Below are 115,343 nucleotides of genomic sequence, written 5' to 3' on the forward strand. Positions count from 1 at the left end.
CAGGTATGAGGAGAAGCACATGGACAACGTAGCCCTCCATTTTCTCCTAAGGGAGCTGCCCCATAAACACGCCGGCGTAGGACTTGCGAGAAAAATACTGATGGATGAGGCAGCACGCCGTTTGGATCCGGATACAGGCGTAATCATCGGTCTGGATGCTGATTGCCTTGTTTCACCAAATTATGTCAGTGAGATTGAAAAACATTTCCTCCTTCATCCTGAAATACACGGAGCTTCCATCTGGTTTGAACATGCCATTCCCGAATCCGGATTACAACGCGATGCCATCATAGCCTATGAGCTTCACTTGCGGTATTTCATCGAAGCCCAGCGCATGCTGAAATTACCTTATGCTTACCATACGGTAGGTTCGTCAATGGCAGTGCGGCCTATGGCATATGCCAAAGCAGGTGGAATGAACAGGCGTAAAGCGGGTGAAGATTTCTATTTCCTGCACAAGATCATCCCCCGGGGTTTTGGTGAAATCAATACCACCGCCGTTTACCCCTCAGCCCGGTCATCCGATCGGGTCCCATTTGGTACTGGCAGAGCAGTCCAGGACCTTATAGCAAGCAAGCGGGATCCCGCGACCTATGCCCCGGAAAATATTATGATTATTAAGAATATGCTCAATAATATTTATAACAAAGTCCTGAATATTAATAAGTTAAATTCAATAAATAAACAATTACTTGAATATATGAATGCTGAAGAAAACTTTCAGCGGATACGACGGAATTCATCCGATCTCACTGCCTATCACAAGCATTTTTATGCCTGGTTTGATGGCTTTCAACTCATGAAAGCACTCCACTTCTTACGGGATAACCTCACCCCGGATGTGCCGGTGGATGATGCCGGGACCTGGTTGCTGAAGGTGTATCATAATATTGATTTTGACGGAAGCAGCCTTGATCTGTTATTGAAATACCGGCAAATTCAGCGGATTTAAAAAAGGACTCCGGCACGGAACAGTGCCTGCCGGAGCACCTTCATCTTAACCATACCCTGCAAATCTAGTATCATTGAATTAACCCCCTGTAAAGGGGTCGTTACCAAACAATCACTATTATTTACAGCTATGTTATTTCAATATGAATTTGGTTAACTAATTTTGACCTATGCCAAAGATTTATTTCACCCCCGGTCCCTCACAACTTTACTTCACCGTTCAGGAACACCTGCGAAGAGCTTTAAGAGAAGACATCCCTTCCATTTCACACCGTTCCACCAAATTCCAGAACATCTATGCGGAAGCGGTTGATAATATTTCCGCATTGCTGAATCTGCCTTCTGGTTATAAGATCCTGTTCACCGCCAGCGCAACGGAAGCCTGGGAACGGATCATACAGAACCTCGTGGAACGGGAGAGTTTTCACCTGGTTAACGGCGCGTTTTCCGCCCGTTTTCATGAAATATCACAGCAATTAGGGCGTACTGCCCTTTCCGCTGAAGCGGCTGAGGGCTCGGTGGTTGAAATGTCATCATTACTGATCCCAGAATCCACCGAGCTTATCGCCATTACACACAACGAAACAAGCACCGGCGCCCGCCAACCTGAAAAGGATGTTGAAAGCATCAGGAAAGCCTTCCCCAATCAACTGATCGCACTGGATGTCGTTTCTTCCGTACCGGATGCGGAAATCAATTATAACCACGTGGATACAGCATACTTCAGTGTTCAGAAGGCGTTCGGACTTCCTGCCGGACTGGGTGTCTGGATAGTCAACGACCGTTGCATAGAAAAATCAGCCCAACTGCAGGAAAGCGGAACCATCACAGGCAGCTACCACTCAATCTCAGCAATGCTTGAAAAAGCGGTTAAAAACCAGACGCCGGAGACACCCAATGTACTGGGCATATATCTGTTGGGGCGGGTTGCCGGCGATATGCTGGAAAAGGGACTGGATCAAATCCGGCGCGAGACTGCATACAAGTCGGCGATGCTTTATCATACCTACGAAAACCACCCACGCCTGAGGGCATTTGTCACCAATCCGGAACAGCGTTCACGTACCACCACCGTTGCACATGTCGATTCAGGGAGTCCGGAATTGATCAGCTATCTGTCATCCAGGGGTTTTATCGTTGGAAGCGGCTATGGAAAATATAAATCCGATCACATCCGAATCGCCAACTTTCCCACCCATTCGAAGGAGCAGATCGAAATGCTGGCAGATTACCTGTCGGCCTGGAAACAATAAGTATTTAGCAAAGTAAATGTTTCATTTTGAGGGAAATGCTCTATTTTTGCATCAAAATCCAATGTTAGTATAATGGAGCCAATTAAAGATATTATTGTAGGGCTGGATATGTCGGAGATGGATAAGACACTTATCGAATTTTCGGCATTCATCGCGCGACGCGGCTTTGTGCAGCGGGTCCAGTTCTGGCACATTGTACGCGGGGAGAAAATACCGGCAGACGTGAAACTTGAATTTCCGGATATGTCGGAACGACTGGTTGCAGAACGCACCGCGAAGATAAAGGATAAGGTTGCCAAATACTTCCGGATCGACCGGGAAATCAAATTTGAATACAATGTTAAAGAAGGCAGTGTTGCCTCCCTCCTGGACATGGCTATCCGGGGCAATGCCGACTTAATAATTATTGGTCAGAAAAAGACCATGCAGGGCACAGGAATTCTGGCTCAGCGTTTAGCCAGACGCGCCAGCTGTAATCTGCTCATCATACCTGAGGGAGCCACCCCCAGTGTCCGTAAAATCCTCGTACCGGTTGACTTTTCAAAGTATTCAAAACTGGCGCTGGAAACAGTAGTGGAATTGAGCCAGCACCGCACCCAGCCGATTGAAGTCTACTGCCAGAATGTATACTCCGTCCCGGCAGGCTATCATTATACAGGGAAGACCTATGAGGAATTTGCAGAGATAATGCGCAAAAACGCAGAAAAGGATTTCAATAAACTCATCAGTAAGGTCGACATGAAGGACGTCCAGGTAACTCCGGTTTATTCCCTGGATGTGAATGAGGATCTTTCGAGCGATATCCGTGATCTTGCAACGGAAATCAAGCCAGATGGAATTGTCATCGGTGCCAAGGGAAGAACTGCTGCAGCTTCGCTGTTTTTGGGAAGTATGGCAGAGAGATTACTGAATACCAATCTCGATTGTCCCCTCCTCATTGTTCGTCCGCGTGGCAAGGCAGCCGGACTGCTGGAAACCTTCCGGGATATTAATTAACCACCCATATAAAATCACGATACGACATCATGAGTCCGGGAATATTTAAATATTTTTGGACGACTGATGGAACACCTGCGTTTACTTGAACTCAATCAGCTTATACGAAGCACACTCGACAACAATCTCGAGCCTTCTTATTGGGTGGTGGCTGAAGTCGCTGAGCTTCGGCTGAATCAGAAGGGCCATTGCTACCTTGACCTGATCGAGAAAGAGGACGATAGGCTGGTGGCCCGTATCCGGGCGACTATCTGGGCCTATACCTTTCGCGGACTTTCTGCATGGTTTGAATCAATAACTGGAAAACCCCTCCAGAACGGGATGACCGTGCTCTGCAACGTAAGTGTTGAGTACCATGAGTTATACGGGATGTCACTGAATATCCGGGAGATTGACCCGCGGTTTACCCTCGGAGAGCGGGCCCGCAAGCGACAGGAAATCATTGAAAGGCTTACACGGGAAGGCGTGGTGGACATGAATAAATCAGTTGCCTTGCCGGTTGCGCCACTGAGGATCGCAGTGATCAGCTCACCAACGGCTGCGGGGTTTGGCGATTTTTCCGACCAGCTAAAAAATAATTTGTACGGATACGCCTTCCGTACCCGTCTCTTTAAAGCAGTGATGCAGGGTGATGAGGCGCCTCCATCGATCATAGATGCACTGAACCGTATTCACAACAGTATCAACTCCTTTGACGTAGTCGTTATCATCCGGGGCGGTGGTGCGCAGGTAGATCTTGATTGCTTTGACACCTACGACCTCGCCAACCATGTTGCCCAATTTCCGTTGCCTGTACTCACCGGAATTGGCCATGAGCGTGACGAAACGATACTCGACCTCGTTGCGCATACCCGGCTAAAGACCCCTACAGCGGTTGCTGAATTCCTCATTGGTGGGGTGCGGAGCTATGAGGAAAGAATGATCAATCATTTTGAAACAATCGCCTATCACGCCCAACAGCGATTGAAATATGAGAACCAGCGTCTGAAAAACCTGGAATACCGTCTTAAAAGCGGGGTTCGAAAAGTTACTTCCCAACAGGATCTGTTGCTAGAAAAAAGAAGCGGTCAATTGAAAGCGGCAGCCAGGAAATTCCTATCCATGAAAATGGAGCGACTGCGCATCGCATCCAAATCCCTGGAACTTGTGCATCCCGATAACATCCTGAAGCGGGGATATACGTTAACAACGCTGAATGGGAAATCCATTCATCAGGTTGAATTAAAGGAAGGCGATACGATTACAACCTATACGATCAACAAAAAAATCAACAGTCAGATTACAACCATAAACAACAACAAAAATGAGTGAGAAGAAAGAAGATTTCAGGTTTGAAGATTCACTGCAACAAGTGGAGCAAATCGTGGAACGGATTGAAAAAGGAGAGCTGGATATAGATGATCTCACCAGCCAGGTGGATAAAGCCGCCGAAATACTGAAGAAATGCCGTGAGTTTTTACGAAAAACGGAAGACGACCTGGAGAATTCACTGGGTGAACTGGATCAATAATGTATTTTTAAAAATCAGGATATAACAATATATGAAAAGCTTGTATTTACTTATTTTATCAATTCTCACCGCACAAATATCCATTGCCCAGGAAACACCTGTGGGATATTGGCAACAACGTGTGGAATACGAAATGGATGTGAACATGAATGTGGAGACACATCGCTTCACAGGAGATCAAAAACTGACCTATTATAATAATTCACCCGATACACTTACCCAAATATACTATCACCTTTACTTCAATGCATTCCAGCCGGGAAGTATGATGGACATGCGGTCACTCACTATTGAAGACCCCGACCGGAGAGTGGGGAGCAGAATATCTCAACTGTCTGCCGACGAGATTGGTTATCAGCATATCAACTCCCTCAAACAGAAAGGAACGGACCTCGCATTCAAGGTTTCAGGCACGATTCTGGAAGTTACGTTGAATGAACCGATACTGCCCGGGGGAAAAAGCGTCTTCACACTGAGTTTCGAAGGCCAGGTGCCTGTCCAGATCCGCCGATCCGGCCGTGACAATGCTGAAGGCATCTCCTACTCAATGTCACAATGGTACCCAAAAGTGTGTGAATATGATCACCGCGGATGGCATACAAATCCTTATATCGGACGTGAATTCCATGGTGTATGGGGTGATTTTGATGTGAAGATAACGATCGACCCATCGTACACGATTGGCGGAACAGGTTATCTCCAGAATCCTGATAAAATCGGACATGGCTATGAATCAGAAGGTAAAGAAGTGGCTGCCTCAGAAAAACCTCTTACATGGCATTTTATTGCCCCCAATGTACATGATTTCATGTGGGCCGCAGACCCGGATTACACGCATACCAGGATCCAGGTACCGGACGGTCCCATGCTCCATTTTTTCTACCAGGCTAACGAGGAAAACCAAGCCGCATGGGAAGCATTGCCCGGGACCATGGTTAAAGCCATGCAATACATGAACAAAACTTTTGGAGTGTATCCCTACGAACAATATTCCTTCATCCAGGGAGGAGACGGCGGAATGGAATATCCCATGGCAACGCTCATCACTGGAAACCGAAGCCAGGGAAGCCTGGTAGGTGTTTCTGTGCATGAGATGATCCACAGCTGGTTTCAGGGTGTCCTTGCCACGAACGAAAGCCTGTACCCGTGGATGGACGAAGGATTCACTTCCTTCGCTTCAGCCCTTACAATGCAGCATCTTTCAGGTGAAACGGGCGGCAATCCTTTCCGGGGATCTTACCAGGGATATTTCTTCATGGCCAACAGCGGCAACGAAGAACCCCTCACCACACACTCAGATATGTATCACACGAACCGGTCGTATGGCATCAATGCCTATTCGAAAGGCGCGGTATTCCTTGCACAGCTGGGATATGTAATTGGTGAAGAAAACCTGATGAAGGGAATGCGCAGGTACTACAACACCTGGAAATTTAAACATCCCACATCAATCGACCTGATCAGGGTTATGGAAAAAACCTCAGGCATGCAGCTGGACTGGTACCTGGAAAATTTCGCATACACAACCAACAGAATTGATTACGGTATCAGCGACGTAACAGGCGTGAATGATGAAACCATCGTGACCCTGGAGCGTGTCGAAGCTATGATGATGCCCGTAGACCTTTACATTGAGTATACCGATGGCTCTTCAGAAATACTTTATATTCCGCTGCGTATCATGCGCGGAGAAAAGCCGGTGGAAAACCTGGAAGTGTCAAGAATCACCAAAGAAGCGTGGCCGTGGACGTATCCAACCTATTCGCTGAAAATTAACCGTCCGATCACAGAAATTAAGTCGATAGAAATTGATCCGACTGAAAGAATGGCCGATATTGATCGGAACAACAATACATTTGAAGGAGTTAATTCAATTAAAATCTACAAAGACCCAACCCGGTAATGAATCGCGAAGAGGCGAAAAAGAAGATCGAATCCCTTTCGGAAAAAATCGATTATTACAACGAGCAGTATTACCAGAATAACCGATCCGAAATAAGTGACTTCGAATTTGACAAACTGCTTGAACAACTCATAGCACTGGAAGAGGAATATCCTGAGCTAAGGCAACCCGACTCTCCCACCCAGCGTGTTGGAGGAACGGTAACCAAGTCTTTCAAAACGGTATATCACAAGTATCCCATGCTTTCACTCGGTAATACCTATTCCCGGGAAGAATTGGAAGAGTTTGATAACCGGGTAAAAAAGGGCCTTGGCGACGAACCCTATGAATACTTCTGCGAACTTAAGTTTGACGGCGTAGCACTAAGCCTGACCTATGAAAATGGATATTTGTCACGCGGGGTAACACGGGGCGATGGCACCCGGGGTGATGATATCACAGCAAACGTGAAGACCATCCGTACCATTCCGTTAAAGGTGAAGCACATCAAGGACAGTCCGCCTTTTTTCGAAGCGCGTGGTGAAGCATTCATGCCCCGTCAGACATTCATAGCCTTGAATAAGGAGCGTGAGGACATTGGTGAAGAAGTGTATGCCAATGCACGGAATACCACTTCAGGTACGCTAAAAATGCAGGATTCATCGATTGTTGCGCAGCGTAAACTCGACTGCTATCTTTATTCTATTATGGGTGATGACCTACCCGTAGAAACACACGCAGAAGGCATTCAACTGCTGGAGCGCCTGGGATTCAACGTTTCACCGACGTACCGATTGTGCAAAACCCTGGAAGAAGTATTTGATTATATCGCAGAATGGGAAGATAAGCGTCGTTCGTTACCATTGGAAACAGATGGTATCGTAGTAAAAGTAAATCGTCTCGACCAGCAGGAACAACTTGGCTTCACTGCCAAAAGCCCGCGCTGGGCAATCGCTTACAAGTATAAAGCCGAAGATGCCATAACCACCCTTAAGGATATAACATATCAGGTTGGCCGAACAGGCGCAATCACTCCTGTGGCAGAACTCAAACCAGTCTTCCTGGCAGGCACAACTGTAAAGCGCGCTTCCTTACACAATGCCAATGAAATCGAGCGGCTCGACCTTCGTATAGGAGATCAGGTTTTTGTTGAAAAAGGCGGCGAGATTATCCCGAAAATAACCGGGGTTGATTTGTCGGCAAGAAAGGAAGGCCTCGAACCCGTAACTTATATTACCCATTGCCCTGAATGTGGCACAGAACTGCAACGAATGGAAGGTGAAGCAGTTCATTATTGTCCGAACCAGGACGGTTGTCCGCCACAGATAAAAGGTCGTATAGTCCATTTCATCCAGCGCAAAGCCATGGATATCGACAGCCTTGGAGAAAAAACGATTGAAATGTTATTTGATAAAAATCTTGTTAAGTCGCCTGCCGATCTGTACGACCTAACCTATGAGAATATCATTTCTCTGGAAGGTTTTAAGGAAAAGGGCACAAACAACCTGTTAACGGGAATTCAGAAGTCAAAATCAGTACCATTTGAGAATGTTCTTTTTGGTTTGGGAATCCGGTTTGTGGGAAAAACGGTTGCCGAAAAACTCGCCCAGGCATTCAAATCAATTGATGCCCTTATGAACGCTTCCTATGAAGACCTGATCGCCGTTCCGGAAATCGGGGAACGCATTGCCCATAGCGTAATTGAATTCCTTGGAAATGAGCAGCATATTGATGAAATCAATCGATTAAAAAATGCCGGTGTTCAGATGGTTATCGAAGAAAAGGAGGAAATTAAACTTGGAAATCAACTGGAAGGAAAAACTTTTGTAATTTCGGGAGTATTCGAAAGGCATGAACGCGATGAACTTAAAGAATTGATTGTTGCTCATGGCGGCAAGGTTCTTTCGTCTATTTCGGGTAAATTGGATTTTTTACTTGCAGGTGACAATATGGGTCCTTCAAAAAAGGAAAAGGCCGAAAAGCTCGGGATTCAAATTATTTCGGAATCTGATTTTGAAGGAATGATCAGTCAATAAGATGTTCAGAGATTTGTTTGTAAAGTACAGAACGAATGCGCAGTTAAAACGCAATAACGCTTTCCGCGGAAGCGTGCTGTATGAAGATGCGAAAAACGTTGGCATCCTTTACACAGCTGAAGATCTTACCAAACATGACATCATCAAGGACCTTGCAAAGAAGTTTGAGAGTGATGGTAAAAAAGTGAGCGTGATGTCATTCCTTCCTAAGGACGTTCAGAACTTCGAATTCCGGTATAATTTCTTCACCGACAAGGAGATCGGCTTTTTCGGGAATGTAAACTCGGAAGATGTGCATACCTTCGTTAACAAACCCTTTAATTACCTTCTTTATGTAGATTTCGAGGGAGACCCAATCATGCGATATTTATTATCGATGAGCCGTGCACAGTGCCGCGTAGGGTTTTTCGAAGAAATCAACCGGCCTTTCTGTGATCTGATGGTGGCCCCACAGCAACCCAATTACAAAAGTCTTGCTCATGAGATGTATAAGTATACAAAAGTCCTTTCATGATGAATAGGTTATCCGGAACCGGAGTAGCGTTGGTTACGCCCTTCACAAGGTCGCTTGAAATTGATTTCGAAGCCCTTGGAAGGCTGATGGATTATACCCAATCGAATGGTGTCGACTATTATGTCGTAATGGGCACTACCGGTGAAACCGCCACCCTCTCTCCCGCTGAAAAAGCAGCCGTATTAAATTTTGTCAGGGAAAACAACCGGGCAAACTTACCCATCGTTTACGGATTGGGAGGAAACAACACGGCTGCACTCCTTTCAGAATTAAAAAATACCGAACTCAGTGGAATTGATGCACTTCTGTCTGTAAGCCCATACTACAATAAGCCTTCACAACGGGGAATCGTTGCGCATTATGAGCAACTGGCAAATGAGGCACCGATCCCAGTTATTCTCTACAACGTTCCCGGAAGGACTGCCAGTAATGTAACAGCAGCATCTACACTGATTCTTGCCCATCACCCGAACATAATTGGTATTAAGGAAGCTGCTGGTGATATGGATCAGGTGATGCGCATAGCGCGCGATAAACCGGAAGACTTTCTTCTTATCTCAGGCGATGATCTTTTAACGCTTCCCATGATGAGTGTTGGTGGTACAGGAGTGATTTCAGTTCTGGCAAATGCCATTCCGAATACATTCCAAAGAATGATGACTGAATTCCGGGCTGGCAATGTACAGGGAGCAGCACTAACTTCATATGAAATGCTGGACCTGAACCCTCTTATGTATGAAGAATCTAATCCCGTGGGAGTAAAATTCGTTTTATCGGAACTTGGAATTTGTGAACCTCATGTACGGTTACCGCTATTCGAGGCCTCTGAATCGCTTAAAGCGCGTATACGGGAGATTTTGCATAAAATGTAAGGAAAACATCCCGTTTAAAGTGAATAGTGGGTTACCACATCGAAAGGATAGGAATTTATCAGTAAAGAAGTAATAATGTTCAATTTATTCAGATCAAATCGGCACGGACAGGTGATGAGTCATTTAAACAACCTCATTGCTGTAGCACTAGCAGATGGCACTCTGGATCAGACTGAGTGGGATCGTCTGGCTACAATTGCCGCAAACAGAGGCGTAAGCCAGGAGGAACTCCATCAGATACGTGAAGAGGCTGAAACCATTAAATTTGTTGCTCCTGCATCCCATCGGGATAAAATCTTCCAAATCTATGAATTGGTTGAGGTGATGATTGCCGATGGTCGGGTTGATCAGGAAGAACTATTGATATGTCGAAAATTGGCTGAAAAACTGAGTATACATCCCAGGATAATCACAGATATGCTGGCCAGGATGCTCCAGCTTATCCGGGAAGATAAGGATCCCGAAATCATCATCGATGAAATATGTGCACTTACTAATCATTAAACCATAAAAAAACCCGCTCGATGGCGGGTTTTTATATTATTACGCTCTTCTCTATTGCTCACGGATCACTCCGCAGGATACTCTTCCCCCGGCAGCACCTGATGGCTGGGAGGTAAAATCATCCGCACCAGCGTGAATGATTACTGCATGATTCAGGATATTGGTAGCTGAATCTCCGCCAATCGTCCATCCTGTAATTTCAAGTGAATTTGTTGCCGTACTGTCTGCTCCGGCTTCAAGGTTTATAATGTCGCCGGCATGATGCATTCCATCACCCATACGGTTGCCATGATCCACACCGGATGGATTCCAGTGACCTCCGGCTGAACTGGCATCGTCGGCGCTGCAATCACCCTTTTCATGCAAATGTATCGCATGTGAGCCTGGTACAAGATGATTGATTTCGATATCCATCTGAACGGTATTGTCGCCTGTCTGGGTGAAAGTGATCGTACCAGTAACGTTGCTGCCACTGGCCGGTGACATTGATGCCATCGCCATCGGCGCGGCAGGAACTTCCATTTCTTCAGCTAATTCTGTGGTCATATCATCCGTAGCTGCCGCCTCTTCCTTTGTAGAAGTTGAACATGCACCAAAGACAATTAAAAAGCCCAATACATAGATTGATCTTGATAGGTATTTCATAGTTAATTTTGCTTTATCTAATTTTCGCAAAATTACTAATACCTGACTGCCTAACCAAAAAATAGCGGTGCCGCAGCTAATCCGTCAATAACGCCCGCCACTGTACACCCCCACATTAAAAGAAGGCGTGACCCTGGGTCCACCAGGACCGAAAGACATATTCATTCCCATGCTGGTGCCCCAATGTGCATTTGAACAGCTCTCCAGTGTTCCGATAGCCGCAATCATGAGGAGGCAGAATGATAATTTTTTAACAAATGTTTTCATTTTGATCGAATTTAATTGAACGGCCACTTTTGAATACAGAAAATTGCTCCATTGGGGTCGGTAAGAACGGCGACAGAACCATTTCTTATTGCCTGATTCGGTGCCATCAAAATGGTCGCACCCAGTGATTTGGCTCGATTCACGGTTTCCTCCGGATCCGTAACTTTAATATAAGGCACCCATTGTGTTGTCATATTTGAGATCGGGTTCGGACTTATCCCCGCTATTTTAAGTTCCTGCTTACCGAAGATCCAATACGGTTTTCCATTAGCAACCTGCTCAGTGATATCATAACCTAACGTCTTACCGTAAAATTCAGCAGAGGACTCAGGCTGGTCAGACCATAGCTCCATCCATAACCATTCATTTGCATCTGCTTCCAGCAATGGCGGGTCCCCTGCGGAAGAATGAATTATACTCACAGCAGCACCCTGTGGATCCTTCAGTAAAGCCATGCTTCCACGTCCGGTGATTCTGGTTGTTCCGATGACGGTCGATGCGCCCATAGAGCTAAGAAAATCAAGTGCCTTTTCAGTATCCTCGACAGATATCGCTCCTATCCACAAATTCTGTTGAGATTTGGTCTCAATCATTCCTCCCAGATACTTATTTCCCTGCCGGATCAGTGTATAGTTTCCATCGGTCGTTGGAATTGATTCAAATTCCCAATTGAATAATTGCCCGTAAAATTCCCTGGAAGCATCCACATTGGATGTACCAAGTTCATGCCAGACAAACTGACCATAACGGTAATTATAAGTAGGAACATCAACAATTGGCGGGTAATTATCGGCTGAACAGGAAGCCAGTATCATCATGAAGAACAGGCTTACCGGCAAACATAAATATTTCATTATTAAGAGGTTGTAGATTGCAACCTATAATACAAAAATTGGAACAAATGTCCAGAGCTTCGCTAATTTTGTTTGTACCAAATCCTTTGATTTGATCAATTTGGAACAATTAAGGCGTAATATATTCGATAACGATCCCGTATATCCCCTGCTCAGCATCACTTAGCTGATTTGTAATTCCTGCTATATTGAAATCGATACCGATCATATATGTATGATTCTGATTGTCGATCACAAAAGGTCCGTTCAATGTGGCAGTGAATATTCCAGGCCCATTTTCATTGGCATTTAAACCGCCGCCAAGATCGACCTGGCCGCTGCCAAATGACCTTTCAAACAGGCCTAATTTAACGGGTGGGCCGTGCATATCCATGAAATACATTGTGATGGATTGAACGACCGAACCGTGCGGCAAATGTACAGGGGCATAAATGGATCTGCCCAGTGTCTCATCCTTGATCGTGACAAGACTATTATCACTCTCAAAGATCAACACATTATTTTCCGAATTGGCAAAATTCTGTCTGTAAACGCCTGTGAAATCTGAAGGGTCAATACTGTAATAGCTTGCTACGGGTACGACGGCTGTGGTGGCAGGTGCCCATTGCGTACCATCCCAACGTAGGAGATCTCCAACGGATGCCCCGGCCTGGTTGAGCTTCGACGGATCCAAATCACTGATTTTAACATTGGAAACCGCACCGTCCTGAATGTCTGCAGTTTCAATACTTCCATCCAGAATTTTCTGACTGTTAATCGCCCCGTCCTTTACAACGGCCGTTCCAATAGTACCGGAAAGATCACTTGCTGCCGGGAATGATATGTTGTGCAAATCAACTGTTTTCTGTCCGGTGCCATCCCCCTCAAGGGTTAGCTGAAGGATCGAACTGTTTACGCCGCTTAATACAAATTCAGTTACCTCCTGATCATCGGTTCCGGTTGGCAGCCCTGACAACGGGATACTTCCTGCCAGCACACCATTTTCCTCGATCTCAATATCAGTTGCTGTTATGCGAAAATCAGTGATCGCCTCATTGGACGGGTCGGCATCCGCATCATCCGATGTAGTAACATAACCCAGCGACGCCAGATCTATCGGAGCCCCACCGTCTTCGAGTGTCAACACACTGCCTGCCAGGCTTATCTGCTGATCATCTGTGCCCGTCGGTAATCCTGATAAGGGAATACTTCCCGCCAGGACACCATTTTCCTCGATTTCAATATCGGTAGCCGTTATGCGAAAATCAGTGATCGCTTCATTAGTTGGGTCGGCATCCGCATCATCCGATGTAGTGACATAACCCAGCGACGCCAGATCTATCGGAGCCCCACCGTCTTCGAGTGTTAACACACTTCCAGCCAGGCTTAACTGCTGGTCATCAGTGCCAATGTTTATTACGGGCGTCAGATCGAGGGTATAGATCAGGCCGTTTTCTTCTATTTCAAGTATGTTGCCGTTAAGGCGAACATCTGTAATCAATTCATTGGAAGGGTCGGAATCCGCGTCGTTGATCAGTGAACTCAAATCAACACTGTTACCGTTTTCGATGGAAAGAAGCGCCGTTGCCTGATTAAAGGCAAGGTTCTGAAATGTACCGGATGAATCCCCTAGTCCGGCGATCCACTGTGCGCCATCCCAATAATAGAAAAGGTTATCGGTAGTGTCATACACAATCAAACCCCTTTCAGTTGAACCCAAACTCATGCTCGTGCGCTGACCGCCCGTAAGCCTCGGGAGCAAAACCCCCTGGTTGTTTCCCGGTGCAACCACATCCAGTGCCGCATTGGAATTGGGATTGGTGGTTCCGACACCGACAGACTGCGCCATTACTTCCGGCATCACACACGGAATGATCAGCAATATGAGAATGGCTAAAAAGTAGTTTTTAATAGTACTGAATGTCATGGCCACATTTAAGTTGGCATTCTAAAAATGTATTTCACCCAAAAAATATCAGTAATATGATAAATCGACCTTACATTTTTGTAGCAATAGACTATCTAAAATTACATACGTAAAGCATGCGGATGATAAGGTCTTATTACCAAAAATAAATATATTTATTTAATATTCAGATTACTGGAGAGAATCCGGGCAATTGATTTATTTTTTTATGTACCTCAGAGCAGCACTATTTTTACTCATTTTTACGATTCAATCCAATCGGTCGGCAGCGCAGACCATACAGGACGGTTCAGTGTTATTTATTTCTGAAAACGGAATATTAACCGCTGATGCTGCGGTTTCAAATGAGGGTTTTCTGCAGAATGAGGGAATCTACCATGTGCGTCGGAATTGGTCCAGCAACGGCATATATCAAGGGGCGGGCACCATAGTTCTGGATGGCACTCAAACGCAGACATTCCGCCATAACGGACAGTTCATTTCCATATTGGATGTTGGCAACCCTGCAGGTATATTGATTCGCGGCAAAGTACCCGTTCGCCGGCAACTTCTCCTGACAGATGGGGAAATCACTACCTCGTCTATCGACACGTTATTTACTGAAACGGATGCCCTGATTTCAGGCGGATCACCAGGAAGTTTTGTAAATGGCCCCCTTCACAGGGGCGGGCGTGGCCTGGTGGAATTCCCTGTGGGTATTTCCGGCACCTACCTGCCGGTATCATTGCTGGATGTTACAGGCGGTAATACCATTACCGTGTTGCAGGCCAGGGCTAATTATTCCGGTAACATACCACAAGGGGTTACAAGCGTTAGCCGGGACTTTTTCTGGGAGCGAAGTAATTACCGGGATGCATTTGCCGGCAGTGAGGTAAGCCTGCCTTTTTATGATGATCAGCTGGACAGATCATCAGCGGTTATTATCGGACTTGACCGAAACTCAGGTGATTTTACGTTATATGACGATCTCGACTTTTTCACGGGCTCATTCTACGAAATGATATCTACTAATGCACCCGTTTCAGAACATATTCTGCTACTTGGAACACTGGAAGAAAATATACGCGATGAAACGGCATTTTACATTCCCAACGTCCTCTCTCCGAATGCGGCCGACCAGGATAACAGGGTCATCAAGGTTTTCGGCGACTTTGTAGAAGAGGATTTTTCATTCGTGGTATATGACCGGCGGGGGATGCAGGTTTTCGAAAGCAAAAGCCTCACCCGAATGCAATTCAACGGATGGAACGGAACATCTGCCCGCACCGGCGACTTATTACCACAGGGAGCCTATGTATATGCCTTAAGGGCGCGGAACAGCCGCAATGAAGTTATAGAACGAACAGGGACTTTAACAATTCTTAACTGATGCTGAAATACCTGATCGTTTTGTTTCCTTTATTTTTTACCCTGAATTTCTCAGTGGCGCAGTCACCTGTATTTTCTCAGTACTATACCACCTCGCTCTATCTGAACCCGGCATTGGTGGGATCTGAAAGTGATATCACGATCGGCATGAATTACAGGGCACAGTGGAACCAGCTGGAATCCCCCTATCAGACCGCTCAGATCACCTACATGCACCCATTGATCAAACCAGGCGGCCGCAGCAAGCATGTAGGGGGAATCGGGGTTTCAATCCTGAGTGATCAGGCAGGAAATAACAGTCTCTCCAATACCGGAATCAATTTCTCAGGGGCCTTCAACTATCACCTCTCCTCCTATGGAAACAACATTTTAACATTTGGATTACAGGCCGGCGTTTACAGGAATGCATTGAATATTGAAAATTTACAATGGGGTTCGCAGTACAATGCATTCAGCGGGTTTGATCCCACAATTGAGGTTGATCCGGGAAATTTGCAGGACCAAAGGTTCTATGCTGTAATCAATGCGGGCATGATGTGGTATTACCGGCAACAGCAGCGGTATAGTACAAAATCCTGGTCGTCCTATGCAGGAATTTCAGTCTATCACCTGAATCAACCGAATACGTCCCTGATCAATGATCAGGACAATCTGCCACTCAGCCTTCGTTTTCATGGCGGGATTAGTTTCCCCATTTCGGCACAGGCAAAACTCACCCCGAGTGCTCTGGCGGTGTATGAGCTTTCAGACATTCAGCTGAATGCAGGCGGATACCTGACCTATTCGCTGGGAAGTGCATCCAATGCCTCGAATGCCGCCGTAATCCTGGGAGCATGGTATCGCCTGAGTGATTCTTTCATCGTTCATGTAGGTACTGAAATCAAGAATTTCCGACTCGCCTTCAGCTATGATCATAATGTTTCCTCTTTCCAAAGGTATTTTGGAACTTCAGGAAGCTACGAGTTTTCCATTCAATACAGAATTATCCGAAAACACCAGTCCGTTTATTTCTCAACGCCACTCATATGAAGTTTTCGCGATTACTTCTATGCATCAGCATGCTAACTGCATTACCCCTGACCCTGGCGGCACAACAAACAGCGCTTCGGTTTGAGGAAATCAGGCAATTGGAAAACTCCGGTCAATATTTCGCAGCTATCGATGCCCTGAACGAATTGCTCACATTTGATGAGAACAACATCGATGCTGTATTTTCACTTGCCGAAAACTACCGGCAGACATTCCAGTATGAAAAGGCGCTCGCTCAGTATCAGAAGGTGTTTTTTCTCGACGAAAATGCCAACCCGCTTAGCGAATATTACCTGGCTCTCATGCAGAAATATACGGGCAAATACAGCGCATCCATATCATATTTCGATTCCTTTATTGCCCGTTGGGATTCAACCGGTCGCTATCCCGCTCTTATTGAACAGGCCCGGGTGGAAAAAGCGGGAAGTCAAATGGCCATATCCTATAATGGAAAGGAGAAGTTTAAAATCCGCCAAGTGGCTGAACCCCTGAATACGCCCTTTAATGATTATGCACCGGTGACCTTAGCCGATTCAGCACTTCTGATCACAAGTTCAAGGATTGAACATAAAAGGCAGGCAAGAGATCAGCGATTTGGCGAGGGTTTTTCAGATCATTATTATTTCTCTTTGTCAGAAAATGCCATCAATATTGTTGATGATACAAAGCTCATCGATGCACTGAATACAAAATTTAATGATGGCAGCGGCAGCTTTTGTAATGAGGATGGCGCATACTACTTTACCGTTTGCGGGTACAAAGCTCCATATTGTCAGATTTACGTAAGTCATCTGGAATCAGGAAGATTTTCAGAGCCGGAATTATTGTCGGAAAATATTAATTTACCAGGGAGGAACAGTAAACAGCCGGGTATTTCAATTTCAGGGGATACATTGTTCTTCGTATCGGACCGGCCTGGCGGTAAGGGCGGCAATGATATCTGGATGTCCGTTAAATCAGGCAGCGGCTGGGGACCCGCCATGAACCTGGGCAACAAGGTTAATACTTCACTGAACGAGAATTCACCCTTTCCGATAATGAATAACATTCTGATGTTCTCTTCCGATGGTCATCAGGGATTCGGCGGAATGGATATATTTATGGCACGTCGACTACTCAATGGTGACACGGTATTGGTGAATGCGGGAATCCCTTTTAATTCCAGCAGGGACGATATGTTTCCAAATGCCTCATCGTCCTATATATTCTGGTCATCTAATCGTTCAGATGGAGAAGGGGGTTTTGATGTGTACAGCTCATCAATCCGATCCAGGTTATATCTTACTTCTCTTATTTCTGCATTGAATCATAATGCAAGTCGTGACGATGCATTAAGTGGATCTGTGATTCTACCTGATCCGGGAGGAGAAATCACAACTATCGTAAATACAGGTGATGTTGACTTCAGCAAACTGTCTCTTGCAGAGCAGGCGGTCATCAATGATATTGCCCTTGGCAAGCCGGGCGTCACCAGTACATTCAAAGATCTGTCACAGGCTCAGGTTGATGCATTGCTTAAAGAGCGCAAGGCTGAATTAGCAGCATTGGACCGCCGACGTTATCAGGTTGACTTCGACCATCATGAAGAAGAGGGACACTTTGAAATAACGGGCTCACTGGATTGTGAATATTGTGATGACATCCCAACAATTTATATGTCGGACCTGAGTGGCGAACGTCGACAATTAACCATTGCCGATTCATCCGGAAATTTCCGTTTTAGCCATTTAACAGGCAATGAAAGCGTTCTCCTTGAAATTGATACTGCCTTCAATGGCCTGATCCAATTCTCGAATGTGCAGACATTATTTATCCCGGATTACAGGTCATATACCTACACTCCGGTTTATTTTGATCTGGCTGAAAGTGAAATCCGCCATGAATCCTATGGAGTACTACAGGAGATGGCTGTTTTTCTAAACAACAACCCGGGATTTCAACTGGAAATTGTTGCGCATGCAGATAACACCGGAAGTGAGGCCTACAATTTGCTGCTTACACGAGAACGCGGACAGGCTGTATTTGATGCCCTTCTCCGGTTAGGGGTATCCCCTCTTTCCATGATGATCCGGGCGAAGGGGTTTCGTGAACCTGTTGCCGACAATGAATCACCTAAAGGCAGACAGCTTAATCGTCGTGTGGAATTTCTTATTTCAGGTATGGGGAGCAAGCCTGAAGAAACCTATCATTACTGTTTCACAACCAGAGCCATGAATGGTGATGAACTCACCCGGGCTTTAAAGGAAGAGACCCTGATCCGATTAAATGGTATCGATGAAAGCGAGCGATACAGACCCTATATTCCCATCCTTGTTAAGGACAACAACCTGCTTAATACAGAAATTTTCGATTGTAATTAATTACCCAGGTATATGAAGGGCGCCCAATATTTTGGTGCCTGATACTTTTTCTTCATTTCATCAACTGCGTATTCATAGGCAATCCTCTTATTTCCAGATGCCAGCAGTTTTGCATAAAAACTTGACATGTACTCCTTGGTGACCTTATCACTTACCTGCCACAGACTTATGATCATTGATTCTGCTCCCGCTACGAAAAATGCGTATTGCAACCCGTATACCCCATCGCCATTTTTCAACTCTCCCAGACCGGTTTCACAGGCCGATAATACCACCAACTCTGTTGCTGACAGATCCATATCAGAAACCTCAAACGCAGTCAGGAGATCTCCCTGCCTGGAATCTGTGGCAGTTAAAACCAGTCCAGACCTGAATAATTCCAGGTCAGGCAAATCCTGACGCTGTTTAACTTCCCTTCTCGAAAAGAATCCGTGCGTCGCGAAATGCATCAATGCAGATGGCTCCTGACTGTAGAGTCGGGCTTTCGTTGCCTCCGTGCCTGTGAGAGAGGTAACACCCCACCCTTCCTTTTGCAGCGCGCCTGAAATCTGTATAATCTCCTCACGTGTGCCTGGAAGGGATGCGAATCTCGAATCGCCCTGTGATTCACTTAAAACGGGATCACCCACGAGCAGTGCCTGGTGCGATCCATTGAATACCCCTTGTCCGGCCTTTACCTTCACGATCTCTCCGGCATTATGTAAGTGGCGAATCCTCATAGTTGAGCCCAAAAAACTACTGTTTTCAGGGTTCATAAGTGACTCCGGATTAATCTTAAAATACAGCCCGTCATCAACAAGGTATGCCGTCTTTATGCCTTCAAGCAGTGACTCAAATGGCTTCCAGAAATAAGTATAGGAAGTTGTATCTGCGACCTCATATTTAATGGCATTCAGATAAAACTTCAGCTGCCGGTTTTCCAGATAATCACCGGATCCCAGTTCGACCACCTGAGGCCCATCCTCAAACGACGGTTTTATCACAAGTCCAACATAATTGATGCTATCTGTTTCTCCATTTAAACGGCTGAAATTCTGATTTTTATATCGGATAATTTCAACCACCGCCTCATCATCATCGAGGGCGGAACGTATGGAATTGTAATCAGCTGTTGCAGAAAGCTGCCGGCCGGTATGTCTCGCAATCTCAGATTCAAGTTCATTAAGACGACGTATCATTGATTGCTGGATTTCTCCATCGAATCCACCTCGGGTAAAGGAACTGGTCAATTCCTGACGAATGGCGAGAAATTCTTCTAATAACCCGGCCGTTTTATCATTCTGATCTAATTTTTGGATTTCTTTCAGGCCGCGCTTCGATTCCAGGGTGAGGCCCTTATAGAGCAGCTGTTTATTGATCATTATATGCGCAAGATCGGTTCGTTCACCTGCCAGCGGAGCGATCGCTGAATAAATGACATCCAAATCTTTCCTCATTTCTGAAAGGAAGACCGTCTGCTCGGAGCGTGACAACATGGGAAATATGAATCTGATGAGCTGTTCTTCCTTATTACTCGCAGCAAAGAGATTTTCAGAACCCTCTTCAAACCTCCCTGAAAGAATATAGCAAACCCCCAGGTTATTTTCAATCTGCCTCAATTGCGGTGCAGCACTGCCATAAACCGTAACGTATTTCTGCTTTGAAATTTCCAGCGATCGGATGGCCTCATCAATGTTGCCTTCGTAGATCGCCCAGGCCCCTTTTGCCGCATAGAAATTGGCCAGATCCATATCTGAAAAAACTTCCCCGTTTCTTTCCACCAGCTCAGCAGCTTTGTCAAGAGCCGGATTTGAACCGATAGCCTGAGAATTCCGGAATGTATTGGCATAGTTCAGAAGAAATACAAGCTCCTCATTCGGTGATTTGAATGAATAGTCGTTGAAAAGGTCATTAAGAATAATCTCCGATTCCAGGACCTGTCCCGTTTTTAAAAACAGTGCAGCTTTGTTCTGAAGCAGGCGTTCACAATGATGGGTACAGTTTTGCAGGGCGAGATCGATATATGACAATGACTGACCATAAAGACCGAACTTCTCATAGAGGTTGGCGATATTATTCAGGGTATTTACAGTCTCTTCCTTTGGTAAACCCAGGTATTCCTTTAATTCCAGAACTTTCTTGAAGCTTGCTTCAGCCTCGGTGAAATCCTGTCGCTCCATGTAGAGCATTCCCAGTTGTTCGAAGTAGGCCGATTCTACAGATTTCTGTAATAAATGATTCGAAATACTGTCCATTCTAACCGATACGAAATTCAGAAGGTCAAGGGTTTCCTGAAAGTTCCCTTCTCTTCTTTGGGCGTCAGCCTGAAGAAGCAAAATCATAAAGTCAAACTCCTGAGAATTGTTTAACGAAGCTGAATTTGAAAGCAGGGTCAGTGCCCGATCGTGTTCGCCCAACTCAATATAAATGTCATAGAGGTTCTGAAGCGCTTTTATAGATGAAGAGCCTCCGGCAGTTTTTAAAATACGTTCATAGATGATAATCGCCTTTTCCGTGTCGGTATACCTGTACAGTTGAGCGAGATTGAGTTGTGATATTATCCTTTCCTTATCAGTTGGTTCAAGGATTTCACTGCGGAATGCTTCGGATGTTTCGAGGACAGTCCGCGCTTTGCTAAAATTACCCGACTCATAGTAGGCAATTCCTAAATCATTCAGAATGACAAGATAGTCATGATCAAAGATTCCACGGTCGACTTTTGCCTGTTGTTCAGCCTCCTCAAGATATTTAATGGTGTTATCCCAGGAAACTCCCCAGTTTTCATGAGCGAGCGTATAGGATTTCTTCCAATCCTGACCGAAACAAGGAGTTACACTGAGAAGCAAAAAAACTCCCAGGCTCCGTTTTAAAAAATGTATGACTACGGAATGGTCCATAAAACAAAAAATACCAGCCGGAATTATTCCGGCTGGTTATCAGTGTACAATTTTCTTCTGCTACTGCCTTAATTTGAGCAGTTTATGACGTATCAGGAACTCATTGTATGCAGAACGGTAATCCGGCACATTAGGCGCCAGTAACATCGCATTCACATAACTGGTGAAGGCATCCGCTAACAAGTTATTATCTTCAAAATAAGCAGCACTGATCAGTTCGAGAAGCGCGCTATTTGAAATATTGCTTGTTAAAGAATTCAAGTTCTGGGTATGTTGCGTCCTGGTCTCATGATCAATACGCTTAAGCGCAACTGCCTTTGACTCTACATCATTATCCTGATAAACCTTTACAAGCAAAATTTCTTCTTTTTTGAGGTTTTCATTCTCAAGATTCAGCATAGTACGCTGTCCTTCCACACGTTCCTCAAGCAGAACCTCTTCAAACATGTTCATAACACGGATTATCGAAAATTCACTTTCATTCGCCCATTCCAGTGCTAGTTTATCCCCATACAATTCAGTGGCTCCGGGGATGTACAGATTCACCTCTGAGTCAGAGAAAGGCTCGAAATCACGCATGATTTCATAGTTTATTCCGGCTGCTTTTTCAGAGATCTCCCGATTTAGAATGAAATCAGTATAGCGGGTGACAATCATATTCGTCTCAGTCACCTCAATCTTTCCATACAGATCATTGGCGTCATATTTTCCGCTTTCCTTTATTTCCAGCACATGTCCGCTATTATGAACAAGTCCGAGATAGGCGCCTTCTTTTACGGTAAGTGTGAAATCTCCGGAAAGGACCATGCCTTTTTTCAATTGAGTTACGACCTCTCCAATTTGAATCTCCGATTCACCATTTTGGACGAGAATCTTAAAAGTGTTGATTTGAGCGTTTCCAGCGACAAAGCTGAAAACCAAAATCAATGTGGTTAAAAGTGGTTTCATAACATTATAGTTTGTTATATCTGCTATATATCCCATTCATGAATAAAAGGTAACTACCATCCGGGGCATTATGAATTATGTTAAAGTTGGCAATGAAACAAAGCTATGCGCAAATTCCTGATTGCTAAATTGTTTAACCAAATAAACCCCATGTCCTTTCTCCTCCGGCATTTAAATAAAAAGGCCGGATAATTCCGGCCTTTTAAACCAAATAACACCCATGTAACAACCATTTATTACTGTATTCTTATTAAAATCCTGTTTAAACCGGACTTTCCAGTGCCTTTCTTAATGATTTAGTGATGGAAATCAGGTTATGATGATACTTTTTTAAGCGTTCATGCGCTTTATGCTGTTCCTCATGTCGTTTATATTCATCTTCGTGCTCCCGGGCGAGTTCGATGTCCAGTTTTGTGCCTTCACCTACCAAACTTATATCAATCTCGTGTCTTTCCAGCTTACTCCGGTGTTCAGCAAGGACTCTCACATGATCTAAAAGTGCTATTTTATGTTGTACAATCGCCTCTTCGAAAAATTGCAAAACCTGCTCCTGAGACTCAATTTCCTGTTCCCACATTTTCAGGTCGTGGGACCACATTTTGATATCGGACTGCCATATTCCATGTTCCCGATGCATGTTAAGATGCGTAGTATTGTCCATTTCAACGTAAATTTAAATAGTGAGATTAGCCATTCTTGATTTTCCATTTTGCATAAGCCCCGGGATAGATTTGAGGGTCAGCCTTATCAAATCATTCAGGCGACTATCGCGGGTGTATTCCAGTACGAGGTGTTTTGAATCCATTGGTTCAAATGAACTCAACAAAGTGCGGTAAATTGAAAATTTATCTGAAATAGCCGGGTCATGCCGGAACAGGTTCCAGCCTGAATTATACGTATCAGAGACAATTTCAATCCAGTAGACCTCTGTATTCAGAATATCTGCCACGTCATGAAAATCCCGTCGGATACTTTTCAGGTAAAAGGTGCCTTCAAGAACCAGGTTTTTTTTGTCAAGGGTATGTTCAGACATTTCCTGGAGAAGATTCAAATAGACTGCCTCCTTTTCTTTTTTACTGAACGAAGGTGATGCTATCCATTTACGCCGAATAGCGGCAGTGTTTAAAAAATCGAACTGTAGGTATTGAGCCAGACGCTGAGCAAACTTGACTTTTCCCGTTCCTGGTAATCCAAATACAATTATCACCATGACCCTGCTGATTTGTTTATAAGATCAGCAAAAAGTCTGGCGAAAGCTATGAGGACGGTCAGCCGGTCACGTGATAGACATCAACCAGCTCAGGCGACACGCATGGAAGGACGACGTCCGTATTCTTTCAGCGTTAAATAATGAGAACGAACCGCATTTCTGAAGCCGGGCTGATCATTATACGGAATTCCCATTTTACCAGCCTGTTCAGCCACAATCGGCGATAAATCCGGATAGTGAATATGACAGATATGCGGAAAAAGGTGATGTTCAACCTGGAAGTTCAGGCCTCCCATATACCAGGTAAGAAACCAATTTTTACGCGCAAAATTAGAGGTGGTACGCAGTTGATGTTCCGCCCATGAATTCTCGGGAGATTCAGAAGACTCGGAATGGTCAACACCTTCAACCACGTGCGCCAACTGGAAAGTTACACTCAAAACAAAACCTCCTACCATATGGAGGGTAACAAATCCGATAATCAGATACCAGAATGGAATATTCAGGATCAATGCCGGTATTCCAATGATGTAGGCATAGTAGAGAATTTTTGAAACGATCAGAATGACCCATTCCCTGTTAAGGTTTTTCGCATACCTGGGATCATCATTCAATTTGATCAATTGTTTAAAGTCCTTGAACGTCACCCAGCTTAATGTACCAAGTGTATAGAGGAACCATGAATAGATGTGCTGAAAGCGATGGAATTTATACCATTTGGCATGCGGTGAAAGTCTAATTACATTCCCGTTCTCCAGATCTTCATCTGCGCCGTGAATATTCGTAAATGTATGATGTTTTACATTGTGCTGAATAACCCAGTTAAAGCGGTTACCCCCGAGGAAATTCATTGAATACGCAAGTACCTGATTCACAATCCTGTACTTTGAAAAAGATCCATGGCAGGCATCGTGCATCAATGACATGCCTAGACCTGCATAGGCAAAACCCATTATTACGCATCCCAGCCACATGACGAAAACGGGTATTGGTAAGGTGAGTATGAGCACAAACGGCAAAATGTATGCGGTAAGCAAAAGGAATGATTTAAGATACATCTTAAAATTACCCTTACGGGAAACTCCCGTTGATGTGAAGTGATTGTCCAATGCCTTTTGCAGATTTTTCTGAAAAGATTCATCAGATCTTTTGAATCGTACGATCATATAAATTTAATAAAATACAGGGCTACCTATTATTAAAAAATTAAGCCCACACTAGGTGCAGAAGAAAATAGAGGACCATAGCTAAAAATACTCACCCTGCGTTCCGCCGACTGACTAAGATACAAAAGGTAGTGATTAAACGTTCCATTGTTGAGGACATTTCGGTAATATTTGGTACGTCTGGTAACTTGCAGTGATAAATACCGTGATTTTTTGTATTTTCGGAGGCAATATTCAGAACACCCAATGGAATTAATAAAGAAGATAATCAGATGGACTTTCGTGTCTCTTGGAATACTGGGTTTACTCATATTTCTCTTCCTCTATTTTGCCAACTACAGCGATGGATATCGTGCGGGTACGCCCATCAAGGTGAGCCGGAAAGGAACCATCTTCAAGACCTGGGAAGGTGAAATGAATATTGGCGGACTCACCAGCTCCGGGGATGGTGTCATACCCACAACCTGGGAATTTACTGTACGTGATGGCCAAAGCCAGGTGCGTGAAGATATTGACCGCGCTATCGAAAATGGCAAACGTGTTAAATTGTACTATAAAGAAAAGTATGTTCGGATGTTTTGGCTAGGTGATACAAAATATTTTGTATACAAAGTCGAAGAAATCCTGTAACGTCCTAGGGCAGTGCGAAAGCTACATAGTAATCTCCTGATGGAGATCCAAGCTTGCCTCCTCCACATGCTATTACCACAAACTGTTTCCCATTTATTTCATAAACCGAGGGTGTGGCAAAACCCGCTGCAGGTAACTTTGATTCAAACAATAGTGCTCCGTCCCTCTTGCGATAAACCCGAAACATTTGATCAGGGGTAGCCGCAATGAACAGCACACCCCCTTTGGTTGCAACCGGTCCTCCGTAATTCTCAGTTCCGGTTAAGATACCTCCTGTTTCAAGCCCCGGGTACTTCCCAATTGGCACTTTCCACCGAATTTTTCCAGAGACCAGATCGATCGCGTTGAGCGTACCCCATGGGGGACTTATGGCAGGAAGCCCTTCTGGAGTCGTTAGCTTCTCATAGCCCCGGATTGAATATCCCCGGAAAAAGGAAGAATCTGAAGGCAATTCCGTAATTCCCTCCCGATAATTCAGCACATAATCGGTTACTGCATCAACCTGTTCATCAGTCAGAAAACTTAAAGCTGGCATCATGCCGCGGCCTACTCTCAGCAGTTCACGCACGGTACGATCATCTGCCTTATTTTTCAATCCAATCAGACCGGGATAATTCCCAGCCCCTTCCAGCGCAGGACCATGACATGACAGGCAGTGCTCCTGGTAAATAACCTGCCCCTTGGTAAGACTTTCAACATTTCCGGATTTCCTGATATTCGTGATAATCCACGGAACTTCGTTGGCATTAATAAAAAGCATACTGCTTTCGGCATCAAAAGATGATCCTCCCCACTCCGCTCCACCGTCCAAACCCGGAAAAAAAACAGTTCCCTCTTCTGAAGGCGGTGTAAACAGGTGACCTGAATTATACGTCATAAACTGCTCTTTCAGGGCTTTGAATGAGGAATCTGGTATAAGGCCGTTGAGATCATCAACAGTCATCCGTTGCCTCATAAAGGGCTCTGGTTTTTGTGGGATCGGCTGGGTGACAGAAAGTACCTCCCCCTGTAAATGTTCATCGACCGGAACTTTCATTTCTTCAACTGGAAATACGGGCGCTCCGGTATCCCTGTCGAGAACAAATATCAAACCTGTCTTTGTTGCCTGAATAGCAACATCCCTGTTAACACCATCAACCGGTATCGTGGCAAGAACTGGCGGAGCAGGCAGGTCGCGATCCCAGACATCATGGTGAATCGTCTGAAAATGCCAGCGATAAGTGCCTTTTTCTGCATCCAGAGCGATTATAGAATTGGCAAATAAATTGTCCCCTAACCGGTCGCCGCCATAAAAGTCAAACGCTGCTGAACCCGTCGAGGCATAAACCACTCCCCGTCCTTCATCGAGACTCATGCCCGACCATGAGTTTGCTCCGCCTGCACGCATATAGGCAGTGCTGTCGTCCCAGGTGTCAAAACCATATTCCCCTGGATGGGGAATCGTATGAAAAATCCAAACTCTTTCTCCCGTTCGCACATCAAATGCCCTGATATGTCCCGGTGCCGCAGGGTTCGACTCAGATACCCGGGAGCCTAGAATTAAGAGATCCTTATATATAACCCCGGGAGAAGTGGCCGTAACATATAGTGATGTTGCATCACGGTCAAGCCCACTGCGCAAATCAATTCTTCCCTCAGTGCCAAATGAGCGATCTGGCAACCCTGTGAGTGCATCAACTGACAGTAAATAGGAACTCACAGCATAGAACAGCCGTTTCTTTTCTCCGTCTGTCCAGTAGGTTACCCCCCTGTTGGTATTCAGTGCTTCTGGCAATTCTTCAATAACATCCCTGGGATTGAACGTCCAGACTTCTTTGCCATTTGAGGCATCCAGCGCAAACAAACGCAATGATGGTGTCGTAGCGTACAGAATACCATCCAGTACAATTGGATTGCACTGTATTTGAGATCCTTCCCTGGCATCGCCCGTTTTATATTCCCACGCTACCTGCAGGCGGCTTACATTGGAAGTGTCGATCTGAATAGCTCCACTATACTGTGTGCGTGCGGGATCCCCCCCCGCTACGGTCCAATCGATGTTTGCAGACGGGCTTGTGGAACACGCGGCCGAAATACATAGCAGAAAATACAACAAGAATCGATTCATAATTCAATATAAAGGAGCATTCGCTTCGAAACAAAAAATCCTTTCCGGGTATTGAGAAAGACGACGGCCGGTTTAACAAAAGTTCAATGTCAATGTTTGATAGGATATAGGTTATGTGAAATGTCAAAAAACGCCATTATCATCGGTTCTGGAATAGCGGGAATTGCAAGTGCATTGCGATTAAGGAAAAAAGGATACGATGTAACTGTTTTCGAAGCTAATCCATATGTCGGTGGAAAACTGCATGTAGTCGAAAAGGATGGCTTTCGATGGGACGCCGGTCCTTCGCTCTTCACAATGCCGCACCTGGTTGACGAACTGTTTGAGTTACATGATATTGATCCCCGAACCCTTTTTAATTACAAAAGGAAAGAAGTGGTCTGTAATTATTTCTGGGAAGATGGTACGACGTTCAGTGTTCATGCTGATACCAACAAATTCATCAGCGAAGCAGCAAGAACTTTTAATACATCTGAAGTTTCGCTAAAGAATTACCTGAGGAATGCCAAGGAAAAGTATGACCTGACAACATCGGTTTTTCTCGAAAAATCACTTCATAAGGCTTCAACATACCTCTCCTTCGACACCTTAAAGTCACTCATCCAGAGTCATAAACTGGACATCACATCAACTTTAAACTCGACCAATAAAAAATATTTTTCCGACCCCCGGCTGGTTCAACTGTTCAATCGCTACGCCACCTACAATGGTTCATCACCGTATCAAACTCCGGGAGTTATGTCGTTGATTCCTCATTTGGAGATGCATTATGGATGTTTTCTTCCAAAAGGCGGGATGCACGCCATTACCAAAAGCTTGCATCAGCTGGCCATTGATCAAAAAGTTCAATTCAGGCTCAATGAACCTGTAAAGAAAATTCTTCATGAAAGTGGGGTGGCCAATGGTGTGCAGACAGAACAAGGCAGTTATTATTCTGACTTATTGGTTTGCAATATGGACATCTATTCCACATACAATCTTTTGTTGAAGGATCTGAAACGTTCAGATAAAATTCTCAGGCAGGAACGCTCCAGCTCTGCCCTGATTTATTACTGGGGCGTCGGCAGAACATTTAAGGAACTTGACCTTCATAATATATTCTTCAGTAAAGATTACCGGGAGGAGTTCAGGTGCTTGTTCAAAGAAAAAACATTCTCGGAAGACCCCACTGTTTATATTAATATCACAAGTAAGGACGAGACCGATGATGCGCCTGAAGGAAATGAAAATTGGTTTGTCATGATCAATGCACCTGCCAATTATGGTCAGGATTGGGAAACACTCAAAAAGATATCAAGAGACCGCATTGTCCAAAAGATCAACAGGATTTTAAAAACGGATATTGAAAAGTACCTGGTAACGGAAGAAATTTTAGATCCGATTCTGATTGAGAGCAGAACAAGCTCACATCGGGGATCGCTGTACGGAGCATCAAGCAATTCTAAATTCTCGGCCTTTTTAAGGCATCCGAACTTTTCAGGAAGACTGAAAAATTTATACTTCTGCGGGGGCTCTGTTCATCCGGGAGGCGGCATTCCATTGTGCCTTCAATCTGCCAAAATTGTAAGTGACTTAATACCAGACGCATGATCCGGGGACTCGAAATACGGCAGGAATTAATTTCAATACCCAGGCTGACCATCGGTATTTTCCTGGTCTATCTTTTTCATATTTCTGCATTGATTGGCGTGACACTGGGTTATCAAAACTGGTTCATTGAAAAAACGCCTCTAAATCTTTTTGCGATTTTCTGCCTGCTGGCATGGCTCTTCCCTATTGATTCAGGAAAAAAGATTCTCGCCGTTACAATGTTTTTTTCCGGAGGAATGATAGCAGAATGGCTCGGGGTTCATTATGGAATATTATTCGGCGTTTATGAGTATGGTGAAAATCTCGGCCCGAAAATCGACGGTGTCCCGTTTTTTATAGGGATTAACTGGGCAGTATTGGTACTGATCACAGGGGTTATTTCCAACAGGATCAAAGTTTCAAAATGGCTAAAGGTCCTGATTGGCGCCGGATTAATGGTGCTCTTTGACTTGTTCATGGAGGTGCCAGCCCCTGTATTTGATTTCTGGGTTTTTGAAGGAGGTATCGCCCCCTTGAGTAATTATATTGGATGGTTTGTAGTAGCTGCCTTCCTTCACACAGTGTTCCAGCACATTAAAATTGAAGGTGATTTTCTTTTCAGCTTGCATGTTTACATCTGCCAGCTGTTATTCTTCGCGTACTTCTATTTCTATTACGGTCTATAGGTAATTCATTTCAGGTATGGCGAAGTGAACCACGCCGACTTCATTACCCCTTCACTTTTCCGAGCCGGATCCCAATGGCTAAAAACAGCCAAACCCAGGGCATTCCATGAAGTAAAAGATCGAAATAATCCATGGCTTGCATGCCGGTTCCCCCGCCCATGACCCATCTTATTTTGCCCACAATATGGGGTTCAGGCACAAATGGCGCTAATCCGAGGGTCAGGCTGGCCAGCAATGGCATCAGTAAACTACGATAGCTTTTTTTCGATTGCGTCGAGTCGTTTTTCAATTTCCTGGAGTTTATGAATGATTATGATATGTGTTTTTTTTGCATCAATTCCTACAACACTTTCCTCGCTTGATATCATTGACGCAATTTCCTCGTAGACTTTTTCGGGTACAACCTTCGATTTCATAGCAGTATATTTTAAATGTAAAGTTCCGGTAAGACAGGCCCTTACTGTGTAACATGAGTTACAAACCAGTGCCTTAAATCCTCGTTAGTTTGTATAAATGTTTTCAAAAAACGAAATAGAAATGAATAAAATTGAAGAATATATTTTGAATGGTGCTCCGGTAATTGACGTGAGAACTCCACAGGAATTTAATGGCGCAAACGCACCGGGCAGTATAAATATACCCTTGAATGAAGTAACCATGCGGCTTGAGGAACTAAGAAGCATGCCTCAACCGTTAATATTGTGCTGCAGAAGCGGCAACCGGAGTGGACAGGCGGCATATTATCTTTCACAGCAGGGAATTGAATGTTATAATGCCGGTTCATGGACCGATGTGAATTATATATTATCAAAAAAGGCAAGTTAAAATGGCTGAAACCAAAAATGCTTCGTTTGATGAGTTGATCAACTCTGAAAAACCTGTCCTGGTCGATTTTTCGGCCGTATGGTGCGGACCGTGTCAGATGATGGCTCCCATACTTAAGGAACTTAAAACGCGCGTCGGGGAAGATGCGGTCATTATAAAAGTGGATGTTGATAAAAACAGGAAGCTGGCAATGGACTACCGAATCCAGGGTGTACCCACATTGATGGTCTTTCAGAAGGGAGAAGTGAAGTGGGGGCAGTCAGGGGTTGTCCAGGTAACCCCACTTGAGCATATCCTGAAACAATACATGCCCGCAAAGGCATAGGTGATAAGGCCGTGTAATCCGGCCTTATTTTTTTTGATTTAAACGGTATAGCAGAAGCGCAGCCCGTTTGGTTAGATCAGGCAAACGGTTTAGGTCGGCATATTCGTTGGCGGTATGATCATTTCCGCCGCTCAATCCAATCCCATCCATCGCGGCATCCACAAGTCCGGAAGTAAATGAAACATCCGCCGCTCCTGCACGGAGTGGATCTACAGCCGAAACCGGCCCCAAACCAAGATCAGATGAAACCGTACTGTACAGATCCAGCAACTCCCTGTTTCCCTGTGTTGGCGGCAATGGCGGATACCCTTCTTCAAAGGTTATCGCAGCCTCCGTTCCCGGCAAATGGGATGAAACGATTCTTTCCATGGTTTCTTTGGTCATGGCGAGCTGCTCAGGAGAAACCGCCCGGATATCACCGGAAACCACCACTTCACTGGCAACCACATTTGATTTACCGTATGCGGTACCACCGTCCTTTCCATTATCAAATTCAACTGCCGTGCCGCCCAGGATTACACCAGGATTAAAGGTTAATAAGGGCTCCTGGGAAAGTTCGTCATAAAATGCCTTCAAAATTCGGGAAGCCTCATAGATCGCTCCGGCACCCACCTCCTCCGAAAAAACCTGGGAACTATGGGCCGCATTTCCATTAACTTCAAGTTTCCATCGTATCGAACCCCTCCTGGAAATAACTGCCGTTTTGAAATTACTGTCCCCGTTTTCAAATCCAATAGCGACATCAGCCCATTCTGCAGTCTCAACCAGGAGCTGCTTCGACAACGATAACGGACTTCCACTTTTTTCTTCGTCACCCGTCATTACAACCCGGACATTCATATTCTTCAATGCACCAGCCTCGCGCATCGCCCGCAGGGCATAAAGAATGATTACATCCCCTCCTTTCATATCCACCACACCCGGTCCGCGCATAACCGAATCTCCGTCAATAGTATATGACTGATATGGATGATCCGGCTCAAAAACTGTATCCAGGTGACCTATCAGCATTACTTTCAGGTTTTCCGGTTTTCCTTCATGAGTTGCAAGAAGATGACCGGCCCTTCCAAATTCCTGGCCATCAACCCAGGATGTTTCAAATCCAAGTGCCTCAAATTCTTCCATTAGCACCTTGCCAACCGCCTGCACGCCATCGAAATTCATCGTGCCGCTGTTCATGTTGACCACTCGTTTAAGGAGTTCCAGCTGTTCCGGAGCCAGGGAATTTACTTCCTGCACTATCTTTTTTTCCGTACGGGTCAGTTGGGCACGGACAAGGCCTGAATGATTGAAAAGGATGAATACTGACAGAATTAAATACTTCATAGTTATTTCTTAAAGCACGAATTTACACCAGCTGGGGGAAACAAAAAAAGGGCGCCTCTCAGCGCCCTTCCCAACTTCACCCTGATTTGTCAGGCATCCTGAAGTTCTTTTTTAGAATGCTTCAGATTTGCCTGTGCTGCGGCTAATCGGGCAATAGGAACCCGGAATGGAGAACAACTCACATAATCCAAACCGGTCCTGTCGCAAAACTCGATTGAAGACGGATCACCTCCGTGTTCACCGCAGATACCCAAATGCAGCTCTTTATTGGTCTTCAGACCCAGGTCAACAGCCGTCTTAACCAAATATCCAACACCTTCATTATCAAGCACATTGAACGGACTTTCCTTCAATAATCCCTTCTTCAGATATTCCGGCACAAACGTTCCCATATCATCACGGGAGAATCCAAAGGTCATCTGAGTGAGGTCATTCGTTCCAAAGGAGAAGAAATCTGCATAACGCGCGATTTTATCTGCTGTAATTGCTGCTCTTGGCACCTCTATCATTGTTCCGATAGAGAATTTGATTGAAGCGTGTTTTTCTTCAAAAACAACTTTGGCTTCATTCAAAATAATTTCCCGCTGCATTTTCAGCTCTTTATAATCACCTACCAATGGCACCATGATCTCCGGAGTTACTTCGAGCCCTTCGGCGGAAATATTCAGTGCCGCCTCCAGAATCGCACGGGTCTGCATGCGTGTTATTTCAGGAAATGTATTACCCAGTCGGCAACCGCGGTGTCCCAGCATCGGGTTCACTTCACGAAGTTGTTCCGCCTTCCGGGTGATTTCTTCCACAGGTACGTTCAGTGATTTTGCAACTTCAGTCTGTTCTTCCAGTTCAAATGGAATGAATTCATGGAGTGGCGGATCCAATAAACGAATGGTAACAGGATACCCTTTCATTGAACGGAATATACCCTCAAAATCAAACCGCTGCATCGGAAGAAGCTTTTTGAGGGCTTTCTCACGTCCCGCTTCATTGTTGGCAAGTATCATTTCACGCATCGCTACAATCCGGTCTCCTTCAAAGAACATATGCTCTGTTCTGCAAAGACCGATTCCAGTAGCGCCAAAATGCCGTGCAACTGAAGCGGCATCCGGAGTATCAGCATTCGCCCGTACTTTCATACGTGCATGGCTGTCGGCAAGTGACATCAACTCTTCAAAGTCGCCTGTAAGTTCCGGTTCAACGGTATCAATTTTACCTTCATAAACATTACCTGTAGAACCATTCAGTGAAATATAGTCACCTTCCTTATATACCTTATCCCCTACTGTCATCGTCTTATTTCGGTAATCGATCGTGAGGGCTCCTGCTCCGGAAATACAACATTTACCCAATCCGCGTGCTACAACAGCTGCATGGCTTGTCATTCCGCCACGTGCTGTTAAAATACCATTCGCTGCGTACATCCCTTTCAGGTCATCTGCAGATGTCTCGATCCGAACCAGTATCACGGGTTCCTTACGTTCGACATAGGTAAAAACATCTTCCTGGAAGAAAACAATCTTTCCTGTGGCTGCACCGGGTGATGCAGGCAAACCATTGGCAATAACAGTAGCCTTATCCAATGCACCGGCTTCAAATACCGGGTGGAGGAGCTCATTCAGTTTTTCAGGATCCAGGCGTAACAAGGCTTCCTCGTCGGTGATAAGACCTTCTTCGCGCATGTCACGGGCAATTTTAAGCATGGCACTGCCGGTTCGCTTACCGGTCCTGGTCTGAAGCATCCAGAGACGTCCTTCCTGAATGGTGAATTCCACATCCTGCATATCCCTGAAATGCTCTTCCAGCAATTGACGGATATCCATCAGCTGATGGAAAATTTCAGGCATATATTCTTCCAATGAAGGATAATCTTCGGCGCGTTCCTTTTCACTTACGTGGGCAAACTTCGCCCAGTTCCTTGAGGCTTTCAATGTAATCTGAAGCGGGGTACGGATACCAGCCACTACGTCTTCACCCTGGGCATCAATGAGGTATTCACCATTGAAAACATTTTCTCCCGTCGCTGCATTCCTTGTAAATGCCACGCCGGAAGCAGATTCATCACCCATATTTCCATACACCATAGCCTGTACATTCACCGCGGTTCCTCCTTCATTGGAAATACCATGAATTTCACGGTAATGGATGGCCCGGGGTGTATTCCAGCTTTCAAACACTGCCATTATAGCGCCCCATATCTGATCCTTGGGATTCTGAGGAAAAGGTTTGCCGGCATACTTTTCAGTAGTCTCCTTGTAAAGCTGAACAAGCTCTTTCAACTGATCTACAGTGAGATCCTTGTCATAACGCTTTCCGTATTTGCGCTTTTGTTCCTCAAGAACGGTTTCATAGGGATTTTCACCGTGTTCATCTACCACCTTCATTACAACATCCCCGTACATCTGAATCAGGCGTCGGTACGCATCCCATGCGAAGTGGTCTTTCCCTGTGAGTTTGGCAAGACCTTCAACTGCCTCATCATTCATACCAATATCAAGAACCGTATCCATCATTCCAGGCATGGATTGTTTGGCACCGGATCTAACAGATAGCAAACATGGATTTTCGCTACTTCCAAAATCAGTGCCCATAACATCCTGGATGAAATGCAGGCCATCAAGGGCCTGATCGAATATCATATCATGTATTGCATCCCTCCCTTTTTGCTGGAAGAGCTTGCATACATCAGTGGTAATAGTAAATCCGGGAGGCAATGGAATTCCAATTCTGGCCATTTCAGCCAGGTTTGCTCCCTTGCCGCCCAGCAGGTCTTTCATTCCAGAATGACCGTCAGCGGTTCCGTTTCCGAATTTATAAACATATTTTTCCATAATAATTGGGCATTTGAGTATGGTTGAAGTTGCCCAAAACCTGTATCAAATGCCGTGACAATCATCATGGAAATACCTGATAATTGAGGTACGGTGAACTGACCTACATATATTGATTCAGAATGTTTTCGTAGCGCTCCTGCTGACCGCTGATTTTTGCGGGTTCTCCCATTTCCATTGCCAGATTCGCCAGCTGCTTCAGGTCGAGGTTTCCATTTTCAAAATCCTTTCCCGGACCGGAATCAAATGAAGCATACCGATTTTTAAGCATTGAAGGATAGGGTGATTCAGTCAGTATCCGGTTTGCAATGAGCAAAGCCCGTGCAAATGCATCCATTCCTCCGATATGCGCATGAAAGATATCTTCCAGATCGGTGGAATTTCGCCTGGTTTTTGCATCAAAATTAATTCCGCCGGTGGTGAACCCTCCGCTGGATAAAATAACCAGCATCGCTTCAACCAGCTCATATATATTCACCGGAAACTGATCGGTATCCCAGCCGTTCTGATAATCACCTCGGTTTGCATCAATGCTTCCAAGTACCCCTGCATCTGCCGCAACCTGTAACTCATGTTGGAAGGTATGGCTGGCCAGGGTCGCATGATTCACTTCAATATTAAGTTTGAAGTCATCCATCAGATTAAATTCCTGCAAAAATGCGATCACGGTTGCCGCATCAAAATCATACTGATGCTTGGTGGGCTCCATGGGTTTTGGCTCAATCAGGAAGGTTCCTTTAAATCCCTGTGATCGTCCGTAATCCCTTGCCTTGGTAAAGAAAGTGGCGATATGCTCCTTTTCCCGTTTCATATCTGTGTTCAGCAGGCTCATATATCCTTCACGTCCACCCCAGAATACATAATTCTCGCCACCCAGCCTGATGGTAGCATCTATTGCATTACGTACCTGGAAGGCGGCGTGTGTAACAACCTGAAAATCCGGATTGCTCGCCGCACCGTTCATGTATCGCGGATGACCGAAAAGATTCGCCGTTCCCCACAACAATCGTATACCGGATTCCTTCTGCTTCTCTGCAGCATAGGCAGTGATCTTATCGAGACGATCTTCTGACTCCTTCAGTGTAGAAGCCTCATCCACCAGGTCATAATCATGGAAACAGTAAAAGGGAATGCCAATTTTAGAAATGAATTCGAAAGCAGCATCCATTTTCTGGCGCGCAATCACATTGGCATCGCTTCCCACATTCCAGGGAAAGTCTTTTGTAGGCGCTCCGAAGGGATCCCCTCCCGTACCACAGAAGGTATGCCAGTAAGCCACAGCAAATCGCAAATGCTCCTCGAGCGTTTTGCCTGCCACAACCTGTGATGGATTATAATACTTAAATGCGAAGGGGTTATCTGAATCTTTGCCTTCAAACTGGATCTTACCGATACCTTTGAAGTACTCTTTGTCTCCTGTTACAATATTCATAGTGTTTTTATTAGTTTTTCAATAAGTATTTTCTTCCAGGCCTGATATAAATTCAGGTATTCAGACCTGCCTGCATCACTCGGTAAATAAGTTTTTTTCAGTTTTAGAGGTATGTCCTGCATCGAAGGATAATATTTCAATCCGACACCTGCAGCCAACGCTGCACCACGCGCCCCATCAGTATCGTACAACTCCACACGACAATTGGTGAGGTCGGTAAACAGCTGGCAAAATATCGGGCTCTTGAACATATTGGCATCTGCAACTCGAATGACAGATGGCTTGCTTCCGAGTGACTCCAAGACCTCAAAACCGTAGTACATTGCGAAACAAACACCCTCCTGAACTGCCCTGAAAATATGCGCATTTGAATGTCGGTTAAAATTAATTCCCAGCAGAGCCGCATCCATCTTTCTATTTGATAGCATCCGCTCTGCCCCATTACCAAATGGAAAGAATTGGAGTCCGTCGGATCCGGGATTAATTTCTCCCGCCATCTGATTGAGTTCGTCGTAGGGTTTGCCAGAATCTGCACTGATGCGCCTGATCCAGTTGTAGGCGATCCCGGTTCCGTTTACACACAATAAGATTCCATATTTTTTGCCTGCCTGGGATGGGTGTAAAAATGTATTTACCCTTGAAAGCTTGTCACCTGAAGGAATATCTGTAACCGCGTAAATAACCCCGGAAGTACCGGCTGTCGCAGCTACCTGGCCTGCCTCGGAGACTTTTAATGAAAGCGCGTTGTTGGGCTGATCACCTGCACGATATCCGATGGGAACACCGGCCTGCATGCCGAGTTCTTTTGCTGCACTTTCTCCCATGCGTCCCTGAAGACCAAATTCCGGAACCAGGTCCGGCACAAGCCCGCGTTTTACCCCCAGAACATCCAGCACAGGTCCTGATATTTGCCAGGATTCAAAGTCCCAGAATATGCCCTCCGATAAACCTGTGGATGTGGTGGAATATTCGCCAGTAAGACGGTACGCAATGTAATCTCCCGGAAGCATGAAACGATGTACACGATCAAAAATTTCCGGTTCATTTTCGATGACCCACTTAAGCTTTGATGCAGTGAAATTACCTGGCACATTGAGCAAAGTGTCGAAGCAATAGGATTCCTCCAATTGTTCTGTGAGCTGATCTCCGGCGTCTACTGCCCGGCTGTCACACCAGATAATGGCCGGACGAAGAACCCTGCCCTCTTTATCCAGCAGAACCAGGCCATGCATCTGATATGAAATACCAATGCCTTCAATACGGTCTGCACTGCCCGGATGCCCCGCGGTAACTCTCCTGATAGCCCGAACCGTATTCTGCCACCACATCTCAGGGTCCTGTTCAGCCCAATCCGATGATGGTGAATGAATCGGCATCTCTTCAGAAGGCTCGAAACAGGAGGCGACTGCACTCCCTGTTGCCAAATCGACAAGGGATGCCTTTACTGATGAGCTCCCCAGGTCAATGCCAAGAAGGTATTTTTGATCACTCATTTTTTTTCTTTAGGAAAATTCTATAACTTATGGTCATATTGACTACAAGTTAAGTATTATTTGTGAATCTTAAAAAGAAATCTTCAAAAATGTCTGATCATGCGATTATCGGAACTGTATCCATTGATTGTGTGATTTTCGGATTCAGGGATGATCAATTACAGCTGTTGCTGGTGAAACATGCCGATGGGATTGGCAAAGGTAACTGGGGGCTTCCGGGAGGCTGGATTTGGGAATCGGAAGGCCTGGATGATGCGGCATACCGAATATTGAAGGAACTTACAGGCATACGGGAGATTTTCCTCGAACAGCTGGGTGCCTTCGGAGATGTAGACCGCTATCCTGCCAGGCGCGTAATCACCGTCGCATATTTCGCATTGGTTAACCCGCAGGAATATGAGCTCATACCCGGATTTACCGCTGCGGAAGCGAGTTGGTTTCCGATAGATCAATTACCCGGTGTGCTGTATGATCATAGCAAGATCATCAATGCCGCCAAGGAACATCTCCGGCAGAAAGTACGACATGAACCGATCGGTTTCAACCTTCTTCCCGAAGAGTTTACCCTCCTGGATATACAAAAACTCTACGAGGCGCTGCTTCAGACACAATTAGACAAATCCAATTTCAGGCGGAAGATCAAACGGATGAATCTACTTGTAAAGTCAGAAAAAAAACAGTCGGACGTACCCCACAGGGCCGCCCAACTATATTCTTTTGACAGGACCATCTATGAAAACCACCGCAAGAACGGGTTCAGCTTCATGCTGTAGCATGCAGGTCCTATTTCTGTACTACTCTATTTTGAAAGTCGCAGCGTTCTCAATATTCTAAAGAGGAAGACCGTCGACACAGCCGCAACTACTCCAAGAATTCCGGCTCTGGAAAAATCACTGTAGATGATGCCTCCAATACAGAAAAGACTCGAATAGATGGCGATACATCCCAGGAAGACCAACAGGATCTGCTTGGGCATTTCCCATGCTTTACCTTCTTCTGCCTGATTGATTTCGATACCTTCTGCTTTAGCCTCCTCGATTACACGCTTCCAGCCCGGTCCGCCAGGATGGGTAAGTCGGTAGAAAGTCCGAAGGGTTTCTTTGTTTTCAGGTTGAGAAGAGAGCGTGGTGAGCAGCCAGGTGATGGTAACGACTCCGACAGTGATCAGCAGCTTGATCGTAAACGGATCCAGCAGCTGCCCTTCAAAAGCCGAATCTTCCACGACCAGCACCATGATCACGGCCATCAGTGTGGCAACTACCATCGCAACAATTTCTGTAAGTGCGTTTATCCTCCACCAGAACCACCGAAGGATATAGATCAGGCCGGTACCTGCGCCTGAAAGCAGCAGAATATCAAATGCCTGGGTCGCATCTTCCAGGAAGGTAAGCGAGAATGTCGCCGAGATAATCATCAGCACAACAGTTGAAATCCTTCCCATCCGTACCATTTGCTTTTCAGTGGCTTCCGGATTGACAAATCTTTTATAAAAATCATTCACCACATAGCTGGAACCCCAGTTAAGGTGAGTCCCAATCGTTGACATGTAGGCAGCAATTAAAGAAGCCACCACCAGTCCGAGCCATCCCGGCCCGAGTCTTGTTAACATAGCGGGATAGGCTACGTCATTTCCCAGGTATTGGTCAGTGATATTTGGAAATTCAGCCTTAATGGATGCCAGATCAGGAAATATGATCAGTGAAGCCAGCGCCACGATAATCCATGGCCAGGGTCTTAAGGCATAATGCGCGAAATTAAATAGTAGTGTGGCTCCGATGGCATTCTTTTCGTCCTTAGCCGACAACATCCGCTGGGCGATATAGCCACCTCCGCCTGGTTCTGCACCCGGATACCAAACTGCCCACCACTGAACGGCGATTGGAATGATCAATAATGGTATATACACCGAAGCATCTGAAAAGTCAGGCATAATATCGAGTTTTCCGGCAACATTCGGGTGATTGAACAGTGCTTCAAGACTGCCGATCTCCGGCTGTTCAATCGCCACGACGGCGGCCATCACCGCACCCAGCATAGCCATTCCATACTGAAAGAAATCAGCCCAGATCACTCCTTTAATTCCTCCCAGGGCCGCATAAAGGACAACCACAATGGAGGCTCCGACAACCACGGTTACAGGCGTTAAACCCAGCATAACCCCTCCTATCTTAATGGCAGCCAGCGTGACCGAGCCCATAATAAGGCAGTTGAATAATATTCCCAGGTAAAGGGATCTGAAACCTCTCAGAAACGAAGCAAGTTTCCCTCCATAGCGTATTTCATAGAATTCCAGGTCGGTCATCACATTCGATCTCCGCCAGAGACGGGCATAGATAAATACCGTGACCATCCCGGTGATCAGGAACGCCCACCATGCCCAGTTCTTAACTACACCATCTTCACGAACCATACCCGTCACAAGGTTAGGTGTATCAGCCGAAAACGTACAGGCAACCATCGAAATACCCAGCAACCACCATGGCATGCCCCTGCCTCCCAGAAAGAATTCACTCGTACTTTTTCCGGCGCTTCGCGAAGCAACCCATCCGATTCCCAATACGATTGTGAAAAATATTCCTACAATTACCCAGTCGATCGTTGATAATGCCATATGTGAATATTAAGATGAAACTCGCCCAATATATAAATATTTAATCTTATTTAAACCGGCCGCTTTACAAGTGGTTGTTTATTTATACAGACTTTGTTTTAAAATGAACAGTGGATTGCTCCCGTAATACCTGTGCGGCATACTCAGCTGTGATATCCCGCTGGGGATTTGCGAACATTTCATAGCCCACCATGAACTTCCTGACCGTTGCGGAACGTAAAAGTGGCGGATAAAATGAAAAGTGAAAATGCCATCCGTCGGTGCCTGCAGTACGAACAGGAGCATTCATCATTCCTGCGGAATAGGGAAAAGACGTCTGGAATAAATTATCAAAGCGCACAGTGGTTTCCTGGAGGATTGAGGCAAATGCGTCTCCTTCCGCCTCATCCATATCCGTGATCCGGGCAAAGTGCCTGTGGGGAATAATCATTACCTCGTACGGCCAGACAGCCCAAAAAGGAACCAGCGCCGTAAAATGTTCATTCCTGGTTATGATCCGGTCTTCCTTCTCCCATTCGGTATGAAGATAATCCGAAAGCATGGAGCGCCCCTTCTCCTTATAATAGTGCGCCTGGGTAAAAATTCTTTTTTCAATTTCAACGGGCACCGAAGATTCCGCCCATATTTGACCGTGCGGATGTGGATTACTGCATCCCAGCATTTCACCTTTATTCTCGAAGATCTGAATATTTCGTATGCCAGGAATAGCTGCAAGCTGTTTATATTCAGTCATCCATGCCGTTACGATCTTCCTGATCTCATTTACCGACATATCCGCCAACGTTTTACTATGGTCCGGCGAAAAACAGATAACCCGGCATATTCCCGGGTTGCCGGTGGCTTCTAAAAGTCCGTCCGACCAATGCTCCTCCGATCCACCGTTAAGGAGAGCAGGAAAGTCATTATCAAAAATAAAGGTGCCGGAATAATCGGGATTGATCTCTCCGTTGTTCCGGGTGTTTCGGGGACATAAATAACAGGTGCTGTCATAGGCCACAGGGCCCTGGGCAGCAATTGTTTCGGTTCGTCCTTGCCACGGGCGTTTCATGCGCTGCGGTGATACCAATACCCACTCGTTAGTCAGGGGATTTTTTCTGCGGTGGGGTTCTTCAAAGAGTTGGCTCATAATTTACAATTCACGGGTGCCATCTGTTGTCTCTGCGGTTATAAAAGTGGGCGTTTTACCAAATTTCTTAACATATTCAGAAATTACAAGGTCGCTAAAGGCATTCACATCTTCATTCTTAATAATATTGATCGTACATCCGCCAAAACCACCTCCCATCTGCCGTGCACCTAAAACTTTGCCACTTGAATGAGCCAGTTCAACCAGGAAATCAGTTTCATCACATGTGACTTCATAGTTTACCTTCATATCATCATGTGCTTCATACATTTGCTGTCCGACATCCGGCAGATCTCCGGCCTGCAGGTAATCTACAACACGCAGCACTCGGTTATTTTCACGGATCACATACGCGCACCGCCTGTAAACCACAGGATCCATATTTCCTTTGGTCCGTTCAAGCATTTCCAGAGAAACTTCCCTCAAAGAAGTAACATGTGGAAATTCCCTACGAACTATGTCCACACCGTTCCTGCACTGCTTCCTTCGTTCATTGTAGGCTGAATCAGCCAGCTCATGAGCCACATTTGAATTACACAAAAGCAAGCAGTATTCCCGTAATTGAAGAGGAACCTCGCGGTGCGTTTCATTCATGCAATCGATAAGAAGAACATGGTCCTTTTTCCCGAAAACGGATGCATACTGATCCATGATGCCACAGTCAAGCCCAACGAAGGAACGTTCCGCATTCAGGGCCATCCGGGCCATTGTGAGCGGTGCTAATTGTACCTGGTAAAGATTGGAAAGTGCCATCAGTCCGGCACATTCAAGGGCTGCAGACGAAGACAATCCAGCCCCCTGCGGAATATCCCCTGAAATCACCATACTAAAACCACGATCAATGGTAAATTTCTGCATAAATTCATGCAGAACGCCCAGGATATAATCCTGCCATCCGCCCACAGAAGCGAATTCACCAAGGCGGAACTGATATGTCTTGTCCAGATCGAGCGCAACGAGTGTACACTCATCTCCTTCAGAAAATCCCGCACAAATATAAACGGATTGATGTATCGCAGCCGGTAATACAAATCCGTTGTTGTAATCGGTGTGTTCACCGATCAGATTGATACGTCCTGGTGCACTTACGACAATTGAAGAATCGCCAAACCTGGACCTGTATTCCTCTGCAATTCGATCTGAGATATTCAAGGGAGTTTTTTATATTGGATTAAAACCAATATTGCCAAGTTTCCTGAAATAAAGCAAGCGGAAGACTATGCAGGTTATAAAACGAAATAATTTAAAAAACATTTCGGGATTCAGGCAATATGAATTATTATTGTATTTAGATTTAGTCTAAATAAAATGAACGATACATTTTTCCCTGAAGATACTTCCCTTGAAGGTTTTTTTTCCCGTGAGAACCTGATGTGTTCCTCTGAGTGTGAGATGAAAAAGTGTTGTAAGAAATTCAAGAAAAAGGGGCGCTACTGCAAGAAATGTCCAAGAAAATAATCACTCCTGAGGCTTCAGGATAAACCCTTTCCCGTGAATGTTTTCAATATGGATATTTGCAGGCTTTAGTTTTTTTCGAAGACGGGAAATGAAGACATCCATACTGCGTCTGTTGAAAAAATCATTTTCCCCCCAAATTGACCGTAATATATCTTCGGTTAGTACCAGGTCTCCGGGGGATTTAAAAAACAATTCAAGAAGCTGGACTTCACGGCCCGTGAGCTTTACGGTTTCATTGCCCATCATCAATTCCTGCCGTGCTATGTTCAGAGATACACCCCTGAATTCAATCTGATCTGCCGCTTTTCCTGAAACCCTTTCATACCGCTTTAATACCGCGTGTATTCTGGCCACAAGCTCCTCCTCATCGACCGGCTTTACAATATAATCATCTGCACCCTGGTTAAAACCTTTTAAAACATCCACCTTCAGCGATCGTGCCGTCAGAAAAATCAACGGGATTGCGGGCTTTGCAGCACGTATCCTTTTTGCCAGTTCAAAACCATCCATTACCGGCAAGGTAACATCCAAAATTGCCAGATGAACCGGGTTCATACGAATACAGGCAATCGCCTCATCCGGGTGACTTACCCATTTCACACTAAAATCCTTTAATTTCAGGTATTCAGATAACATATACCCGACATCCTTATCATCTTCTACCAGTATAATGTGATAATTCATCTGGATTTTGGAATATGAATGGTAAATAAACTTCCTCTGCCTGGCGTGCTCTCAATGCTGATGCTCCCTCCCATCATAGAAACGACCTGTTTTACGTAGCTCAGACCAATCCCAAATCCCGGAACTCCATTTCGGGCCCGAAAAAACTTTTTAAATATATCATCGCGCAATTCAGGATCAATTCCTTCACCATAATCCCGAATTGAAATCCGGACCATTGAATCTGCGGCTTCACAGCCAATTTCAATCCTGTCGTTACTAAATTTGATGGCATTCTCAAGCAAATTAATCACGGCATTCTTCAAATGGTATGAATCTGCCAGGACCTCGCAATCGCATTCACTTTGTACTATAAACTCTCTTTCCGGATTTAACTCCTGAATGTTTTTTACCGATTCCCCGACGAGCTTTGCTGTTTCTATGGTTTCCAGCTTCAACACCTTGTTTGAATTTTCAAGAGAGGCCAACTCAAGAATTTTTTCGACATTCATCTTCACAAATTCTATCTTGGTACGCGCAGTTTGGATATAAGGCATCAGATCCGGACCTGATTTCTGCTCAAGTATCTTCAACGAGAGACTGGACGCAAAAACCGGGGTTTTGATTTCGTGCGTCAGGTGATTGATGAAATCGTTCTTTACCTCATTCAAAAATCGTTGTTCCCTTACTATACGAATGAGTAAGACAAAACCAGCCGTGAGTAGCACCAGAAATATTATTGCCGGAATAACATACCACCAAACGTTATTCCAGAATTGCCGGTTGTAATCAACGATCCGGATATTCAGATATGGGGCACACCGGCAGTCTGAGGCGATAATACCCTCAATAGGTATCTTATAATTTCCTTCTTCCTGAAACCCCTGTTCAAATTGTTCAGAAGAAAAGTAAATATCTCCATTGATTCGATCCTTCACTGCGAATTCAAACGTTGAGGAGATCCCCGCCCTTGTCAGCCTGTCAGTAAGATACATTCTGTAAAACTGAGATCCTGCAGACTTCAGGGAATCCAACCCAATAGGAAATGTAACCGTGTCCTGCCGTATGATGGCCGACAATAAATTACTGAAAGGCGTTCTGTTGTAAATTTCATCACCCGTGAGTGCCAGGGTTTCCGCTATACGCTGATCATATTTTTCTTTAGACACAGTGAGATTGCTGCGTAGCATTAAATACTGGATGAAACCCAGTCCGACCAACGAAAGGATGATCACCAACATGATGATATAGCTTTTTTCCCGTGTAATTCTGTACGGCATAACAGAAAAGTAAGAATTATTTCACGAGTTATTCAAGGTATTAACATTTCATTAAGAAACATTAACCTATCATTCACCCTTCGCCTTCAGAATTCTCTTCAACTTGGTCTAATAATCGTAATCCATAACGTTCCATGCGTCTCAGGTTATTCCTTCTTATACTTTCACTCGTGCTCATCTCTGCCCAATCATGGTCTCAGGGGTGCGTGGCAATACGACATTTTTCAACCTGCAGTCCTACATATGGACAATCAAATCCGTCTACCCGCGGTGACTTTCAGACAGGCCTTAATTACAGATACTTCAAATCATTCCGGCATTTCAGAGGTACGGAAGAAGAACCTGACAGGGTAACGAATAATACAGAGGTGATCAATCATTCACATTCGTTTGATTATTTCCTCTCCTATGGCATCACAGATCGCTGGCAGGTGGCTGTAACCATTCCGCTTGTTCTGAACTCAAGATCTTCTTTATATGAACATGGCCGATCGGAACGCTACAGTACCTTTTCCAGGGGTATGGGTGATGTAACCATCAATACAAATTACTGGCTTATTGATCCGTTCATTAACAGCAGTTTTAATCTTCAGGCCGGATTTGGGGTTAAATTACCTACCGGAAGTTACAATGCTTCGGATATCTTCTATAATGTCGGTCCGAACGGTTCTCCCGAAACCCGACCTGTCGATCAAAGTATTCAGCCCGGTGACGGTGGGTTCGGTTTAATATTGCAGGGTCAGGGCTATTACGTTCTGAATACCAGGGCTAGCATCTATGCTGCGGGATTTTACCTTTTCAATCCGAGAAACACCAATGGTATCCGTACTTTCCGGGAAACACTCAGTCCGCTGCTTGAAAATGAAGCAATCATGTCTGTTACCGATCAGTTTTCTGTACAGGCAGGATTATCGTTCGTGGCAGGAACACATATGAGCCTCCAGGCCGGGGTTCGATATGAGGGCATTCCTGTAAGCGATGTAATCGGCAAGAGTGAAGGTTTCCGAAGACCCGGTAATGTCCTGTCGGTAGAACCTGGCATTAATTATACAGTCGGAAACTGGAATTTAATGCTTTCTGTACCAGTGGCGGTACGCCGCGAACGTCCGCAAAGCCTTACCGATAAAGAAATTGAAGATGAAACGGGAAATCCGAGGAATGGTGATGCTGCTTTTGCCGATTACCTGATCAATGTGGGGGTCAGTTTACGGATTCCCGGAAAAAGAATAACAGATATTTAAAATAGCTTTCTTCATAAGGAGGAGCCCGAAAGGGTTCCTTTTTTTTTGCCCAAAACTAATCGTAATACCAGCACATATTTCATTCGCCCATGGAATTTAGTAATTTTGAAAATTAGACGTGGAAGTAAGTGATAGAAAAGTAACCCGGTCATGAAAGGTATTTGTACAATTGGATTCGTCGCCTTACTGTTATTCACGCGTTGTGGTGGCGATGGTGACGATGTACAGGTGAACTGTGCTGATACCGGCTTAAAAATCCAGGTTACAGCGGTTGATTACACCGATTGCGGTATACCAACCGGAAGAATTCGGGTTGTTGGAAGTGGTGGATCTGAACCATATTCATTCAGTATTAATTCTGGAGAATCCAATACCACCGGAGTCTTTGAAAATCTGAATACAGATTATTACACCATTATCGTGCGCGATAAAAACGGATGTACGGCTGAAGTTGAGACTTTTGTTGGAAGCAATGAAGGCATCCGTGCTGTTGCATTCACAACGGCTTCGGGGTGTAATGAGACCAATGGAAGTATTATCGTCACTGCAAGAAACGGCAAGGAACCGTACAAATACCAACTTGGAGAAAACAGCAACTACCAGGATTCCCCCGAATTTTATGATCTCGCCAGTGGCTCATACAGTATCTGGGTAGGCGATGCAAATGATTGCTTCATCGGTATTTATGTAGATCTTTTGAGTGGCATATCCTTCGCCAATGACATAAATGATATTACCAGTGCATCCTGTGCATCTTCCGGTTGCCATGACGGTTCGGTTAATCCGAATCTCTCAACGCTGCAGGGCATACAGGATAATTCACAGGCAGTTCTCGCCAGCATCCTGGATAAATCGATGCCGCCGGATGTTCCCTTAACTCCCGATGAGATTTTCCAAATAGAGTGCTGGATTAAGGATGGGGCACCTGATAACTAATTAATTCAATGATCAGATCATTAATTCTAACAATATTATTTTTAGTATCCTTCGCCTTTGAGAATAATGCACAGGTACAACATTCCATAGCACGTCAATGGAATGAGGTTCTGCTGGATGCAATCCGGAATGACTTCGCACGCCCAACCGTACACGCCAGAAATTTATTCCATGTGTCTGCCGCTATGTATGATGCCTGGACGGTTTATTCCGACGAGCCGGCGCCCTGGCTTCTTGGGAATACACGTGGTAATTTCACTTCTGTTTATTCGGGAATCCCCGTATCCACAGATATTGAAAACGATCGGGAAATGGCTATCAGTTATGCTGTTTACAGGTTAATTCTGCACAGATTCGAATTCTCACCCGGGTCTATCAAAATCCGTAATGAAGCATTCTCACTCATGATGGATTTGGGTTATGATCCGAATGTCACGGGCACCGACTACAGGTCGGGCGACCCGGCACAGGTGGGTAATTATATAGCTTCGCAATATATAGCATTCGGCTTGACGGATGGTTCAAATGAACAGCTTGACTACATAAATCAATACTACTCACCTGTTAATCCACCACTTGTCCCAACACGCAGCGGAAATCCGCAAATTATTGATCCCAACCGTTGGCAGCCACTTTTCCTGGATAATTTTATCGACCAATCCGGAAATCCGATCCCTGTAGGACAAATTAGTTTCCTCAGCCCGGAATGGGGTAATGTAACACCCTTTGCCATGGGAACTTCGGACAGGAAGTTCAATGAGCGTGATGGCGACACCTATTGGACCTATATGGATCCCGGGCCTCCGCCTTTCATTCAGGAAGATGGTGAAGGAACCAGCGAACAATACCAATGGGGGTTTTCGCTTGTAGCCATCTGGTCGGCTCATTTAACGCCCAATGATGGGGTAATGTGGGATATATCTCCGCGGTCCCTGGGTAATGTCACGCAACTCCCGTCGTCCGCGGAAGAAATGCAGGCATATTACGACCTGATTAATGGAGGCGACCCGGGCACCGGATATGCAGTGAATCCTTATACCGGTGCTCCTTATGAGCCTCAGATGGTTAAGCGTGGAGATTATACACGTGTTCTTGCTGAATTCTGGGCCGATGGACCGGATTCTGAAACACCCCCTGGTCACTGGTTCACGATTCTTAATTATGTCAATGATCAGCCAGAACTGGTGAAGCGTTTCAAGGGCGAAGGACCTTTGCTTGATGACCTGGAATGGGATATAAAAACCTATTTCACCCTTGGTGGCGCCATGCATGATTGTGCCATTGCCGCGTGGGGTGTAAAAGGCTGGTATGATTACATCCGTCCGGTTTCCGCTATCCGGTATATGGCAGATAAAGGCCAATCAACTGATCCCGGTGACCTCAGTTACCATCCCGCAGGAATTCCATTGCTCGAAGGTTACATCGAACTTGTTCGGGAAGGTGATCCGCTGGCTGGTCCGCAAGGAAATAATATCGGTAAAATCAAGTTGATGGCGTGGAAGGGGCCAGATTATATTCCAAATCCTGAGGTTGATTACGCAGATGTGGACTGGATTCTGGCTGAAAACTGGTGGCCTTACCAACGGCCTACATTTGTTACCCCGCCTTTTGCGGGTTATGTTTCAGGCCATTCAACATATTCAAGGGCTGCAGCCGAAGTGCTCACCATGATTACAGGGGATCCGTATTTCCCTCGTGGGATGGGTGAATTTATTGCCAGAAAAAATGAATTCCTTGTTTTCGAAGAAGGACCCAGTGAAGATGTCATTCTTCAATGGGCAACCTACAGGGATGCATCCGATCAAACCAGTCTTTCCAGAATATGGGGAGGAATTCATCCACCTGCGGATGATATTCCAGGGCGGAAAATGGGAATTAAAATAGGTTTGCTTGCATTTCAAACCGCAGAAAAGATTTTCAATAATGCCGTCATTACATCATTGGACGAACCTTTTTCCGCAACCGCTGAAATATTCCCAAATCCGGTAAAGGAAGGAAGCCCGGTTAGAATTCAGCCTGACCCCTCCGGCGACATATCCGAAATAAAAGTAATGGATTTACAAGGCAAAATCCATCGGGAATTAACGTTCCCCAGCCCCGTTTCTTCCTTAACGATTGAGGGATTTTTATCATCGGGATTGTATATCTTACAAGTCAGTAATAGTCGGGGTGAAATATCATCTTTCAGACTGATAGTAAAATAATACGGACGGTATCCGAAATAAGAATAAATGAAGTGCAGGCTGATTCTGTTCCTACTGATGTGGGCACTTGCTCTTATTCCTGTCTTTTCCTACGGACAGGCAGATACGATCAGACTACCCATGAATAAGATCCTGGTCCTTCCGGACTCAGTGTATATTCCGGACAGGGATACGGTTTTCATAGTTCCAGAAGGTTTCAAATACAGGATCAAGCCTAACCCCTACTTTAAAAGTCAGAATTTTTACGAAAAACTGAGAAATAACAAGGAGAAAAGTGCCCTGTCCCGTGAATTATACGACCTGGTCATCAGGGATACCACCTACAATGTACTTGATAAGACGAAACCTGTGCGCGCGGAGGCCTATTTCAGGGACTTCCGCGGAATGAGAATTAATTCGATTCGTCATTATCCTGTGCAGCTCATAACAGGTAGTGTAACCGATACCTTAAGGGAATCCTCGAATTCATTTATTGACAAGCTCGATGAATCCCATATAGATACCCGAACCCGCCTGGTGCGAAACAATGTCCTTTTCACGGAAGGAGACCTGCTGGACCCCTTCCGAATGGCCGATTCAGAACGAATTCTCCGATTATTTGAATACATCAATGACGCCCGGATATATGTACTCCCCTCTATCGATAATGAAGGTAGTGTTGATGTTATTATCGTTACCCAGGACCGGTTTCCATGGGGACTGGATCTGGATATTTCGAGTTTATCAAAATTTGAAATAGGACTTTCGCAACGAAACATACTGGGAACGGGAAATGAACTCTCGGCAGGATTCATTCGCAACAAAAATGACGAGCCACAAAATGGCTACGTTGTTCAATACGTTTCTGCTCCATACAAGAATACATTTACAAATTTGACATTAACGGCAGAAAACAGCTACATCCGTGAATATTACTCAGTAAAAGCAGAAAAGAACAACATCAGCCCTGTCATAAAATATGCGGGCTCCCTGGAGCTGGCGACGCTGTCGAGGGATTTTAATTTTGCGATCGAAGATTCGACTTATGAAAATTATTTAAGTCTGAATTATGCCGATATATTTTTGGGACGGGCATTTCAGACTTTTAGTGATGACCGTAAGACAGTCAATATTGCATTGCGGAATGTTTACGTAGATTTTAGTGATCGACCCACGGTGGAAAGTGACAGCAATACAATTTTTTATAATCGGAATACATTAATTGGAACATTTGACATACGAAAAACCAATTTCATCAAAACTACCAATGTGGTAAGCATTGGAATCACAGAAGATCTGCCGGTTGGATACTATATCGGAGCATCCCTGGGAGGGAATTTTGATGAATTCAAAAACCAGGTGTATACAGGCATGCGATGGCAGTGGAGCAATTATCTGAAGTTTGGATATATATATTTGAGAAGTGAACTGGGGACTTTCTTCAACTCCAAAGAATTTTCTGACGGCATGTGGGTCAATGAATTCGCCTACATGACCCAATTGTTTAAATTACGACGGTCCACATTCAGGTCGTTTGCCAGATTTAACTATATAAGGGGCATCAATCTTTCCCTTCCGGTTTCCGCCCGTCTCAGGGATTACATCCGTGGTCTTAAAGGCTATTACACCCAGGGAAATGAGGCAATTGCTTTAAATTTTGAGTCCGTATGGTTCACCCCCTGGTACTGGTATGGCTTCCGGTTTGCTCCGTTCTTCACTTTGGATATTGGCTATGTAAGTGAAGACAGGGTTTCCACTTCCTATAAAGAACTTTATCCGGCCCTGGGCACTGGTTTCAGGATTACCAATCCGGGCCTTTTTCTGAGTTCATTCGAAATAGGAGTGAAATATTTCACGAATACCCCGCCCGATGGTAATACCATTTACTTCAACCTGTCAGTCTCTCAGCGACTGCGGTTCAATTATAATACAACTGTAAAGCCAGATGTGCTACCATACCGAGCCTATAAATTTTTATGATATTCATTTTGAAATCCTGATAAATAGATTCTTCTTTCGGAATACCTCTTAACCAATGGTAAAAGCATTCTTTCGATTCCTGTTTAAAATTAAAGGATGGAAGCTGGCCCCGGGCATCCCTAAGGACGCACATAATTGCATTATGCTAGCAGCCCCACATACCTCCAACTGGGATTTTATTTATGCAATAGCCGCACTTGATATGCTTGGAATCAAGGTTAGATTCACAATTAAAAAAGAATTCAACCGGTTTCCGTTGGGTCCGATGATCTCCTCTATGGGTGCCCTCTGGATCGATCGCTCACCACGAAAAGCGGGAGAAGAACGCCCCAGCATGACAGAGGTTATGGCTGATTTTTTTAACCATGAAGAAAACCTGCCACTCGCCGTCCTTGTCACCGCAGAAGGAACACGTTCAAGAGTGACCAAATGGAAAACAGGATTTTATCATACAGCATTGAAAGCAGGTGTACCTCTCTGCCTGTCCTATCTTGACTACAGGGATAAAATAGCCGGCATCGGCCTCTGCTTTATGCCAACAGGCAATATTGAAGAAGACATGAGGATCATAATGGATTTTTATGCCGATAAATCACCCCGCCATCCGGAAAAATTCACGCTCGACCATCGCTACAGGTAACTTTATTCTGATCTGAGCGCTTCAATCGGATTATCCCTGAGAACCCGTGCCGATTGAAATACAAGGATCATGAAGGCCACGCCAAACAGTATGAGCCCTCCACCCAGGTAGGTAAATCCATCAATGGGAATCTTAAACTCAAAGTTGTCCAGCCAGGAGCTTACAAAATAATAGGTCAGCGGAATTGACAGTAATGTGGCGATAATAACCAGCAACAAATAGGACTTACTGAGTTCGATAACCATATTTCCGATCCCCGCTCCAAGCACCTTGCGTATACCTATTTCCTTTCTGCGGGCATTCATTGTCAAAACAGCCAATCCAAACAGCCCGAGTGAGCCGATCAATACAGAAATAATCGTTGCTGTAACTATAATAGTATTCAGATTACCTTCCCGCTCATACTGGGCCTGGATTGTATCATCCAGAAAAGTCAGATTTATTGGGTCTTCCGGAAAAAGCTCATTCCACGTTTCCCTGATGTCGGCTAATCCATCCGCAGTCTGTCCGGCACGAAGCCTCACCATTAATCTTGGTGCAACGGATGAGTGAATGCTCAGGCCATGGATCCCCTCAAGCAAAATCTGCGGGTTAATCACCAGGGCCAGCGGCCCTACCTTATTGTGAAGAGAAGCAAAATTAAAATCCTTAACAACGCCAATGATTTCATGATCCTGAAATTCTTCATGTGGAATTCTCTTACCCACAGGGTCCGTTAGATTGAACTCCTTCACAAAAGCCTCGTTCACGATTACAGATCGTCGTTCATCAGCCTGATCCTCCTCCCGAAAATTCCTGCCCGCTACCATTTCCATCTCAAGTGTCTCGATGAAAGATGGATCCACAACATTAAAAAAGAATCTGTGCATGCTTTCCTGCGCGTCTACATAGCTGCCTTCCATCCATGTGCCTTCCTCGAAATTCTGACAGCTAATTCCGACGCTTTCAACGGTGGATAGTCCTTTGAATGTACGCTGACCTCTTTTAGCCTTATCCCACCCCTTGCTGATCACATCCATGAAACCACGTGTATCGTTAACGGTTATTGGTAGAACAACAACTTGCTCACGATTGAATCCAAGGTTTTTTGACTGCAGATAATTCAGCTGATTCTTCATGAAAAGAACCGTCGTGATGAGAAATACTGACAGGATCAATTGAAGTGTTATAAGACCCTTTCGCACATTCTGGCGCCCCTGCCCAACCATTAAATTGCCTTTCAGAATATTAACAGGTTTAAATCCTGAAACAACCATAGCCGGATAAGCACCTGCTAAAATTCCAACCAAAATGGCAAGCCCTGTAAAAAGTAAAATTTCATCAATATTCAGATTGAATGACAGCTCCTTCCCTGAAAGCTGGTTAAAGAATGGCAGTGCAAAATAAGCGGCAATCAGTGCGATCGCCAAAGAAATCAAGCTAAGGATAATAGCCTCTCCCAGAAATTGAGAAACCAATTGGCTTCGATGCACACCCACTACTTTCTTCACTCCGATTTCACGTGCCCTTCCAAAGGATCTTCCGAGTGAAAGATTCATGAAATTAATACAAGCCATCACCAGTATCAGGAAACATATCGCAGATAAAATCAATGTATACTTGGGGTCACTAACAGGAGCGAGACCGCTGGGCATATCGGTATCCAGGTGCATATCGCCAATGGACTGTAATCCTATGGTGAAAGTCCGCCCTTCCAGATCATCTCCAATAGCCCGTTCCACCAAGGCGGGTAACTTGGCAGCAAGGCTTTCCATCTCAGCCTCCGATTGAAGCAGTACATACGTCTCCGAGGCTACAAAATTCCATGAATTCATCATCTCCTCCGGCATAATATCTTTCGCATGACTGGTATTCAGTAAGAAATTGAAATGAAATGAGGAGTTGGACGGCGCATCCTCGACTACCGCGGAGACAATAAACTCTTTTTTACCCGGACCGATGACGATCGCTAACGAATTTCCGGCCACCTCCACTTTTCCAAAAATTTTGAGAGCCATGGATTTTGTGATCACAAGATCACCAGGCTCATCCAGCGCCCCTTTTGCGGTGCCCGAAATCACTTTAAAATCAAACATCGAAAGGAAGGATGAGTCAACCATATGAAGTGACTCCTCAAATGTATCGCCGCCTTCTTCAACCTGACTGTTAAATTCAAACCAAATTGTTTTTGCCTCTGCTTCCGGGTAATTAGCCAGAATTTCATCACCCATGATGATAGGTACCATCGGGCTTTTATTCAAGGTCCCATCTATTCTTTCGGCTTCATAAAAAAGACGGAACAAGCGTTCCTTCTTACTATGAAACCGATCAAATGTGAGTTCATCCTTTACAAAGAAAATGATCAGGATCGCGCAGGCAATTCCCAGGGTAAGTCCGAGAATATTGATAAATGAATATAACCTGGTTCGGGAAAGGTTTCGAAGAGAAATCTTAATGATATGTTTGAGCATTGTTTTTTGAGTTTGACCTATCAATTATACAAAAATGGTTCCTGCTCTATAAATTTTTCCTGTTAAAAGATGTTAAACAAAAAAAGAGCCGCGATTGCAGCTCTTTTTAAATCTGTTTATCCAGGTTAGGCTAGCCCATTTTCATCGTATGACTTACAAACGGCTGATCATACAATCGCTCACCTGTGAGTCTGGCCATGGCATTTGCCAGTGCGCCCATAACTGGAGGCAGTGATGGTTCACCAAGGCCGGTAGGATCAATTCCATTATCTACGAAGAAAGTTTCAACCGCAAGCGGTGCTTCGTTATGACGGATGAGCCGGTAGCTATTAAAGTTATTGGACCTCGGTTCACCGTTCTGGAAGGTCATGGCGCTGTACATGGCATGACCGATACCATCAATGATACCTCCTTCCACCTGGTTTCTTGCGGCATCGGGATTCACAACAATTCCACAATCAACTGCACACCATACCTTTTTCACACGAGGCTGACCATTATCAAGCACAATATCCAGCACCTGGGCCACATAGGAATTATGACAGTAATATGCGGCAACACCCCTGTACACCCCGGGTGTTTCCTTACCCCATCCCGACTTCTCCCGAACAAGTTTCAGCACACCGGCATAACGTTCGGCGTCATAATCATTATTCTCTCCAACAGGATTGCTGATTGCACGATCGAAGAGTTCCAGTCGGAATGCAATCGGGTCTTTTCCTGCCGCTTCAGCGACCTCATCGAGAAAAGACTGCTCAGCGCCTGCCACAAAGTTTGATTGGGGCGCACGCCATGCACCCGTTGAAATATTTGATTCCAGGTTGAGGTTTTCACAAATATAATTGTCAACAGCACCAGCCGGATAACGGTTTGGAAAGAGCGGACCTCCCTGAACTCCTGCACCACGGGCATGAAATCCAATGAGATTATTATTCTCATCAAGAGCAGCCCTGTAGAGAATTTTGTAAGCAGGACGATAGGTGCCCTGTGTCATATCATCCTCACGGGTGTATAATAACTTCACAGGAGCCTGTAATTTATGCGAAATTACTGCCGCTTCAACACCGAAGTTTCCATACAGTCTGCGGCCAAAGCCACCTCCCTGACGGGTCATCATAATGGAAATATTATCTTCCGGAATATTGAGAATTGAAGAAACCGTTTTACTGAGGTATTCCGGCGTTTGTATCGGGCCAAGTAATTCAGCTTTACCATCCCGTACGTCCGCGAAGAAATTCATCGGCTCCATGGTATTGTGAGCAAGGAACGGAGCAGTATACGTACGTTCGATAACCTTGGCTGCACGTTTAAAGGCACCCTCCGGATCGCCGTCTTTTCTTTGGGGTTCGTCTGCCGGATTGGAAACTAATTTCGACAGTCCTTCTTCATGGCCTGAGGTATCTTCAGCAGGTGAGGTCCTCTCCCATTCAACTTCAACCGCTTTTTTGGCTTGCATCACCTGCCAGGTAGCATCCCCCGCAACAACCACCAATTCAGGGAAGGCATTTACGTCAGACCATTGGAACTCTGCACCTTCAGGACGGGCATTAATTGTAAATACATCCCTGATACCAGGCATAGCCTTTGCTTTTTCAGCATTCACAGATTTTATCTTCATTCCAAATGCAGGCGGATGTATGATCATCGCCATGAGCATACCCTCCTTGTAGGTATCAATACCATACAATGGCTGTCCTGTGACGATCTTTGGTGCGTCCACATTTTTACGCGAAGTCCCAATAATTTTGAAATCCTTTGGATCCTTCAGCTTAACATCCTCGGGAACCGTCAATGTTCCTGCCACCGACGCAACTTCACCATAGGACAACTCCTTCTCCCCGTGCATGAGTTTACCCTTTGATGTCTTGATCTCCGAAACGGGAACCTGCCACTTTTGAGCAGCTGCGTCCATAAGCATACGGCGGGCAGTAGCTCCTGCCATCCGCAAACTTTGCCATCCAAAACGTATTGACTGACTTCCTCCTGCGAGCTGCCGGGTGAATTTAGAGACATCCAGCCCAGCCTGTTCCACCACCACATCATCCCAGTCTACGTCGAGCTCCTCCGCAATAATCATCGGCATGGATGTCTTAACATTCTGTCCAATTTCCGGATTCGGAGAGAATATGGTTACAAGTCCGTTATCAGCTATTTTCAGATAAGCGTTAATGTCAAACCAATCCTTTGGCAATGATGCAACCTGTTCCGGGGTAGGCTTACAAGCCGTTAACCAGTTGAATGTAATCATCATACCTCCGCCTGCCATCGCCGACGCTTTCAGAAAGGTTCTTCTGTCCAGTTTATTTTTTTCTTTGATCATGATCAGGTTTGTTGAGTGAGAAGTATGAAAAATCAGGAATTGGAAGCGGTTTTAATGGCAGCTTTAATTCGGACGTAAGTACCACATCTGCAGATATTTCCCGCCATTGCCGCCTCAATCTCCGTGTCGGAGGGTGTCGGATTTCGTTCGAGTAGCGCGGCTGCATTCATGATCTGTCCGACCTGGCAGTATCCGCATTGCGGCACGTCATGTTCGAGCCATGCCTGTTGCAATGGATGGGATCCATCTTCAGACAGTCCCTCGATAGTCGTGATTTTCTTATCTCCCACAGCAGATATGGGAAGTGAGCAAGATCGAACAGCGGCTCCATCCAAATGAATGGTACATGCTCCGCATTGCGCAATTCCACAACCGAATTTTGTGCCCACCAACCTGAGATTGTCGCGCAATACCCATAGGATCGGAGTGGTTGGATCAGCCTCGACAGACTGACTCTTACCATTTACATTTAAGGTATAATTTGCCATAATGGAGAGATTTATTAGAAAAATTAAAAGATTGAGTTCTATTAAAGTTCATGACTTTTAGCCATAAAAGCAATATATACCCCGCCTATTTCAATAATGAAGGCTGTTCTGGCAGGCCAGGCTGATCACCTCACCAGGAGTCGATGTGTTTCAGAACCCCAACTGCCTGAAATCAATATCAGATATACCCCGGGAGAAATAACAGGAATATTCACCTTTACTTCATTTTCAGTGCCCAGAAATTCTTCAAAAATGTGCCGGCCCGTCAGATCCAGCAAAGTCATCTTCGAGTAACCGGAGGGTTTCCTGATACTCAGTTTCTTGTTTCCCTGCAAAGGATTGGGAAAGATAATTACTTCCGACGAGCCCTGTTCTTCCAATGAAGTAATAACCTCCCCGTTAAAGATACTATTGGCCAGGTCAACTGCCTGCTTTCCAATTTCTATTCCAATACGCCGGCCCGGAATATCATCCTCCGGAGGATGAATGCCGCCCCAAATCCTGGACATACTGCTTTGATCTGATGCATCCCGATACCGGGCCCATTGTAATTTGATATCCATACTCGGCCCCTCCTCAAATACAAGGAACTCATTCTTTCTGGCGATGTATTCCCCCAGACCACCTGGAAAATACTCACTGCCGGTTATAATACTCAGTACTTCAGCACCCGCGCTTGAAAAAGTTGAATGCCCTGAAATATACCCGGCAAAAGGAGGTGTTACAAACGTGGGGCGCTGATAGGAAAACCAATTCTCTGCGAGTATCCAGCCAACGCCTGCCTCATCAATCTCAGGGTTATCAATGAATTCATGTCCCCGCCACGTGTAGAGTTTAATCTTATGTACATTTTCACCATTCGTTCCCTGAAGCTCATCACCCGGGTATACGAGTTCTACAAAGCCCTCCAGCAAGGGTAATCCATGCGGATCATAGGACGGTAGATCCGGATCAGAAGACTGACCTTTTGCCGCCATATACCGAATGGCTGAGATGGGACGCACGTAATCGTAGTAGCCCTTGATAGACCAGGACGTGACCGCAGCATCGTGCATTGCGCCTCCCATGGCCATGTAGGCTTTTACATCCCATTCCAATGGATTCATAAAATGCCCCTCTCCAAGCCAGCGAGGCTCAAATTCGGGGTGGTCGGTCACATCATTCAGTAAGGTAAACCAATGTCCGGGCGGGGTTTCAGAATCAGGCCCGTCTGCCCAGAATTCTGCCAAAACCCGGCTAAAATCACCCCTCGGAACAATCTGTGGATCATAGGGATTTCCAGTGACGGGGTTTATTTCATAACCGGTCCCTGCATCCCCGCCATTAAAGTAATCATAAAAGTTGCTGTAACCGGATGGACTGGATGGATACGCCAGGTTATTCCCAAACGACGCAGGGGATATATCGATCATAACCCCATCATGCGGATCCAGGTGCGAACCCCAGATACTCACCATGGTATGTGTCCATTTATAGGGATCTGTAAGTCCGGGTTCATTCCCGATATATGCCGGTGCACCAGGATCATGGAATATGCGATATTCATGACCATCCCGGATCCTTTTAACAGCCGCAAGTGTATCCAGGGCAAAAGGAACCAGGTTACCCCATTCAGGTCCCAGAAACGGCGGCGTTGTACCATCTGCATTGCCACTTTGATCAATAAAATTTTCCAGCTGAAGCGGTTGCCACCGGTTAGCATTAAAAATAGTCGGATTGCCCGGATCGAAAGGGTTTAACGGATCATTTACAGGCTCGTAATAGGTATTTGAATAATTATTGGATTCATTCGAGCCATCGGTTTTACCAAAATTGATCACCTCTCTCCCAATATAATTTCCCAGGCCCGCAGCATCGCCATCAAGATACGCCGAACTGGTATAGTTCACGTCGTACCCCAACCTCTCCATCAGGGCTCTGAAATAAGCCCTTGAAACTCCACTTCCCGGAGAGTTTTGAAACCGGTAATCCAGAAGCCTGTACGCAGCATAACTAATCGCTTTTATCTGAGCATCCTCAGGCATCACTATACCTGCGAACTGACTTTTATAGGAACCCCGTTCCTTGCCCAACAGGTATGTATTCCCCCCGAAAGCGGCCCATGCATCGTACATGGCAACTGACAAATGAAATAAATTCCTGGCATGAACTGTAGGTCTTGCGAGATCATTGCGTATTGCAAAGAGCAAGGCCTCATTCCATTGCCGGGCAATGCTTTTAGAAGCATCGGGCAACGGCGGAAGTGCAACAAGAGGCAGGGATCCAAGGTCCGAGGACGTGATCAGGTTATTGTAGGTTCCGGAGGTGTATGGTAAAAGGCTTTCTGATTGGGACAAAATATACCTCTTATTCACCTGGTCCGGATAATGTCTGGAATTGGTACCGTCGGGCCAATTCACAATTATCGAATCAACTTTATCCGCCTGCCCAAGTCCGAAATATTGACGAAATCCATTCTGACTTGCCCAGCCGGTTCCTGCCCTTACCTGTGATACCTGGCTTTTACCATCAAAAAAGACGGAGATTCTGGCCCCAAGCGCAAATGCATTCACCGTTGAACCAACCAGATCCAGTTGAAGCCAGTTGTTTGCCGAAACCGTCTCATTTTGAAATATCCTTACCGCCTTGTCGGTCTCACCATTCACCAGGATGATGTCCTGCAGACCATCATTGTTCAAATCGGCAGTGGCCATACCATAGCCGGTCAGTTTATTTTCAAGAGGTGTGCCTTCTGCGATATCTTCAAACGTATTATCAGATTGATTAATGAATAAGCGGCTTATGTAGGAAGAAAATCCGTACGCATTGTGCACATAAATATCAATATCGGCATCATTGTCAGCATCGAATAGGCGAATTCCCCAGCTCATTCCGTAATCATTTGAACCAGATGCCATGGCTCTTTCATTATAATCGCCGGAATTACTTTCAAAAAGATAGTTGTCAAACAGGTTTGTTATGTAATAATCAGGCTTCCCGTCGCCATTGATATCCGCCTCATCTATTCCCATGGCCTGGCTTTCCGTTTTTAAGCCCCATTTTTCGGAAGCATCCGAGAAATTACCTGATCCGTCATTTTCAAAGATTTCCGTTGGCTCATAGGTGTCATAAACCAGGTAGATATCAAGATCTCCATCAAGATCATGGTCGACCAACACGCCTCCCATACCGGTATGAACCGTCGCTACGCCCCTGTCTTTCGCATCATCGATGAGCAGCCCATCACCGGCATTTAGCAGAAGTTCATGCGGATCGCGGAAATTCGCAGAGAAAATATCAACCCAGCCATCATGATTCAGATCCCCGGCCAATAGAGATTGTCTTCGCGCAATTCCAGGAGAAAATCCCTCGCGGAATGTTCCATCGGTATTATTAATGTATACATCAGAGGAAGTCCAGCTACTGGAAACAAGATCAAGCCAGCCGTCATTGTTCAGATCAGTCCAGACCGCTACTGATGCTTCCGTACCCCCCATTCCAGCGGAGGCGGTTACATCTGTAAAATTCCAGTTGCCATCATTACGGTAAAACCGGGATGGCCGTCCTGTAACAAAGAAGTCTTCATCGCCATCGTTATCAAAGTCAGCCACGGCAACTCCGCGGGCTCCATTAATTGAGAATAAACCCGGGTTTGATGTCTTTTCGGTATACAGAACCTGAGCGGGCAGGGTAATTATACGTGCAAACAAAAGCGAACAGACGATCGAAACTCTCAACCACATCCGGTAAAAATAAATAAAAGGTTATTCTGATAGTCTGAAGTCTCCGGAAAAAGATATTTCAGCGCGGAAACTTAGCGGTGAAATATAAAAAGCGGATAGGTTGCTTTACGGGTCATTTCCCGAATCACACTTTTGTGGAACATCGATTCAAAAAATTTCCGCTGGCGTGAAAATAATGCAAGAACGTTCGCATTATGCTCCAACATGAACTGATCAATTTCATCGATCATTTTACTTTTACTCAGATGTTGTACCTGAATAGCTTCTGAGCCAATACCGGGATGGGAAACACGTGAAATCGGAGCAGGATCCTCTGTCTGAACGCCTTCGAGCAATGTGATCTTGGAGTTCCATCGTTCTGCCCACATTGTCAGTTGTTCTATCGGCGTTTCTCTTTTTTCCGACGGATCAAAAGCAAAAGCAATACGATCAATTTTTTCAAATGTAAATTCATCCGGAACCAGAATCATTGGCAATTCAGTATGTTTAGATACCTGAAATGCCCTGCTTCCAAAAACGTAGCTGAACAGATCATAATCCTGATCAATGCCCATGACAATCATATCAAACTCACTTGAAAACTCCTCGATCAGCCCCACAAGCGAACGACCCGAAGCAATTACATCCGCATAACAGGAAATATGAAATGCCTTCGAAATCTGTATGCACTGGCTCTCCAGTTCATTGGCTATCGACTCGGTCAGGGATGATTTACCCAGAATGATTTCTTCCGGTGACGCACTCCAGAGTGAATGTTCATGAAACAGAACAAGGTCGGCATTCGATACCTGGGCTAATTTAGCCCCGTATGCAATGGCGTTTAGCGAAATGTCGCTAAAATCGGTCGGACAGAGTATCTTTTTCACGGCTTTATTGTTTACAAAATGTATAAAAGACAATGTTGTATTCCAATGATACACATCAGTGAATTCGAAGATGAAAATCAGGGGTATATGATTATTTTTTTACAATTTAGCATTCCAACTAAACACATCAAGATGAAGAGAATTATCTTATTTACGGCAATGATATTAGGCACGAGCCTTTATTCGACGGCCCAGGACAAACCGGATAAATACATCCTATCGGGTGGTGAACTGATATTTTCTTTTGCCAATGTAGGTTCAGGTTATGACAATATCATTCGTTTTTCACCCTTCTTTAACGCCCAGTCCTGGCGAGTTTATGACTGGGGTGAATTTGGCCTGTTTCATGGACTGGCCATTCGGAACGTCGGATTTATCGCTGAGGATCGTTCCACCAACACACGTGTAAAATTCAGAACCTACAACATCGGCGTTCCTGTTGGATTCAAATATGATTTCAGTCAGAATGTTGGAATCTACGCCGGATATGAATTTGAAGTGCCTTTCAATTTCAAGCAGAAAACCTTTATAAACGAGAAGAAAGAAGATAAATTCAATTCATGGTTCAGCGACAGAACTCCTACCCTGGCACATGGCTTGTTTGTAGGATTCCAGTTTGTCAACGGAACCAATATTAAGTTCAAGTATTATCTGAACAGTTTTCTGAATACAGACTATGAGGCGATTGTAGATGGCACACCTTTCAGGCCTTATGAAGACCTCGATGCACATGTCTTTTACTTCGCCCTGACCTTCAATATTTTTAAGGATCTGGATGTTTATGTATTGGACTAAATAAAAATTACCAGGCATAAAAAAGGTCCGCTAACTAAGCGGACCTTTTTTTATTCTTAAATAGCGAATACTCAATCCCTGCCAAATATCCTTGGCTCGCCGATAATGATTCCTTTATTAACGATTGGATCCCCGGCATAGGTGATGATAGGTTCTCCGAAGGAGGTTATTTCCAGCTCATGGCTCGCATACAGAGACAGCTCGCTTTCACCATATATTTTAGTGTTGGTATGCTGACTTTTCAATCCGGAAACCTCCACTGAATTATCACCGTAAAGTGTATATTTCTGGTATTCAACATCTCCATTCTTGACCGTGAGCTCATTTTCTCCAAACAGAGATACTTTAAAATACTCAGCATTTACACGATCGAATGTAACATCATTCTCACCATAGATTTTCAGCTTGAACTGTCTGGCATTGATGGGCGATTGAACTTTTACCCATTGATCACCCCGAATTTCAAGCATTTCAAGTTCCGTAAATGTCACATAAGCGGTCACCTCTGCTCCGTCATAGATGCCTTTGCTGTAATGATAATTTACCTGCTCAGTCTTCTCAATCATTTTAGCGTGTTCGAGGTAAATCCGCAAGGTTGAGCCATTGACTTCTACATTAATCTCGTGTTTGTCAACATTATCATATTCAATGCGAACTCCTGGGGTATCACCGGTCTCCAAAACCAGATTTATATGTGGCGATAGCACCAGGCGATTAAAATCACCTGTTTCACGTTCAAAGGATTGCTGGGCATTTAGAACCAGGGGAGCTGACAACAGCAGGGTAATTGCGATAAATCTGTTCATAGTATGATTGCGTTTAACCTAAAGACGTTCAGATTTATCTATGGGTTGCATATTGATTGTAATAAAATGTCACAAACATCAGGAGAACTCACGAACAGCATGGTCCACCGCTCTCGCCGCAAATGCCATGTAGGTAAGTGATGGATTCTGCGTGGAGGTTGAAGTCATACAGGCCCCGTCGGTTACATATACGTTCTTGCAGTTGTGCAATTGATTCCATTTGTTAAGAAGTGATGTAGCCGGGTCTTTACCCATTCGAACACCTCCCATCTCGTGGATATCAAGCCCGGGTGCCTGTTTCTTGTCATACGGACGAATATTGGTAAAACCGGCCTTTTCAAACATTTCAGTGAATTGCTCAAAATAGTCGGCTATCATCTTTTCATCATTTTCATCATAGTCAACATCAATCCGCAGCTGAGGCATTCCCCATTCGTCAGTTTGATCCTTGTCGAGCGTGACCCGGTTGGTCTCCTTAGGTATGGTTTCACCCATCATATGAGACCCGACACGCCAGGGGCCATATGAAGGATTGAGAAGATTATTTTTTAAGGTTTCTCCAAATCCGTCATAATCGGTTCGTACCATCCTGTCAGCGCCAAATCCAGCTGCATACCCCCGTAAGAAGTCTGTTTCCTGCGTTTTCACATTTCTGAACCTAGGAACGTACATGCCATTCGGGCGGCGTCCCACGGTATGCATATCTGGAAAGCCATCATACTCCGCACTAATTACTGCCCGGTAATTATGAAAGGCGATATACTTACCCAGCAGACCATTGTCATTTCCCAATCCCTCCGGAAAGCGGTTTGAAATTGAATTTAACAGGATCAGGTTGGTGTTAAGTGCTCCTGCATTCAGGAAAATGATCTTTGCATAATACTCAGTCTCTTCCTTGGTTTTTGCATCAATCACACGAACGCCCACAGCGCGTTTCTCTTTTTCATCATACAGGATTGAATGCACTACAGAATCGGCCCTTAGTGTCATATTACCTGTTTTTTCTGCCCATGGCAGCGTACTGGAATTGCTGCTGAAATAACCTCCGAAAGGACAGCCCCGCTGGCAAATATTGCGATGCTGACAGAGCGTCCTGCCCTGGGCCGCAAATTTCTCGGCGCTTCCTGTGATATGGGCGCACCTTCCTATAATGATGTGGCGGTTGCCTCCGTATTCCTTTTTAACAACCTGACTGAAGTGATCCTCCACACAGTTTATTTCCATCGGAGGCAAAAACTCACCATCAGGCAATACATCTATATTATCCGGATTACCTGAAATACCTACAAACTTTTCTACATGGCTATACCATGGTGCCAGGTCATCGTAGCTTATTGGCCAAGGTACGGCGAACCCGTCCCGGTCCGGACCTTCAAAATCATATTGGCTCCATCGTTGTGTCTGACGGGCCCACATCAATGACTTGCCACCGGTTTGATAACCCCGAATCCAGTCAAACGGTTTCTCCTGAATGTATGGATGTTCCTTATCCTTAACAAAAAAATGTGCCGCATCTTCACGGAATGCATAACAACGGCTGATAACAGGATTTTCCCGTTGGATTTCCTCGGGAATCCTTCCCCGGTGCGGAAATTCCCAGGGCATCGTATTTGTGGTCGGATAATCCCGCAAATGCCTTACTTCCCTGCCTCGTTCGAGGACAAGCGTTTTTAAACCCTTCTCCGTCAGCTCTTTTGCAGCCCATCCTCCACTCATTCCGGAGCCAATCACAATGGCGTCGAAGGTATTCTGTTTTTTTGCGTTGATATTTAAATTAGCCATTGATATTGATTCGTTTAGCTGGATCTACCTTCAGGCATCCTGAAGCAGGTCCTGGTACAAGTTTGTAAGGCATCACTTCCGTCATTATATACTCAGAATCCATAAACCCCTCGATTGTAAATCGCTTTGTCTGTCCGACGAAATATTGGATATCAGCCAAATTGAACTCCGGGTTCCCCTCCCGGTCTTCAGGCACAGCATAATCTGCCGGAAAGGATACTATTTCAGTGAGTACTTCTGATCGCACTGCAGGTTCAATTTCCGAAAATGACTGACCCCGAGTATGCTTCAAAAGCTTGTTGACCCCCCCTATTCCATTCATGAACCGGTCCTGATCCTTCACATCCATACAATCATCGGCCATGACCCAGACAAAATTATGTACTTCGAGAGATTCAGCACCGGGAAGGTCGGTTTGAGGTATAATGACTGAAACAATTTCCTTCAGGAGATCTTCCTGTTCGACGGAAACTTTAAGGTTGTTCAATGCGATAGGAAGTCTTTCTTCACCAAAGCCGCATCTTGTAAGGAGTGTGACACTCCCTGTAGCAAGTGCAATATTACGAATTGCCGTTCTTCTGTCCATAAGCCTGGAAATGTAATCCGACTTTAAATAGCTGAATTTTTTGAGAAAATAAAAGGAACCCGATGAGAAGGTGATGAACGGCAATACTTCTCATCGGGCTTTGGAACCAGGGTAATCTGCTACCCTGTTAATTTGATGAATTTTTATTCCTGCAGAACCTTCATGGCAGCCTTATAATCAGGCTCATGTCCAATTTCGCTTACCAGTTCTGTGTGAATTACCTTCATCTCTTCATCCAAAACAATCACGGCACGGGCATCGAGACCGCCAAAAGGTCCGTCCTCGATCAGCACACCCATATCTTTCGAAAAGGATGTGTCTTTGAAATCTGAGAGCGTCTGAACATTTTCAATTCCCTCTGCACCGCAGAACCTTGCCTGCGCAAAAGGCAGATCCTTCGAAATGCACAATACAAGGGTGTTATCAAGATTCGCTGCCTCCTTGTTAAAAGTTCGCACCGAAGTTGCGCATACCGCCGTATCAATACTCGGAAATATATTCAGGATCACCCGTTTGCCCCTGGCATCCTGAAGATGAAAGGGTTGCAAATTGTTCTGCGAAAATGCATAATTCTTAATGTGTGTTCCGTGGGAAGGCAGTTCGCCGCTGGTATGACATACTGAACCACCAAGTGTAATTTGAGCCATATTTTTTTATTTCTTTTAACACGTTTCAATGATGTTTGTTCCACGAAATCATTACCGTAGAATGATTGGTGAGTTCAGCCATATGTACTTGCTTTTATCATAAAATATTTCTGGCATCAAGATTGTACCACTGTAATTAAGGTTGTTGTTTTGAGTTTATAAGGAGTCGCTTCCAGCAGGGAGCGGCTCTTTTATTATAAAAACATCATCAGGGTGGAATTAAACCCAAATCACATCCTAAATTTGAATTTTGGATGAATTCCAATTTTTAAGACAAATTACTGATTCGAAGAGGGTTACCTCATGTATTTGAAGGGCATTAAGAAGTGGTATTCCTACCTGGCAATAATGAAAAATCCAGACTCGTGAAATTCTCAATATTGCATATCAGATAGTTAATTGACCAATAGTTATTCAGTATATACTTAATATATTTGAAGTTAAAATAAGCACATAAGAATCATAAGAAACACCTGATGAAAGACCTTATTTCAAACAACATAATCGCCCGAAAACTAAAGGAGACCGATGTTTATTTCCGTTACAGAAGGTATGTGAAGAGAGAAATTTACAACAGACGTATAGAATTTGTCGATTCCATTTTCCCTAAGAATGGTGTTGGGGCAGAATTAGGTGTACTCAATGGACATTTTAGTCAGATTCTGCTGGATGTGGCCAAACCCAAGAAACTTCATCTTGTTGACCCCTGGTATTTCCTGGAGCCACATTGGGAGTGGGCCAATGGAAATAAGAGTACTGTTCGCGCGGTTCGGACAATCCTTAAAACATATAAGAAAGAAATTGAGGCCGGCCAGGTTCTCGTTCACGTTGACTTTGATATTCCAGTTTTGGAGGCGTTTGCTGATGATTACCTGGATTGGGCCTACGTTGATTCCAGTCATCAGTATGAGCATACCCGCCAGGAGTTGAACATATTGAAACATAAAGTGAAAAATGGTGGTATAATCGCCGGGGATGATTATAATTCAGATCCAAATCATGTTCACCATGGTGTTCTTCTGGCAGTAGATGAATTTGTTAAAGAAAACGGGCTTGAACTGGTATACGCCAACAAAGAAAATCTGCAATGGGCAATTCGGAATAAAAAATAACCAGGCAAAAATAGTAAATACCTGAAACTGCAAAGCACGAATTTACGAGGTAACAAGACGGGCCGTCAAAAGATTTTGACGGCCTGTTTCTTTATATAAGTATTTGATATTCAATTCGGAATAAGTATTTTATAATTAAAAATATCGATTGAATAACCATAATAATTTTCTTGACATCTTCCGGGCCATCGGAAAACAGGACTACGTAGTGCATGACAGGAACTACATTCCGGAAATTCTTGAGAACCCCATCGTTGGCGGACTGTGGTCGGTAGGCCCATGGTTTTGCTTTATCGCCAATATTTTTACCAAAAAGCTTGAACTCGTAACCGGAAACAGTCAACAGGTTATAGGTTATTCCCACCACGAGATTCTTCAGAATAATGAGCGATTCGTGGAGGCCTTCATCTACCCACCTGATTTTCCCTTTATCACGTCAATCATTGGACGTGCCATGATGTATATAAACTCAGTACCTGACGATGAAAAAGAAAGCGTATATGTAGTATTTCAAAACCGTTCAAATCATAAGAACGGATCAGTTATTACCACGCAAAATCAGAATATTCCGCTCGTTTTTGATGAAAACAGGGTCCCGTTCGTTTTTGCCAACATCATCACGGATATTTCGCACCTGGAGATCAGCAATCTGCCGCAAGCCACATTATTTAACCAAAAAAGAAATGAACATTTTCATCTGGACATGAAGCATATGGAGCTCAGACCCTCAGAAGATTTGTTTACATCGAGGGAAAAAGAAATTCTCCGCCATCTGATCCGGGGGGAAGACAGCAAGGAAATAAGTGAAGCGCTGAATATCAGTTATGAAACTGTACGAACCCATCGTAAAAATATCCTGAAAAAAGCCGATGTCCACAGTACCGTTGAACTGATTTCTTTTCTTATGAAAAATAATACAAATATCTGAATATACCCCAAATGCGGTATGGTCAGACCAAGCCATTAGTTGGATTTTGCATAAAACCCATACTGATGAACTCACTTATAAAATCAATTCCGGCCTTACTGTTATGTTTTGGTCTGCTCCTAACCATAGATTCATGCAACAATTCTGAAGATCCCGACCCGGTTGCCAATAATGGTAACAACGGGGGAAATTCTGGCGGTACCGATGGAGGCAATGATGGAAGCGATATCGAAGGTTGCCAGTATCCCATTCATGATATTCTTACAGATGGTTCCTACACCATTGAACAGGGTGATTTTAAAGCCCTTGGAGATCACACGGGTGTCTATACTGTTTTTGGATATACTTTCACAATCGCATATGACGGAGAATTGAAGGAAATTGGAATTCAGGTGCCTGAAAATGGTAATTACCAGGTTAGGCTCTACCGGTCGGACCTGAGTGATAATACCGTACTCGCTGAAACGACTGTAAGTGCAAATAATGCCGACTGGCATTATAATACAGTTACAGGTGTTCCTCTTTCTGCAGAGGATGAATACCTGATAGCAATATATTTTGCAGCAAAACCTGAAGAACTGGAAACATATTTCTTTTCGATACAGGATTTTTCCTATCCTGTAACCAGTGGCGATGTGACAATCGAAAGTTATGCCTTCAATACTTTCCGCGGAGACCTTGAAAAGCCCGAACCAAAGGACCCGGATTTATTCAAGCTGTTCAATGGATTAGTTGACTTCTGTTTTGAAGCCAACTAATCCACATATTCCTTAATTAGTTTTCATACTCAGGGCATTGCCCTCTGCAGGCATAAAGCTTGCTGCCACATGCACCATCAGGCTTTGCCCTTCAGGCGCATTCTCATTCTTGTAAACAAAATAAAGGTCATGCTTACCCGAGGTTGGCGATAATGAAATCATGGCTGTTCTTGGAGCCACACTCATGATAGGCCCTTCGACGGGCGAAAGCATTTCTGAGGTACCAATCACTGGGCCATCCGGGCTATCAAGGTGAATCTCGATGATTCCGCCAGCCGCATTCAACATATTAACCGGAACTGATGCCACACAAAGAACCCCATTAATCCCGGTCAGGTCTATGGCGCTGAACTTAGCATAGGCTCCGGATTCCTGAATAATCGCAAGCTTCCGGGTGGGATTATTTGTTGTATAGACGTTTACACCTTCCATTTCATCGGCATCTGCGGGAATTATGTTGGGGCTTTTCAAAATAAACATATCCTGAGATGTAATGGGCGGAACCCCATTCGCTCCCCTGTCTGTGTAGGCGGCACGTATAATGACTACGCCGTCCTTTGACTGACCATCTTCAATTCTGGTAGTATAGGAACCACGTACAGGCAATGATACCACCGGCTCTGCCTCCCTTCCTAAACTAAAAATATATTTTACAATGTTTGCAGCATCATCGTTGGACATTTGCGGGTGTGCTGCCATAGCTACATCCCCCCAGACACCACTTCCACCGTTAATAATTTTAGTGGCCAGGTAATCAATCGCACCGGGATCGTCCATGTATTTTGCCGCAATCTCTTTAAAGTTCGGGCCAATAGACTTGCTGTCAACCTTGTGACAAGCAGCGCAATCGCTTTCCTCCATTAGTTTTTTACCTCCAGCAGCCGCAACCGCATCATTGGCCATCAGGTGACCCTGCGCAATTTCAATTCGGTCAAATCCTTCAGGCAGATAATCGATAGTCACCGCTACCTGATCCTCGTCGATCCCATTCCCCAATTCACCATCTTCAGCATCAGAAACCTCTACCTCATAACTGAACGGTATTCCCTCAAAGAAAAAGCTGGTATTATGATCGATGATGTTAAACGATAATGACGGAGGTTCATTTCCGGCAATCAATTCCGTTTCAGCAATGGCTCGCTCTCCCTTGTCATCTGTAACTGAAAGTCTGGCATTGTAAACCCCGGGTTCATCCAGTGTAAAGGTAGGATTCATTTCTGAAGATGACGCTACCTGGGTGCCCGTTGCATTTAAAACCTTCCATTCATAGGTCAGAGGGTCGCGATCAAAATCCTCGGTGCCCCTGGTATCAAATGCAACGGTTAAAGGAGCTGCACCTTTTGTTTTGCTTGCGGCAACCTGAACCAGCGGCTTTCGGTTTCCTCCGTTGTATTCGATTCGAACAAGACGGGCATCATCATTTTGCACAAACCAACCGGTACCGTATTCAAGCACATACAGATCACCGTCAGGGCCGAACTCCATATCCATAGGGTTGCTGAATTTATAGTCGGGCATAAAACGCTCCATTTCGGCATAATTACCTTCCTCATCCATTGTGACGGCGATAATCCATCCCCTCATCCACTCATAAATAAACAGCTTTCCGTCGTAGTAATCGGGAAACGCGCGTGCAGCACCCTCAAAATCTCCTGAATAATACACAGGGCCAGCCATGGCCGTGCGGCCCCCGGATCCCAACAGGGGAAATTCCTCAGATACTGCATACGGATACCAAATGAAATTGGGCGATGTTGGCGGCAATTCAGTCAATCCCGTATTATTTCTTGAATCATTTATAGGCCTCTTCGGATCAAATTTTGGTCCGGATACGCCTGTTTCAAAATCATAATCATTATACGCTGCATCATTTCCGGTAAAAAGCGGCCATCCGAAAAAACCAGGGGTTCGGGCCTGATTAATTTCATCATAGGCCATCGGACCGATACCGGAGGAATCTGAGCGGGCATCCGGTCCTACATCTCCCCAGTAAACATAACCGGTTCGCTGATCAACGGATATCCGGAAAGGATTACGTGTACCCATTACAAAAATTTCCGGACGTGTTTTATCTGTTCCAACCGGGAACAGGTTTCCTTCAGGAATGGTATAGCTACCGTCAGCTTCCGGGTGAATGCGAAGAATTTTACCCCGCAGATCGTTCGTGTTTGATGATCCCTTACGCGCATCCCATGGAATACGCCCCGGACGGTCATCAATCGGCGCATAGGGTGTTGCACGCGGACTGGTATTATCGCCCGTACTCAGGTATAGGTTGCCTTTTGAATCAAACGCGATGGAGCCTCCTGTGTGACAACACTGGTCTCGTTGCACAGGTACCTTCAGCATCACCTTTTCTGAAGACATGTTCAATTCATCATTTCTGAATTCAAATCTGGAAAGTACGTTCACAGGTTCATTTCCCGCAGGTGAATAATAAAGATATATCCAGTGATTATTATCGTAATCCGGATCAAGTGCAAGACCAAGCAGTCCATCCTCAGCCTCAGGTTGATTACCGTCCTGGTTAATATATTTATGACTTACATCGATTTGTCCGACCTCTTTTATACCTCCAGCCTCAGGGTCGAAAAGTCGAACTTTTCCCAGCCTTTCAATGAAAAGGACCTTTCCTGAACTCATCACGGCAAGTTCCATGGGCTCATTCAATTTTTCAGCCAGTATAACTTTGCTAAAACGGTTTCCATCCGGCACCCGAATTGTGCTGGCCATTTTATAATCAAGATCGGCCGGTTTTTCTCCGCCTAATGCATACTGTATTCCGCCCGCCAGGTTATATAGAAAATAAGGTTCTGAATAGGATTCATCTGTATGTCCCATAGCCGTGTAGAATGCCCTTCCACCGTCAAAGTCATGATACCAGACCATCGGGTGAAAATCTCCATTGGTTCCGCCCTCATAGGTGCTCTCGTCGATCGTAATAAGTACATTCAGATCCTCCTGAATATTTCGGTAATTGTAAAATTCATCAGTGCGTTCATAACGTGCCGGAAGGGAATCGGTTGAGATATGGGTATTGTCGACAATATCAAACGATGCCGTTCTCACATTCGGACCGTTGGGATGTCCGTTAAAGTACCCTCCCACCAGTCTGCCGTACCAGGGCCAGTCATATTCGGTGTCTGCCGCAGCATGAACACCCACAAAACCACCACCAGCCTGAATAAATCGCTCAAAATCATTCTGTTGCTGTTTATTCAGCACATCTCCCGTAGTATTCAGAAAAATAACAGCCTTGTAATTTTGCAGATTTTCTTCGTTAAAAGCATCGCTGCTTTCGGTGGTATCCATTACAAAATTGTACTGCTTAGACAGTTTCTCAATTGCCTTGATCCCTGCGGCTATCGATTCGTGACGAAAACCGGCAGTCTTTGAAAATACCAGGACTTTTGAAGGCCCTTTCGGACCGCTGCAGGAAACAGCTGCAATCATTAACCCGGCAAATAGCATTAATATGACAGACTGAAATAAATTTCTAACTTTAAACATGGTGATCGCTTGAGGTATTTACTTGTTAAATTACGGATTGCCCGAAGGTACAATGATAAAAGAATTTTTAATGTGTTCCAGTAACACATTGACTAATGGTTTAAAAACCTTATGAGGTGTTGAAATTCTTCTTTAACCAACCAAAATTACACCGATTGAACTTAACAGAATAATATGAAGAGAGTTTTAATGATTATAACGGCCATATCGCTTGCCTTATTGGCATCCTGCAGTCAAACAGGGGAAGGTTCAGAGGAATTGATCAATTCCGTCCGTGAAGCTGAAACGGCATTCGCGGAAATGGCCCAGCGTGATGGTCTGCGAGCCGCTTTCGTTGCATATGCCCATCCTGATGCCGTATTGAACCGGGGGGAACTTATAAAAGGCAAAGATGAGATTGACCGATATTACAGCGATCCAAATTTTGATCAGATAACCCTGAAGTGGTCCCCATCCTATATCGATGTATCCAGCTCAGGTGACATGGCTTATACCTACGGGCCTTATGAATTGATCCGAACCGATAGCGCAGGCAATTCAGTCACCAATCAGGGTACGTTCCATACAGTTTGGAAACGGATGTCTGACGGCTCCTGGAAATACGTATATGATTAAGGCTTTTTTCAGCCGAACGGCTATGAATAGTCCTCCAATACGCTTACTGGCTTGTTCGTTTTCCAATGACCCCGTGTAAAATCGGGAACATCCACTGATGCCGACCGGTTGGCAACAGACCATTCACTTAACGGGCTGATCGAACTCCACAGTGCAGCATCATATACATCCTGGTCGAGCGGTAAGCCATTTCTCAAACAATCGATCAATCGCCAGTCCATGATAAAATCCATACCGCCATGCCCCCCAACTTTCCTGGCGAGATCGCCCACTTTTTTCACGATTCCCGGCGTATATTTTTCTTCAAGCTCCTTCACTTCCTCAGTACTATACCATCCATGGCCTTTGGAAATATGAGGCTCCGGCCACTTTCGTGCCATAGCCCTGGTACCACTGATTAAATGAATCCTGGAATAAGGCCTGGGTGAAGAAACATCATGCTGAATCATAATGGTTTTTCCATTTTTCGTACGCACAAGTGTTGTATTCATATTACCACGGTAGGTATGCGCCGCAAACTCGTTAAAGAAGGCATCTTCCTGCGCGAGTTCCCTGGCATGACCAGCCATGGTAAAATCATTTGTACTCATTGAAGTGAGATGATCCATCTGATCCCCGCGGTTAATATTCATGATCTGGCAAACAGGCCCCAATCCGTGAGTTGGGTAAAGGTTACCATTCCTGAAATTCTGTTTAAGCCGCCACATGCCCTGATAACCAGTTTCCTTGTTAAAATTCAGATCAACAAGATTATGGATGTAAGCTCCCTCGCCATGAATAATGTCGCCGAAAAACCCCTGACGGGCCATATTAAGGGTCATTAATTCAAAGAAATCATAGCAGCAGTTTTCAAGCATCATGCAGTGCTTCCTGGTTCTTTCCGACGTTTCCACCAGTTGCCAGCATTCGTCAAGTGTCGTTGCGGCAGGAACTTCAACAACGGCATGCTTGCCGCTTTCCATCGCGAATACAGCCATCGGAGTATGCCATTCCCAGGGTGTAGCAATGTATATCAGATCCAGATCTTCACGTTCACACATTTCTTTCCATGCAAAAGATGAACCGCTGTACAATTGAGGCTTATGCGGAGTATCCTTCAGGGAGGCTTTCGCTTTTTCCGCACGTTCCGGGATCAGGTCGCAAAGAGCCCTGATTTCTACGCCCTCAATAAAACTGAGTCTGTTCACTGCACCCGGCCCGCGCATACCCAGTCCGACTATACCTACCCGAACGGTCTCCAGCGGGGGTGCCGCATATCCGCTCATGTTGAATTCGGCATTTCTACCTATGGTGCGGAACATAGTTGTCCGGGCATTTACCTGGCTCACACTGCCAGCAAACAATCCCAGCCCTAAGAGACCTGAATTTTTGAGGAATGACCTTCGATCTGTAGATTTCATATATACAAGGTTAAAACCCGTATGCACGGGCTGCATTTTCATAAAACAATTTAGAAAGAACTTTTTCAGGAAGATCAAGCCCCTGAAAATCTCCATCAAATTCAGGAGCATCCTGCCATTCGGAACTTGCAAAAAAATTCCAATGACGTTTCCATAAATCACCAAAACGTGCGGCAATACCGGGGTCAGAACCGTCGTCAATCACATCCGTTCCATAGATTATACGATCCTGGTATTTGATCATGAAATCCCTTACTGACTCCCGGTTTTCCCGGGCCTGTAGCTGCAGATGACAGATGCGCTCGGCCAGATCAGTCATTGCATTGGGAAACCGGTCCAGGCGCCTGGCTACTTCTTCAATGGAATACTCAAGACTCATCAGGTGTAGTCCTACAAAGCGTAATTTCGGATTTTTCTGTAATCGGTTATCGCGGGCATCGATCTGTTTTTCATATGATGGGAATTCCGGATGCAGGAACATATGATATTCCGGATGGTTCTTAAAATAATTTCGGTCGGAATTAACCGTCATTTGCTCTAATGGAAGCCAACAGTTACGCGGTTCACCCTGATGCCCCAACACAAGAATCTGATGGGTTTCGAGGTAATCAAACACCGGATCAAGACGATCATCATCGATCATCACAAAATTGCCGGATTCATCACGCAGATCCATTCCCAGATTCTTCCAAATCTTGATACCAGCAGCGCCTTCATTGACAGCGGATTGGATGTTATAGATGGTTCTGTCAAGCCATTCTGGCGAAGGGAAACCCTTAAAATCAAAGGTGGCGATGTAGCGCACCATTTCCGGGTAAGCAAAGGCCAGCGTACGGGTAATGTGTTGCTGTTCTTCAATGGATACGAAATCCGGCACGTCGGTATTAATCGATACAAATTTGCCGCCCATAGCCTGGGCGACCGATATTTTTTCCACTGAAAGGGAATTCAAATGGACGTGAGCATCTATGAAAGGATTTATCATATTCATGTTTCTGTCGGATGAATCTAATGAATATTTAAAATATTTCGAAGTTCATTGGAACTACGGACGAACGGTAGTTTAAACGGTAACCCCGTTTTCAAAAAACATCCCCCGGAGAAGCAGCCAGCATCATCCGGGGGAAAATCTTTAGAAAATATGGAACGATGATCAGGACCAGGCAGGATCGTATACCGCCCGGGGTTTGATTTGCTCCTTGTTTAACAACAGCACTTCATCGAGGTCATAACCTTCCACCGGCAAAATTTCCTGGCGGTTATTATCCCAGTAAATCCGCTGCCCTAATTTATAGGATAAACCTCCCATGTGCGCGGTGATTGCTTCCTCGAACCCTTCCTGAATGCCGCAACTTGGTTTACCGCCATTACGAATACAACTCAGCCATTCGCGCAGGTGGAGGAATGTGGAATCCACGCGTTTGCCATCTACATAGGTCCATAACAAGCCCTTGTCTGCAAAGTATTTTGACGTGGCTGAAGTCACTCCGTCTACTGCATTTGCCGCAGGGTCATACTGATAAATCGGAACATTCGGATCCATTCGCTTTTCTTCGAATGCCTGCTGGTAACGTGTAGACCGAGGATCTGCCCAGATGGTCAGCCGGTTACCGAGTTCCATGGTTCCATCATGTCCCATGAGAAGGGTCGGTCGGTTGAATTGGTTGCCCAGTGTTGCACTGTATACCAGTGTCATTCCGTTTTCCTTACCTGGCTCCTGGCTACTTCCGGTTGAAAAATCCGGGAACTCCATGTTGATCTGCATGACGTCAGGCACGTTCCTTCCGTCGTTATGGGTATATATACCTCCGGATGTCATTACGGATGCGGGGATTCCCATTTTCAGGACACAATTGAGGCGATCATAATCGTGCGTCATCAGGTCTCCCGATAACCCGGAACCATATGCCCACCATTTTCTCCATCGGAAGAAATGTTCTTTATTAAAGGGCTCTTCCGGTGCATTTCCGAGAAACTGTTTCCAGTCGATGGTGGCCGGACTCGCCTTCTCATGAATTTCATATTGCCATGCTCCATTGTCGTCATTCCTGTTGGTATTGGTCTCCACGAGTGAAACATGACCAATCACCTTTTTATCGATAATATCCTGGGCAGTACGGAAGCTTTGAGTCTGCCGATGCTGGTGCCCAACTGCAAATACAGCACTTGAATTCAGCGCCGCATCGCGTAATTCATAGGTTTCCTTAATATTATGCGTCATTGGTTTCTCCACATACACATGAACCCCGGCGTTAAGCGCAGCGATCGAAATGGGTGCGTGCCAGTGGTCAGGGGTCGCAATGATCACCGCATCCACATTACCGCTATTGATCATTTCCTCATGTGTCCGGTAACGCCTGATTCCTTCAAAGGATTCCTGTGCAATTTCTGCACGAACGTCAAACAGATCACAGATACCTGTGAGTTTTACATTCAAATCTTCCTGATCCAGAAATTCAGCGAGCCTTGTATCCCTGGGATTATTCCTGGCTGATTCTTCCATACTGGTGAGCCATTCTTTGGTAGCGAAACCCAGTGCCCGGGTTAATTGCTGACCGCGTATACCAAATCCAATGATTCCAATTCGAACAGGATCACCACTCATTGGTCCCGTCGTAGCGGGAGCTGCGGCCTGAATATTCAGGGTCTCAAGGATCGCTTCACGTTCCCTGTTCTTTTTAACGGCATATCTTCCTCCTGCCCACCATACGGTTCCAACTACCGGTAAGCCTCCGAGGCCCTTTAACATATCTCTTCTGGTCCATTTCATAGCGTTACAGGTTTAGGTGTTAGCGAGTTTTTTATCCCCGGTAAATATCCTCCTCAAGCCGAATGCAGCACTTGTAGGGAAATAATACAGGGCAAGAAGGGTAAATCCTTCAATCAGGTTTTTATTCACGATCCAGTAGTTGCCTTCTGTAGGACCCTGCTCCAGTCCGGGAAACGCCGGATGGGCCAGGTAATACAGCATGAGCAATACGAATCCAGACAATGCCGCCGGTCTTTCCAGAATTCCTGCAATGAGGGCAATGCCCACAAACATCAGTATCACGATATTGGCAGAATCAATAAATCCAATTTGCCCGTCACCTGCCATCCAGGTGAAAAGCGGACGAAAAATGCCCTGAGAGGAAAGCAAAAAGCCCTTTGCCGTCCATTCAGGATTATATACTTTTAATACACCTTCATACAGAAAGTGCCAGCCGATTAATATTCTTAGGATAATAAGGATATTCAGCTGCGGTTTTGAATAGTTATTAATATTCATGGCAGCACGATTTTTTTTGTTCCCTAAATTTTATCCCTTTGTCGGATTTATTTTATGCGGATTGTCAGTTTGAAAAATGAACTATGGCATCAAAATACAGTTGATAAACTTTAAGCCAGCACCAATTTGAAACCCCCGGTGACAGTGAAGGGGGTTAGACGAGAATTGGGTTTATACGACTAATAGGTAGCATGAAAGTCACACCAAAATCCATAACTGGAATTCGGATGTCTTTCATCAAAGGATCTGAAGGATTCCAGGAACTCCGTTTTAACCTGGTCATAGGTGAGCCAGTCATTGGGGAGTAATTCTCCAAACGGACCAGAGGTACCGATCTGATATGTCAGGTTGGAAGAAGGATTCAGTAGAAATTTAAAGATTTCCCTTCCTTTAAATTTGCGCAGTGCCCTGATAAAGAAATTCTTATTATACATGACCTGTAAGTAAAGCCGGTCATTAAAGTTCATTTTACCGGGATTCAATTTCATTTCATAGGGAACGCTCACAGGAGTGAATGTATTCTGATTGATACATTGAAACTTGGTATATCCAACATCCCTGAGTGCATCAAGGGATTCCAGATCTGCCTTGTTATCCGCTTCGAGCGAAACATACTTTGGCAAATTCCCAGGCTTCAGATCCCTGACACAATAAATATCATTACCCTCAATATCAATCTTCAGATAAAACGGAACGCCGTGTTCCTCGATGATATCAGCAAACGGAACACAGGTAATCTTAATTTCCCGGTATGGCATGTTGTCACGTCCGGTTATTTCCTTATCGAAGGAATTCCAGATTGGCATTGCATCGTTTACATAAAAAGTATCCGTGCCCCGTTCCTGGGTTATTCCTACATTTATAATCTTGAGTCTGCCCGATTTAATGTAATTGCTGAACTTTCTTTTTGCCTTTTCTACGAGTGTGGGATCAGCCTCTACAGCAACAACATCATAGCCCAGGGATAAATACTTGCGGGTATCTGAACCGTCGCACATTCCGATATCATAAACAAGATTTTTATTCATAAGTATAATTTAAAATGTAATTCTCTTTTCAATTATACTCTTACTAATAAATCAATTTAATCTGTTAATGCAAGGAAGAAACTCAATATTGCAGCTACCATCGTTCAACTTTAAATCAAGAGCAGAATTTTGCCCCCGGGGATTTCCTCCTTATCGCTCAAATTTTCTAAAAAAGGAATCTTCATTCCACTTCGGACGTTCATCATCCACACTGATTTTGTAACTGTTCATAAACTGAAGCTTCACATATGTCCTGGCCGCTTCAAAATCAAAAAGTCCGTCCACCTCATCCGAAGGTTTGTGATAGACATTTCTGGTAAATGTATTAATCAGGGAATCTAATCCGGTTTCGGAGTCTTCCGTTTTAAGTCCGTATTTCATGCGCAACGCCGGAACTCCTTCAAGGATAAAATTATAGTTGTCACTTCTTACAAACCTCACCTCCTCGGGCATGTGATCCTCATTCACCTGTAGGTTCAACAAGCGGGCATTGGTCTGTACATGTTTCATAATGCTGCTGTGTTCTGCACCCAAGGGCTCGATCGACAACAAAGGGGCGATCAGCGTTGGCATATCCGTATTTACATTGGCAATAACTTGTTCTTTTGGAACCGGCGGATTACGGGCCAGGTATTTTGATCCCAGTAATCCCATTTCTTCGGCCGTAACAGCCGCAAAGATTACAGATCTCCTGGGCTTTGAGTCCATGGAGGTGTAAAGTCGGGCAATTTCAAGCATCGCACTTATGCCCGATGCGTTGTCGTGAGCACCGTTATAAATTGAATCGCCATTTACAGGCTCGCCAATGCCAACATGATCTAAATGAGCTGTATGGATAATATATTCATCTTTTAAATCTGTCCCTTCCAGCAAGCCCAGCACGTTCGCACTTTCAAATTCCTGCCAGTCAGAGACTACACTGCCAGACAGAATTAGTTCTTCACCAGGCTGGAGGAGTTCTCCCTGTTCATACTTGATAAGCAGTGAATCCATTGCACCTGGAATCAATCGGTCAAGTGATTCCATGTTATAGAAACCGGCAATTTTTAAATTCTCACCTAAATTTGCCCTTCCATCAGCCAGACCCGATGGCATCAGCACATTGGTTATTCCCGATTCAGAATACCGGCGGCTGGCACCCTCAAAGCTGCCCCTTCCATTTGGCGGATAGATCAGTAAAACTCCACTGGCACCTTTGGCATCCGCCGTCTGCATCTTTGTTGAGAGATTACTGAAGTATGCCCTTTCGCTTGGTGGCAGTGTTTCAGGAGCACCCAATAGCACAAGCACAATTTTATTGGCTACGTCTATTCCTGCATAATCATTATGACCAAAAGTATCGGCTTCAATGCCATAGCCAACAAATACAACGCCGGCCTCAACGGCCTGTTGCTTCTGATTCGCATTTCCCATATACAAATAATCCGAACCGGCCTTGAGGGTATCACTTCCAAGCAACAAATGAGAATGGTATGGATTCACTCGTACCGTTCGCAGGGTCAGGTGTTGTAAATAACTTCCGTTATCCCCTACCGGCTCAAGTCCGAATGCCTCAAACTGGTCTACCACATATCCCATTGCCTTTTCATATTCAGGAGTTCCGGGAAGTCTGCCCTTCATGCTGTCGTCAGCCAGCAGGGCTACATGATACCTGAACTGGTCGGATTCTACCTTATCTGCGAAAGCGAGGAGCTCTTCATCGGTAAGGACTTTGTCTTTACAGCCGGCAAAGGAAATGAGTAGAATAAGGAAGATTGCAGTTAATCTCATGTTTAAAGTTGTTAGTCAGATTCAAAAATTCCGTGGTAATATAAACATTAACCAAAGAAATTAATGCAAATTTTTAACACACCAGGAAGTGTTCTTAGAAATCTTTTGTGGAATGCTAATGCAATTGCGTCAGCATAGTTAAAATGAGAGCAATTTGTTCAATAATCGAAGATATGCTCAATTGTGGATGAAGACCGTTTCATTGAACGGATAAAAGGAAGCAAGTCATCCACATTCATTAGTACAACCATTCGCTTTTGATCCGGTTGGGTGACAAGTTCCGATGTATACAGTATTTCTGCATCGCTGAATTCCAAATCCTGATCCTTATTCAGAATTACGGAAACCGCTATCTCATCATTCCCCCCAATGTCCCGGATGATCATATTGCTGCTGGTGAGTGTTAGCATAGTTTCGGTAAATGCTCCCCAACGGGTAATGGCCAGAATATATTCATTTCCCTCTGCCGCAATAATCTTTAGATCACTGGTGGGCTGAATATCCTCTACTGAGGAAGCGCTTACATAAATATCTGTAACAGGTTCTTCATAACTGGCCCTGGCAGCCCATTCAATCAATTGAGCATATCCTGCTTTCAAAGTAAATTCGAAAGTAAAGAACAGCGTCCGCTCCCATTTCCGTAACCAACTCGCAGAGGATTCATCCCGCTGCCTCCATACTTTGCCAATCCAGGGCAAAAATTCAAATTCATACCAGGCTGTATGATAAATAAAGTTGCTGTAGGCTCGCTGTGCCTCCATGATTGTTCGTTCCTGCGTTGATATTTCCTCATTGGCGAACCAACCAAAAACTCGTCCGACCGTATTCTCATAAATCATTTTACCAGCATACTCCATCGTAACGCTAACGCCGATCACATTTAACATGGTGATATATTCGTCGTTAGGTGGGTATGCACTCGAGGCCAGTTTAATCGAACGATCATATAGTTTCCAATATTCATCAATTGACGAATAGTACGGAAAATCTGAAGGGTTGTTCCCGGATTCCAGCCAGTCGGCGTATTCTTTCGGGTTGAAGACGAGGTACCACTCCGGCACAGTGAGAATAGTCTGCTCCTCGGCACGTACATATCCCGGGATTTGACCTTTTTTTAACTCAATCGAATTGGATTGAGAAGGATCATATTTATCAAGGAGCTTATTGGTAAATCTGTTCAAAGAATCAAACTGGTGTTTCACTTCAAAATAGCGTGGAGCTGATGAGAAAGCCTGATAAAACTGCTGTTGAGTTGCGTGCGGCTGGTACGGCAGGTACCATTTTCCATTTTCACTAAGGATGGCATCGGTCATTTCTACCGTCCATTCTTTAACTTTCTCGCGCGACTTGACATCCGTACCTTGTTTATAATACACCACAAAGGCAAAGACCTCCTCATCGGCCCATGATAAAAAGGACTCCTTATCCGGATAGGCATGTCGAAGTGAGACATTGATGACATTCACATCATATTTCTCAAAAACGTCTCTCATTTTAGGAATAAAGGAAGTTATCCTTTTTACCGGAATGAAATATTCCTGTAATACGTAGGTTTGCTTTTCCCGGGATGAAGGCTCCAGTTCTGCTACATCATAGCTGGCTTCCTTGTTTCTCCACACAACTGATTCAGATTTATAAACATAGGGGTCAATAATTTTTTTCCGAACCCATTTACCAAAATCTCCCCAGGAAACCACGTTCACCAACCGGGGTTCAAGCCAATAGGTTTCCCCTTCAGGGGTCACACGCGTGGTATCGGTAAGTTCCCTTTCTGATGTCCGCCAGGAAACGTTATTTATGACCTCATAATCAGGCGGGTACAGATCACCGTTTTGAAAGATAACTGTGCTGTCATTTCTAACATTTTCATCAAAATAAGTCAAATAATCCTCCACATTGAGCAATTCCGTTCTGCGCTCCACCTTCACATTTTCTGCCAGCTGGAGTGTTGCCTCGGCAATAACCCCGACACCGCCGTACCCTCCGATCGCTGCCCGAAACAGTTCGGAATTCTCCTGCCGGCTTGCGTTAACCACTTCGCCATCGGACGTAACTATTTTCAATGCAATCACAGAAGAAATGATCGGACCATGACCAACATAGCGTCCGTGACAGTTAACCGATATCGATCCACCCACGGTAAAGTTGGCGTAGGTTTGCATAATTTTTACGGAAAGGTCTTCCTTGTCGATAATCTTCTGAAGGTCGCGCCAAACGATCCCAGCCTGCAGGGTAACCTGTTTTTTTTCTACGTCCAGGTCCAGCACTTTATTGAATTGCCGCATATCCAGGTGCAGACTATTTTCAAACGCAGTCTGTCCGCCCATGCTGAATCTACCTCCCCCAATTGATATGGGTCCTGTGGTAGACCGAATGGCGTCTACGATATCATCAACCGAATGCGGTTGAACGATCTTACCCACCATGACAGGATTAAGCTCGGTAACGTCATTTACACGTTTATCGGGAAGTACTTTTTGATATTCCGAATCACCCGAAATGGCGATGAGTATGAAGACAAAGAGGAAGTATGCACAAACGAGGTAAAACGGAATAGCCCTCCTCTTTTTCTTATTGATGAATCTGAAAAATGAGGTAATGGTTCTTACAATGAACCGAAATATCCAGACGAGTACAACCCACGCCTTAATGAAAATTATTTTCAACAGTCTCATGAGTTGGTCTCTAAATTTTGGTAAAAAGCATCAGCGCATTTTTGGTTGGATCACCCGCCTGGTAGAGGGAACATCCTTCATACCTGAAACCCAGGTTGGATACAAAGTTTTGAATGAATGCCAGGGAGTAAAAATTCCGAATCTCCTTTTCATTATTCTCCCACGGCTCCTTCGTTCCCATATTAAAAACATCGTGGGCCAGGGCCACAAGTGTTTTTTGTTCCTCTGTATCACAGTCGTGGTCTCTCAAAACCAGTTTACCACCTGTTCGCAGGGTATCGCGAATGGAAGAAATAAAGGATGTTCGTAATTCAATCGGGCAGTGATGAAAGCCGATATAGACTGTCACGAGGTCGAGGCTTCCCCTTGGGATTTCACATCCATACTGCGTTTCATAATTTGTAAAGGGAATATAGCTGGCTCCAATTGGGATTTGACCCCGATCAACCATTTCAGTAATAGAATAGCCGGGCTTCTTTCCATCGGCATAATAGCGTTCCCCGGTTATTTTTACTTTTTCTTCAAGGTAATCCAGGTATCTGCCCGATGAACCAATCTCCAGGTAGCCATTATAACTGCTATTCTTCCCGAGCAACTCCATGGATTGCGCTGCCATCACATCCTTCTGATGAAATAAAGCAGGCAGCTGATACTTGAATATTGAAAATAATGGGGTGATTTCCTTGAGCTTCGACTGAACTTCCAGGTAAACTTCCCGGTCACCCTCTTTCACGCTTACCACCTGTCCGATCAGTTTGTGGAAATCATCTTCGGGATAGAGGTTGAATACATTTTGCAGAAACAGAAAGAATTCATTCCGCAGTTTTTCATCCTTATATATCCGCATGAAATTTCTGCGGGCATCCACGATTGAGTCGTTATCAAGGGCGTTAATGAAACCTGCCGGTAGTAATGACAGAGGAATAACACCGGCAGCCAGTGCCGTTAAAAATTTACTTCTGTTCATAAATAAAGCCTTTAGACAATTCCTCAGGGGTATGCCTATACATAACCCCGGCGATTGAAAGGTAAACGTAGAAATCTATTTCCTATTGCGGTTCGCGTATTTTATGCGAATTTCGACGAAGGGTAACGAATATAAATCCGATAAGAAATGACTGATCCACATCGCATGGATCAAAAGTTTGAAGTGAGTGGAGTTAAAAAGTCAGATCCCTCTACAACATTTTGATTATTAAGCAGTTATTAAATGAATAATAGCTAAATAGACCTTAAGATACATGAAAACCATCACGCTTATTTTCTTTGGCATTCTGTTTTCCATAGCCGTTTTTGCGCAGGAGCCTGGTCTGCGAATCATAAATCGGGAATCGGGCAAGGAGATCTTCATTAAGGAATCAAAAAGAGTGCGGGTTAAGAATAGATTCGGACAGGAATTCGCGGGACGATTTGTCGTTACTGACCGGGGAAAGATATCAATTGACGGAAAGACCATAGAATTAGTAAATATCCAGGAGATTCAACGTGTTCCCATTTTACAATCGGCACTTACCCGCGGAGTACTCATCTATGGCGGGGCGGTTGTTACAGGAATAGGAGTCCTTATTGGGGCGTTCGGTAATCCGGCAGGATTTTTACTGATCATCCCCGGCTCGGCCATGATCTACCTTGGGGTAAGATCCAAAAATTTCAATAAACGTTATCGAATCGAGGATGACTGGATTTATGAGCTGGATGGAGCATTTTAATGAAATGCCTTCTGAATCACCGGTAAATGAGATTGAGTAGAATAATCACTCATTCTCTTTCTCATTCTCTTTCTCATTCTCATTCTCTTTCTCATTCTCTTTCTCTTTCTGCATTTGTAGCCCGTCCACCTTCGCTAAAGCTACGGCGGATGCAATAGGAGCACCGGGTGATAAGAAAAGCTCCAGTAGAGCTTTTTAGCGAAGAGGCCAGCCTGTCGCGCAAGCTTCCACGAAGGGCTACAACGCAAAAAGGCTACCTTCTGGTAGCCTTCGCATTGTAGCCCGTAGGGGAATCGAACCCCTGTTTCCAGGATGAAAACCTGGCGTCCTAACCCCTAGACGAACGGGCCATTTGTTAAATGGAGTTGCAAATATAGATGGCTCTTAAATATTTGCAAAACTTCCCCGAAAAAAAATTTACAATACCTTCATTTTTTACTCCGGCGCTTCCTTTGCATTTCGCCTGCAGGTAATGTAATTTTACCGCTCTCAAAAAAAGAAAGAAATTCTAACTTAAACACTTATACCCATGACTAGAGTAGCTATCAATGGTTTCGGTCGCATTGGCCGACTGGCATTCAAGATCCTCCTGGAAAAAGAGAATGTCGAAGTGGTTGCCATCAACGACCTTACCGATAACGCCACACTCGCTCACCTTCTGAAGTACGATTCTATCCACGGAAGATTTAATGGCACCGTTGAATCAACCGATGAACATATCATTGTTAACGGAAAGAAAATCCTTGCCCTCGCAGAACGCGATCCTGCTGCCCTGCCCTGGGGAGAAAATAAGGTAGATGTCGTACTTGAGTCTACCGGACGGTTCACCGACCGCGAAAGTGCCGGAAAACACCTTGCAGCCGGAGCCAAAAGAGTAGTAATCTCTGCCCCTGCCAAAGGAGACATTACAACCGTTGTACTCGGCGTAAACGATGACACCCTTACCGGCGACGAAGACATCCTGTCCAACGCATCATGTACCACCAACTGCCTTGCTCCTGTAGCCAAGGTGTTGAATGACACATTCGGTATTGAAAAAGGTTTTATCACTACGATCCACGCCTATACGGCAGATCAGAACCTGCAGGATGCCCCGCATAAAGATCTTCGTCGTGCACGTGCTGCGGCACTTAACATCGTTCCTACTACTACCGGTGCGGCTAAGGCGGTTGGACTTGTACTTCCGGAACTGAAAGGGAAACTGGATGGAAATGCAGTACGCGTTCCTACTCCTACCGGATCGCTTACCGACCTGGTTTGTATCCTGAAGAAAGAAGTAACTGCCGAGGAAGTCAACGCAGCGATGAAAGCGGCAGCCGATGGACCAATGAAGGGAATCCTTTGCTACATGGAAGATCCGATCGTTTCAACAGATATTATTGGTGATCCACACTCTTCCATCTTCGATTCAGGCGTTACAACAGCCAATGGAAATTTGGTAAAAGTAGTATCCTGGTATGATAACGAGGCCGGATATTCAAACCGTGTTGCAGATTTAATCGCAAGACTGTAATACCTGATCAGCATTATTAAAAAAAGGCCTGTGAACCAGGCCTTTTTTTATATCTCACCCCGAAGGGATTTGCCAATCACCTCAGCTTTGCTGTGCACATGAAGCTTGCTGTAAATGTTTCGAATATGATACCGTACCGTTTCAATCGAAATAGACATCCGATCGGCAATCATTTTATAACTCAACCCATCCACCAGCGCAATCACTATTTCCTGTTCACGATCAGTAAGCACGTTCCGATGGTTTTCCTCTTTCTCCCTTTTGCCGGTAAAGGTCTCAATGACCAGCCGGGCGATCTGGGGCGACATGGGTGAGCCTCCCGACTGCACCTGTAAAATTCCTTCCTTGATATCGGGGAGCGGTGTGTTCTTCAACAGATAACCACTTGCACCTGCCCTTAACGCCGGGAAAATCTTATTGACATCATGGTATATGGTAAGTATGATGAATTCCATTGTGGGATGACGCTGCTTGAGCAGCTTCACTCCCTCAATTCCCGACATACCCGGCAGCTCTATATCCATCAACATAACGTCAGGCATGAGGTTTTCACTAAACCCGGACAATCCTTTCTCAACACTTTCATACGCACCCAGGCAATTGAATTCCGACTGACGGTCTATATACGTTTGTAATACCGTCCTGATCTGCGCATCGTCCTCAATTATACCAATTCCGATCATATCTGTCCCGTAAAGTGATTTCAAGATACCAAAAGCATCGTTTCGTGTAAACCACATGATTATGTGGTGCCAAATGGTCACCCCACCTCAATGGTGGTACCCCGATCCGGCATCGAATCCATGGCGAATCTCATACCTATCCGATCGGCACGTTTTTGCATATTTTGCAAACCATTACCCTTTTGTTCCTTAATGGAAACATTCAATTCGTTCTGCCGGGTTCCATTTTCCAGCATCATACCCCTACCATTATCGGTTACGCGCAACGAATATTTTCCATGATCAAACATTACTTCCACCAATACCTTTGTTGCCCGTGAATGCTTGCAAATATTATTTACCGACTCCTTGAAAATCAGATAGAAATTCTGTCTGAAAAGCGGATCAATAAATGCACCGGATTGCACGCCCTTTACGGTGAATTCGAGATCAATATTGAATGCCTCAAACGTTTCTGTGGCAAATTGTTTCATACGTATGATGAGGTTGCCTGCCGTATCATTTTTATGATCGATCGACCAGACGATATCGCTCATCTGACTGATCACGTCACGGCTTAATTCACCAATATTTCTCAGAAATCCATTTGATTGGTCATCTTCTTCGCTATTACTAAGAAGACTCGAATAAAGAGATATCTTGGTGAGTGATGATCCAATATCATCATGCAGGTCCTGGGCAATCTGATTTCGAAGGTTTGCCACGGCGAGTGCCTTCTGTAAACGATAATAGTGAAGAAAATAAAGCAATCCGGCAACCAGCACTATAGCCAGCGAAATGAACCACCAGGTCTGCCAGAACGGTGGATGGATCAGAATATCAAGTTGAGCAGGTGGGCCCCAAATTCCTGGCACGAGAGAAGCCTGAACCTCAAACGTATAGTTTCCGGGATCCAGGTTTGTAAATGATACTTTAGAATCAGAAATGCCACTCACCCATTCATCGGTAAACCCTTTGAGTCGATAGCGATATTCCGAAGACCCGCTTGAATAAAACTGCAGCGCGCCATATCCAATGGTAAATTCCTTATGCCTGTAATTAAGTTTGATCTGGTCAGTATAATCCAGGTTCCTCTCCAACGAAACACCATGTATGCTATCCCGAACCCCCACCCGTACCGGCCGGTTCAGAATACTGAGCGATTCAAAATGCACGGAAGGCCCATCAACAGGGGACTGAAATTCATCTTCATTTAAGATATTAAGCCCCTTATCAGATATGACCATGCTGATATCAGGCCTTGATCGGTGCAGTAAATAAAATTCTGTACCTGTCAATCCATCTTTACGGTCAAACTGGTTGTATCCTCCGTCGGATTCGAGCCGAAGTACATCCCGCCGACTGACCAACCAAGTGACCGAATCTGTTATTTTCATAATTTCGATCAGCCGCTTATCCTTGACAATCCCGGGGGGCAGGTCGAACTTCCTGAAATCAACTGAAGACATGCCATTGTACGTTGCTTCTATGAGATCATTTGCATCATTGAGGAGAACGATTCTTCCGGAAGGCGACTCAGCAATACTGTAAAAATTGAAATTACTGACCGGCATTTCAGGCTTTGCATTATCGATTACGCTTACGAACTCATGTAGTTTTTTGTCATAGAGGACAACTCCCGAACTTGTCAGGATCCATACATTACCGGATGAATCCTCGTAAATATTGTTTACATCAACGTATTCCTGTAATGAGGATTTTGGAAAGTTATAATTGCCAAAAACACCTGTATCAGGATTATAGGTCCCGTAGCCGCTCCCATATGACCCATACCATATAACACTGTCGGTAGCCAGGACAGTACTAAGTGCATTATTAGAGACACTGTTTCTCCCTGCTTCAAACAGGTAATGATCGAATATCCCCTCCCGAACATTGAAGTGATTAAGACCTCCCCCAGCCAGACTGAGCCAGAGGTCGCCCTTACCGTCTATACTCACACCGCTCACATGGTTATAGCCAATTGAAGACTTATTGGAGGCATCATGCTTAAAGTGATCTATTTGATTCGTGATGAGATTCAATTTTACCAGTCCCCCGCCGTTGGCCCCGATCCAAACAATGGAATCAGACAGAGACGCAGCAGACATGATTCCATCAATAGATAATTGATCATGCGTGAACTGCTGAATCCACTTTTTACGGGCATCAATTTTAAATAACCCGGTATTATCGGTAAGCACCCAAACAGATTCATCCTGGTCCCTGAACAGGCCGGTGATATTATCCTCCATCAGGGATGAGTTCTCACGCGTTATGTAGGAAAAATTTCTCTTTTCAGGATGATAAATATTAATACCACCCCCATAGGTTGCAATCCAAATGTCCCCGTTACCAACTTCCACCAGAGCCCAAACTGAATTATAGTTCAATGATTTTCCAGCTTCCCCGGTAGAATAATAGTGGCGCACTGAGAAATCTGATTTGGAAGTAATATGCAGCCCTCCATATGTTCCTGCATAAAATGCGTCTTCCGTTTCAAGAAAGTCACGGATCACATTGTGCTTATAGTTATCTTCTGGGTTTTCCGAATTATACCAGAGGCGGTAAAACTTTTCTTCCTTAATGTTCAACAGGCAAGTACCTTTTGTCGTACTGATGGTTATAAAGCCCTGCTCTGTACCCGGCGAAATATCGGTAATCAGATTATCGGATAAGCTATCCGGGTGATTGTACATGCGATATGTTCTGAGGGTATTTTGTTGACGGTTCCAGAAACACAATCCGCTGTTGAGGGTTCCGATCCAGAAATTCTGAAGTGAATCCTGATAAAACGAGAGCGCCACGGCCGGAAGGCGGGTAGTTGAGTCATTACGTATTTCAAAGTAATCCCTCAGGGGGTCATAGGACAAAATGGCACCAGATGCTGTGGCTGTCCAAATCCCACCGTGCGGATCCCTGTAAATACGCATGGCGGATGTTTCCGGAAATCCGGGGCCTGAAAGCTCGTTATTCAGGTAATGCCTGAAACTGGTACCGTTAAAACGGCTCAATCCTTCCTGGGTAACCATCCACAAAAAACCTGAGGAATCTTGCGCAAGTTGGTACACTTTGTTGTTGAGCAACCCATCCTCCACAGTATAATGTTCCATAAAGACCTGCGGCGATTGAGCCTTTGCGCATATGGCTGTGACAAGCAATAAAAAACATGACCATAGTTTCAGCTTCATGGCAAGTTGCATTTACTATTATTTACAACTTTTTCAGCTGATAATCAATGATCTACAGTCAATTGAGAAGGGAAATACTCATTTTTAGGTATAAAAAAAGCATGTCCCGGACATGCCTTCTAACTTTTCAAAATCAGTTACAAAGATTCAAGCTGCTCTTCGGTGGCATCAAGGTTATGATAAACCTTCTGCACATCATCATCGTCCTCCAACGCCTCAATCAGTTTCATCACTTTTTCAAACCCATCATTATCCAGACTTACATTGGTAGTAGGAATCCTCACAAGACCCGCCTCCTCAACTTCAAGCCCAAGTTCATCCAGCTTTGTCTGCATACTCCCAAAATCTTCCATCGCGCTGGTCACACTGATGTATCCTTCGTCAAATTCCACTTCTTCGGCACCGCCATCAATGAGTTCCAGGGTCATGTCATCATGATCCATTCCGTCTTTTTCCTTGATGAGAAAACTGCCCTTACGCTCAAACAAATATTCCACAGATCCATTTACCCCAAGACTTCCACCATATTTCGAGAACAAACTACGCACATTGGAAACAGTCCGGTTTATATTGTCGGTGGCACATTCCACGAATACTGCGACGCCATTAGGACCGTAGCCTTCGTAGGTAAGTTCCTGGTAGTCGACTGCATCCTTTCCTGACCCTTTATTGACCGCCCGGTCAATATTATCCTTAGGCATGTTTTGCCCCTTGGCATTCTGAATCGCCAGCCGCAGGCGCGGATTCATATCGGGGTCCCCGCCACCTTCCCTTGCAGCAACGGTAATTTCCTTGATCAGTTTCGTAAAAATTTTACCTCTTTTCGCATCCTGGGCACCCTTGCGATGTTTTATATTCGCCCATTTACTATGTCCTGCCATAAATTGAATAAAAATGATCCAGTTGTAAAATTAATTAATTTTTGGCATCCGATATTGCTTGTACCACAGATTAAGAACAACTCCGAGTAAAACAACGGCCATACCCAGGTAAGTTTGAAGATTGAAGTTTTCACCAAAAATCACCCACCCGAAAATCAGGGCATAGAATATCCCGATATAGCTCACGCTTGCCACCTTATTTAATTCCTCTTCCTGGTAGGCACGGGTCATATAATACTGTGCAATTTGTGTAAGAACACCCACCATAAGCAGGAAAACCCATTCCCAACCTGAAGGCTGAACCCACTTAAAGGCACTGTAAGCACCTGTAAGTGGCATGGTGACCAGGGGAAAATAAAATATAATCACCAGCGGGTGTTCGGAAGTCTTCAATTTCCGGATAAAATTATAGGCCAATCCGCTAAAAAATGCAGCAACAACACCAATCAGTAATAACTGCGGGGTAATGCGCGGATCAAATCCCTGTACCAGCAGCACCCCTGAAAAGGCAATAAGAAAAAATATCCATTGCACAGGTGCGACCCGTTCACGGTTAATAAAAATGCCAATTATAGTGGTGAAGATCGGGGTGATGAACTGAATTGTAACTGCAGTGGCAAGAGGAATGAGCTGTATGGTAATAAAATAAAGGACAAGCGCGATTGCTCCGGCAGTTCCCCTCAGGAGAAGCCAACCCCTGCTTTTACCCCAAATGGATACACCCTGCGAACGCAGAATAACCACACTGATCACCAGCGAGATCAGTGAGCGAAAAAACACTATCTCAACAGCAGGAATCGCTGGCAATAGTTTGACGAATACGTTCATTAAGGCAAAAACAAATGTCGCCAGCAGCATGAAGCCTACTCCTCTTGAGATCATGCCCTAAATAACACGATTTGAAATGACTTGCCCCAACCGAACTTGGCTAAATTTCCTATCTTCAGGGAAAATGCCACACTATGCATCCCATACTGTTTAGTTTTGAAGTATTCGGTAAGGAATTCACGGTTTACAGCTATGGTTTCTTCATTGTTCTTGGCGCCATTCTCGCCGTTATTTACCTGGCGCGTCAGGCAAGGAAGGAATTTAACGTACCCTTCGATACCATTAATAACCTTTTCCTTCTTTTGCTGGCCAGCGCCTTCATTGGCGGAAAGGTATTCCTGTTTTTTGAGAACCCTCCGTATTACAGGGAAAACCCGGCAGATCTTTTCTCAGGACGCGGATTTGTGTTTTATGGTTCGCTGCTTTTCTGTATTCCTGTCATGCTGTGGTATTTCCGTAAAAATAAATTACCCGTACTACCTATGCTTGATATCATGGCAATCGTAACTGTAATTGTGCATGGATTCGGACGTATTGGCTGTTTCATGGCGGGATGTTGCTACGGAAAAGAAACCCATGGATGGCTGGGGGTCATTTTTTCCGATCCGGCTTGTTTTGCCCGTCCCCTGGATACACCCCTTCACCCTACTCAGCTCTATTCAGCCTTCATGATCGCAGCAATAGGCCTGACATTGGTGATGGTAAAACGGCGTAAGATGTTTCCGGGTCAGGTGTTTTTATTGTACCTTATCCTATACGGAATTGGCCGGTCGGTCGTTGAAATATTCCGTGGCGATGAAAGCCGCGGTTATGTGATTGAAGGAATTTTATCACATTCCCAATTTATTTCTTTGCTTGTAATTGCGGCAGCCGTTTACTTTTATCGGCGTAACTACATTAATGTCAGGAAAACTTCAAAGACTTCATAAAAGGAATGCATGCAGAATTATTATGAATTGCTTGGGATTTCTTCCACTGCATCGGACGATGAAATAAAGAAAGCATATAAAAAGCTTGCAATACGGCATCATCCCGATAAAAATGACGGAAATTCTGCCGCAGAGGAAAAATTCAAACAGATCAATGAAGCCTATCAGGTTCTGTCGAACCCTGAGAAACGTTCCCGATATGATTTTATCCTGGAGTACGGCCATATCGCCTATTCCGCGTTCGAAAAAGCACAGGAGCCTGTTCGTAAAAGACCACCGATCTATCCGCGCTATGCACGGTTTAAGGATTACGGAGGCACCGATTTCGGCAGGCATAAGGAATATCAGGTTGACAGGAAGTATTTCCGGGACCTCTTTCTTTCACTGGGTTTATTCGTCATTCTAAGCGGCTTCTTCCTTGGCTTTTACTGGCTCAACGATTATATATCGCATCGCGAAATGCTTAGGATTCGTGAAGAAAGCATCTCAAGGTTAAATGAAGCACAGGAAATATTCTCCCGGGGGGATTACCGAACAGCTCTTCAGGAGGTCTCAACACTCGCCGTACGTATACCCAATGAAGAAAGATACAGCGAGGCCAGGGACCAAATGCTAAATTTCCTTCGCAGCAAGGCAGCAGATCATTTCAACGAGGGAAGTTATGACAAGTCGGTGGAAACGTATGTAATTGTCAAGGATTTCGAGGAACCCCTCAACCTGAATACCTGGTACCAGATTGCCATGTGTGAATATAAGATGGGTGAATACCGGAAAGCGGTCCATGCCCTTGATTATATTCTTATACGTGACAGGAATAACCTCTCCTTGTTGCTCGAAATTGCGGGCATATACGATCATAACCTCAATGAACCCACCGAAGCTCTGGCATATTACAACGATGCCAAGGCACTGTTTAAGAAATTCCAGGCAACCAGTTACGGGGAGGCATTCGAGCTCGTCATGCCTGTCGACCAAACACCTGATATCTACTTCGAACTTTTTATGAAACGGGCTGATCTGAATTCGCGCCTGAACAATATTGAAGAAGCCATTACCGACTGTAACTGGGCTGTCTTTCTTCGGCCAACCCTGGTTGCGCCCTACATGCTTCGTGCCCGAATGCATTTACGGCAGCAAGACGTTCGTAAAGCTTGTGCAGATTGGACGAAAGCCACTGAATTAGGAAATGAAGAGGCTGAAGCACTCCGGCGTTCAAATTGTGGTTTTTAACTTTGAAGAAATGGAAAATCAATCTATCATGCATCCATAAACTCTGAATCATGCAGCTTACTCCCGAAGAAATCAGTTCAGTTAAAGACAGTTACATACAAATTCTCAAATTATTCCTGAGCAAGGAAGTCGTTGAAACCAAATATATTACGTGTCTTCTCAAATGGGGTGTTCACCTGAATGTGAATGTTCAGGATATCAAGGCATACGAAAGTATTGCGCTTAGAAAAGAGTTTACCGATACCGCAGATAAGGCAAGATCTCTTTACAATCTCGTGTATATGATCTATCTGGATGACGTTGTGGAAGATATCGAACTGGAAATTGCAATATTGTATGCCCGGGAACTTGGAATCGACACATCGCTGGTTGGGGACTTCTTTAAGGCCATTGCCACAGCCCCTTTTGACGGAAGAAATGCACGTGACGTACGCAACGAAATTCATGATTACCTGAAATTGTATGGCATGATTGATTAGCTGGATCCGATATAAAATGTTTGATCAGCAAAATTCGGCAATGACCAATTGCCTCAAAGCACTAACCCCCAGATATTTACCGGCAAAAACTCCCTCTACAGCCGTTTAAATGATCCGAATCTCACCTCTTTATTTCTCCTTCAATCTATCTAAAAACCGTCAAAACGGCCTAAAAACGATGATTCAGGCACTTTTCGACAATTCTCCTTTACACATCACTGTATTTTAACGGCAAAGGCTGTACGTTCATCGTTTCCAGCCGTTCGTCGTCGAAGAAAGAGGTTACTGTACCCTGTCAGGGGGTATGAAAGGTAAGAATCTGTCGTTATACGGCGGAAGGGAAAGTGATGAGAGTAGCGTTATTTACGATATTATGTTTGATTTTCTCTGTTTCCGGATCTTTTGTGTCTGCACAAAACATAAGTCCCGGGAAGCAGTGTAAAGTCCTTATTAAAAAGCGTCAGGGAAAATATCACAGATCTGTGTCCCGCCGACCACGCGTTAAGAAATCCAAAGATCCCAAGCCGTTTAGAATGGCTGAAACCGAATCGTCCGTTGTGTCTGCACCTACTAAAAAGAAGGTGAAACAGCAGAAGTCAACAACTACCGAGGCAGGTCTTGCCGGAACCAATGTTATCATTTTCAACAGCATGCAAATGCCTTCTGATGATGAAATGGAAGACATCCGTAGTGAGGTAACTGAAATGATTGCTAATAAGAAGGACGGCGCACCGCTCAAACTTGACCCACTGTTGTTTAAAGACAATAATGGTCAGCTTGAAATAACAAACATGCGACCTTTCCTCATGGCTGTTGAATTTGGCAGACAGGGCAGGATCATTATTATCGACGGACATTTAGGCTCGGCAGAGGCCTCAGCCGAACGTATGGAACGTGTAAAAAGCCTGATGGTGAACATGGGTGTAGATGAGACATTGCTATCCATTACAGGAAACCAGCCCCTCGCGAGCAACACGTCGGCACCTCGTATCGATTTCACAGTATTTTAACATCGGTATTCCTCAGGTCTCAATTTCCTTTGTACTTTTGAGGCATGGAATTCAGTCACGATGTCTTTCTGAAAAATATTGCCCAGACAACCGGATCACCTTTCCTGCTGGACATTGAAAAAGCAGAAGGGTTGTATTTGTACAGTCCGTCCGGGAAGAAATACATGGATCTGATTTCAGGAATTGCCGTAAGCAATATCGGCCACCGTCATCCCGATGTTGTCAAGGCTGTGAAAGACCAGGTTGACCGACACTTTCATGTGATGGTTTATGGTGAATTTGTACAGTCTTCCTCCAACCTGCTCGCTCATCGCCTCATTTCATTCCTTCCCCAAAACCTGAATTGCTGTTATTTTACAAATAGCGGTACCGAAGCCAATGAAGGGGCCCTCAAACTGGCAAAGCGTGTGACCGGAAGAACCGAATTAATTGCGTTCAGAGGATCCTATCACGGAAGTACACATGGGTCACTAAGTGTTTCCGGTAATGAATACAAGAAATTCGCTTTCCGCCCCCTCCTGCCTGATGTCCGGTTCTTGACTTTCAACAAGGTGGAGGACCTGGATAAAATAACGCGCAAAACGGCTGCTGTGATCATTGAGACGATCCAGGGTGATGCGGGGGTCCGGATTCCAGATTTAACATTTCTACAGGCTCTGCGGCAGCGCTGTGATGAAACCGGGGCAATCCTGATATTCGATGAAATTCAGACAGGCATCGGACGTACCGGAAAATTATTCGCGTTCGAACATTATGGCATTATTCCAGACATCCTTACCACTGCCAAGGCATTGGGTGGCGGACTCCCACTGGGCGCATTCATTGCATCCTATGACATGATGCAAACGCTGACGCACGACCCCATGCTGGGACACATTACAACTTTCGGAGGAAATCCCGTTTCTTGTGCTGCCTCATTAGCAACTCTCAATGTGGTGGATCAGGTTTTACCGCAAGCAGAAGAAAAAGGCAAACTCTTCGAGTCGCTTTTACAACATCCGCGGGTAAAGGAAATACGAAGAAAGGGACTTATGTTCGCCATTGAATTCAACACGCCTGATGAGGTATATCAGATCGTCAGACTTGGCATTGAAAAAGGCATTATATGCTTTTGGTTTCTTTCCAACCCCAATAGCTTCAGGATTGCGCCCCCGCTAACAATTACCGACAGTGAGATCAGGGAAGCATGCAGAAGAATACAGGAATGCTTTGATTCCCTAAAATAACTCCTTTACATTTTCAGGCGGCCTGCCGATAACCGCCTTATTTCCGGCAACTACTACAGGACGCTCCATTAATATGGGGTTTTCAGCCAGAACATCCAGCCACTCCGCATCGGTGAGTGACTGGTTTTTGTATTTTTCCTTGTATATGGCTTCCCCCTTACGGATCAGTTCAGCGGGCTTAATTCCCAGCTTCTCAACAATATGCTCAAGTTCACCTCTGGATGGAGGCATCTTCAAATAGTCAACCACCTGCACCATCTGGCCGGCATCTTCAATAATTTTTAGCGTTTCCCGGCTTTTCCGGCATCGTGGGTTATGGTAAATGGTAAGCATCACTTGATCGTTTCTATAATCAGATTATGATTCGTGTAAATACAGATATCTGCAGCGATATGAAGACTTTCCTTAACGATTTCTTCCGCGGTTAATCCAGATGCATGTTTTTTCAGTGCCAGTGCGGCTGCCTGTGCATACATCGCACCCGACCCGATCGCAGCAATCTGGTGATCCGGCTCCAGTACATCACCTGTACCCGAAACCACCAGCAGTTCGTCCTTGTCGGCCGTTATAAGCATCGCTTCCAGTTTTCGAAGATAACGATCTGTTCTCCAGTCCTTTGCCAATTCAATGGCGGCCCTTTTCATATTTCCGCCGTAGCTGTTGAGCTTTTCGTCAAACCGCTCCAGCAGTGTAAAGGCATCGGCCGTCGAACCGGCAAAACCGGTAACAATCTTTCCTTCCTGAAGCTTACGGATTTTACGCACATTGCTCTTGGCCACATAATTTCCCATGGTCGCCTGACCATCAGCGCCTATCGCCACCTCACCGTTATGGACTATCGCCAGTACTGTTGTTGATCTTACTCTCGTCATTATTTCCTATGGTAAAAAAAACCCTGATCCGGTAACGGTCAGGGTTCGAATTTAAAATTGTCTTAAATCAGTATCCTGACCGGATCTTCAAGCAGACCCTTCAGGGTTTTGAGGAATGCAGCACCTTTTGCGCCATCCACCACGCGGTGATCGCAAGACAGGGTCACCTTCATCACGTTGCCCGGTACGAGTGCCCCGTCTTTCACTACGGCAGTTTGCTTGATACCTCCGACGGCCAGAATACAGGCGTCAGGCGGATTAATGATGGCCGTAAATTCCTCAATGCCAAACATTCCCAGATTCGAAATGGTGAATGTATTTCCTTCCCAGTCACTCGGCTGAAGCTTTTTGCTATGTGCTTTCTCAGCAAGTTGCTTTACTTCAGCGGAAATATGGGACAATGATTTATTATCAGCAAAGCGGATCACCGGAACCAGGAGTCCCTCATCAACCGCGACTGCCACTCCGATATGAATATGCTGGTTGTACCTGATTTTATCACCCAGCCAGGAAGAATTCACATCCGGATGCTGGCGAAGCGCTGCCGCAACCGCCTTGATCACCATGTCGTTAAAACTAATCTTCACCGGAGCATATTCATTCATGGATTTACGGGCCTCAACGGCCTTATCCATATTGATCTCCATGGTCAGATAGAAATGCGGTGCGGTAAATTTGCTTTCTGAAAGTCTCTTCGCAATTGTCTTACGCATTTGGGAGACTGCTTCCTCAGTAAACCGTTCCTCACCTACTACGGCAGGAATAGCCATTTCTGCAGCGCCGGACGTGGTTGCGGCTGGCTGAGCCTGGGCAGGTGTGAACTGTTCAACATCACGCTTCACAATTCGGCCGTTATCCCCGCTGCCAGGAATCTCGTCGAGCCTATATCCAAGATCCTCGGCCATCTTTTTAGCCAGTGGAGAAGCTTTCACACGGCCATTACTGGCACCACCGGACTGCGCTACCGCAGGTTGCTGAACGGGTGTTGCTTTCGCTGCACCATTGCTGGCTGCAGGAGTGCTCACCGCTTCTTCTTTAGCAGGTTCCTTTTCTGTTTTTTCTTCGGAGGCTGACTTTTGTTTATGGGCTTTCAGCAGTGTTTCGTAGTCGGCCCCTTTTTCCCCGATAATGGCGATTACATCATCTACCGGCACCGCATTCCCTTCTTCAACCCCAACGTAGAGAAGCGTTCCGTCTTCATACGCTTCAAGCTCCATGGTCGCTTTGTCGGTTTCCACTTCTGCCAGTATGTCTCCGGACTTCACTTCATCACCCTTCTTCTTCAGCCAGGAAGCAATCGTTCCCTCCGTCATCGTATCACTCATTTTCGGCATTGTGATGACCGATGCATTGATTGACGATGTATCAATCTCTGCTGCAGCAGGAGCCTCCTCTTTCTTTTCTTCCTTCGGTGCAGAAGAATCGCTTTTAGCTTCGCCTCCTTCGGAATTCATTTCTTTCAGAAGACCTGATATGTCTTCACCCTTTTCACCGATGATCGCAATCACGCCATCAACCGGAACACTATCCTTTTCCTTTACACCAATATGTAACAATACCCCGTCTTCATATGACTCGAGTTCCATGGTGGCCTTATCAGTCTCAACCTCGGCGAGAATATCGCCTGATTTTACTTTATCGCCTTCCTTTACCAGCCAGGAGGAAATCACACCTTCCTCCATGGTGTCGCTCATTTTGGGCATTCGAATTACTTCAGCCATTATTTTTGTCTTTACGTAAATGAACGTCAAAAATAGCGGTTATATCTACTTTTGACAAAATAAATGATTTCTAATTTAGTCAGTTTCAGAAATCAATATTCAGAAGAATATTAACAGTGTTTTCTCCAGTTGTTAAAAGTCTTGAATATCGTACCCCCACACCAAACTCCTGCGGGAAGCGCATCACATGCAAATCAAGGGAGGCTTCTATGCCTGCAGACCTGAAAATATCTGTCTGCTCCGGTGTTTCCAAACCGACATTATTCTTGTAATCATAGAAAAAGAATTTTGTTGTCCCTTTACCATAATCATAGAAAAGATTGGCTCTCAACCGTTTGATGAAAAGGACCGGCCCCAGTGAAATATCAGGATACCATAGTGGCAGCGTATAATTTACTCCGGCATATTGGAATTCAGGATACAAGGGATATGAATATCCCCGTGGTCGCGGTATTTGATTCCTGAAGACATACAGATCTTTGGTCAACTCCATGTCTGAAGACTGCCAGGCACCAGTAAAAAAAAGCGAATGATGCTTAAAGGCAGGCATTCCGGTCAGCTGCAATGGCGACGGCAGATAAACCGTTGCCCTTGCCGCATATGTATGCGCGCTAAAGTCCCCTCCGAATGGCGTGGAAAGCCAGCGGCCATTCAAAATAATGCCATACCGACTGTTGATATCGCGCTCACTGCGCTTCAACAGCGCATAATAGGTAACAGACAGGTTGTTCGAAATGAGGTTCCCATCAGCCAGCTCATCTTCAAAAAACAATGCAAGGCTGTCACGCGGACTCCTTAAGAGTGGAACCAGTCGCTGCACAAACACCGAATCATCCACCCTTGGCGGAGCTGTTGGATTTGTGAATTGAGAAACGCGCGTATACTCCACCCTCTCCGAAATTGTAAACTCACTGAGCATTTTGGATCTGGTCAGCAGGAATGGCAATCGAACTCCACCATAAATAGTGGTTTCCTTCCAGTCAAACACCACTTCCCGACCGTCGTCAAATCCTCCCCGGTTGGATCGGCGGTTGCCCAGTTCCACACCAAAATCAAGGATCGGATATAGCCCCTGATAGCTGATTTCTGCGTAAATATCACCAGTTTCTTCACTAAGATCATATATATAACCGGCTCGTAGCTGTGTGGTGCTCAGGACATCCTTGCTCGCTACACCCACTTCAATGGAATTGAGATCGGTGGAAGCCAACGGTCCCCAACTATGGATATTAAACATATGGGCCGCCTTGCTGTACTTTTGTACCACAAAATCCTGCTGCGGAATCGAATCGAGTATATCCCCTCCTTCCTGCGCCAGCAAAGGTTCGAAATACATTTCCGGTTGCGGCACAGAATCCGGAACCTGCTGCCAGAGATCACGCTGGATCCTTTTGCGCACCACATCCATGCCATTGAGACGATGTTCGTTGTAGATGATCCACTGACCATCTTCACTTACCTCCGGATTATAGGCGCCATATCGACTGTTGGTCACCTGGTAGTGGATACCTGCCGACCGGTCGAATGCAAAAATGTTGTCGATGCCCGTACGAGGTGTATTGTAAAATATTACAGAATCATACGGTACAGGGTGGGCGATGTTTTCATCCCCTGCATCCCAGAGAACCTGTTCTGTATTACGCAGATAATCATATGCAATGAGTTTTTTTCCCTGGTCGTCCAGCCTGACCGCGATAACCTCATCCCCGTTCCATCGTGGCATGAGATACACGGAGCCAGCCGCATTAGATGTTGTATTCAGCCGGGTTCCAGTGAGCGCATCAAGGACAACCAGCCTGCCCGTCTGATCTGTGGTTGATTCTGAGGTCACCACCTTCCGTTCATCAGGAGCGAGATCTGCACCTATGTACCTCGTGCCTTTTGAAAGAGTTTTAATTCGTCCCGTGGAAATATCATACATTTTCAACACGCTGTGTGTACGGTTTCGCCACCTCGGATCGAATTGGAATTCATTGTATACAATTTTACTTCCCCGCGCTGACAGCATTCCGGCATCGTTGATCACTCCCGGGATAAAGAGCTTTTCAGGGAACCCCTGACTATTGAACGTAACAAACTGCGAAAAATCACCCAGGCCGCTCATGAGGGCTACAATTCGGCCGTCCTCCAACTGCTGGGGATATAAATAGTCGGTAAACGTTGTTTCCTTCCTGCGGTTCACGTCACCGGGGTTATCGAAAATGACTTCCGCCTCTTCTGCCTGCCATATTTCAGACAACTCATCCATCATCATTTCATAATTCGGAACCAGGTGAGTACCGGTGTACTTCTTCATGGAATTTGAAAACGTAAATGGAACCAGGGACTTACTGAAGGCATCACCCGTAATCTTTTCCCAAATTTGCGGATCTCCTGTCCTGCGCCGTATATGAGCAACAAAGTAGTAACCAAGCTTGTAATGATCCGGCACAAAATCCTTATAACTCCGAAGGTGCTGTTTGTTGTAATTATATCTTTTTTCTTCAAGTAAATTGGCCCGGAACACCCGGCCAAAGGCGGGAATGCGTCCCCTCCCGCTTCCTGAATAAAGGGTTTCAATGAGTGTGGCATCCCCTTCCCAAAACCATCGGGGCACCGCGGCAAAGGCCATTCCAGCCTGTGTTTGCTGTCCGAATATGTAATACAGGATCTTGTTTATACCTCTGCGGCTATGATGAAACTGAACAACGTGGCGATATTCGTGGGCCGAAATCAGATCGTCCCACGTATTGGTACCTAACAGTTCTGGCCGCGGAGATGGCATCAGATTGAACTCAGAACGCCATGGGCCCATGGTAACAAATGCATTGCTGATTGATTGAAACTGATTAAGAACGATTGGAATTCTGGGTACAGGCGTAACAGACATGGTCTTTGCCTCCTGCCCCTTCAGATGTTCGAGTGTATTAGCAATTCGCAGCGCCTGTTGATCGTAACCCGACGGGAAGATAACCTGAAAGGAAGGTGTAACCACCTGGTCCCAGCGGACAGATCCGGGATTACTGTTCAGAACCGGCGCCTGGGCAAAGGATCCGCTGAACAGGAACAGCATAAAAAAAAGTATGGCACCCTTTCTCATAATAAAGACCCCTAATGTAATAAAATTTACCTGCCTCATTTCAACTAAATTACCATAAGACGGGACTACGACCATTTTTGGTCAGAAATTCATTTGATTTACTGAAATGGCGACAACCGAAGAAGCCTTTGTGTGCTGCAAAGGGTGAAGGGTGAGCGGCTTTGAGTACAAGGTGTCGGTTAGTATCGATTATTTCTCCTTTACGCTGTGCATAAGCACCCCATAACAGAAACACGAGGCCATTCTTATCTTCCGACAACTTTCTGACCACCGCATCGGTGAAAATCTCCCAGCCCTTGTTCTGATGGGAGCCCGGCGAGGATGCGCGCACTGTAAGCGTCGCATTCAGCAGTAACACGCCCTGATCCGCCCAACGTTCAAGGTTTCCGCTTTCCGAGACCGGAATTCCTATATCATTCGAAATCTCCTTAAAAATATTCTGAAGTGATGGTGGTTTAGCAATACCGTCAGGAACCGAAAAACAGAGGCCGTGTGCCTGCCCGGCACCGTGATAGGGATCCTGACCCAGTATGACGATTCGAACCTGATCATAAGGGCATTGTGCAAAAGCGTTAAAGATTTTCGGCCCGGGGGGATAAATCGTGAATTGCTGGTATTCCTCCTTTACAAATTTCACCAGATCAAGAAAATAAGGTTTCTCAAACTCCCCATTTAACTTCTCCTTCCAGGAAGGTTCAATTCGTACATCCATATGTTTTGCAATAGAAAAAATACTCTTTTAAAGTTATAACTTCTTATCTTTTAACGACGTTAATACTATAAATAATCGTATTATTGAATATGGTGACTGAAATCACACAGGGGATCAAAGTAAGCGTGGTCACGGAGTATCAACCAGTGTACTCCAGCCCTAGTCAGTATCATTTTGTTTTCACCTATCGCGTACATATTGAGAACCAAAGTGAAAACACAATTCAGCTGTTGCGACGCCATTGGCACATTTATGATGCCGGTGCCCGAACCCGGGAAGTGGAAGGCGAAGGTGTTGTCGGGCAACAACCTGTGCTCGAACCCGGTCAGAAGCATGAATATGTTTCGGGATGTAATTTGAAATCAGGTTTAGGGAAAATGACAGGTACTTACCTTATGGAACGCATTGTTGACGGTAAGCAGTTTGAGGTGAAGATTCCGGAATTCAGCCTTATTGTTCCCTTCAAGCTCAACTAGTATTGTCATTCACCCATCAGGCAACGATGTTTCTGCGCCATTGGTTGCTTTCAACCGGGCGTCATTCATTGCATGAACCATTCATATATGATCTATATGATCGTGTCATTTGCGGAAAAGAGCGTCCTGCATCTTTTCCACTGATCGAAGAAATTCGTCAGGGCTATACTTCAGAACAACATATCAAATTACCAACTTTTGGTGCTATATCTCATCAGAGCGACAGGTCTCTTCGTCAAATTGCCCGTGATGGAAGTACAACACCACAGATCGCATGTGTGATCAACCGACTTATTTCAGAAAGAAAATATAGGAATGTGCTTGAACTTGGTACTTCTCTCGGACTTACCACACTTTATCTTTCTGATAATCCTGACGTACAGGTGACCACGATGGAAGCAAATCCTGATCTGATCAGGCTGGCTCTTGAAAATTTTAAAAAAATAAATCGGGAGAATATTTCGCTAATCCGTGGAAATATAGATGACACGCTTGATCAGGCGCTAAAAACAATGGGACATGTAGATCTTGCCTACATCGATGCCAATCACCGCTTCTCCCCAACCATTGATTACTTCAACAAAATTCTGCATTATGTGAATGAGGAAAGCATTGTGATACTGGATGATATTCATTGGTCTGTTGAAATGTCTGCTGCATGGAATGAAATCCGGCAGCATGATTCAGTAACCATGACTATTGATTTTTACCGCATGGGATGGGTTTTCTTTCGTCCTTTCCGGAATGTGTATCATTATCGTCTGGAACTGCCGGGGAGCTGGAAATAGTTGATTGTAATATTGAATCGAATTCGGCATGATGCATCGTATTATTCGCGTTCAAACCATCATGATACTTGTATCAGGGGTATTCCTGCTGCTTTTGCCAAATATTTTCAACGCCCGTGAAACAGCGGCTTTTGATGGTTCCGACCGTTTATCCGGCAGGTATATCATAAGGGACTCCGATACATACACTACCGCTGGCATTTCTGATTTCTATGACCGTGGAACAGTGATTACGTGGTTACTGGGAACGCATCATCGTGAACTTTGGTCTGTCCCGGTGACACTACCTGTATTTCAATGGATGAATGATTCATCGCGTTTGTTAATTACTGAACTCGGCGGCGGGCAGCAGACAACGAGTTTTGCTCTGGAAGATGAAAATGGATTATCATATACGTTACGTTCGGTAAATAAAGATCAGGCCAACGCTTTACCATTTTGGTTGCAAAAAACAGGAATTCGCACGCTATTCAGGGATCAGGCCTCAGCGTTGGACCCATTTGCTGCCACTGTTGTCGATCGGCTGGCACGATCCGCGGGAATTTTTTCCACACAACCGAAATTGTATTTCATCAAAGACAGCCATATGGTTCCGGAAGAATACAAAAAGTTGCTCGCCAACAGAATAATGCTTCTGGAGATAGAGCCTGATCAAACCTGGCAAGGCCATGATCTAACCGGTCGTCCTCAGACGGTGATCTCTTCCACCAGTATGCTTGAACTTTTATCAGCAGGTAAGATCAAAGTTAATGTCTCTGAATATGCCTATTGCAGGTTATTTGATATTGCAATAGGCGACTGGGACCGGCACGGAAAGCAGTGGAAATGGTCAGTCGATTCGACATTTACCGCACATCCACTTCCCATGGACAGGGATATGGCATTTTACAAGTTTCACGACGGGCTGATCAATGCATTAGCGATTCGCGTAAACCCTAAATTCCAGTCATTTGTGGCTGACATAGATGATATTTCCGGCTATTTGATCAATGGAAAGGAATTAGATTCGGTGTTACTGCCATCGATTTCATCAAAAGAATGGATAAGAATCGCTGATTCACTGCAAACCAATTTATCTGAATCGGTAATTGAAGACGCTTTCAGGGCCTACCCGGAACCAATTTACAACCGTATTGGACCGCAGCATGCTGAAATTTTAAAGCAGCGTATAGGACAGTTAAACAGGGTCGCTGATCAAGTTTCGGAAGTCTATACCAGCAGTCCAGATCATGGCAGTGAATTGTAGCTTTGCTGGACCTTGTAACTGGTTTAACTTATTAATTAATGGTATATTGCTAACTCAATAAAAACCAACCTATATGAAGTAATATAAAAATTCAACTCAACTAAAGTAACCTTATTTTCATGAACATTGACAACGAATTCAAACCAGAGCGAATCATTATGCTTCGCAACATGCTGCAATTGTCGCAGGTGAATTTTGCAAAGAAAATCCACATTTCGCAGGGCGCCTTATCGCAAATCGAAAATGGAAAATCGCAAATTTCGCTCGAGACATTACGAAACATCAGCCATGAGCTGAATGTAAACTGCAATTGGGTAGTAAACGGGCAGGGAAACATTTTCATGAATGGTGAAAGTGAACACCCTAAACAAAAAGAAGTAAAACAAGTCGTAGTAAAAGCGACCGGGGTGAAGAAGCCGGGGCTTCCACTGGTGAAAGCCAGTCAGCAAAAACAATATGCCAAAAAGTTCAATCAGGGTGATTTTATAAAGGGACTGGACATGTTTCTGATCCCAGGCTTTGAAGATGGTAATTATCGCATGTTTGAGGTCGCAGACGATGCTATGGCTCCATCATTATCACCAAAGGAATATGTGATCGGTACACCTGTTTCAGATCATACAACCATTGAAAACGGCACATTGGCGGTAATCGTGAATAAAGACGGGGTTATCATCCGGCGGGTACATTTCTATGCCAATGAAAAACACGTTCTTATTCTGAAAAGTGACAACCGAAAAGTAAAGAATCTTAATTTACATCACGACAAGATCGATGAAATCTGGGTCATAAAGGGAAAAGTGACAACCGCTTTTACCTCTGCCGGATTAATCGATTCGAAACGGATTGAAAGACTGGAATCCAGTTTGGATAATCTTCGAAAGGAAGTGAAGAAATTAATCAGATCCTAGCTTGGAGAAAAAGGCCTTCCTGAATACCCGGAGGGCCTTTTTTATTTTACGTAGACCGTCTTGATATTAACAAATTCGCGAATTCCAAACGAGGATAATTCCCGTCCGTAGCCCGAGGTCTTTATCCCGCCAAAGGGCAACCGCGGATCTGATTTCACAAAATCATTTACAAAGCAACAGCCTGCATCCAGGTATTTTTCAGCGATTTCACGACCATGATTTATATCGGATGTAAATACAGCCGCTCCCAGTCCAAATATTGTTTGATTGGCAAGATCAAAAGCCTCCTCTTCGCTTTCAGCTCTTATTACAGCCGCAACCGGTCCGAATAGCTCTTCATCGAATGCCGGCATTCCGGGAATAACATCAGCAAGAATGGTAGGCGGGTAAAAGGCTCCAGGCAAATCCGGAATATCTCCTCCCTGTATACACACCGCACCTGCCTTGATACTATCTTTGACCTGTTTATGCAGCTCATCGCGCAGATCGATACGCGCCATAGGCCCGATGCCTGTATGATCATCGGCAGGGTCACCCATGGAAACCTCAGACATCTTAGATTTCATGCGATCCAAAAACTCATCATATATGTCGGCATGAACAATAAATCGTTTCGCTGCAATACAGCTTTGTCCCGCATTAATCAGTCGGCTGGTAACACATGACTCTACTGTTTCCTCGAGGGGCGCATCTTTCAAGATTACATAAGGATCACTCCCTCCAAGTTCAAGAACCGACTTTTTAATGGCCCTTCCTGCAGATTCTGCTACGGACCTCCCTGCTGGCGTGCTTCCCGTGAGGGTCACCGCCTTGATAACCGGGTGCTCAATAATATCAGCCACATCCGAGGAAGGAACGATAAGTGTGCTGAACAGGTTCCTGGGGAATCCTGCACTGGAAATAATATCCTGAATGGCCAGTGCACATCCGGTAACATTTGAAGCATGTTTCAATACTGCGGCATTACCAGCCATTAAGGCTGGTGCCAGGAACCTGAAAACCTGCCAAAACGGAAAATTCCAGGGCATAACTGCCAGCACGACCCCAAGTGGCCTGAAAGCGACAAAGCTTTGTGATGCATCACTTTCTATTTCTTCCTTTCTGAGAAAACTTTCGGCATTCTCAGCATAATAGTCACAAACCCAGGCACATTTCTCAATCTCGCCAATACCGTCCTTTCTGCGTTTGCCCATCTCCTCCATCATCAAATCTGCCAGGGCATGTTTCCTTTCGCGTAAAATGGCTGCGGCTTTTTTCATGTGATGGGAACGCAATGTCCAACTGCTGAACTTCCATGTTTCCCAGGCATTGGCACCTTTATGCAAAAGATCATCCACCTGTGCCCAGGACATGGGTTCATACTCACGGATGACACTCAGATTATATGGATTGATAGATTTCATTCAGAGAAAATTTAATCTTTTTCAGTGGTTTCTGGTATGATTACCAAAATTGAATTGATCTGGTTCCTTTTATCCAGAATTCCATGCAATTTCCCGCCGGAAACAATCTTACTAATGGTTACGATAATGTTTGATTCCGACAATTCACGGATGGCCTGCCGAAGTTCATGCTTGTCAGATTCGGATTTCTCAAATACCGGAATATCCCAGAGGTAGTCACGACCGGACTCTGCAGCTCCCGCAAATTCAGAGAAGGCCTGATTCATTCGGATAACTTTTCCCTGGGAATTTAAAACCGCCAGATAATTTCCGGACTCATTGAACCAATAACTGTTTTCCTGCTCTAATTCTGATATTCTCATTTCGAGTTCAGAGACATATCCTTTGTATAATCCCTTCAGTAACAGAATATCCTTATGAGGCTGAATCAGCACACCGTACTCACCTGCCACATTCTCATGCTCGAGTCTGAATTGGGTTGTCCTTAAATCCCCTGATTCTGAAGCTTCAATCAATTCATCCAGAAACTGGTCCCGGGTGTCCTCAGTCAGCGTCTTTGAAAGAATCCGTTGAAGAGATGTTTCCCCATCCGGACGGAGGATCGCATCAGCCTTCGAATTCATCATGTTCACGTGGAAATCAACAGTTTCATCAAGGTCACGAACCGGACGAACTTCCACCCAAAACTCATCTGAAATATTCAGGATCAGATTCCTGGAAGATTCAAGCCTCTCCCGATCTTCAATCTCCTCACTCAGAATCTGTTGATTTTTACGCAATTTTTCCTCGATTCCAGCGACCTCCCCTTCCATTTTCACTACCTGCCGGCTAATATAAACCACACTTCCGATTCCCAAAAGCGCAAGAAATGCGATGAATGCCGGAGTTAGAACCCCTGATTGTCCAAGGTTTTCCGATAATCCCGCGATACTGTCTTTATCATGATCTATCGTTTCCTGAATACGGTTTTGATCTTCCAGGGATTCATTCAGCAGCTTTAATGAAAGCGTATCGTTAACAAGTGATGCGTCGTTTCGCAGCCGGAATTTCTCCATCCGCAGAAACTGGCGCGATATCAGGGTTCGAAGGCTATCTGAGGGCAAGTCGCTTCGTCCCAATTCAGAAACCATCCCTTCAATTTCCGAGAGTTTTCGATAAATATTTTCTTCAGAGCCAAGGTACCGGTCGATATGGCTCCGGTCGCCAGAAAGATTAAAAATCAATACCTGCTCATACGCATCCTTTATCTGAAGTGTAATATCGTCATACGCAGCGAGTGTAGTTTGCACATTATACCGGATCTTCAGGGATTGTGTTGAAGAAGTATACGCCTGATACGTGAAAAACGCTATCAATAATAAAGCGGCGATCAGGAATGAAATCACGATTTTGCTCATAATGCGAATCTCCGCATTAAATATTAAAAAAATGAATTTGCGGTAAAAGCGAATTTATTTTCAATGAAAAAAGACTAAAAAATTTGTTTGCGATACACCACCCTTCCTTCTCCATTCTCCGGATCAACAGCTACGAATTCTACCCAAATTTCGCTGGAAGCATAGTATAACATTCGGCTGTATCCCCTGTTCTGATGCACAAAGTTTGCTTTATGACCACTTGCAGCATAATTGAGTTTTGAACCAGCTCCACTTATGATCTGCCGTATGTTGTCCTTTTCAATCATTTGCAGATTATGCTCGTGACCTGAAGCGTAAATCAGCCTGGGATGTTTAGTGAAAGCTGTATCGATGATAGCTTTATAAGATTTAAAAACCTTATTGGGTGTATCCTGCCTGGAAACGCCACTCATTCGGGCAACCGGATAAATCGAACCAATTACAGGAAGCGGGACATACAGGTAATTCCGAACATTACGCAAAGGAAAAAGGTGATCCAAAAACCCGAAATGACCTCCGTGAACACCGTTTGTAACTACCGGATGATGTGCAACCAGGAGTACTTCCCGTTCCGAATTAGATTCCAGTGCCGCATAAAGCTGCTCAACAAACTGTTCCCGGGAATCTACCGAACAGCCATCCTTAATGCCAAGCCCTGTCTCATATTTATGAAGCCACCATTCTGAATCTATTATAACTAAAACCAGGGAATCGGTTAATTGCAATTCTACCGGGCCGGGGCATCCGTTGTCAGGGCGAAAAACATTCTGACCGCCAAAATGGGCTTCTACATAATTCTCCTCCCTGCGAATCGCACTGAGACCTCCCTCCTTTGACTTATTCCAGTCATGATTTCCCGGAATAAAAAAGGTGTTTCCGGAATAACCATCAGCCAGTTTCATTTGGTTTTCGATGATCTCTTCCTTTTCCTTTCTATCGGGCGCGTCTGGCAGCGGAAGACCGTAGTGATATATATTATCCCCCAAAAATATTAATGAACTTGCCCCATCAGGATGGGTTGCGAGCTGTGTGGTCAGGATTGTTCCTATGGGATCTTCTGCCTGAAGATCACCGGCATCACCGATAAGATAAACCACGTGGTCGGGCTCAGATTCGGGCAGTGGACGCGTCTGCCATTCCTTCTCCTGTTTGGCATAATAAGGCTTGACCGTATTGCATGCGCTGAGGCTTAGCAGGCTAAACAGGCTCAGAATGATCCCTGATAATAATAAACTCCGGTTAAACATTACATCAAAGAAACAAAAAAGCCAGTGATTCCACTGGCTTTAAAATGTTTTTTGAGGCTAATCTGCCTTATACATTGTGCAGATTAATGCTTAAGACAGGCACTTCAGATTCTTTACTGAGTTCTTCGGACACGCTGGACGAAAATATCCTGAAAAAACCTCCTTCCGCATGTGACAGAACAGCGATTATGCCTGCTTCATTCAATCGCGCAAATCGTGTTAGTCCATCTTCAATATCATCGGAATAATGAAGATTGGATGTGTAATTTTCAATGTTGAATTTTTTTGCAAAAGAATGAATCTGGGCTTCTACCTCATCCCTGTTCTTATCACCAGGTTTACTGATATGGACCAGATGTAGTTTGGAGCTCATCGCGGCTGCGAAGGCATTCAGATGTTGAGTGGCCGCACGGAAATTATCCTTGGAATCTGAATCCAGTTCAATACCCACTACCACGTTTTCAAAGTTTACGTTTTCCTGTCCGCTTCTAAGCGAAAGCACGGGAACGGTGGCTTTTTCAATGATTTGCTCGGTATGATTTCCTGTGAAGAATTCTCGTGCAGTTTCCTCACCGGTTGTTCCCATCACGATCAGATCAATGTTTTTATCATGCACATATTCTTCAACTCCGTCTACCAGGTCCTGTCCGTAAACCTGGATATTGATTACGCGGCCTTCAGTATATTTAGTAGCCAGTGCCTGAAGACGCTCATTATTCCTGCGTATCAACTGGACTGTAAAGAGTGTTTCCTCATCATCAAATTTAGCTCGCATGTCCCCTGTTGTAGTAAAGGATTCATCAAAGGGGTGTTCGGTAAAATTGACCAGATATATTTCTGCGCCTGATTTATCTGCGATGCTGGAAGCAAGTTTCAATGCATCTTCGGATGCTGGCGAAAAATCAGTGGGTACCAGTAATCTTTTCATGTGTGAAAGGGTTGATTAATATTTTAGAAAAATAAGTAAATATCGACGGCCGTCAAAGATAAAAGTTTATCAACCTGCAGTAGACCGTGAAAGAGAAATAATCTTATTGGCCATATCAAGTGTAAGAGGCTTAATGAAATAATTGGTGACACCCAGTTCTTTACACTGACGAAGGTCCTCTTTATTTTCAGAACTGCTCAGCACAACCACTTCACATTCTCTGCCTTCGGGATAACTTCTGAGTTCCTTTAAAAAATCACGCCCATTCAGGAAAGGCATGTTCAGATCAAGAATAATCAGCGACGGCATCTCATCGAACTCGTCCAGATATTTTTGCGCTTCAAGTCCATGGTTGAGTCTCTCAATCTTTAACCCGGGCTCCTGCCGCAACAATAATGTACGTGCGATGAACGCATCCGTATCATCATCCTCAACCAATAATATCAAATCCCTCTTAATCATACAATTATGAATCACTATTTAAACCCCTCATTCAATCATTGAAGGTACGTTCATTTTGAATTTTGACATAAACTTCAAGACCAATGAACAGAAATTTTCGGTAAACGGTAGAAATTTTCTGTATCTCGAAGATTGCAATTTATTGCTAGCTAAACATTTGAATTCCCAACCATTACTTACGTGCGTTATTATGTTGCCTCTTTCACCACGAATTAATGACTGTATTTTAATGAACAACGTTCAGGACTTCTCCGTTAGTTTTCCGTTAGTTTATTTAACTTTCCATCTTATGATAAAAGAAGCAAATACAACCTTTCCTATTCACCCTTTAATTAAATCCCGGTGGAGTCCACGCGTTTTTGCAGATACTCCCGTAAGCGACGAGGCCATCTATACACTTTTTGAAGCAGCAAGGTGGGCTGCCAGCTCAATGAACGAACAGCCATGGCGATTCATCTATGCAAAACGAGAATCAGATGCCTATAAAATAATACTGAAACACCTGGCGGAATTTAATCAACAGTGGGTAAAAAATGCCCCTGTAATCATTCTGACCGCATATAAAGAAAAGTTTAACTCGGGTAAAGAAAATTTTCACGCGTTGCACGACCTCGGACTAGCCATGGGTAATCTGAGTTTACAGGCCCAAAGCATGGGACTGGCTGTACATCACATGGCAGGGTTGGACTGGAAGAAACTCCAGGAAATATTTAATGTTCAGGAAGGCTTTCACATTACCACGGCTGTAGCAGTGGGCTATTACGGGGGAGATCCATCGGTCCTGCCTGAGGATTTGGAAGAAAGCGAACGCGCACCCCGCAAAAGGCTGCCGCTAAACACGCTGGCATGTGAAGGCAAGTGGATTGAACAATAAACGATATTTGATGACATCCGAATGAACAAAGAGCGATTATTCCTGCTGATCCTGGCAAGTGCCATGTTCACCCATATTATGGATTTCATGATCATGATGCCGCTAGGTCCGCAACTAATGCGCCTTTTCGATATTACCCCGCAGCAATTTAGCTTCCTGGTATCTTCCTATTCATTCACAGCGGGTGCAAGTGGTTTCCTTGCTGCATTTCTGATTGACCGATTCGATCGTAAAAGCAGTCTCGTTTTCATTTATACCGGCTTTTTACTCGGTACGATCGCTTGCGCTCTGGCGCCAAATTATCAAATCCTCCTGTTGTCCCGCTGCCTTGCAGGTGCTTTTGGCGGTGTTTTAGGAGCGCTAATCCTCTCAATTGTCAGCGATGCCATTCCGCTTGAACGCAGGGCAGCAGGTATTGGGATTGTGATGGCATCGTTCTCGGCTGCTTCAGTTTTTGGTGTTCCGTTCGGATTGTATCTGGCCAGCCTCTTTAGCTGGCAGGCACCCTTCTTCTTCCTGGCAGGAATTTCCCTGGCCATCCTTTTTATGATCAGGTTCCTGGTGCCTGCTTTCAAATCTCATTTAGCTGAAGGGCAAAAACCTGCTGGTATTAAGGAAGTTATAAAAAATGTCTTTGGGCGAAAGAATCCGCTTCTTGGACTCTTATTCACTTCAGTTCTTATGTTTGGTCACTTCACGATCATCCCGTTCATTGCACCTTACATGGTGGGAAATGTAGGTTTTACCGAACAGGAGCTTACCTATATCTACCTGGTTGGCGGTGCTCTTACCATATTTTCATCGCCCTGGGTAGGCAGAATGGCAGACAAGAATGGCAGACTGAAAGTATTCACGATATTCGGATTTCTCGTGCTCATACCAATCATCATTATAACACATATGCCGCCAATCCCATTGTGGGAGGCGTTGGTTGTGAGTGGATTATTTTTTGTGCTGGCGAATGGACGAATGGTCCCGTCGACCACCATGGTTACCTCTGTGATAAGGCCTGAGAACCGCGGAAGCTTCATGAGCGCACGGTCATCCATTCAGCAAATGAGTAGCGGATTGGCAACACTGATAGCGGGTACGATGATCACAGAACGACCATCGGAAGTTACTGAAGGCGCCAAGGCACTGGTAGGTTATGAAAATGTAGGATGGATCGCCGTCGTTTTTAGTCTGCTGGCCCTTTTACTTGCAAGAACCTTGCGGGTAGCCAAAGGCGCTTAATCATTCAGAAATTCTGCGGCAAATCGTTCGCTGGCCAGAATCCGCTCCACCCATAACTCATATTGCCTTGCCGATGGGTGCAGATTATCATCTGCCACGAGTGACGCATCGGTACTCCGGGAAATATCGGTAATGGAAACATAAATCACATCATATTCTTGGGCGATGGATCTGTTTATCTCGTTATAGTTATCCAGTTCGGCAGAAATCTTCTCCTTGTTGGCGGCACCAAACGGTGTATAGCCATAGTCAGGGATCGACACAACCAACACTCTATCGGGATTACCCCGGGCTTTTTGAATCGCTATTTCGACCAGGTCACGGAAT

96 protein-coding genes and 1 tRNA gene (2 of these 97 cut by a window edge) are annotated in these 115,343 nt (G+C 44.9%); 42 read left to right on the forward strand and 55 right to left on the reverse strand.

Annotated elements, in window-relative coordinates; translation table 11 throughout:
- The 10 genes from LDX50_RS19525 to LDX50_RS19570 form a co-directional block, all read left to right on the forward strand.
- A protein-coding gene (locus LDX50_RS19525; RefSeq protein ID WP_225697887.1) for a glycosyltransferase family protein crosses the window boundary here: on the forward strand, window positions 1-952 show its 3' portion. It extends 305 nt beyond the left edge of the window; the window shows 952 of its 1,257 coding nt (coding positions 306-1,257); the start codon falls outside the window, past its left edge; it ends in the stop codon at window positions 950-952.
- A 169-nt stretch (window positions 953-1,121) separates the two neighbouring features.
- Window positions 1,122-2,204 (forward strand): aminotransferase class V-fold PLP-dependent enzyme, encoded by a 1,083-nt coding sequence (locus tag LDX50_RS19530; RefSeq protein ID WP_225697888.1) that lies wholly within the window; start codon window positions 1,122-1,124, stop codon window positions 2,202-2,204.
- Between the two features lie 72 nt (window positions 2,205-2,276).
- Window positions 2,277-3,200 carry a universal stress protein gene (locus tag LDX50_RS19535; protein WP_225697889.1) on the forward strand — a complete coding sequence of 308 codons (924 nt, stop codon included), beginning with the start codon at window positions 2,277-2,279 and terminating at the stop codon, window positions 3,198-3,200.
- 66 nt (window positions 3,201-3,266) lie between these two features.
- Entirely contained in the window at window positions 3,267-4,511 is a 1,245-nt protein-coding gene (xseA, locus tag LDX50_RS19540) for an exodeoxyribonuclease VII large subunit (RefSeq protein ID WP_225697890.1), read from the forward strand.
- Window positions 4,504-4,710: an exodeoxyribonuclease VII small subunit gene (gene xseB / locus LDX50_RS19545; protein ID WP_225697891.1), complete on the forward strand. Its 207-nt coding sequence runs from the start codon at window positions 4,504-4,506 to the stop codon at window positions 4,708-4,710. The genes xseA and xseB overlap by 8 nt, the downstream gene beginning before the upstream one ends.
- Before the next feature lie 31 nt (window positions 4,711-4,741).
- Complete coding sequence (locus LDX50_RS19550) at window positions 4,742-6,613, forward strand: M1 family metallopeptidase (RefSeq protein WP_225697892.1); 1,872 nt, start codon at window positions 4,742-4,744, stop codon at window positions 6,611-6,613.
- A complete protein-coding gene (ligA, locus tag LDX50_RS19555; RefSeq protein ID WP_225697893.1) occupies window positions 6,613-8,628 on the forward strand; it encodes an NAD-dependent DNA ligase LigA in 2,016 nt (671 codons plus the stop codon). The genes LDX50_RS19550 and ligA overlap by 1 nt, the downstream gene beginning before the upstream one ends.
- A gap of 1 nt (window position 8,629) precedes the next feature.
- The gene (locus LDX50_RS19560; RefSeq protein ID WP_225697894.1) at window positions 8,630-9,142 is read left to right on the forward strand and encodes a DUF6913 domain-containing protein; all 513 of its coding nucleotides are present in this window, start codon (window positions 8,630-8,632) and stop codon (window positions 9,140-9,142) included.
- On the forward strand, window positions 9,139-10,014 hold the full coding sequence (gene dapA, locus LDX50_RS19565; protein ID WP_338030000.1) for a 4-hydroxy-tetrahydrodipicolinate synthase: 876 nt from the start codon (window positions 9,139-9,141) through the stop codon (window positions 10,012-10,014). The genes LDX50_RS19560 and dapA overlap by 4 nt, the downstream gene beginning before the upstream one ends.
- A 114-nt stretch (window positions 10,015-10,128) precedes the next feature.
- The gene (locus LDX50_RS19570) at window positions 10,129-10,518 is read left to right on the forward strand and encodes a tellurite resistance TerB family protein (RefSeq protein WP_225697895.1); all 390 of its coding nucleotides are present in this window, start codon (window positions 10,129-10,131) and stop codon (window positions 10,516-10,518) included.
- Window positions 10,519-10,569: 51 nt separating this feature from the next.
- Here LDX50_RS19570 and LDX50_RS19575 read toward each other — a convergent pair whose 3' ends face one another.
- From LDX50_RS19575 to LDX50_RS19590, 4 genes are all read right to left on the reverse strand, one after another.
- Complete coding sequence (locus LDX50_RS19575; RefSeq protein ID WP_225697896.1) at window positions 10,570-11,163, reverse strand: superoxide dismutase family protein; 594 nt, start codon at window positions 11,161-11,163, stop codon at window positions 10,570-10,572.
- Window positions 11,164-11,247: 84 nt separating this feature from the next.
- A complete protein-coding gene (locus tag LDX50_RS19580; protein WP_225697897.1) occupies window positions 11,248-11,430 on the reverse strand; it encodes a hypothetical protein in 183 nt (60 codons plus the stop codon).
- Window positions 11,431-11,441: 11 nt separating this feature from the next.
- Window positions 11,442-12,284 (reverse strand): VOC family protein, encoded by an 843-nt coding sequence (locus LDX50_RS19585; protein WP_225697898.1) that lies wholly within the window; start codon window positions 12,282-12,284, stop codon window positions 11,442-11,444.
- A 109-nt stretch (window positions 12,285-12,393) separates the two neighbouring features.
- Window positions 12,394-14,190, reverse strand: a complete 1,797-nt coding sequence (locus LDX50_RS19590; protein WP_225697899.1) for a hypothetical protein — start codon at window positions 14,188-14,190, stop codon at window positions 12,394-12,396.
- A gap of 208 nt (window positions 14,191-14,398) precedes the next feature.
- Here LDX50_RS19590 and LDX50_RS19595 point away from each other — a divergent pair, with 208 nt between their 5' ends.
- From LDX50_RS19595 to LDX50_RS19605, 3 genes are read left to right on the forward strand one after another with little or no spacing between them, the layout of a single operon-like run.
- Complete coding sequence (locus tag LDX50_RS19595) at window positions 14,399-15,559, forward strand: T9SS type B sorting domain-containing protein (RefSeq protein ID WP_225697900.1); 1,161 nt, start codon at window positions 14,399-14,401, stop codon at window positions 15,557-15,559.
- Entirely contained in the window at window positions 15,559-16,587 is a 1,029-nt protein-coding gene (locus LDX50_RS19600; protein ID WP_225697901.1) for a PorP/SprF family type IX secretion system membrane protein, read from the forward strand. Before LDX50_RS19595 ends, LDX50_RS19600 begins: the two co-directional genes overlap by 1 nt.
- Window positions 16,584-18,947 (forward strand): OmpA family protein, encoded by a 2,364-nt coding sequence (locus LDX50_RS19605; protein WP_225697902.1) that lies wholly within the window; start codon window positions 16,584-16,586, stop codon window positions 18,945-18,947. The genes LDX50_RS19600 and LDX50_RS19605 overlap by 4 nt, the downstream gene beginning before the upstream one ends.
- Here LDX50_RS19605 and LDX50_RS19610 read toward each other — a convergent pair.
- The 5 genes from LDX50_RS19610 to LDX50_RS19630 form a co-directional block, all read right to left on the reverse strand.
- A complete protein-coding gene (locus tag LDX50_RS19610; RefSeq protein ID WP_225697903.1) occupies window positions 18,944-21,823 on the reverse strand; it encodes a CHAT domain-containing protein in 2,880 nt (959 codons plus the stop codon). The genes LDX50_RS19605 and LDX50_RS19610 overlap by 4 nt on opposite strands.
- A 60-nt stretch (window positions 21,824-21,883) precedes the next feature.
- Window positions 21,884-22,771 (reverse strand): hypothetical protein, encoded by an 888-nt coding sequence (locus LDX50_RS19615; RefSeq protein WP_225697904.1) that lies wholly within the window; start codon window positions 22,769-22,771, stop codon window positions 21,884-21,886.
- Between the two features lie 262 nt (window positions 22,772-23,033).
- Window positions 23,034-23,432 carry a hypothetical protein gene (locus tag LDX50_RS19620; protein WP_225697905.1) on the reverse strand — a complete coding sequence of 133 codons (399 nt, stop codon included), beginning with the start codon at window positions 23,430-23,432 and terminating at the stop codon, window positions 23,034-23,036.
- A gap of 12 nt (window positions 23,433-23,444) precedes the next feature.
- Window positions 23,445-23,981 carry a P-loop nucleotide/nucleoside kinase family protein gene (locus LDX50_RS19625; RefSeq protein WP_225697906.1) on the reverse strand — a complete coding sequence of 179 codons (537 nt, stop codon included), beginning with the start codon at window positions 23,979-23,981 and terminating at the stop codon, window positions 23,445-23,447.
- Between the two features lie 89 nt (window positions 23,982-24,070).
- Window positions 24,071-25,147, reverse strand: coding sequence for a fatty acid desaturase family protein (locus tag LDX50_RS19630; protein ID WP_225697907.1), 1,077 nt, complete (start codon window positions 25,145-25,147; stop codon window positions 24,071-24,073).
- Window positions 25,148-25,393: 246 nt separating this feature from the next.
- On the opposite strand from LDX50_RS19630, the gene LDX50_RS19635 reads away from it, so the two are divergent.
- Entirely contained in the window at window positions 25,394-25,777 is a 384-nt protein-coding gene (locus LDX50_RS19635) for a hypothetical protein (RefSeq protein ID WP_225697908.1), read from the forward strand.
- Window positions 25,778-25,781: 4 nt separating this feature from the next.
- Here LDX50_RS19635 and LDX50_RS19640 read toward each other — a convergent pair whose 3' ends face one another.
- Complete coding sequence (locus LDX50_RS19640) at window positions 25,782-27,884, reverse strand: c-type cytochrome (RefSeq protein ID WP_225697909.1); 2,103 nt, start codon at window positions 27,882-27,884, stop codon at window positions 25,782-25,784.
- Window positions 27,885-28,004: 120 nt separating this feature from the next.
- Between LDX50_RS19640 and crtD the strand changes: the two genes are divergently transcribed.
- Both crtD and LDX50_RS19650 read left to right on the forward strand, forming a co-directional pair.
- The gene (gene crtD, locus LDX50_RS19645) at window positions 28,005-29,474 is read left to right on the forward strand and encodes a 1-hydroxycarotenoid 3,4-desaturase CrtD (RefSeq protein ID WP_225697910.1); all 1,470 of its coding nucleotides are present in this window, start codon (window positions 28,005-28,007) and stop codon (window positions 29,472-29,474) included.
- On the forward strand, window positions 29,471-30,139 hold the full coding sequence (locus LDX50_RS19650) for a carotenoid biosynthesis protein (RefSeq protein WP_225697911.1): 669 nt from the start codon (window positions 29,471-29,473) through the stop codon (window positions 30,137-30,139). The genes crtD and LDX50_RS19650 overlap by 4 nt, the downstream gene beginning before the upstream one ends.
- Window positions 30,140-30,182: 43 nt before the next feature.
- Here the strand turns inward: LDX50_RS19650 and LDX50_RS19655 are convergent, their stop codons facing one another.
- Both LDX50_RS19655 and LDX50_RS19660 read right to left on the reverse strand, forming a co-directional pair.
- The gene (locus LDX50_RS19655) at window positions 30,183-30,428 is read right to left on the reverse strand and encodes a hypothetical protein (RefSeq protein WP_420828561.1); all 246 of its coding nucleotides are present in this window, start codon (window positions 30,426-30,428) and stop codon (window positions 30,183-30,185) included.
- On the reverse strand, window positions 30,388-30,555 hold the full coding sequence (locus LDX50_RS19660) for a hypothetical protein (protein WP_225697912.1): 168 nt from the start codon (window positions 30,553-30,555) through the stop codon (window positions 30,388-30,390). The genes LDX50_RS19655 and LDX50_RS19660 overlap by 41 nt, the downstream gene beginning before the upstream one ends.
- A 121-nt stretch (window positions 30,556-30,676) precedes the next feature.
- Here LDX50_RS19660 and LDX50_RS19665 point away from each other — a divergent pair, with 121 nt between their 5' ends.
- Together LDX50_RS19665 and trxA are read left to right on the forward strand one after the other, a co-directional pair.
- Window positions 30,677-30,964: a rhodanese-like domain-containing protein gene (locus LDX50_RS19665; RefSeq protein WP_225697913.1), complete on the forward strand. Its 288-nt coding sequence runs from the start codon at window positions 30,677-30,679 to the stop codon at window positions 30,962-30,964.
- Between the two features lies 1 nt (window position 30,965).
- Window positions 30,966-31,289, forward strand: coding sequence for a thioredoxin (gene trxA, locus LDX50_RS19670; protein WP_225697914.1), 324 nt, complete (start codon window positions 30,966-30,968; stop codon window positions 31,287-31,289).
- 24 nt (window positions 31,290-31,313) lie between these two features.
- Here the strand turns inward: trxA and LDX50_RS19675 are convergent, their stop codons facing one another.
- The 4 genes from LDX50_RS19675 to LDX50_RS19690 form a co-directional block, all read right to left on the reverse strand.
- Window positions 31,314-32,615, reverse strand: coding sequence for a M20 family metallopeptidase (locus LDX50_RS19675; protein WP_225697915.1), 1,302 nt, complete (start codon window positions 32,613-32,615; stop codon window positions 31,314-31,316).
- An 89-nt stretch (window positions 32,616-32,704) separates the two neighbouring features.
- The gene (gene ppdK / locus LDX50_RS19680; RefSeq protein ID WP_225697916.1) at window positions 32,705-35,440 is read right to left on the reverse strand and encodes a pyruvate, phosphate dikinase; all 2,736 of its coding nucleotides are present in this window, start codon (window positions 35,438-35,440) and stop codon (window positions 32,705-32,707) included.
- 103 nt (window positions 35,441-35,543) lie between these two features.
- The gene (gene xylA, locus LDX50_RS19685) at window positions 35,544-36,872 is read right to left on the reverse strand and encodes a xylose isomerase (RefSeq protein WP_225697917.1); all 1,329 of its coding nucleotides are present in this window, start codon (window positions 36,870-36,872) and stop codon (window positions 35,544-35,546) included.
- Entirely contained in the window at window positions 36,869-38,365 is a 1,497-nt protein-coding gene (locus LDX50_RS19690) for a xylulokinase (protein ID WP_225697918.1), read from the reverse strand. The genes xylA and LDX50_RS19690 overlap by 4 nt, the downstream gene beginning before the upstream one ends.
- Before the next feature lie 89 nt (window positions 38,366-38,454).
- Between LDX50_RS19690 and LDX50_RS19695 the strand changes: the two genes are divergently transcribed.
- Window positions 38,455-39,138 carry an NUDIX hydrolase gene (locus LDX50_RS19695; RefSeq protein ID WP_225697919.1) on the forward strand — a complete coding sequence of 228 codons (684 nt, stop codon included), beginning with the start codon at window positions 38,455-38,457 and terminating at the stop codon, window positions 39,136-39,138.
- Window positions 39,139-39,164: 26 nt separating this feature from the next.
- Here LDX50_RS19695 and LDX50_RS19700 read toward each other — a convergent pair whose 3' ends face one another.
- From LDX50_RS19700 to LDX50_RS19720, 5 genes are all read right to left on the reverse strand, one after another.
- Window positions 39,165-40,976, reverse strand: coding sequence for a sodium:solute symporter family protein (locus LDX50_RS19700; RefSeq protein WP_225697920.1), 1,812 nt, complete (start codon window positions 40,974-40,976; stop codon window positions 39,165-39,167).
- An 82-nt stretch (window positions 40,977-41,058) separates the two neighbouring features.
- Window positions 41,059-42,102, reverse strand: coding sequence for a UDP-glucose--hexose-1-phosphate uridylyltransferase (locus tag LDX50_RS19705; RefSeq protein ID WP_225697921.1), 1,044 nt, complete (start codon window positions 42,100-42,102; stop codon window positions 41,059-41,061).
- Between the two features lie 3 nt (window positions 42,103-42,105).
- Window positions 42,106-43,254 carry a galactokinase gene (gene galK / locus LDX50_RS19710; protein ID WP_225697922.1) on the reverse strand — a complete coding sequence of 383 codons (1,149 nt, stop codon included), beginning with the start codon at window positions 43,252-43,254 and terminating at the stop codon, window positions 42,106-42,108.
- Between the two features lie 306 nt (window positions 43,255-43,560).
- Entirely contained in the window at window positions 43,561-44,244 is a 684-nt protein-coding gene (locus LDX50_RS19715) for a response regulator transcription factor (protein ID WP_225697923.1), read from the reverse strand.
- A complete protein-coding gene (locus tag LDX50_RS19720) occupies window positions 44,241-45,503 on the reverse strand; it encodes a sensor histidine kinase (protein ID WP_225697924.1) in 1,263 nt (420 codons plus the stop codon). Before LDX50_RS19720 ends, LDX50_RS19715 begins: the two co-directional genes overlap by 4 nt.
- 134 nt (window positions 45,504-45,637) lie before the next feature.
- On the opposite strand from LDX50_RS19720, the gene LDX50_RS19725 reads away from it, so the two are divergent.
- The 5 genes from LDX50_RS19725 to LDX50_RS19745 all read left to right on the forward strand — a co-directional run bounded on the left by LDX50_RS19725 (window position 45,638) and on the right by LDX50_RS19745 (window position 52,483).
- Complete coding sequence (locus tag LDX50_RS19725) at window positions 45,638-46,744, forward strand: transporter family protein (RefSeq protein ID WP_225697925.1); 1,107 nt, start codon at window positions 45,638-45,640, stop codon at window positions 46,742-46,744.
- A 150-nt stretch (window positions 46,745-46,894) separates the two neighbouring features.
- Window positions 46,895-47,680: a hypothetical protein gene (locus LDX50_RS19730; protein WP_225697926.1), complete on the forward strand. Its 786-nt coding sequence runs from the start codon at window positions 46,895-46,897 to the stop codon at window positions 47,678-47,680.
- An 8-nt stretch (window positions 47,681-47,688) separates the two neighbouring features.
- Window positions 47,689-49,884 carry a DUF6851 domain-containing protein gene (locus LDX50_RS19735; RefSeq protein ID WP_225697927.1) on the forward strand — a complete coding sequence of 732 codons (2,196 nt, stop codon included), beginning with the start codon at window positions 47,689-47,691 and terminating at the stop codon, window positions 49,882-49,884.
- 27 nt (window positions 49,885-49,911) lie between these two features.
- Window positions 49,912-51,843 carry a BamA/TamA family outer membrane protein gene (locus LDX50_RS19740; RefSeq protein ID WP_225697928.1) on the forward strand — a complete coding sequence of 644 codons (1,932 nt, stop codon included), beginning with the start codon at window positions 49,912-49,914 and terminating at the stop codon, window positions 51,841-51,843.
- Between the two features lie 55 nt (window positions 51,844-51,898).
- Complete coding sequence (locus LDX50_RS19745) at window positions 51,899-52,483, forward strand: 1-acyl-sn-glycerol-3-phosphate acyltransferase (protein ID WP_225697929.1); 585 nt, start codon at window positions 51,899-51,901, stop codon at window positions 52,481-52,483.
- Window positions 52,484-52,485: 2 nt separating this feature from the next.
- Here LDX50_RS19745 and LDX50_RS19750 read toward each other — a convergent pair whose 3' ends face one another.
- The 5 genes from LDX50_RS19750 to LDX50_RS19770 all read right to left on the reverse strand — a co-directional run bounded on the left by LDX50_RS19750 (window position 52,486) and on the right by LDX50_RS19770 (window position 62,329).
- Window positions 52,486-54,933 carry an ABC transporter permease gene (locus tag LDX50_RS19750; RefSeq protein ID WP_225697930.1) on the reverse strand — a complete coding sequence of 816 codons (2,448 nt, stop codon included), beginning with the start codon at window positions 54,931-54,933 and terminating at the stop codon, window positions 52,486-52,488.
- A gap of 130 nt (window positions 54,934-55,063) precedes the next feature.
- Window positions 55,064-57,253, reverse strand: a complete 2,190-nt coding sequence (locus LDX50_RS19755; protein WP_225697931.1) for a xanthine dehydrogenase family protein molybdopterin-binding subunit — start codon at window positions 57,251-57,253, stop codon at window positions 55,064-55,066.
- Between the two features lie 32 nt (window positions 57,254-57,285).
- A complete protein-coding gene (locus LDX50_RS19760) occupies window positions 57,286-57,741 on the reverse strand; it encodes a (2Fe-2S)-binding protein (protein ID WP_225697932.1) in 456 nt (151 codons plus the stop codon).
- A gap of 125 nt (window positions 57,742-57,866) precedes the next feature.
- Entirely contained in the window at window positions 57,867-61,463 is a 3,597-nt protein-coding gene (locus LDX50_RS19765; protein WP_225697933.1) for an FG-GAP-like repeat-containing protein, read from the reverse strand.
- A 71-nt stretch (window positions 61,464-61,534) separates the two neighbouring features.
- Window positions 61,535-62,329, reverse strand: coding sequence for a universal stress protein (locus tag LDX50_RS19770; RefSeq protein ID WP_225697934.1), 795 nt, complete (start codon window positions 62,327-62,329; stop codon window positions 61,535-61,537).
- 132 nt (window positions 62,330-62,461) lie between these two features.
- Here LDX50_RS19770 and LDX50_RS19775 point away from each other — a divergent pair, with 132 nt between their 5' ends.
- On the forward strand, window positions 62,462-63,124 hold the full coding sequence (locus LDX50_RS19775; RefSeq protein WP_225697935.1) for a hypothetical protein: 663 nt from the start codon (window positions 62,462-62,464) through the stop codon (window positions 63,122-63,124).
- A gap of 71 nt (window positions 63,125-63,195) precedes the next feature.
- Here the strand turns inward: LDX50_RS19775 and LDX50_RS19780 are convergent, their stop codons facing one another.
- The 4 genes from LDX50_RS19780 to tpx all read right to left on the reverse strand — a co-directional run bounded on the left by LDX50_RS19780 (window position 63,196) and on the right by tpx (window position 66,945).
- Complete coding sequence (locus tag LDX50_RS19780) at window positions 63,196-63,930, reverse strand: head GIN domain-containing protein (RefSeq protein ID WP_225697936.1); 735 nt, start codon at window positions 63,928-63,930, stop codon at window positions 63,196-63,198.
- Between the two features lie 78 nt (window positions 63,931-64,008).
- A complete protein-coding gene (locus LDX50_RS19785; RefSeq protein ID WP_225697937.1) occupies window positions 64,009-65,712 on the reverse strand; it encodes a GMC oxidoreductase in 1,704 nt (567 codons plus the stop codon).
- Complete coding sequence (locus LDX50_RS19790; RefSeq protein ID WP_225697938.1) at window positions 65,705-66,298, reverse strand: gluconate 2-dehydrogenase subunit 3 family protein; 594 nt, start codon at window positions 66,296-66,298, stop codon at window positions 65,705-65,707. The genes LDX50_RS19785 and LDX50_RS19790 overlap by 8 nt, the downstream gene beginning before the upstream one ends.
- Before the next feature lie 143 nt (window positions 66,299-66,441).
- The gene (gene tpx, locus LDX50_RS19795) at window positions 66,442-66,945 is read right to left on the reverse strand and encodes a thiol peroxidase (protein WP_225697939.1); all 504 of its coding nucleotides are present in this window, start codon (window positions 66,943-66,945) and stop codon (window positions 66,442-66,444) included.
- Between the two features lie 476 nt (window positions 66,946-67,421).
- Here tpx and LDX50_RS19800 point away from each other — a divergent pair, with 476 nt between their 5' ends.
- The 3 genes from LDX50_RS19800 (at window position 67,422) to LDX50_RS19810 (ending at window position 69,743) form a co-directional block, all read left to right on the forward strand.
- Window positions 67,422-68,057, forward strand: coding sequence for a class I SAM-dependent methyltransferase (locus tag LDX50_RS19800; RefSeq protein WP_225697940.1), 636 nt, complete (start codon window positions 67,422-67,424; stop codon window positions 68,055-68,057).
- A gap of 148 nt (window positions 68,058-68,205) precedes the next feature.
- Window positions 68,206-68,985: a response regulator transcription factor gene (locus LDX50_RS19805; RefSeq protein ID WP_225697941.1), complete on the forward strand. Its 780-nt coding sequence runs from the start codon at window positions 68,206-68,208 to the stop codon at window positions 68,983-68,985.
- Window positions 68,986-69,050: 65 nt separating this feature from the next.
- A complete protein-coding gene (locus tag LDX50_RS19810) occupies window positions 69,051-69,743 on the forward strand; it encodes a hypothetical protein (RefSeq protein ID WP_225697942.1) in 693 nt (230 codons plus the stop codon).
- 12 nt (window positions 69,744-69,755) lie between these two features.
- On the opposite strand, the gene LDX50_RS19815 is transcribed toward LDX50_RS19810, so the two are convergent.
- Window positions 69,756-73,196, reverse strand: coding sequence for a ThuA domain-containing protein (locus tag LDX50_RS19815; protein WP_225697943.1), 3,441 nt, complete (start codon window positions 73,194-73,196; stop codon window positions 69,756-69,758).
- A 231-nt stretch (window positions 73,197-73,427) separates the two neighbouring features.
- Here LDX50_RS19815 and LDX50_RS19820 point away from each other — a divergent pair, with 231 nt between their 5' ends.
- Window positions 73,428-73,868 (forward strand): YybH family protein, encoded by a 441-nt coding sequence (locus LDX50_RS19820; protein ID WP_225697944.1) that lies wholly within the window; start codon window positions 73,428-73,430, stop codon window positions 73,866-73,868.
- Window positions 73,869-73,888: 20 nt separating this feature from the next.
- Here LDX50_RS19820 and LDX50_RS19825 read toward each other — a convergent pair whose 3' ends face one another.
- From LDX50_RS19825 to LDX50_RS19860, 8 genes are all read right to left on the reverse strand, one after another.
- Window positions 73,889-75,268 (reverse strand): Gfo/Idh/MocA family protein, encoded by a 1,380-nt coding sequence (locus LDX50_RS19825; protein WP_225697945.1) that lies wholly within the window; start codon window positions 75,266-75,268, stop codon window positions 73,889-73,891.
- Window positions 75,269-75,278: 10 nt separating this feature from the next.
- Window positions 75,279-76,205 carry an amidohydrolase family protein gene (locus tag LDX50_RS19830; protein ID WP_225697946.1) on the reverse strand — a complete coding sequence of 309 codons (927 nt, stop codon included), beginning with the start codon at window positions 76,203-76,205 and terminating at the stop codon, window positions 75,279-75,281.
- A gap of 216 nt (window positions 76,206-76,421) precedes the next feature.
- Window positions 76,422-78,038 (reverse strand): Gfo/Idh/MocA family protein, encoded by a 1,617-nt coding sequence (locus LDX50_RS19835; protein ID WP_225697947.1) that lies wholly within the window; start codon window positions 78,036-78,038, stop codon window positions 76,422-76,424.
- A gap of 12 nt (window positions 78,039-78,050) precedes the next feature.
- Entirely contained in the window at window positions 78,051-78,536 is a 486-nt protein-coding gene (locus LDX50_RS19840) for a DoxX family membrane protein (RefSeq protein WP_225697948.1), read from the reverse strand.
- Between the two features lie 179 nt (window positions 78,537-78,715).
- On the reverse strand, window positions 78,716-79,564 hold the full coding sequence (locus LDX50_RS19845; protein ID WP_225697949.1) for an FkbM family methyltransferase: 849 nt from the start codon (window positions 79,562-79,564) through the stop codon (window positions 78,716-78,718).
- 150 nt (window positions 79,565-79,714) lie between these two features.
- Window positions 79,715-81,334: a M28 family peptidase gene (locus LDX50_RS19850; RefSeq protein WP_225697950.1), complete on the reverse strand. Its 1,620-nt coding sequence runs from the start codon at window positions 81,332-81,334 to the stop codon at window positions 79,715-79,717.
- Between the two features lie 158 nt (window positions 81,335-81,492).
- Entirely contained in the window at window positions 81,493-84,009 is a 2,517-nt protein-coding gene (locus LDX50_RS19855) for an FAD-binding oxidoreductase (protein WP_225697951.1), read from the reverse strand.
- A gap of 10 nt (window positions 84,010-84,019) precedes the next feature.
- Entirely contained in the window at window positions 84,020-84,976 is a 957-nt protein-coding gene (locus LDX50_RS19860; RefSeq protein ID WP_225697952.1) for a hypothetical protein, read from the reverse strand.
- Between the two features lie 274 nt (window positions 84,977-85,250).
- Between LDX50_RS19860 and LDX50_RS19865 the strand changes: the two genes are divergently transcribed.
- The gene (locus LDX50_RS19865) at window positions 85,251-85,718 is read left to right on the forward strand and encodes a hypothetical protein (protein ID WP_225697953.1); all 468 of its coding nucleotides are present in this window, start codon (window positions 85,251-85,253) and stop codon (window positions 85,716-85,718) included.
- A 278-nt stretch (window positions 85,719-85,996) separates the two neighbouring features.
- Here LDX50_RS19865 and LDX50_RS19870 read toward each other — a convergent pair.
- Window positions 85,997-86,068 (reverse strand) — tRNA-Glu (locus tag LDX50_RS19870).
- Window positions 86,069-86,247: 179 nt separating this feature from the next.
- Between LDX50_RS19870 and gap the strand changes: the two genes are divergently transcribed.
- On the forward strand, window positions 86,248-87,231 hold the full coding sequence (gene gap / locus LDX50_RS19875) for a type I glyceraldehyde-3-phosphate dehydrogenase (protein WP_255647357.1): 984 nt from the start codon (window positions 86,248-86,250) through the stop codon (window positions 87,229-87,231).
- 47 nt (window positions 87,232-87,278) lie between these two features.
- Here gap and LDX50_RS19880 read toward each other — a convergent pair whose 3' ends face one another.
- The 4 genes from LDX50_RS19880 to LDX50_RS19895 form a co-directional block, all read right to left on the reverse strand.
- The gene (locus LDX50_RS19880) at window positions 87,279-87,971 is read right to left on the reverse strand and encodes a response regulator (protein WP_225697954.1); all 693 of its coding nucleotides are present in this window, start codon (window positions 87,969-87,971) and stop codon (window positions 87,279-87,281) included.
- A 20-nt stretch (window positions 87,972-87,991) separates the two neighbouring features.
- The gene (locus LDX50_RS19885; RefSeq protein ID WP_225697955.1) at window positions 87,992-91,084 is read right to left on the reverse strand and encodes a sensor histidine kinase; all 3,093 of its coding nucleotides are present in this window, start codon (window positions 91,082-91,084) and stop codon (window positions 87,992-87,994) included.
- A 137-nt stretch (window positions 91,085-91,221) separates the two neighbouring features.
- Window positions 91,222-91,965 carry a YebC/PmpR family DNA-binding transcriptional regulator gene (locus tag LDX50_RS19890; protein WP_225697956.1) on the reverse strand — a complete coding sequence of 248 codons (744 nt, stop codon included), beginning with the start codon at window positions 91,963-91,965 and terminating at the stop codon, window positions 91,222-91,224.
- Window positions 91,966-91,995: 30 nt separating this feature from the next.
- A complete protein-coding gene (locus tag LDX50_RS19895; RefSeq protein ID WP_225697957.1) occupies window positions 91,996-92,847 on the reverse strand; it encodes a DMT family transporter in 852 nt (283 codons plus the stop codon).
- 80 nt (window positions 92,848-92,927) lie between these two features.
- Here LDX50_RS19895 and lgt point away from each other — a divergent pair, with 80 nt between their 5' ends.
- From lgt to LDX50_RS19920, 5 genes are all read left to right on the forward strand, one after another.
- Complete coding sequence (gene lgt / locus LDX50_RS19900; RefSeq protein ID WP_225697958.1) at window positions 92,928-93,722, forward strand: prolipoprotein diacylglyceryl transferase; 795 nt, start codon at window positions 92,928-92,930, stop codon at window positions 93,720-93,722.
- Window positions 93,723-93,731: 9 nt separating this feature from the next.
- The gene (locus tag LDX50_RS30955; RefSeq protein WP_275951756.1) at window positions 93,732-94,952 is read left to right on the forward strand and encodes a DnaJ domain-containing protein; all 1,221 of its coding nucleotides are present in this window, start codon (window positions 93,732-93,734) and stop codon (window positions 94,950-94,952) included.
- A 50-nt stretch (window positions 94,953-95,002) separates the two neighbouring features.
- A complete protein-coding gene (locus tag LDX50_RS19910; RefSeq protein ID WP_225697959.1) occupies window positions 95,003-95,431 on the forward strand; it encodes a hypothetical protein in 429 nt (142 codons plus the stop codon).
- A 533-nt stretch (window positions 95,432-95,964) separates the two neighbouring features.
- A complete protein-coding gene (locus LDX50_RS19915) occupies window positions 95,965-96,441 on the forward strand; it encodes a hypothetical protein (RefSeq protein WP_225697960.1) in 477 nt (158 codons plus the stop codon).
- Between the two features lie 44 nt (window positions 96,442-96,485).
- Window positions 96,486-97,667, forward strand: a complete 1,182-nt coding sequence (locus LDX50_RS19920; RefSeq protein WP_225697961.1) for an aspartate aminotransferase family protein — start codon at window positions 96,486-96,488, stop codon at window positions 97,665-97,667.
- Here the strand turns inward: LDX50_RS19920 and arsC are convergent.
- From arsC to ung, 5 genes are all read right to left on the reverse strand, one after another.
- On the reverse strand, window positions 97,659-98,000 hold the full coding sequence (arsC, locus tag LDX50_RS19925) for an arsenate reductase (glutaredoxin) (RefSeq protein WP_225697962.1): 342 nt from the start codon (window positions 97,998-98,000) through the stop codon (window positions 97,659-97,661). The genes LDX50_RS19920 and arsC overlap by 9 nt on opposite strands.
- Window positions 98,000-98,539, reverse strand: coding sequence for an ATP-dependent protease subunit HslV (gene hslV, locus LDX50_RS19930; protein WP_225697963.1), 540 nt, complete (start codon window positions 98,537-98,539; stop codon window positions 98,000-98,002). The genes arsC and hslV overlap by 1 nt, the downstream gene beginning before the upstream one ends.
- A 62-nt stretch (window positions 98,540-98,601) precedes the next feature.
- Entirely contained in the window at window positions 98,602-100,260 is a 1,659-nt protein-coding gene (locus LDX50_RS19935; protein ID WP_225697964.1) for a pyruvate dehydrogenase complex dihydrolipoamide acetyltransferase, read from the reverse strand.
- 85 nt (window positions 100,261-100,345) lie between these two features.
- Window positions 100,346-103,339 carry a TolB-like translocation protein gene (locus tag LDX50_RS19940; protein ID WP_225697965.1) on the reverse strand — a complete coding sequence of 998 codons (2,994 nt, stop codon included), beginning with the start codon at window positions 103,337-103,339 and terminating at the stop codon, window positions 100,346-100,348.
- Between the two features lie 49 nt (window positions 103,340-103,388).
- On the reverse strand, window positions 103,389-104,051 hold the full coding sequence (gene ung, locus LDX50_RS19945) for a uracil-DNA glycosylase (protein ID WP_225697966.1): 663 nt from the start codon (window positions 104,049-104,051) through the stop codon (window positions 103,389-103,391).
- A gap of 89 nt (window positions 104,052-104,140) precedes the next feature.
- Between ung and apaG the strand changes: the two genes are divergently transcribed.
- The 4 genes from apaG (at window position 104,141) to LDX50_RS19965 (ending at window position 107,472) form a co-directional block, all read left to right on the forward strand.
- On the forward strand, window positions 104,141-104,527 hold the full coding sequence (gene apaG, locus LDX50_RS19950; protein ID WP_225697967.1) for a Co2+/Mg2+ efflux protein ApaG: 387 nt from the start codon (window positions 104,141-104,143) through the stop codon (window positions 104,525-104,527).
- Window positions 104,528-104,553: 26 nt separating this feature from the next.
- Window positions 104,554-105,315, forward strand: coding sequence for an O-methyltransferase (locus LDX50_RS19955; protein ID WP_225697968.1), 762 nt, complete (start codon window positions 104,554-104,556; stop codon window positions 105,313-105,315).
- A 28-nt stretch (window positions 105,316-105,343) separates the two neighbouring features.
- Entirely contained in the window at window positions 105,344-106,561 is a 1,218-nt protein-coding gene (locus LDX50_RS19960; RefSeq protein ID WP_225697969.1) for a hypothetical protein, read from the forward strand.
- A gap of 119 nt (window positions 106,562-106,680) precedes the next feature.
- Window positions 106,681-107,472, forward strand: coding sequence for an XRE family transcriptional regulator (locus LDX50_RS19965; RefSeq protein WP_225697970.1), 792 nt, complete (start codon window positions 106,681-106,683; stop codon window positions 107,470-107,472).
- Window positions 107,473-107,513: 41 nt separating this feature from the next.
- Here LDX50_RS19965 and LDX50_RS19970 read toward each other — a convergent pair whose 3' ends face one another.
- From LDX50_RS19970 to LDX50_RS19990, 5 genes are all read right to left on the reverse strand, one after another.
- The gene (locus LDX50_RS19970) at window positions 107,514-108,875 is read right to left on the reverse strand and encodes an NAD-dependent succinate-semialdehyde dehydrogenase (RefSeq protein ID WP_225697971.1); all 1,362 of its coding nucleotides are present in this window, start codon (window positions 108,873-108,875) and stop codon (window positions 107,514-107,516) included.
- 11 nt (window positions 108,876-108,886) lie between these two features.
- Complete coding sequence (locus tag LDX50_RS19975; protein ID WP_225697972.1) at window positions 108,887-110,272, reverse strand: hypothetical protein; 1,386 nt, start codon at window positions 110,270-110,272, stop codon at window positions 108,887-108,889.
- Window positions 110,273-110,346: 74 nt separating this feature from the next.
- The gene (locus LDX50_RS19980; RefSeq protein WP_225697973.1) at window positions 110,347-111,519 is read right to left on the reverse strand and encodes a metallophosphoesterase family protein; all 1,173 of its coding nucleotides are present in this window, start codon (window positions 111,517-111,519) and stop codon (window positions 110,347-110,349) included.
- Between the two features lie 67 nt (window positions 111,520-111,586).
- Entirely contained in the window at window positions 111,587-112,447 is an 861-nt protein-coding gene (locus tag LDX50_RS19985; protein ID WP_225697974.1) for a universal stress protein, read from the reverse strand.
- Between the two features lie 69 nt (window positions 112,448-112,516).
- Entirely contained in the window at window positions 112,517-112,909 is a 393-nt protein-coding gene (locus LDX50_RS19990) for a response regulator (RefSeq protein WP_225697975.1), read from the reverse strand.
- Window positions 112,910-113,198: 289 nt separating this feature from the next.
- Between LDX50_RS19990 and LDX50_RS19995 the strand changes: the two genes are divergently transcribed.
- Together LDX50_RS19995 and LDX50_RS20000 are read left to right on the forward strand one after the other, a co-directional pair.
- Entirely contained in the window at window positions 113,199-113,783 is a 585-nt protein-coding gene (locus LDX50_RS19995; protein WP_225697976.1) for a nitroreductase family protein, read from the forward strand.
- Window positions 113,784-113,804: 21 nt separating this feature from the next.
- Window positions 113,805-115,016: an MFS transporter gene (locus tag LDX50_RS20000; protein ID WP_225697977.1), complete on the forward strand. Its 1,212-nt coding sequence runs from the start codon at window positions 113,805-113,807 to the stop codon at window positions 115,014-115,016.
- On the opposite strand, the gene LDX50_RS20005 is transcribed toward LDX50_RS20000, so the two are convergent.
- On the reverse strand, window positions 115,013-115,343 hold the 3' portion of the coding sequence (locus LDX50_RS20005) for an SGNH/GDSL hydrolase family protein (protein WP_225697978.1). 302 nt of this gene lie beyond the right edge of the window; only the last 331 of its 633 coding nucleotides appear in the window; the start codon falls outside the window, past its right edge; its stop codon occupies window positions 115,013-115,015. The genes LDX50_RS20000 and LDX50_RS20005 overlap by 4 nt on opposite strands.

The organism is Fulvivirga sedimenti (genome assembly GCF_020328055.1).

Coding starts and splice junctions, on each gene's coding strand:
- LDX50_RS19705 (WP_225697921.1), bottom strand. CDS start 42,102: ATGAGCCAACTCTTTGAAGAACCCCACCGCAGAAAAAATCCCCTGACT.
- LDX50_RS19980 (WP_225697973.1), bottom strand. CDS start 111,519: ATGTTTAACCGGAGTTTATTATTATCAGGGATCATTCTGAGCCTGTTT.
- LDX50_RS19690 (WP_225697918.1), bottom strand. CDS start 38,365: ATGAGTGATCAAAAATACCTTCTTGGCATTGACCTGGGGAGCTCATCA.
- LDX50_RS19845 (WP_225697949.1), bottom strand. CDS start 79,564: ATGAATAAAAATCTTGTTTATGATATCGGAATGTGCGACGGTTCAGAT.
- LDX50_RS19700 (WP_225697920.1), bottom strand. CDS start 40,976: ATGGCATTATCAACGATCGACTGGGTAATTGTAGGAATATTTTTCACA.
- LDX50_RS19885 (WP_225697955.1), bottom strand. CDS start 91,084: ATGAAGCTGAAACTATGGTCATGTTTTTTATTGCTTGTCACAGCCATA.
- LDX50_RS19970 (WP_225697971.1), bottom strand. CDS start 108,875: ATGAAATCTATCAATCCATATAATCTGAGTGTCATCCGTGAGTATGAA.
- LDX50_RS19595 (WP_225697900.1), top strand. CDS start 14,399: ATGTACCTCAGAGCAGCACTATTTTTACTCATTTTTACGATTCAATCC.
- LDX50_RS19920 (WP_225697961.1), top strand. CDS start 96,486: ATGGAATTCAGTCACGATGTCTTTCTGAAAAATATTGCCCAGACAACC.
- ligA (WP_225697893.1), top strand. CDS start 6,613: ATGAATCGCGAAGAGGCGAAAAAGAAGATCGAATCCCTTTCGGAAAAA.
- LDX50_RS19755 (WP_225697931.1), bottom strand. CDS start 57,253: ATGATCAAAGAAAAAAATAAACTGGACAGAAGAACCTTTCTGAAAGCG.
- LDX50_RS19625 (WP_225697906.1), bottom strand. CDS start 23,981: ATGGTGATAATTGTATTTGGATTACCAGGAACGGGAAAAGTCAAGTTT.
- LDX50_RS19865 (WP_225697953.1), top strand. CDS start 85,251: ATGAAAACCATCACGCTTATTTTCTTTGGCATTCTGTTTTCCATAGCC.
- LDX50_RS19965 (WP_225697970.1), top strand. CDS start 106,681: ATGAACATTGACAACGAATTCAAACCAGAGCGAATCATTATGCTTCGC.
- LDX50_RS19990 (WP_225697975.1), bottom strand. CDS start 112,909: ATGATTAAGAGGGATTTGATATTATTGGTTGAGGATGATGATACGGAT.
- LDX50_RS19605 (WP_225697902.1), top strand. CDS start 16,584: ATGAAGTTTTCGCGATTACTTCTATGCATCAGCATGCTAACTGCATTA.
- gap (WP_255647357.1), top strand. CDS start 86,248: ATGACTAGAGTAGCTATCAATGGTTTCGGTCGCATTGGCCGACTGGCA.
- arsC (WP_225697962.1), bottom strand. CDS start 98,000: ATGCTTACCATTTACCATAACCCACGATGCCGGAAAAGCCGGGAAACG.
- trxA (WP_225697914.1), top strand. CDS start 30,966: ATGGCTGAAACCAAAAATGCTTCGTTTGATGAGTTGATCAACTCTGAA.
- LDX50_RS19740 (WP_225697928.1), top strand. CDS start 49,912: ATGAAGTGCAGGCTGATTCTGTTCCTACTGATGTGGGCACTTGCTCTT.
- LDX50_RS19575 (WP_225697896.1), bottom strand. CDS start 11,163: ATGAAATACCTATCAAGATCAATCTATGTATTGGGCTTTTTAATTGTC.
- LDX50_RS30955 (WP_275951756.1), top strand. CDS start 93,732: ATGCAGAATTATTATGAATTGCTTGGGATTTCTTCCACTGCATCGGAC.
- LDX50_RS19720 (WP_225697924.1), bottom strand. CDS start 45,503: ATGCCGTACAGAATTACACGGGAAAAAAGCTATATCATCATGTTGGTG.
- LDX50_RS19735 (WP_225697927.1), top strand. CDS start 47,689: ATGATCAGATCATTAATTCTAACAATATTATTTTTAGTATCCTTCGCC.
- LDX50_RS19650 (WP_225697911.1), top strand. CDS start 29,471: ATGATCCGGGGACTCGAAATACGGCAGGAATTAATTTCAATACCCAGG.
- LDX50_RS19850 (WP_225697950.1), bottom strand. CDS start 81,334: ATGAGATTAACTGCAATCTTCCTTATTCTACTCATTTCCTTTGCCGGC.
- LDX50_RS19880 (WP_225697954.1), bottom strand. CDS start 87,971: ATGTGGTTTACACGAAACGATGCTTTTGGTATCTTGAAATCACTTTAC.
- LDX50_RS19855 (WP_225697951.1), bottom strand. CDS start 84,009: ATGAGACTGTTGAAAATAATTTTCATTAAGGCGTGGGTTGTACTCGTC.
- LDX50_RS19860 (WP_225697952.1), bottom strand. CDS start 84,976: ATGAACAGAAGTAAATTTTTAACGGCACTGGCTGCCGGTGTTATTCCT.
- LDX50_RS19940 (WP_225697965.1), bottom strand. CDS start 103,339: ATGAGAAAGGGTGCCATACTTTTTTTTATGCTGTTCCTGTTCAGCGGA.
- LDX50_RS19835 (WP_225697947.1), bottom strand. CDS start 78,038: ATGAAATGGACCAGAAGAGATATGTTAAAGGGCCTCGGAGGCTTACCG.
- LDX50_RS19800 (WP_225697940.1), top strand. CDS start 67,422: ATGAAAGACCTTATTTCAAACAACATAATCGCCCGAAAACTAAAGGAG.
- apaG (WP_225697967.1), top strand. CDS start 104,141: ATGGTGACTGAAATCACACAGGGGATCAAAGTAAGCGTGGTCACGGAG.
- LDX50_RS19985 (WP_225697974.1), bottom strand. CDS start 112,447: ATGAAAAGATTACTGGTACCCACTGATTTTTCGCCAGCATCCGAAGAT.
- LDX50_RS19935 (WP_225697964.1), bottom strand. CDS start 100,260: ATGGCTGAAGTAATTCGAATGCCCAAAATGAGCGACACCATGGAGGAA.
- LDX50_RS19580 (WP_225697897.1), bottom strand. CDS start 11,430: ATGAAAACATTTGTTAAAAAATTATCATTCTGCCTCCTCATGATTGCG.
- LDX50_RS19715 (WP_225697923.1), bottom strand. CDS start 44,244: ATGAATTATCACATTATACTGGTAGAAGATGATAAGGATGTCGGGTAT.
- LDX50_RS19665 (WP_225697913.1), top strand. CDS start 30,677: ATGAATAAAATTGAAGAATATATTTTGAATGGTGCTCCGGTAATTGAC.
- LDX50_RS19825 (WP_225697945.1), bottom strand. CDS start 75,268: ATGAAATCTACAGATCGAAGGTCATTCCTCAAAAATTCAGGTCTCTTA.
- LDX50_RS19590 (WP_225697899.1), bottom strand. CDS start 14,190: ATGACATTCAGTACTATTAAAAACTACTTTTTAGCCATTCTCATATTG.
- LDX50_RS19585 (WP_225697898.1), bottom strand. CDS start 12,284: ATGAAATATTTATGTTTGCCGGTAAGCCTGTTCTTCATGATGATACTG.
- xseA (WP_225697890.1), top strand. CDS start 3,267: ATGGAACACCTGCGTTTACTTGAACTCAATCAGCTTATACGAAGCACA.
- LDX50_RS19760 (WP_225697932.1), bottom strand. CDS start 57,741: ATGGCAAATTATACCTTAAATGTAAATGGTAAGAGTCAGTCTGTCGAG.
- LDX50_RS19535 (WP_225697889.1), top strand. CDS start 2,277: ATGGAGCCAATTAAAGATATTATTGTAGGGCTGGATATGTCGGAGATG.
- ppdK (WP_225697916.1), bottom strand. CDS start 35,440: ATGGAAAAATATGTTTATAAATTCGGAAACGGAACCGCTGACGGTCAT.
- LDX50_RS19695 (WP_225697919.1), top strand. CDS start 38,455: ATGTCTGATCATGCGATTATCGGAACTGTATCCATTGATTGTGTGATT.
- LDX50_RS19660 (WP_225697912.1), bottom strand. CDS start 30,555: ATGAAATCGAAGGTTGTACCCGAAAAAGTCTACGAGGAAATTGCGTCA.
- LDX50_RS19785 (WP_225697937.1), bottom strand. CDS start 65,712: ATGGCTAATTTAAATATCAACGCAAAAAAACAGAATACCTTCGACGCC.
- xseB (WP_225697891.1), top strand. CDS start 4,504: ATGAGTGAGAAGAAAGAAGATTTCAGGTTTGAAGATTCACTGCAACAA.
- LDX50_RS19675 (WP_225697915.1), bottom strand. CDS start 32,615: ATGAAGTATTTAATTCTGTCAGTATTCATCCTTTTCAATCATTCAGGC.
- LDX50_RS19895 (WP_225697957.1), bottom strand. CDS start 92,847: ATGATCTCAAGAGGAGTAGGCTTCATGCTGCTGGCGACATTTGTTTTT.
- LDX50_RS19790 (WP_225697938.1), bottom strand. CDS start 66,298: ATGGACAGAAGAACGGCAATTCGTAATATTGCACTTGCTACAGGGAGT.
- LDX50_RS19550 (WP_225697892.1), top strand. CDS start 4,742: ATGAAAAGCTTGTATTTACTTATTTTATCAATTCTCACCGCACAAATA.
- LDX50_RS19610 (WP_225697903.1), bottom strand. CDS start 21,823: ATGGACCATTCCGTAGTCATACATTTTTTAAAACGGAGCCTGGGAGTT.
- LDX50_RS19600 (WP_225697901.1), top strand. CDS start 15,559: ATGCTGAAATACCTGATCGTTTTGTTTCCTTTATTTTTTACCCTGAAT.
- hslV (WP_225697963.1), bottom strand. CDS start 98,539: ATGACGAGAGTAAGATCAACAACAGTACTGGCGATAGTCCATAACGGT.
- LDX50_RS19630 (WP_225697907.1), bottom strand. CDS start 25,147: ATGATCGTACGATTCAAAAGATCTGATGAATCTTTTCAGAAAAATCTG.
- LDX50_RS19730 (WP_225697926.1), top strand. CDS start 46,895: ATGAAAGGTATTTGTACAATTGGATTCGTCGCCTTACTGTTATTCACG.
- tpx (WP_225697939.1), bottom strand. CDS start 66,945: ATGGCTCAAATTACACTTGGTGGTTCAGTATGTCATACCAGCGGCGAA.
- LDX50_RS19840 (WP_225697948.1), bottom strand. CDS start 78,536: ATGAATATTAATAACTATTCAAAACCGCAGCTGAATATCCTTATTATC.
- LDX50_RS19750 (WP_225697930.1), bottom strand. CDS start 54,933: ATGCTCAAACATATCATTAAGATTTCTCTTCGAAACCTTTCCCGAACC.
- LDX50_RS19955 (WP_225697968.1), top strand. CDS start 104,554: ATGTTTCTGCGCCATTGGTTGCTTTCAACCGGGCGTCATTCATTGCAT.
- LDX50_RS19765 (WP_225697933.1), bottom strand. CDS start 61,463: ATGTGGTTGAGAGTTTCGATCGTCTGTTCGCTTTTGTTTGCACGTATA.
- dapA (WP_338030000.1), top strand. CDS start 9,139: ATGATGAATAGGTTATCCGGAACCGGAGTAGCGTTGGTTACGCCCTTC.
- LDX50_RS19725 (WP_225697925.1), top strand. CDS start 45,638: ATGCGTCTCAGGTTATTCCTTCTTATACTTTCACTCGTGCTCATCTCT.
- LDX50_RS19975 (WP_225697972.1), bottom strand. CDS start 110,272: ATGAGCAAAATCGTGATTTCATTCCTGATCGCCGCTTTATTATTGATA.
- LDX50_RS20000 (WP_225697977.1), top strand. CDS start 113,805: ATGAACAAAGAGCGATTATTCCTGCTGATCCTGGCAAGTGCCATGTTC.
- ung (WP_225697966.1), bottom strand. CDS start 104,051: ATGGATGTACGAATTGAACCTTCCTGGAAGGAGAAGTTAAATGGGGAG.
- LDX50_RS19620 (WP_225697905.1), bottom strand. CDS start 23,432: ATGGACAATACTACGCATCTTAACATGCATCGGGAACATGGAATATGG.
- LDX50_RS19745 (WP_225697929.1), top strand. CDS start 51,899: ATGGTAAAAGCATTCTTTCGATTCCTGTTTAAAATTAAAGGATGGAAG.
- LDX50_RS19775 (WP_225697935.1), top strand. CDS start 62,462: ATGAAGAGAATTATCTTATTTACGGCAATGATATTAGGCACGAGCCTT.
- LDX50_RS19815 (WP_225697943.1), bottom strand. CDS start 73,196: ATGATTGCAGCTGTTTCCTGCAGCGGTCCGAAAGGGCCTTCAAAAGTC.
- LDX50_RS19530 (WP_225697888.1), top strand. CDS start 1,122: ATGCCAAAGATTTATTTCACCCCCGGTCCCTCACAACTTTACTTCACC.
- LDX50_RS19915 (WP_225697960.1), top strand. CDS start 95,965: ATGGCTGAAACCGAATCGTCCGTTGTGTCTGCACCTACTAAAAAGAAG.
- LDX50_RS19615 (WP_225697904.1), bottom strand. CDS start 22,771: ATGAAACCACTTTTAACCACATTGATTTTGGTTTTCAGCTTTGTCGCT.
- LDX50_RS19960 (WP_225697969.1), top strand. CDS start 105,344: ATGATGCATCGTATTATTCGCGTTCAAACCATCATGATACTTGTATCA.
- LDX50_RS19820 (WP_225697944.1), top strand. CDS start 73,428: ATGAAGAGAGTTTTAATGATTATAACGGCCATATCGCTTGCCTTATTG.
- lgt (WP_225697958.1), top strand. CDS start 92,928: ATGCATCCCATACTGTTTAGTTTTGAAGTATTCGGTAAGGAATTCACG.
- LDX50_RS19810 (WP_225697942.1), top strand. CDS start 69,051: ATGAACTCACTTATAAAATCAATTCCGGCCTTACTGTTATGTTTTGGT.
- LDX50_RS19780 (WP_225697936.1), bottom strand. CDS start 63,930: ATGAACAGATTTATCGCAATTACCCTGCTGTTGTCAGCTCCCCTGGTT.
- LDX50_RS19635 (WP_225697908.1), top strand. CDS start 25,394: ATGGAATTAATAAAGAAGATAATCAGATGGACTTTCGTGTCTCTTGGA.
- xylA (WP_225697917.1), bottom strand. CDS start 36,872: ATGAATATTGTAACAGGAGACAAAGAGTACTTCAAAGGTATCGGTAAG.
- LDX50_RS19910 (WP_225697959.1), top strand. CDS start 95,003: ATGCAGCTTACTCCCGAAGAAATCAGTTCAGTTAAAGACAGTTACATA.
- LDX50_RS19995 (WP_225697976.1), top strand. CDS start 113,199: ATGATAAAAGAAGCAAATACAACCTTTCCTATTCACCCTTTAATTAAA.
- LDX50_RS19560 (WP_225697894.1), top strand. CDS start 8,630: ATGTTCAGAGATTTGTTTGTAAAGTACAGAACGAATGCGCAGTTAAAA.
- LDX50_RS19890 (WP_225697956.1), bottom strand. CDS start 91,965: ATGGCAGGACATAGTAAATGGGCGAATATAAAACATCGCAAGGGTGCC.
- LDX50_RS19570 (WP_225697895.1), top strand. CDS start 10,129: ATGAGTCATTTAAACAACCTCATTGCTGTAGCACTAGCAGATGGCACT.
- crtD (WP_225697910.1), top strand. CDS start 28,005: ATGTCAAAAAACGCCATTATCATCGGTTCTGGAATAGCGGGAATTGCA.
- LDX50_RS19640 (WP_225697909.1), bottom strand. CDS start 27,884: ATGAATCGATTCTTGTTGTATTTTCTGCTATGTATTTCGGCCGCGTGT.